Origin of the sequence: Agrobacterium sp. El2ro-1b (assembly GCF_048298475.1) — a bacterium.
Classification (GTDB): domain Bacteria; phylum Pseudomonadota; class Alphaproteobacteria; order Rhizobiales; family Rhizobiaceae; genus Agrobacterium; species Agrobacterium fabrum.
On sequence record NZ_CP103459.1, the window covers coordinates 115343 to 230685 of the forward strand.

The 115343-nt window shown below is 59.9% G+C and carries 97 protein-coding genes (2 of these 97 running past the window's edge); 29 read left to right on the plus strand and 68 right to left on the minus strand.

From position 1 onward, the window contains the following. The 3 genes from NYR50_RS14880 to NYR50_RS14890 all read left to right on the plus strand — a co-directional run. On the plus strand, positions 1–1456 hold the 3' portion of the coding sequence (locus NYR50_RS14880; RefSeq protein ID WP_418138252.1) for a sigma-54-dependent Fis family transcriptional regulator. Its footprint begins 428 nt before the window's first position; the window shows 1456 of its 1884 coding nt (coding positions 429–1884); the start codon falls outside the window, past its left edge; the stop codon is at positions 1454–1456. Positions 1457–1612: 156 nt separating this feature from the next. Continuing rightward, positions 1613–2686: a 2,3-butanediol dehydrogenase gene (locus NYR50_RS14885; protein WP_418137416.1), complete on the plus strand. Its 1074-nt coding sequence runs from the start codon at positions 1613–1615 to the stop codon at positions 2684–2686. 112 nt (positions 2687–2798) lie between these two features. Then, positions 2799–4601, plus strand: a complete 1803-nt coding sequence (locus NYR50_RS14890; protein ID WP_418137417.1) for an NAD(P)/FAD-dependent oxidoreductase — start codon at positions 2799–2801, stop codon at positions 4599–4601. Positions 4602–4654: 53 nt separating this feature from the next. On the opposite strand, the gene catB is transcribed toward NYR50_RS14890, so the two are convergent. The 4 genes from catB to NYR50_RS14910 all read right to left on the minus strand — a co-directional run bounded on the left by catB (position 4655) and on the right by NYR50_RS14910 (position 11013). Next, on the minus strand, positions 4655–5284 hold the full coding sequence (gene catB / locus NYR50_RS14895) for a type B chloramphenicol O-acetyltransferase (protein WP_418137418.1): 630 nt from the start codon (positions 5282–5284) through the stop codon (positions 4655–4657). A gap of 204 nt (positions 5285–5488) precedes the next feature. After that, on the minus strand, positions 5489–5671 hold the full coding sequence (locus tag NYR50_RS14900) for a hypothetical protein (RefSeq protein ID WP_006311370.1): 183 nt from the start codon (positions 5669–5671) through the stop codon (positions 5489–5491). Between the two features lie 201 nt (positions 5672–5872). Beyond that, positions 5873–7816, minus strand: a complete 1944-nt coding sequence (locus NYR50_RS14905; RefSeq protein WP_418137419.1) for a methyl-accepting chemotaxis protein — start codon at positions 7814–7816, stop codon at positions 5873–5875. 407 nt (positions 7817–8223) lie between these two features. Beyond that, on the minus strand, positions 8224–11013 hold the full coding sequence (locus NYR50_RS14910) for a bifunctional aconitate hydratase 2/2-methylisocitrate dehydratase (RefSeq protein ID WP_418137420.1): 2790 nt from the start codon (positions 11011–11013) through the stop codon (positions 8224–8226). Between the two features lie 362 nt (positions 11014–11375). On the opposite strand from NYR50_RS14910, the gene NYR50_RS14915 reads away from it, so the two are divergent. Genes NYR50_RS14915 through NYR50_RS14930 form a run of 4 tightly spaced genes read left to right on the plus strand, consistent with a single transcriptional unit; the run spans position 11376 to position 15968 of the window. Then, positions 11376–11873 carry a spore coat U domain-containing protein gene (locus NYR50_RS14915; protein WP_035214789.1) on the plus strand — a complete coding sequence of 166 codons (498 nt, stop codon included), beginning with the start codon at positions 11376–11378 and terminating at the stop codon, positions 11871–11873. 21 nt (positions 11874–11894) lie between these two features. Further along, entirely contained in the window at positions 11895–12611 is a 717-nt protein-coding gene (locus NYR50_RS14920) for a molecular chaperone (protein WP_006311365.1), read from the plus strand. Beyond that, complete coding sequence (locus tag NYR50_RS14925) at positions 12583–15021, plus strand: fimbria/pilus outer membrane usher protein (protein WP_418137421.1); 2439 nt, start codon at positions 12583–12585, stop codon at positions 15019–15021. Before NYR50_RS14920 ends, NYR50_RS14925 begins: the two co-directional genes overlap by 29 nt. Next, positions 15018–15968, plus strand: coding sequence for a spore coat U domain-containing protein (locus NYR50_RS14930; RefSeq protein WP_418137422.1), 951 nt, complete (start codon positions 15018–15020; stop codon positions 15966–15968). The genes NYR50_RS14925 and NYR50_RS14930 overlap by 4 nt, the downstream gene beginning before the upstream one ends. Here the strand turns inward: NYR50_RS14930 and NYR50_RS14935 are convergent. From NYR50_RS14935 to NYR50_RS14955, 5 genes are all read right to left on the minus strand, one after another. Next, entirely contained in the window at positions 15962–17563 is a 1602-nt protein-coding gene (locus NYR50_RS14935; protein ID WP_418137423.1) for an ABC-F family ATP-binding cassette domain-containing protein, read from the minus strand. The genes NYR50_RS14930 and NYR50_RS14935 overlap by 7 nt on opposite strands. Positions 17564–17744: 181 nt before the next feature. Further along, positions 17745–19547: an ABC transporter ATP-binding protein gene (locus NYR50_RS14940; protein WP_418137424.1), complete on the minus strand. Its 1803-nt coding sequence runs from the start codon at positions 19545–19547 to the stop codon at positions 17745–17747. A gap of 459 nt (positions 19548–20006) precedes the next feature. Next, on the minus strand, positions 20007–20996 hold the full coding sequence (locus NYR50_RS14945; protein WP_418137425.1) for a Bug family tripartite tricarboxylate transporter substrate binding protein: 990 nt from the start codon (positions 20994–20996) through the stop codon (positions 20007–20009). Positions 20997–21110: 114 nt separating this feature from the next. Further along, positions 21111–21806: a superoxide dismutase gene (locus tag NYR50_RS14950; protein ID WP_418137426.1), complete on the minus strand. Its 696-nt coding sequence runs from the start codon at positions 21804–21806 to the stop codon at positions 21111–21113. 206 nt (positions 21807–22012) lie between these two features. Further along, positions 22013–22342, minus strand: coding sequence for a GCG_CRPN prefix-to-repeats domain-containing protein (locus tag NYR50_RS14955; RefSeq protein WP_418137428.1), 330 nt, complete (start codon positions 22340–22342; stop codon positions 22013–22015). A 182-nt stretch (positions 22343–22524) separates the two neighbouring features. Between NYR50_RS14955 and NYR50_RS14960 the strand changes: the two genes are divergently transcribed. After that, the gene (locus tag NYR50_RS14960; protein WP_092733488.1) at positions 22525–22728 is read left to right on the plus strand and encodes a CsbD family protein; all 204 of its coding nucleotides are present in this window, start codon (positions 22525–22527) and stop codon (positions 22726–22728) included. A 70-nt stretch (positions 22729–22798) separates the two neighbouring features. Here the strand turns inward: NYR50_RS14960 and NYR50_RS14965 are convergent, their stop codons facing one another. From NYR50_RS14965 to NYR50_RS14990, 6 genes are all read right to left on the minus strand, one after another. Then, positions 22799–24610, minus strand: coding sequence for an ABC transporter ATP-binding protein (locus NYR50_RS14965; RefSeq protein ID WP_418137429.1), 1812 nt, complete (start codon positions 24608–24610; stop codon positions 22799–22801). Between the two features lie 4 nt (positions 24611–24614). Continuing rightward, positions 24615–26399: a gamma-glutamyltransferase family protein gene (locus NYR50_RS14970; protein ID WP_418137430.1), complete on the minus strand. Its 1785-nt coding sequence runs from the start codon at positions 26397–26399 to the stop codon at positions 24615–24617. A 21-nt stretch (positions 26400–26420) separates the two neighbouring features. Then, positions 26421–27293 (minus strand): ABC transporter permease, encoded by an 873-nt coding sequence (locus NYR50_RS14975; RefSeq protein WP_418137431.1) that lies wholly within the window; start codon positions 27291–27293, stop codon positions 26421–26423. Between the two features lie 12 nt (positions 27294–27305). Then, complete coding sequence (locus NYR50_RS14980) at positions 27306–28253, minus strand: ABC transporter permease (RefSeq protein WP_006311351.1); 948 nt, start codon at positions 28251–28253, stop codon at positions 27306–27308. 67 nt (positions 28254–28320) lie between these two features. Beyond that, positions 28321–29829, minus strand: a complete 1509-nt coding sequence (locus NYR50_RS14985) for an ABC transporter substrate-binding protein (protein WP_418137432.1) — start codon at positions 29827–29829, stop codon at positions 28321–28323. 79 nt (positions 29830–29908) lie between these two features. Beyond that, positions 29909–30694, minus strand: coding sequence for a FadR/GntR family transcriptional regulator (locus NYR50_RS14990; protein ID WP_006311349.1), 786 nt, complete (start codon positions 30692–30694; stop codon positions 29909–29911). Positions 30695–30928: 234 nt separating this feature from the next. On the opposite strand from NYR50_RS14990, the gene NYR50_RS14995 reads away from it, so the two are divergent. From NYR50_RS14995 to NYR50_RS15010, 4 genes are all read left to right on the plus strand, one after another. Beyond that, positions 30929–32407, plus strand: a complete 1479-nt coding sequence (locus NYR50_RS14995) for a PAS domain S-box protein (RefSeq protein WP_418137433.1) — start codon at positions 30929–30931, stop codon at positions 32405–32407. Between the two features lie 139 nt (positions 32408–32546). Then, positions 32547–32726 carry a CsbD family protein gene (locus NYR50_RS15000; protein ID WP_004445431.1) on the plus strand — a complete coding sequence of 60 codons (180 nt, stop codon included), beginning with the start codon at positions 32547–32549 and terminating at the stop codon, positions 32724–32726. A gap of 7 nt (positions 32727–32733) precedes the next feature. After that, positions 32734–33081 carry a BON domain-containing protein gene (locus tag NYR50_RS15005; RefSeq protein WP_174012210.1) on the plus strand — a complete coding sequence of 116 codons (348 nt, stop codon included), beginning with the start codon at positions 32734–32736 and terminating at the stop codon, positions 33079–33081. Beyond that, complete coding sequence (locus NYR50_RS15010) at positions 33078–33584, plus strand: DUF992 domain-containing protein (protein ID WP_174012208.1); 507 nt, start codon at positions 33078–33080, stop codon at positions 33582–33584. Before NYR50_RS15005 ends, NYR50_RS15010 begins: the two co-directional genes overlap by 4 nt. Positions 33585–33687: 103 nt before the next feature. Here NYR50_RS15010 and NYR50_RS15015 read toward each other — a convergent pair whose 3' ends face one another. Then, complete coding sequence (locus NYR50_RS15015) at positions 33688–34257, minus strand: hypothetical protein (RefSeq protein ID WP_092733473.1); 570 nt, start codon at positions 34255–34257, stop codon at positions 33688–33690. 133 nt (positions 34258–34390) lie between these two features. On the opposite strand from NYR50_RS15015, the gene NYR50_RS15020 reads away from it, so the two are divergent. Together NYR50_RS15020 and NYR50_RS15025 are read left to right on the plus strand one after the other, a co-directional pair. After that, a complete protein-coding gene (locus NYR50_RS15020; RefSeq protein ID WP_035214788.1) occupies positions 34391–35053 on the plus strand; it encodes a response regulator transcription factor in 663 nt (220 codons plus the stop codon). Then, positions 35050–36408, plus strand: coding sequence for a sensor histidine kinase (locus NYR50_RS15025; RefSeq protein ID WP_418137434.1), 1359 nt, complete (start codon positions 35050–35052; stop codon positions 36406–36408). Before NYR50_RS15020 ends, NYR50_RS15025 begins: the two co-directional genes overlap by 4 nt. Positions 36409–36510: 102 nt before the next feature. On the opposite strand, the gene NYR50_RS15030 is transcribed toward NYR50_RS15025, so the two are convergent. From NYR50_RS15030 to NYR50_RS15065, 8 genes are all read right to left on the minus strand, one after another. Continuing rightward, positions 36511–38163: an OFA family MFS transporter gene (locus tag NYR50_RS15030; RefSeq protein ID WP_418137435.1), complete on the minus strand. Its 1653-nt coding sequence runs from the start codon at positions 38161–38163 to the stop codon at positions 36511–36513. Positions 38164–38276: 113 nt separating this feature from the next. Beyond that, entirely contained in the window at positions 38277–38621 is a 345-nt protein-coding gene (locus NYR50_RS15035) for a formate dehydrogenase subunit delta (RefSeq protein ID WP_418137436.1), read from the minus strand. 74 nt (positions 38622–38695) lie between these two features. After that, positions 38696–41578: a formate dehydrogenase subunit alpha gene (fdhF, locus tag NYR50_RS15040; protein WP_418137438.1), complete on the minus strand. Its 2883-nt coding sequence runs from the start codon at positions 41576–41578 to the stop codon at positions 38696–38698. Between the two features lie 4 nt (positions 41579–41582). Further along, positions 41583–43139, minus strand: coding sequence for a formate dehydrogenase beta subunit (locus NYR50_RS15045; protein WP_418137439.1), 1557 nt, complete (start codon positions 43137–43139; stop codon positions 41583–41585). Next, positions 43136–43615 (minus strand): formate dehydrogenase subunit gamma, encoded by a 480-nt coding sequence (locus NYR50_RS15050; protein ID WP_418137440.1) that lies wholly within the window; start codon positions 43613–43615, stop codon positions 43136–43138. Before NYR50_RS15050 ends, NYR50_RS15045 begins: the two co-directional genes overlap by 4 nt. A 116-nt stretch (positions 43616–43731) precedes the next feature. Continuing rightward, positions 43732–44655 carry a LysR family transcriptional regulator gene (locus tag NYR50_RS15055; protein ID WP_010974087.1) on the minus strand — a complete coding sequence of 308 codons (924 nt, stop codon included), beginning with the start codon at positions 44653–44655 and terminating at the stop codon, positions 43732–43734. A 100-nt stretch (positions 44656–44755) separates the two neighbouring features. Continuing rightward, positions 44756–45478, minus strand: coding sequence for an aspartate/glutamate racemase family protein (locus NYR50_RS15060; RefSeq protein ID WP_418137441.1), 723 nt, complete (start codon positions 45476–45478; stop codon positions 44756–44758). Between the two features lie 21 nt (positions 45479–45499). Continuing rightward, positions 45500–46129 carry a flavin reductase family protein gene (locus NYR50_RS15065; protein WP_418137442.1) on the minus strand — a complete coding sequence of 210 codons (630 nt, stop codon included), beginning with the start codon at positions 46127–46129 and terminating at the stop codon, positions 45500–45502. 129 nt (positions 46130–46258) lie between these two features. Here NYR50_RS15065 and NYR50_RS15070 point away from each other — a divergent pair, with 129 nt between their 5' ends. Beyond that, positions 46259–46936, plus strand: coding sequence for a GntR family transcriptional regulator (locus NYR50_RS15070; protein WP_174012192.1), 678 nt, complete (start codon positions 46259–46261; stop codon positions 46934–46936). An 8-nt stretch (positions 46937–46944) separates the two neighbouring features. On the opposite strand, the gene NYR50_RS15075 is transcribed toward NYR50_RS15070, so the two are convergent. From NYR50_RS15075 to NYR50_RS15105, 7 genes are all read right to left on the minus strand, one after another. Then, positions 46945–47967 carry an ABC transporter ATP-binding protein gene (locus NYR50_RS15075; RefSeq protein WP_418137443.1) on the minus strand — a complete coding sequence of 341 codons (1023 nt, stop codon included), beginning with the start codon at positions 47965–47967 and terminating at the stop codon, positions 46945–46947. Beyond that, complete coding sequence (locus NYR50_RS15080) at positions 47964–48947, minus strand: ABC transporter ATP-binding protein (protein ID WP_092733444.1); 984 nt, start codon at positions 48945–48947, stop codon at positions 47964–47966. Before NYR50_RS15080 ends, NYR50_RS15075 begins: the two co-directional genes overlap by 4 nt. Further along, entirely contained in the window at positions 48940–50433 is a 1494-nt protein-coding gene (locus NYR50_RS15085; RefSeq protein WP_418137444.1) for an amidohydrolase family protein, read from the minus strand. Before NYR50_RS15085 ends, NYR50_RS15080 begins: the two co-directional genes overlap by 8 nt. Then, entirely contained in the window at positions 50433–51626 is a 1194-nt protein-coding gene (locus NYR50_RS15090; protein WP_418137445.1) for an amidohydrolase family protein, read from the minus strand. Before NYR50_RS15090 ends, NYR50_RS15085 begins: the two co-directional genes overlap by 1 nt. Positions 51627–51631: 5 nt before the next feature. Then, positions 51632–52579: an ABC transporter permease gene (locus tag NYR50_RS15095; protein WP_418137446.1), complete on the minus strand. Its 948-nt coding sequence runs from the start codon at positions 52577–52579 to the stop codon at positions 51632–51634. A gap of 18 nt (positions 52580–52597) precedes the next feature. Then, positions 52598–53566 carry an ABC transporter permease gene (locus NYR50_RS15100; protein WP_092733432.1) on the minus strand — a complete coding sequence of 323 codons (969 nt, stop codon included), beginning with the start codon at positions 53564–53566 and terminating at the stop codon, positions 52598–52600. Positions 53567–53784: 218 nt separating this feature from the next. Beyond that, the gene (locus NYR50_RS15105; RefSeq protein WP_418137447.1) at positions 53785–55350 is read right to left on the minus strand and encodes an ABC transporter substrate-binding protein; all 1566 of its coding nucleotides are present in this window, start codon (positions 55348–55350) and stop codon (positions 53785–53787) included. 162 nt (positions 55351–55512) lie between these two features. Between NYR50_RS15105 and NYR50_RS15110 the strand changes: the two genes are divergently transcribed. Next, positions 55513–57030 carry an amidohydrolase family protein gene (locus NYR50_RS15110; RefSeq protein ID WP_418137448.1) on the plus strand — a complete coding sequence of 506 codons (1518 nt, stop codon included), beginning with the start codon at positions 55513–55515 and terminating at the stop codon, positions 57028–57030. A 191-nt stretch (positions 57031–57221) separates the two neighbouring features. On the opposite strand, the gene NYR50_RS15115 is transcribed toward NYR50_RS15110, so the two are convergent. The 7 genes from NYR50_RS15115 to NYR50_RS15145 form a co-directional block, all read right to left on the minus strand. Further along, entirely contained in the window at positions 57222–58289 is a 1068-nt protein-coding gene (locus tag NYR50_RS15115; RefSeq protein ID WP_418137449.1) for a porin, read from the minus strand. Positions 58290–58737: 448 nt separating this feature from the next. Next, the gene (locus NYR50_RS15120; protein ID WP_418137450.1) at positions 58738–60912 is read right to left on the minus strand and encodes a putative bifunctional diguanylate cyclase/phosphodiesterase; all 2175 of its coding nucleotides are present in this window, start codon (positions 60910–60912) and stop codon (positions 58738–58740) included. 225 nt (positions 60913–61137) lie between these two features. Next, complete coding sequence (locus NYR50_RS15125; protein WP_418137451.1) at positions 61138–62073, minus strand: 2-hydroxyacid dehydrogenase; 936 nt, start codon at positions 62071–62073, stop codon at positions 61138–61140. A gap of 23 nt (positions 62074–62096) precedes the next feature. Continuing rightward, positions 62097–62828, minus strand: a complete 732-nt coding sequence (locus tag NYR50_RS15130; protein ID WP_111806823.1) for an amino acid ABC transporter ATP-binding protein — start codon at positions 62826–62828, stop codon at positions 62097–62099. After that, positions 62809–63468, minus strand: coding sequence for an amino acid ABC transporter permease (locus NYR50_RS15135; RefSeq protein ID WP_003499527.1), 660 nt, complete (start codon positions 63466–63468; stop codon positions 62809–62811). The genes NYR50_RS15130 and NYR50_RS15135 overlap by 20 nt, the downstream gene beginning before the upstream one ends. Beyond that, entirely contained in the window at positions 63465–64169 is a 705-nt protein-coding gene (locus NYR50_RS15140) for an amino acid ABC transporter permease (protein ID WP_418137452.1), read from the minus strand. The genes NYR50_RS15135 and NYR50_RS15140 overlap by 4 nt, the downstream gene beginning before the upstream one ends. A gap of 65 nt (positions 64170–64234) precedes the next feature. Then, a complete protein-coding gene (locus tag NYR50_RS15145; RefSeq protein WP_418137453.1) occupies positions 64235–65038 on the minus strand; it encodes a transporter substrate-binding domain-containing protein in 804 nt (267 codons plus the stop codon). A gap of 296 nt (positions 65039–65334) precedes the next feature. On the opposite strand from NYR50_RS15145, the gene NYR50_RS15150 reads away from it, so the two are divergent. Beyond that, entirely contained in the window at positions 65335–65655 is a 321-nt protein-coding gene (locus NYR50_RS15150; protein WP_003505663.1) for a hypothetical protein, read from the plus strand. Between the two features lie 157 nt (positions 65656–65812). Then, on the plus strand, positions 65813–66835 hold the full coding sequence (locus NYR50_RS15155; RefSeq protein ID WP_418137454.1) for a LacI family DNA-binding transcriptional regulator: 1023 nt from the start codon (positions 65813–65815) through the stop codon (positions 66833–66835). Positions 66836–67048: 213 nt separating this feature from the next. Here NYR50_RS15155 and NYR50_RS15160 read toward each other — a convergent pair whose 3' ends face one another. The 7 genes from NYR50_RS15160 to NYR50_RS15190 all read right to left on the minus strand — a co-directional run bounded on the left by NYR50_RS15160 (position 67049) and on the right by NYR50_RS15190 (position 73978). Beyond that, positions 67049–68077 carry a trans-3-hydroxy-L-proline dehydratase gene (locus NYR50_RS15160; protein WP_418137455.1) on the minus strand — a complete coding sequence of 343 codons (1029 nt, stop codon included), beginning with the start codon at positions 68075–68077 and terminating at the stop codon, positions 67049–67051. Positions 68078–68087: 10 nt separating this feature from the next. Then, the gene (locus NYR50_RS15165) at positions 68088–69797 is read right to left on the minus strand and encodes an aconitase X (RefSeq protein ID WP_418137456.1); all 1710 of its coding nucleotides are present in this window, start codon (positions 69795–69797) and stop codon (positions 68088–68090) included. A 13-nt stretch (positions 69798–69810) separates the two neighbouring features. Beyond that, positions 69811–71052 carry an NAD(P)/FAD-dependent oxidoreductase gene (locus tag NYR50_RS15170; RefSeq protein ID WP_418137457.1) on the minus strand — a complete coding sequence of 414 codons (1242 nt, stop codon included), beginning with the start codon at positions 71050–71052 and terminating at the stop codon, positions 69811–69813. Continuing rightward, entirely contained in the window at positions 71052–71774 is a 723-nt protein-coding gene (locus NYR50_RS15175; protein ID WP_121691946.1) for an amino acid ABC transporter ATP-binding protein, read from the minus strand. Before NYR50_RS15175 ends, NYR50_RS15170 begins: the two co-directional genes overlap by 1 nt. Next, positions 71767–72420, minus strand: coding sequence for an amino acid ABC transporter permease (locus tag NYR50_RS15180; protein WP_121691945.1), 654 nt, complete (start codon positions 72418–72420; stop codon positions 71767–71769). Before NYR50_RS15180 ends, NYR50_RS15175 begins: the two co-directional genes overlap by 8 nt. 12 nt (positions 72421–72432) lie before the next feature. Beyond that, positions 72433–73098 (minus strand): amino acid ABC transporter permease, encoded by a 666-nt coding sequence (locus NYR50_RS15185; RefSeq protein WP_174012155.1) that lies wholly within the window; start codon positions 73096–73098, stop codon positions 72433–72435. Positions 73099–73171: 73 nt separating this feature from the next. Continuing rightward, positions 73172–73978, minus strand: a complete 807-nt coding sequence (locus NYR50_RS15190; protein WP_418137458.1) for a transporter substrate-binding domain-containing protein — start codon at positions 73976–73978, stop codon at positions 73172–73174. Between the two features lie 317 nt (positions 73979–74295). On the opposite strand from NYR50_RS15190, the gene NYR50_RS15195 reads away from it, so the two are divergent. Next, positions 74296–75333 (plus strand): Ldh family oxidoreductase, encoded by a 1038-nt coding sequence (locus NYR50_RS15195; protein WP_418137459.1) that lies wholly within the window; start codon positions 74296–74298, stop codon positions 75331–75333. 67 nt (positions 75334–75400) lie between these two features. Here the strand turns inward: NYR50_RS15195 and NYR50_RS15200 are convergent, their stop codons facing one another. The 3 genes from NYR50_RS15200 to ftsZ all read right to left on the minus strand — a co-directional run bounded on the left by NYR50_RS15200 (position 75401) and on the right by ftsZ (position 78431). Beyond that, positions 75401–76366 carry a dihydrodipicolinate synthase family protein gene (locus NYR50_RS15200; protein ID WP_418137460.1) on the minus strand — a complete coding sequence of 322 codons (966 nt, stop codon included), beginning with the start codon at positions 76364–76366 and terminating at the stop codon, positions 75401–75403. A gap of 109 nt (positions 76367–76475) precedes the next feature. Next, the gene (locus tag NYR50_RS15205; RefSeq protein ID WP_121691942.1) at positions 76476–77174 is read right to left on the minus strand and encodes a GntR family transcriptional regulator; all 699 of its coding nucleotides are present in this window, start codon (positions 77172–77174) and stop codon (positions 76476–76478) included. A 294-nt stretch (positions 77175–77468) separates the two neighbouring features. Continuing rightward, positions 77469–78431, minus strand: a complete 963-nt coding sequence (gene ftsZ, locus NYR50_RS15210) for a cell division protein FtsZ (protein WP_006312408.1) — start codon at positions 78429–78431, stop codon at positions 77469–77471. A gap of 379 nt (positions 78432–78810) precedes the next feature. On the opposite strand from ftsZ, the gene NYR50_RS15215 reads away from it, so the two are divergent. Continuing rightward, entirely contained in the window at positions 78811–79254 is a 444-nt protein-coding gene (locus NYR50_RS15215; RefSeq protein ID WP_006312409.1) for a response regulator, read from the plus strand. Positions 79255–79737: 483 nt separating this feature from the next. On the opposite strand, the gene NYR50_RS15220 is transcribed toward NYR50_RS15215, so the two are convergent. The 11 genes from NYR50_RS15220 to NYR50_RS15270 all read right to left on the minus strand — a co-directional run bounded on the left by NYR50_RS15220 (position 79738) and on the right by NYR50_RS15270 (position 95076). Continuing rightward, complete coding sequence (locus tag NYR50_RS15220) at positions 79738–79884, minus strand: DUF1127 domain-containing protein (protein WP_006312411.1); 147 nt, start codon at positions 79882–79884, stop codon at positions 79738–79740. A 217-nt stretch (positions 79885–80101) separates the two neighbouring features. Further along, positions 80102–80704 (minus strand): hypothetical protein, encoded by a 603-nt coding sequence (locus tag NYR50_RS15225; protein ID WP_174012149.1) that lies wholly within the window; start codon positions 80702–80704, stop codon positions 80102–80104. 134 nt (positions 80705–80838) lie between these two features. After that, positions 80839–81957 carry an ABC transporter permease gene (locus tag NYR50_RS15230; protein ID WP_418137461.1) on the minus strand — a complete coding sequence of 373 codons (1119 nt, stop codon included), beginning with the start codon at positions 81955–81957 and terminating at the stop codon, positions 80839–80841. Further along, a complete protein-coding gene (gene rbbA, locus NYR50_RS15235) occupies positions 81954–84728 on the minus strand; it encodes a ribosome-associated ATPase/putative transporter RbbA (RefSeq protein WP_418137462.1) in 2775 nt (924 codons plus the stop codon). Before rbbA ends, NYR50_RS15230 begins: the two co-directional genes overlap by 4 nt. Positions 84729–84739: 11 nt before the next feature. After that, on the minus strand, positions 84740–85804 hold the full coding sequence (locus NYR50_RS15240) for an HlyD family secretion protein (RefSeq protein ID WP_174012143.1): 1065 nt from the start codon (positions 85802–85804) through the stop codon (positions 84740–84742). 247 nt (positions 85805–86051) lie between these two features. Then, positions 86052–87425 (minus strand): alpha-glucosidase/alpha-galactosidase, encoded by a 1374-nt coding sequence (locus NYR50_RS15245; protein WP_174012141.1) that lies wholly within the window; start codon positions 87423–87425, stop codon positions 86052–86054. 22 nt (positions 87426–87447) lie between these two features. Then, the gene (locus tag NYR50_RS15250; protein ID WP_174012138.1) at positions 87448–89115 is read right to left on the minus strand and encodes an ABC transporter ATP-binding protein; all 1668 of its coding nucleotides are present in this window, start codon (positions 89113–89115) and stop codon (positions 87448–87450) included. Between the two features lie 13 nt (positions 89116–89128). Next, positions 89129–90265: an ABC transporter permease gene (locus NYR50_RS15255; RefSeq protein WP_174012136.1), complete on the minus strand. Its 1137-nt coding sequence runs from the start codon at positions 90263–90265 to the stop codon at positions 89129–89131. 1 nt (position 90266) lies between these two features. Beyond that, complete coding sequence (locus NYR50_RS15260; RefSeq protein ID WP_006312419.1) at positions 90267–91274, minus strand: ABC transporter permease; 1008 nt, start codon at positions 91272–91274, stop codon at positions 90267–90269. A gap of 143 nt (positions 91275–91417) precedes the next feature. Beyond that, positions 91418–93505 carry an ABC transporter substrate-binding protein gene (locus NYR50_RS15265; RefSeq protein WP_418137463.1) on the minus strand — a complete coding sequence of 696 codons (2088 nt, stop codon included), beginning with the start codon at positions 93503–93505 and terminating at the stop codon, positions 91418–91420. 104 nt (positions 93506–93609) lie between these two features. Next, complete coding sequence (locus tag NYR50_RS15270; protein WP_418137464.1) at positions 93610–95076, minus strand: alpha-glucosidase/alpha-galactosidase; 1467 nt, start codon at positions 95074–95076, stop codon at positions 93610–93612. 197 nt (positions 95077–95273) lie between these two features. Here NYR50_RS15270 and NYR50_RS15275 point away from each other — a divergent pair, with 197 nt between their 5' ends. Together NYR50_RS15275 and NYR50_RS15280 are read left to right on the plus strand one after the other, a co-directional pair. Further along, positions 95274–96161: an AraC family ligand binding domain-containing protein gene (locus NYR50_RS15275; protein WP_418137465.1), complete on the plus strand. Its 888-nt coding sequence runs from the start codon at positions 95274–95276 to the stop codon at positions 96159–96161. A gap of 77 nt (positions 96162–96238) precedes the next feature. Further along, positions 96239–96700, plus strand: a complete 462-nt coding sequence (locus NYR50_RS15280) for a hypothetical protein (protein WP_418137466.1) — start codon at positions 96239–96241, stop codon at positions 96698–96700. A gap of 9 nt (positions 96701–96709) precedes the next feature. Here NYR50_RS15280 and NYR50_RS15285 read toward each other — a convergent pair whose 3' ends face one another. From NYR50_RS15285 to NYR50_RS15295, 3 genes are read right to left on the minus strand one after another with little or no spacing between them, the layout of a single operon-like run. Next, a complete protein-coding gene (locus NYR50_RS15285) occupies positions 96710–97621 on the minus strand; it encodes a DMT family transporter (RefSeq protein WP_418137467.1) in 912 nt (303 codons plus the stop codon). Next, entirely contained in the window at positions 97618–100020 is a 2403-nt protein-coding gene (locus tag NYR50_RS15290; RefSeq protein WP_418137468.1) for a PIG-L family deacetylase, read from the minus strand. Before NYR50_RS15290 ends, NYR50_RS15285 begins: the two co-directional genes overlap by 4 nt. 19 nt (positions 100021–100039) lie before the next feature. Continuing rightward, the gene (locus NYR50_RS15295; protein WP_418137469.1) at positions 100040–101266 is read right to left on the minus strand and encodes an ROK family protein; all 1227 of its coding nucleotides are present in this window, start codon (positions 101264–101266) and stop codon (positions 100040–100042) included. A 247-nt stretch (positions 101267–101513) separates the two neighbouring features. Between NYR50_RS15295 and NYR50_RS15300 the strand changes: the two genes are divergently transcribed. The 6 genes from NYR50_RS15300 to NYR50_RS15325 are packed head-to-tail and all read left to right on the plus strand — an operon-like array spanning position 101514 to position 108026. After that, positions 101514–102779: an extracellular solute-binding protein gene (locus NYR50_RS15300; RefSeq protein ID WP_418137470.1), complete on the plus strand. Its 1266-nt coding sequence runs from the start codon at positions 101514–101516 to the stop codon at positions 102777–102779. Between the two features lie 17 nt (positions 102780–102796). Beyond that, a complete protein-coding gene (locus NYR50_RS15305) occupies positions 102797–103738 on the plus strand; it encodes a carbohydrate ABC transporter permease (RefSeq protein WP_060725579.1) in 942 nt (313 codons plus the stop codon). After that, positions 103735–104577: a carbohydrate ABC transporter permease gene (locus tag NYR50_RS15310; RefSeq protein WP_006312430.1), complete on the plus strand. Its 843-nt coding sequence runs from the start codon at positions 103735–103737 to the stop codon at positions 104575–104577. The genes NYR50_RS15305 and NYR50_RS15310 overlap by 4 nt, the downstream gene beginning before the upstream one ends. A 4-nt stretch (positions 104578–104581) precedes the next feature. Beyond that, the gene (argH, locus tag NYR50_RS15315; RefSeq protein WP_418137471.1) at positions 104582–106096 is read left to right on the plus strand and encodes an argininosuccinate lyase; all 1515 of its coding nucleotides are present in this window, start codon (positions 104582–104584) and stop codon (positions 106094–106096) included. Further along, the gene (locus NYR50_RS15320) at positions 106096–107136 is read left to right on the plus strand and encodes an ABC transporter ATP-binding protein (protein WP_418137472.1); all 1041 of its coding nucleotides are present in this window, start codon (positions 106096–106098) and stop codon (positions 107134–107136) included. The genes argH and NYR50_RS15320 overlap by 1 nt, the downstream gene beginning before the upstream one ends. After that, on the plus strand, positions 107133–108026 hold the full coding sequence (locus NYR50_RS15325) for a carbohydrate kinase family protein (protein WP_418137473.1): 894 nt from the start codon (positions 107133–107135) through the stop codon (positions 108024–108026). The genes NYR50_RS15320 and NYR50_RS15325 overlap by 4 nt, the downstream gene beginning before the upstream one ends. Before the next feature lie 15 nt (positions 108027–108041). On the opposite strand, the gene betC is transcribed toward NYR50_RS15325, so the two are convergent. Together betC and choX are read right to left on the minus strand one after the other, a co-directional pair. After that, positions 108042–109556, minus strand: a complete 1515-nt coding sequence (gene betC / locus NYR50_RS15330) for a choline-sulfatase (RefSeq protein ID WP_418137474.1) — start codon at positions 109554–109556, stop codon at positions 108042–108044. Between the two features lie 14 nt (positions 109557–109570). Next, positions 109571–110524 (minus strand): choline ABC transporter substrate-binding protein, encoded by a 954-nt coding sequence (gene choX, locus NYR50_RS15335; protein WP_418137475.1) that lies wholly within the window; start codon positions 110522–110524, stop codon positions 109571–109573. Positions 110525–110618: 94 nt separating this feature from the next. Here choX and NYR50_RS15340 point away from each other — a divergent pair, with 94 nt between their 5' ends. After that, positions 110619–111515 carry a choline sulfate utilization transcriptional regulator gene (locus NYR50_RS15340; RefSeq protein ID WP_418137476.1) on the plus strand — a complete coding sequence of 299 codons (897 nt, stop codon included), beginning with the start codon at positions 110619–110621 and terminating at the stop codon, positions 111513–111515. A 26-nt stretch (positions 111516–111541) separates the two neighbouring features. On the opposite strand, the gene NYR50_RS15345 is transcribed toward NYR50_RS15340, so the two are convergent. The 4 genes in view from NYR50_RS15345 to NYR50_RS15360 are tightly spaced (at most 16 nt apart) and all read right to left on the minus strand, a layout consistent with a single transcriptional unit that may run on beyond the window. Continuing rightward, positions 111542–112993: an aldehyde dehydrogenase gene (locus NYR50_RS15345; RefSeq protein WP_418137477.1), complete on the minus strand. Its 1452-nt coding sequence runs from the start codon at positions 112991–112993 to the stop codon at positions 111542–111544. Between the two features lie 16 nt (positions 112994–113009). Beyond that, positions 113010–113732, minus strand: coding sequence for an ABC transporter ATP-binding protein (locus tag NYR50_RS15350; RefSeq protein WP_418137478.1), 723 nt, complete (start codon positions 113730–113732; stop codon positions 113010–113012). Then, entirely contained in the window at positions 113725–114453 is a 729-nt protein-coding gene (locus NYR50_RS15355) for an ABC transporter ATP-binding protein (RefSeq protein ID WP_149148153.1), read from the minus strand. Before NYR50_RS15355 ends, NYR50_RS15350 begins: the two co-directional genes overlap by 8 nt. Continuing rightward, positions 114450–115343 carry the 3' portion of a branched-chain amino acid ABC transporter permease gene (locus tag NYR50_RS15360; RefSeq protein WP_418137479.1) on the minus strand. 15 nt of this gene lie beyond the right edge of the window, so 894 of the gene's 909 nt are visible here — the last part of the coding sequence; its start codon lies off the right edge, out of view; its stop codon occupies positions 114450–114452. Before NYR50_RS15360 ends, NYR50_RS15355 begins: the two co-directional genes overlap by 4 nt.

A 115343-nucleotide genomic window follows, 5' to 3' on the forward strand; every position in this document is an offset into this window, starting at 1 on the left:
GACCGATCATTTCGATGTAACTCATACGCCGCTTTCCTGCACCGCAGCACCGATCTACGATACGCAGGGTGCACTGACCGCCGTGCTGGATATTTCACTGCTCAGCTCACCGATCCTGAAGACGAGCCAGAACATGGCCCGCCATCTGGTCTCTTCCACCGTGCGGAGGATCGAGCTTGCCAATCTGATGGCCAGCAGCCGGCATGACCTCGTTCTGCGCTTTGCGGGTGCGCCCGAATTTCTGGATGTCGACCCGGAAGCGGCCGTGTCGGTCGACGGTTCCGGCCGCATCACGGGCATGACGCACGCCGCCGCCCGCCTTCTCGCCGCATCGCGGGGGCTCGACTGGCGCATGCCAGAGCGTCTTCTCGGACAGCGGGTGGAGGAGTTTTTCGAAGCCGATTTCGATGAGCTTGCCTCCCTCACCCGCTCCAGCCTGCCGCAGGACAGGCGCATCGTCGTTAGAGACGGGACCGTGCTTTATGCGCACGCGATCGAACCGCAACAGCGCAGGTCGAGCGTTCCGCCTGCCCGCCCGACACCGCAGCCGGTAACGGAGAGGATCGGCGGTGACGGCCCGGCGGTTCGAAATCTCAGGCGGAAAGTGGAGAAACTCGCGCCTGCAAGACTGCCGATCCTGCTGCAGGGCCAGACCGGCACCGGCAAGGAACATCTCGCCCGCATCATTCACGATGCCAGCGGCGTTTCCGGCCGCTTCGTCGCCGTCAATTGCGCCGCCATTCCCGAACAGCTGATCGAAAGTGAACTGTTCGGTTATCTGCCGGGCGCCTTCACCGGTGCCTTGGCGAAAGGGCGCAAAGGGCTGGTGGAAGAGGCGCAGGGCGGAACGCTTTTCCTCGACGAAATCGGTGACATGCCATTTGCGGCGCAGAGCCGGCTTTTGCGCGTTCTGGCGGAAGGCGAGGTTCTGCCTGTCGGCGGCTCCACCCCGCAGAAGGTGGATTTCAGAGTGATCTCGGCATCTCACCGTCCCCTGAACGACATGGTGCGAACAGGTGCATTCCGCGAAGATCTCTATTACCGGCTGAACGCGGCGGTCCTGACGCTGCCGGCACTCAGCGAGCGCGACGATTTTCCGTGGCTTCTCGACAGCATACTCGAAAAACACGGCATGTCCGGCCGGCCACTGAGGCTCTCCAACGCTGCCCGGTTGACGATCCTGCACCACCGCTGGCCGGGCAATATCCGCGAGCTGGACAATGCGATCGCCTTTGCAGCCGCCCTTTGCGACGACGGGCTGATTACGGTGGAGGACCTTCCGGAGCAGCTCACCCCCGCCTTCTCCACCCCCATGATCGACAATCGCGGCACCGACCTTCGCGCATTGCTGGCCGCATGCAACGGCAATATTTCAGAAGCCGCCCGCCGCCTCGGCGTCGACCGCACGACCCTCCATCGGCGCATGCGGCGCCTCGGCATCGGAAAACCTCACTGAAGGTGAGGCATATGCCACAGCTGTAGCGCCACAGCTGTGGCAGGTCGCAAAACAGGCTTTCCCCAAAACCCAGCGATTTCAGCCCTCCAGTGGAGAAAGCCGTTCTGGCATGGGCATTGCACCTTCTCTGGCATCAAGTGCCATCGAGGAGAAAACATGCGCGCGCTCAGATTTCATGCAGCCAAGGATTTACGGATCGAAGACATTGCCGAGCCGAAACGGCCGGGCCCCGGACAGGTCCTCGTCCGCAACCGTTTCGTCGGCATCTGCGGCACCGATCTGCATGAATATAGCTACGGCCCGATCTTCATTCCCACCGAACCGCATCCCTTTACCGGCGCCCATGGCCCACAGATTCTGGGCCACGAATTCGGCGGCGTGGTTGAGGCAATCGGCGACGGTGTGACCTCCGTCAGCGTCGGTGACCGCGTCTCCATCCAGCCTCTCGTCATGCCGCGATCCGGCGATTATTTCGCTGATCGTGGTCTCTTTCACCTGAGCACGCAGCTGGCACTGGTCGGCCTCAGCTGGGATGGCGGCGGCATGGCGGAAGCCGCACTTGTCAACGACTATAACGTTCAGAAAATTCCGGACGAGATGACCGACGAAGAGGCCGCACTGGTGGAGCCCTCGGCCGTTGCTGTTTACGCCTGTGATCGCGGTGGCGTTACCGCCGGTAACAGCGTTCTGGTCACGGGTGCCGGCCCGATCGGCATGTTGACGCTTCTGGCGGCCCGCGCCGCCGGCGCTACCCAGCTTTTTGTCGCCGATCTGAATGATGCCCGCCTCGAGCTTGCCCGCAATGTCATCCCTGATGTCATCACTATCAACCCCAAGCGAGACAATGTCGGTGATGTCGTCCGCTCGGCAACCGAAGGCAAAGTCGGCTGCGACGTGGCGATCGAATGCGTGGGCAATGAACATGCGCTCAAGGCCTGTATTGACGCCGTGCGCAAGCAGGGCGTCGTCGTGCAAACCGGGCTGCACCCGCATGAAAACCCGATCGACTGGTTCCAGGTGACGTTCCGTGATCTGGAGATCAAGGGCTCCTGGGCCTATCCGACCCATTATTGGCCGCGCGTCATCCGGCTCATTGCCTCCGGCCTGCTGCCGGCGACGAAGATCGTCACCAAACGCATCACGCTGGATACGGCAGTGACCGAGGGCTTCGATGCCCTGCTCGACCCCGCCGGCACGCATCTGAAAATCCTGATCGATCTTTCGAAATAGGCTTTTCGCCTGCGCCTGCCGGGAAGAGGAGCCCGGCAGGCGCAGGTATTGGCTTTCGGGGCGGCGACACCGCCGCTCCGCCATCAGACCAAGCACCATGGAGGAGATGAATATGCTTGATGTCAGTCCCGCCACCAAAATCGACACGGTTCTTTTGAAGCTCGGCAATGCGCTTGAAGCCGGCGACATAGACGCCGCCGTCAACCTGTTTCAGGCCGATTGCTACTGGCGCGATCTCGTGACCTTCACCTGGAACCTGAAGACGCTGGAGGGCCGCGAACAGATCCACGACATGCTGGCCAGCCAGCTCGCCGCTATCAAACCCTCCGGCTTCGTGCAGGATGCGAAGGAGCCGGCCTCTGAAGGCGGTGGCGTCACCGAAGGCTGGTTCGAGTTCGAGACCGGGGTCGCCCGTGGTTACGGCCATATCCGCCTGAAGGACGGGCTGATCTGGACCTTGCTCACCACAATGAGCGAACTGAAAGGCCACGAGGAACCAAAGGGCATTCGCCGGCCGATGGGCGCGGAACACGGCCACGACCGCAGCCGCCGGACCTGGAAGGAAAAACGCGAGGCCGAGGCTGCGGAACTCGGTTATGCGGAACAGCCCTATGTCGTCATCATCGGCGGCGGACAGGGCGGCATCGCGCTTGGCGCGCGCCTTCGCCAGCTCGGTGTGCCGACGATCATCATCGAAAAGAACGAGCGGCCCGGCGACAGCTGGCGCAAGCGCTATAAATCGCTCTGCCTGCATGACCCGGTCTGGTACGACCACCTGCCCTATATTCCTTTCCCGGAAAACTGGCCTGTCTTCACACCCAAGGACAAGGTGGGCGACTGGCTGGAAATGTACACTAGGGTCATGGAGCTGAATTATTGGGGCTCCACCACATGTAAATCGGCGCAATATGACGAGACGACCGGCGAATGGACGGTGGTTGTCGATCGCGCCGGAAAGGAAGTCGTGCTGCGGCCGAAACAGCTGGTGCTGGCAACCGGCATGTCCGGCAAGGCCAATGTACCGAAATTCCCCGGGCAGGATGTCTTCAAGGGCGAACAGCAGCATTCCTCGCAACATCCCGGTCCGGATGCCTATGCTGGCAAAAAGGTTGTGGTGATCGGCTCCAACAACTCGGCGCATGATATCTGCGCGGCGCTCTGGGAAGCGGGTGCTGATGTCACCATGCTGCAGCGTTCCTCCACCCATATCGTCAAATCGGACTCACTGATGGAGATCGGCCTCGGTGATCTCTATTCCGAACGCGCGGTTGCAAACGGCATGACCACGCGCAAGGCCGACCTTATCTTCGCCTCCCTGCCCTACAGGATCATGCATGAATTCCAGGTGCCGATTTACGACCGGATCCGCGAACAGGATGCCGGTTTTTACGCGGCACTGGAAAAGGCCGGTTTCATGCTCGACTTCGGCGATGACGAGTCCGGTCTGTTCATGAAATATCTGCGCCGCGGCTCGGGTTATTATATCGATGTTGGTGCCTGCGATCTGGTGATCGACGGCTCGATCAAGCTGAAATCCGGTGTGGACGTCTCACATCTCACCGAAAATGCCGTGGTACTGAAGGACGGCACGGAACTGCCCGCCGATCTGGTGGTCTATGCCACGGGTTACGGCTCGATGAACGGCTGGGCGGCGGATCTCATTTCGCGCGACGTGGCGGACAAGGTCGGCAAATGCTGGGGCCTCGGCTCCGACACGACAAAGGATCCCGGCCCGTGGGAGGGCGAGCAGCGCAACATGTGGAAGCCGACCCGGCAGGACGCCCTGTGGTTCCACGGCGGCAACCTGCATCAGTCGCGGCATTATTCGCAATATCTGTCGCTTCAGCTCAAAGCCAGACAGGCGGGGCTTAAAACACCCGTCTATGGGCTGCAAAAGCCACATCATCTCTCCTGATCCAGCCGAAAGCGCCGGCCCGCCCTGTCTGGAAGGGCCGGCAATCTTTACCGCTAGAGGCTATCGGACAGCCAGAAACGATAGAGCGCCGCGACATTGCCACTGGTCATCAGTGGCATTGCAGCTTTCAGCCGTTCCGCCGGCCAGTCCCACCATTTCATCTCGAGCAGCAGGGCGATGCTATCGTCGTCAAACCGCTTGCGGATCGTTTTTGCGGGATTGCCGCCGACGATGGCGTAGGGCTCGACGTCCTTCGTCACCAACGCCCGCGTTCCGATCACCGCGCCATCGCCGACGGTGATGCCGGGCATGATGATCGCTTCCGAACCGATCCAGACATCGTTGCCGATGACGGTGTCGCCCGCCGGCAGATAACCGTTGGCGGCATTCTCGAATTCCGGCACCTCCGGCATGAAGAAGAACGGGAAGGTACTGATCCATTCGTTGCGGTGGCCCTGATTGCCCGCCATGATGAAGGCGGCGCCCGAACCGATCGAGCAGAAGCTGCCGATCACCAGCCTGTCCGCGCCCTCATCCGGCAACAGATACCGGGCGCAATCCTCGAAACTGTGGCCGTGGTAATAGCCGGAATAATAGCTGTATTTTCCGACCACCAGGTTCGGGCTCTTCACCTGCTTGTCGAGCGTAATGCCCCGGAACGGGCTTTCGAAATAGTTTTCCATTGAAATAATCTCACTGCATCTGTTCGCATTCGCTTGCCTTCAGGCAAGCATACGCCAAGCGCAAAACCGACCGGTTTCGCGCCGGATGCTCCTCGCGCTCAGGCGGGAGCTAGATGCAGGTGATACTCGAGGCTTTAATCATGGCTCATGGTTAGCCCAAAATACGCCGAAGGCCAAGCGCTGCCGCAGAACGGTCGTCGGGCCTCACGACGCCATGGCCAGAATGACCGCGATCCCGATCAGCATCGGCCCCATCCATTTGAAATGACGCACCACCCGCGGCTGGTAAGCGGGGTTTTTAGAGAGAGCCAGATAACCGAAGCCCACCAGCGTCATCCACAGGCCAGCGCAGAACATGATGAATTCATCGATATAGGCCGCGATCATGGCTCACCCTCAGACGTATTGCAGACAGTTGCGATGAACCTAGCGGGCGTGAATACAAAAGGCAAAGAACAGGGTACGAGATCGGCGCTGGCGCAGGGTGAAAAGCAGAACACAGGAGATCAGAGCCTGATCCCCGGTGTCCATGTCTGAAACGATGCCCTCATCACCCTGCCGGACGCAAGGGCTGAAAGCGGGTGAGAATCAGAACTCCTCCCAGTTGTTCGCTGCGGTATTCAACGCCGCGTTGCCGGAAAACGCAGCCCTGATCCTTCCACCGAGGGCGCGCGCGGGCGAAGCAGCCGGCCTGTCGGCCGCCGATGCCGTGCGCATGGGTGCTGCGGTCTCCGCATAACCCGCTTCAGAGAGCTTGAACTGCGCAATCAGCCGGTTGAGCGACGATGCCTCGCGGGCAAGGCCATGGCTTGCCGCCGTGCTTTCTTCCACCATGGCGGCATTCTTCTGGGTGTCCTGATCCATCTGGTTCACAGCAGTATTGATCTGCTGCAGGCCGGAGGATTGCTCCTGAGCCGATTCCGAAATGGCGGCGACGTGCCGGTTGATTTCCTGCACTTCCGTCACGATCAGTTCCAGCGCCTTGCCCGTTTCGCCAACCAGTTGCACGCCCTGCTGAACCTGCCCGTTCGACGTCGTGATCAGGTTCTTGATCTCCTTGGCCGCATTGGCGGAACGCTGCGCCAGTTCGCGAACCTCCTGCGCGACGACAGCAAAGCCTTTGCCCGCGTCGCCCGCACGGGCCGCTTCCACGCCGGCATTCAGCGCCAGAAGGTTCGTCTGGAAGGCAATCTCGTCGATGACGCCGATAATGTTGGAAATCTCATTGGCGGAGGTCGCGATCTGCTCCATGGCGGAGACGGCCTTCTGAACCACTTCTCCGGATTTCTCCGCACCGATCTTCGCGCGGCCAACGAGGTGGCCGGCTTCCTGCGCCCGCTTGGTGGAATCCTTTACCGTCGTGGTGATTTCTTCCAGAGCCGCTGCTGTTTCTTCAACCGCCGCAGCTTGCTGCTCCGTGCGTCTGGCGAGATCGTCCGCGGCGGATCTGATCTCGTTGGCGCCGGCATCGATGCCGCGCGCATTCTGTGCCACCTGGGTCAGCGTTGACTGCAGCTGTTCCGCAGCCCTGTTGAAGTCGCCGCGAATACCATCAAGATTTGGCACGAAAGGCTGGGCAATGCGGTAGGTCACGTCACCTTCAGCAATCCTGGACAGCGCCGTGGCGAGGTTATTGACTGCGAACTGAACGTCGGCGGCCTCCTGCGCCTTCTGTTTTTCGCGTTCGATCCGATCCTTTTCAGACATGGACCGGTTGGCTTCGGTCTCATTCTCGAGCCGCACGCGCGCGATGGCGTTTTCGCGGAAGGCCTGAACGGTGGCGGCCATCTGGCCGACTTCATCCCTGCGGTCCATGCCGTCGATCTCGCTTGCGGTATCACCGGCGGCGAGCGATTCCATCCGGGCGCGAAGCCGTGCAATAGGCGTGGTAATGCCGCGCGACGAGACCAGCAGACCAAGCGCAATCAGGGCGAGAGACACCAGTCCGAGGGTGATGAGACCCGTCCAGATCGTCGTATTGGTGCTCGCCGTCAGCCGCTCCCTGCCGTCATTCATGACCTGGATGAGCTGCTCGTTGCCCGCACTGATTTTCGGCGAGACCTCGGTTATTTTCCTGAGCACGTTGAGCGCCATCTGCTGCGCTTCGGCCTGCTTGCCCGCCTGCATGAGGGTGATGACCTGGTTGCCAATCTCTTCGACCTCGACAACACCCTTGAGGATGTCGCGGGCGGCATCCGTGCGCGCCGGCACCAACTCCATGATCTTGTTCTGGCGCTCTTCGAGCTGTTTGCGATCCGCCCTGAATGTCTTGACCGCCGCTTCGAAATCGCTGCTCGCCGGGTCGTTGAGGCTGGCGCGCAGCATCTGCATGCCGAGCGCGTTGAGATTGCCGCTGGTTCTGGCGTTCAGCACCGCAGCAAGTGCCTCATGGCCGATGAAATCGCTATAGACGGCGTCGGTTTTTTTATATTGCAGGCTGACGTAGCTTATTCCGGAAAGCGACATCAGGCTCATCAACGAAATGACAAAAACGACCTTCGTTTTTATCTTGGTATTCTTCAGGAAAGACATGAATGGCCTCAAGGCAAGCGCTCTCCAGCCGTCGATTAGGGCGGCCGGGAACCATATGATGAAACATCGCGGGTAGCTGTTGCCCCTCCTCATAGGGCGACAAGCGGATGCCTTTTGAACCGCCGCTGGGGCAGCTCAAGGTGGCTCCGCTTGTTCTACCGGCTCCGGATGAAACCTTGGAACCTGCGTATTTTAGATTTCACGAAATCACTAAATGAAGTGTTACCCGGGCTATGCAAGTGCTGACAATTCGGCAGGCAAAACCGGTTTTAACCGCTAAACCAAATGATAAAAAATCTTCTCCATACAAATGAAAACGCAGCGGAAATCGATTTCCGCTGCGTTCATTCATCTGATGCCAGTAGGCGAGCCCGCATTCGCAGGCCGAGGCCTGCGAAATCCGGTGCTTAGTAATGCACCGACTGGGAATCGATCGGCGTTGTCTTCGGCGGGGCGAACTTCGTCAGGTCGATCCCTTCGACGGCTGAGCGATACTCCTCAATGCTCGGCGTGCGGCCGAGAATTGCCGAGAGCACCACAACCGGGGTGGAAGCCAGGAGCGATTCACCCTTCTTCTCGGCGCTGTCTTCCACGACACGGCCCTGGAAGAGACGGGTCGAGGTCGCGAGAACCGTATCGCCCTTTGCCGCCTTCTCCTGGTTGCCCATGCACAGGTTGCAGCCGGGACGCTCCAGATAGAGGATGTTTTCGTATTCGGTACGGTTCGAGGTCTTCGGGTTGACGTCATCGAATTCGAAGCCGGAGTATTTCTGCAGGATTTCCCAATCCCCTTCCGCCTTCAGCTCATCAATGATGTTGTAGGTCGGTGCGGCAACGACGAGCGGTGCCTTGAACTCGACCTTGCCTTCGGTCTTCTCCATGTTGCGCAGCATCTGCGCAACGATCTTCACGTCGCCCTTATGCACCATGCACGAACCGACGAAACCGAGATCGACCTTCTTGGTCGCGCCGTAATAGGAAACGGGGCGGATCGTGTCGTGCGTGTAGCGCCTGGAGACGTCGTTGTTGTTGACATCAGGGTCGGCGATCATCGGTTCGTTGATGATGTCGAGATCGACGACGACTTCCGCGAAATATTTCGCGTTGGCGTCTGGCTTCAGCGCTGGCGTTTCACCTGAGCGGATTTCGGCAATACGCTGATCCGCCTTGTCAATCAGGCCCTTGAGTGTCTGGGCGGCATTGTCCATGCCCTTGTCGATCATGATCTGGATGCGCGACTTGGCGATTTCGAGCGACTCGATCAGCGTCTCGTCCTCGGAAATGCAGATCGACGCCTTGGCCTTCATTTCGGCCGTCCAGTCGGTGAAGGTGAAGGCCTGGTCGGCGAGCAGCGTGCCGATGTGGACTTCGATGATGCGGCCCTGGAAGACGTTGTCGCCGTGCTGCTGAAGCATCTGCGCCTGGGTGGCATGCACCACGTCGCGGAAGTCCATGTAAGGCTGCATCGTGCCCTTGAAGGTGACCTTGACCGATTGCGGGATCGGCATGGTCGCCTCGCCCGTAGCGAGCGCCAGCGCGACGGTGCCGGAATCCGCACCGAAGGCCACGCCCTTGGACATGCGGGTATGGCTGTCGCCGCCGATGATGATCGCCCGATCGTCCACGGTGATGTCGTTTAGCACCTTGTGGATCACGTCCGTCATCGAATGATAGACGCCCTTCGGGTCACGGCCGGTGATGACGCCGAAATTGTGCATGAAGGACATGAGCTTCGGCGTGTTGGCCTGCGCCTTCTTGTCCCACACGGAAGCGGTGTGGCAGCCCGACTGGTAGGCGCCGTCAACCAGCGGCGAAATGACGGTGGCCGCCATCGCTTCCAGTTCCTGCGCGGTCATCAGACCGGTCGTATCCTGCGAACCGACGATGTTGACCTTGACGCGAACGTCCGAGCCGGCATGCAGCACCTTGCCGGGGGTGACGCCGACGGCATTGCGGTTGAAGATCTTCTCGACGGCGGTGAGGCCCTGGCCTTCGATCGAAATTTCCTTGTTCGGTGCAAAGACTGGGGTCGCCTCGACGCCGAGCGTCTGAGCCGCGAATGTCTGGAGCTTCTTGCCGAAGACGATAGCGTAAGAGCTGCCGGCCTTCATGAATTCCATCTTCTGCGGCGTGAAGGAAGAAGCGAGGTCCACCAATTCGGTGCCGTTCTCGTCGCGCAGCTTGCGGTTCTTGGCGTCGATCTTGAGGACCGTGCCGGTCTCGACCGAATATTTCTGCTCGAGGATCGGATTGCCGTCATTGTTGAGGATCGGCTTGCCGTCTTCACCGAGCTTCTTCACCCAGTTCTTGAGGTTGATGCCGATACCGCCCGTCACGTCGACGGTGGTCGCGAAGATCGGCGAAATGCCGTTGGTGCCGGCAACGATCGGCGCGTAATTCACGAAAGGTACATAGGGGCTGGCCTGCTTGCCGGTCCACAGCGCCACGTTGTTGACGCCCGACATGCGCGACGAGCCGACGCCCATCGTGCCCTTTTCGGCGATCAACATCACCCGTTTGTCGGGGTGCTGCTGCTGCAGCGCGACGATTTGCGCCTGCGCTTCCGGCGAGATCATACACTGGCCGTGCAGCTGACGGTCGGAGCGCGAATGCGCCTGGTTGCCGGGCGACAGAAGGTCGGTGGAAATATCGCCTTCGGCGGCGATGAAGGTGACGATCTTGATCTCATCGTCGACATCGGGAAGCTTGGTGAAGAATTCGGCCTTGGCGTAGCTTTCGAGAACGTCTCTGGCGATGGCGCTGCCTGCCTTGTAGGCATCACGCAGGCGGAACATGTCAGCGTCGTAGAGGAAGACCTGCGTCTTCAGAACTTCACCCGCCTTGGCGGCGATCGCGGCATCGTCGCCGAGCGCGACATCGAGCAACACCTTGATCGACGGACCGCCCTTCATGTGTGACAGCAGCTCCAGCGCGAAGGAAGGCGTGATTTCCGGCACCAGCACTTCACCAAGGATGATCTGCTTCAGGAAGGCAGCCTTGACGCCGGCAGCACTCGTGGTGCCCGGCAGGGTGTTGTAGATGAAGAATTTCAGCGCATCGGCGCGATATTCGCTGCTGGCATCCTTGATGAGCTCGATGATTTCGGCCGTCAGAGCGCCGTCATCGATGGGTTTGGGCGCGAGACCCAGTGTTTCTCTGCTTTTGATTTCAGCCAGGTAATCCAGGTAAAGGTTCATCGCAATCCCAACGTCATGGTGTCTATGGAGCCAAACACAACGCCACCGGACGGTGGCATCGATAGCCCCGGGTTTCTGTCGTTTTCGACTACGCCAACCCGGGCCGGCTGACAAGATGCCGCACTCCGGTAAAGAACTCGTAGATCGATAAAAAGCCGGTTACCCGATCTTGCGAGAAGGCTCCTGCAAGCCTGCATAAAGTTGCAACCGATAGCGCATTTCACCCGGAAGTTTTCCGGTTCTCGCCGTTAATAAATTATTAACCAAATCGGCGCGAGTATTAGCTTATTCTAATTACCCGCTATTGGCGTAATTCGATGCCGTGCATGGCCAATCGGCAGCACGACAGCTTGGGAGGCAGCATGAGGTTTTCGGCATCAAGCTACTTGTTATCGCTGGCGGCACTGGTCCTCACACCGGCTTCAGGCCTTGCGCAGGTCGCCACGACGAATTTCAACGTCCAGATCACCATTCAGGCGGCATGCCAGATCAACTCGGCCGGCAATCTCGATTTCGGGACCAACGGCGTGATCGGCGCCCCGATCGACGTCACCAGTCAGATCGTCGTGCAATGTACGGCCAGCACGCCCTTCAGCCTCGGCCTCAGCGCCGGCGCCGGCTCGGGCGCGACGGTTGCCAACCGGCTGATGACGTCGGCTGCGGGTGCGACCATTTCCTACTCGCTCTATACGACTGCGGCACATAGCACGGTATGGGGAAATACCGTGGGAACGGACCGGCAAACGGGCACGGGAACCGGGGCACCGCAAAACTTCACTGTCTTTGGGCGCGTACCTGCCCAGACGACACCCGCGGTCGGCGTCTATACCGATACGGTGACGGCCACGCTCAATTACTGATCGCCATAGGGAGGATCGCGCATGCGTCTTTTTACCTTAGCGGCTGCGTTTTTTGCCGGTTTGAGTGTCTCACCTTCACAGGCTGCATCCTTGCGGGTCGCCCCCGTTCTTCTCGATCTCAAGGCCCCGACAGCGGCCTCCAGCCTTCGCATCTGGAACGATGCAAAAACCCCGATCAACGTGCAGGTCCGGATTTTCCGCTGGACCCAGCAGAACGGCCAGGATGTCTACACGGCGGTAAACGACGTCGTCGCCAGCCCGCCGATGACGCAGCTGAAGGGTGGGGCGGAAAATCTAATCCGCATCGTCCGGCTTTCCAAAACACCCGTCAGGGCGGAGGAAAGTTACCGCATCATCGTCGACGAATTGCCGCCGGCGGGAAAACCGCAATCCGGCACCGTCAATCTGGTGGTCCGCCACTCCATACCCGTTTTCTTCTCGCCCGCTTCCACCGGTGACGCAGAGCCGGTCTGGAAGGTGACGCCGCAGGGCAAGGGTTACAAGGTCTCGGTGTCGAACGCAGGCGAAAGGCGCATCAGGATCGCCAACCTGATACTGTCAGGCGGCAACGGCCAGCCAATTGGCCGGCAGCAGGGCCTCGTGGGTTATGTGCTTGGCAAATCCGCGGCAACCTTCCTCGTTCCGGCGACGGGCGGCAAGGCCGGCGGCACGCTGAAGATTTCGGCAGACAGCGAAGGCGGCCCCGTCAATGCGACGGCGCGCGTCTCGGGCGGCTGACCTTGCCGTTTTGACGATTGCCGGTTTGACGGTCTTTTTTTCGGGCAGTTTCTCCATGGCGCAGGATATTCCCCCTGCGGCAGAAGCGCCTTCTTTTGCCGCAGGAGAAGCGGGACAATTGCAGCTCGAAGTCTACATCAATGATGTTTCGACGGACCTGATCGCCACATTTCGCCAAAACGACGCCGGATCGCTTCTCATCGAGCCGGATCAGCTGAAGAATATCGGAATTTCCCCGGTCGAGAGCGCGGTCAGTGCGGATGGCTGGATCGATGTCTGCCGGCTGCCCGAGGTGACGGCGCGTTACGATGAAAGCACCCAGTCCGTGCATTTCACCCTGCCCATGGCGGCGCGGGCGAACAAGGTGATCGACGCCTCTGGCAAAAGCACGAACGAAGAAGACGACGAGACCGGGGAGAAGGCCACGAGCAACTTTGGAGGTCTGGTGAATTACACGATCTATGGCTCGTCAGGCGGTGGCACATGGTCTGACATCGCCGATTTCAACGGCGTTTCCGCCCTTCTGGAAAGCCGGGTCTTCGGCCCGCTCGGCGTATTGTCCTCGTCCCAGGTTCTGAGCACGTCGCGCCTGTCGGAATTCGACACCCAGCGCCTCGATACCACCTGGAGCTATTCGAATGAAGAAACACTGACGACCTATCGGGCCGGTGACCTGATCACTGGCGGCCTGAGCTGGACCCGGCCGACCCGGCTGGGCGGCCTGCAAATCCGCCGGAATTTCGATCTGCGGCCGGATATCGTCACCATGCCCATGCCCGAATTTGCCGGTTCCGCCGCGGTGCCCTCCACGGTTGATGTCTACGTCAACAATATCCGCCGCCTGTCGCAGGATGTGCCGGAAGGCCCCTTCTCCATCACCAATCTTCCCGTCATCAGTGGCGCAGGCAATGCGAGGCTGGTGGTGCGGGATGCGCTCGGCCGTGAAATCGTGTCGGAAACGCCGTTTTATACCTCGCCCGACCTGCTGGCACAGGGTCTCGTCGATTTCTCAGCCGAACTCGGTTTTGCCCGGCGCGATTACGGAACGTCGTCTTTCGATTATGACGACAGGCTGCTCGGATCGGCGACGGTGCGTTACGGCGTATCGGAGGGGTTCACGGTCGAAGGCCATGCGGAAGGCGGCGAGGATTTCTACAATATCGGCCTCGGCGGTGTTTTCACGCTCGGAGCCCATGGATTGGCAGCACTTTCCGGCGCATCGAGCCATTTCGGCGATGAAAGCGGCTATCAGATTTCCGCAAGCGTCGAGGCCGAACTGCTCGGGGTGAGACTTAACGCGCGATCGCAACGAGCGTTCGGTGACTATAACGACATGGCATCCGTCTCCGCCAATACGTCGAAAATACAGCCGATTTCAGGGCTGCTCAGCGTGCGGCCGCCGCGCGCCCTCGACCAGATTTCCGTTTCCACGCCGCTCGGATTTGATGAGACAAGCCTGAACTTCTCCTACACCCAGCTCGAAACCTTCGATGAGCGCCGATCCCGCCTTCTCGGTCTCTCCGCCACGCGGCCATTTGGCGAAAACGGTAATATCTTCATCACCGCCTATAAGGACCTTGAAGACAGCAACTCCTACGGCATTTTTGCCGGCCTCTCCTGGTCTTTCGGTGGCGGCGTCTCGGGCTCCGCCGGCATGTCCTCCAATGCCGATGGATATTCCCTGACGGCTGAGGTCGTGAAATCCGAAGAACAGGCAGAGGGAAGTTACGGCTGGCGGCTGCGCGGCGCGCTTGGCGGCAATGATGTCGCCTCCGCATCCGGCAGCTATCGCGGCAGTGCCGCACGCGTTTCGGCCGGTGTCGACCAGTTCAACCGCACGACACAGGCCTATGCCCAGATCGAAGGATCGATCGCGGTCGCCGGCGGCGATGTCTTTATCGGCAACCGGATCGATGACGCCTTCGCCGTCGTGGATGCGGGCGCACCCGGTGTCGATATCCTCCTGGAAAACCGCCCGATCGGCCAGACGAACCGCCGCGGCAAGATATTGCTGCCGAACCTGCGCTCCTACGACATCAATAACATCACGCTCGACCCCAGCAACCTGCCGGTCGATGCCCGCATCGACCACACGAAACAGACAGTGCGACCGACCGAGCGCGCCGGCGCGGTCGTCAATTTCAAGGTGGAAACCGAGGGCCAGGTGGCGCTGGTGACCTTGAAGACGGAAAGTGGCGACTTCATCGAAACCGGATCAACCGGCACGATCGACGGCAAGCGCGAGTTCATCGTCGGCTATGACGGACAGGCCTATCTCGACAATATCGGCGAGACCCATCGGCTCAGCATCACGCAACCCACCAGGGGAAAATGCGAGGCCGAGATCACCGTTTCCACCGCAGGCGCTGAACGCACCACTCTCGAAACCCTCTGCAGGAGCGTTCAATGAAAGTCCTGATCCGCGCTGCGCTCGCCATCGCCGCCTCTTTCGCCGCCTCCCCCGTTCTGGCGCAAAGCTGCACCTTCAGCATGTCGGACATGAATTTCGGCTTCGTCAACCTCGCGGGCGGCGCAGCCGTGGACACCACGGCGACATTGTCGGTGACCTGCAACAACCCGTTGTCGCTGGCGCTTTCCATTCGCATCTGCCCCAACATCAATGCCGGCAGCGGCGGACAGTCAGGCGGCATCCGCCGGATGCTCCAGGGCAGCAACATCCTCAATTACCAGCTCTATCAGAACTCTGCCCGAACAACCTCCTGGGGATCGGTCACCCAGCCGGCGCTCGGCTCACCGCCACCGATCGATATGGCATTGCCGCTGCTGATCAACACCACGACCCGCACGGTTTACGGCAGGATCAATGCGAGCCAGGCCTCTGCGGCACGCGGCCTTTATCTTTCCAGCTTTGCCGGCGGCGAGACCAACTTCACCTATACAAGCTACACGCTCCTGGCGCCCAGCTGTTCCTCCGTCACCCAAAACCCAACGCAGGTACCTTTCACCGTAAGCGCCGCGGTGGCGCCCACCTGCATCATCTCGGCCCAAAACATCAACTTCGGCAGTCACGGCGTACTCAACACGGCGGTCGATGCGAATGGCGCCATCAATCTCACCTGCACCAATGGACTGAACTACAGCGTGGCGCTGAATGGCGGCCTGAGCAACAGCCCGCCCGCCGCGCGCCAGATGGTGCAGGGTGCGGCGTCGATCACCTACGGCCTCTATCGCGATGTAAGCCGCACCAATGTGTGGGGAAGCGCCGCCGGGCAAATCGCCACGGGCACTGGAAACGGCAGCCTGCAGACTTTGACCGTCTTTGGGCGCGTGCCGGCGCAGAATACACCGGCACCCGGAAATTACGCCGATACCGTCGTCGTGACGGTAAACTACTGACGTGCGCGGGGTAAGGCGCCAAGTTCCAGCCGCCGATCGATACCGATGCCGGAGAGAAACGCCTCATCATGGCTGACGACCAGCAAGGCGCCGTCATAGGCCCTGAGACCCGCCTCCACGGCCGTAATGGAATCGATATCCAGATGGTTCGTCGGCTCATCAAGGATCAGCAATTGCGGCGGCTGCGGGCCACCGAGAACGCAGGCAAGGCCGGCACGCAACGTCTGCCCACCCGAAAGTGTTCCGACGATCCGCAAGGCGGCATCCGCACGGAACATAAAGCGCGCAAGCGCTGCCCGGCAGGCATTTTCCCCTGATTGCGGGTTTAGCCTGAGGAAGTTATCGCGGATCGACAACGTCGCATCCAGCAGGCTGACCTGCTGATCTAGGAACGCGGCGCTGACACCGAGGTAAACGCTGCCTGCAAAGGGTGGCAAATCCCCTGTTATCACCGATAGCAGCGTCGTTTTTCCCGATCCATTCGGACCGGTGACGGCGACCCGTTGCGGACCGGTTATCTCGAAGGACAGATCCTTAAGCACGGGATTTTCGGGAAAATATCCTGCGGTCAGACCTTGCAGGCTCAGCACGGTTTTAGTCGCGTGCAAGCCGCTGGGCGGCAAGGTGACGGTGACGTCCGGCAGGATTTCGATCCTTTCGCGTGCCGTCCGCAAATCATCCGCCGCTTCGGTTTTCAGGCGGCTGGCGAGATTGGCATTGTCCCCGCTCGTCTTTTCGGCGCGCCTCTTCATACCGCCGGCAGCGATGCGCGGCATGTCTCCCTTCGCCGCTTTTACGGCCCCCTTCGCATCACGGCGCGCCTTGCGTTCCAATGCCTCCTGCGACTTCTTCCTGACCTCGGAGAGGCGCTTTTCGGCGCTGGCAATGTCCTGTTCTGCAGCGGCCAGTTCCAGCACCTTTTGCGCGCGATAATGGCTCCAGTTGCCGCCATAGCGCATGGCACCGAGCGTGTTCATCTCGACGATGGCATCGAGCGTCTCGAGAAGCTCGCGATCATGGCTGACCACGATCGCTCCGCCGCGCCAGGCCGCCAGGAAATCGGCAACGAACATACGACCGGCACGGTCGAGATTGTTGGTCGGTTCGTCGAGAATGAGGAAATCAGGCGCGGCGTTGATCTGCGCCGCAAGCGCTGCCCGTGTGCGTTGTCCGCCAGAGAGCGCGGAAAGCGGTGTGACGGGGGATGCATCTAGCCCTACCCCGGCCAGCGCCTCGGCAATCCTCTCCTCCAGCATCCAGTCGACATCGCCGAGCTCCTCGAGCGTTGCCATTCCCGCCTGCGCGCGCGAAAGGACGTGCAGCACATGGCGCGCCTCGAACAGGTCGGCGATGGTTTGATCTTCCCCGACCTGCACGCTTTGCCGCAGAACGCCGATCCTGCCGGAAACGGAGATCGTGCCTGTTGACGGCAGCAGCTCACCGGCGATCAGCTTCAGAAGCGTCGTTTTGCCAACGCCGTTGCGTCCCACAAGGCCAACGCGTTCAAAGCCGAAGCGAAGATTGATATCGGAAAAAAGCAGATGACCGTCAGGTGTTGCCCACGAGAGGTCTGAAAGGGTGATGGCATGCGGCATGGATATGGGTTCTCCTGATGACAAGGCGTTGCGGCTTTGTGATCGGGTTGAAATCCATGATGCACCATCCTGTTGGTATTGCGGAGAAAACGCCCTTACGCGAACAAAGCGGCGCGTTCATGGCGTGGGTTCAGTGTTCCGAAGGAAACGCCGGGAGGATGCCCCCCGGCGTTTCGTTTTTTCAGGCGACCAAGCCCTTGGTCAGTTCCAGCGCCTGCCGTTCGAACAGCCGGCGATAGATGCCGTCATGGAGGCGGATCAGCGCCTGATGGTCGCCCTCCTCGACAATCCTGCCCCTGTCGAACACCAGCAGCCGGTCGAGCGCCCGGACCGTGGAAAGACGGTGCGCAATGACGAGCGTGGTGCGGCCATCCATCAGCCGTTCCATCGCCTGCTGGATCTGCACTTCGCTTTCGCTGTCGAGGCTTGATGTTGCCTCGTCCAGAATCAGCACCGGCGCATCGGCCAGGAAGGCGCGGGCGATGGCGACGCGCTGGCGTTCCCCACCCGACAGCTTGACACCGCGTTCGCCCACCATGGTCTCATAACCCTTCGGCAGGGACATGATGAAATCATGGGCGCTCGCCTGTTTTGCCGCCTGCTCGATCTCCCGACGCGAGGCATCCGGCCGGCCATAGGCGATGTTTTCCGCCAGCGTGCGGTGGAACAGGATGGGTTCCTGCTGCACGATGGCGATCTGGCCGCGCAGGCTCGCCTGCGTGACATCGGCGATGTTCTGCCCGTCGATGCGGATCGCCCCCGCCTTTATGTCGTAAAGGCGCTGGATGAGCTTGACGAAGGTCGTCTTGCCCGAACCGGAGTGACCCACCAGACCCACACGCTCGCCCGGCTTGATGGTGACCGAGAAGTCCTCATAAAGCGGGGTTGCATGCGCGCCATACTGGAACGTGACGTGATCGAAGACGATCTCGCCCTTGCCGATATTGATCCGCGTGGCGTCCGGCCTGTCTTCGACACCCAGCGGCATCTTGTCGAGCAGCACCAGCTCTTCCATGTCGTTGACGGCGCGCTGCAGGTTGCGGATATCCTGGCCCACATCGCGCAGATAACCCTGCAATACGAAGAACATCGCCAGCACGAAGGTGATGTCGCCCGCTGTCGCCAGACCCTTCTGCCACATGATGAGGCCGGTGCCGAGGATGCCCGCCTGCATCGACACCATCATGAAGCTCTGGATCGTGCCGTTCAGCGTTCCACGTTTCCAGGTCCTGCGCGTCCGGTTGTCCCATTTCACCAGCACATGACCAAGCCGCGTTTCTTCACGGGTTTCGGCACCGAAGGCCTTGACCACCGCGTTGCAGCTGATCGCATCCGCCAGCGCGCCGCCAAGCCGGGTGTCCCAAGCATTGGCAAGCCGCGCCGCCGGCGAGACATAACCCATCGAAAGCCCAACCGTGACGCCGATATAGATCAGCGAGCCGAGGCCGACGATCAGGCCCATGACCGGCCAGTAACTGCCAAGCACGATGGTCGCGCCCACCAGCATGACGATGGATGGCAGGAGCGCAACGAGCAGCAGGTCGTTGAGCGAATCCAGCGCCCACATGCCGCGCGTGATCTTGCGCACCGTCGAGCCGGCGAAGCTGTTGGCGTGCCAGTCGGTGGAGAAACGCTGCACCTTGTGGAAGCCGTTATTGGTGACGTCAGCCATGGTCTTCAGCGTCAGCCGGATGATGCCGTTAAAGATGAACCAGCGCAGCACAACGCTGGTGAAGCCAAGCGCAACCACGATGACGAAGGCGCGCAGAGCGCCGTCACCCGCATTGGCGCCACCATTGCCGCCGGCAATGGCGTCAACGATCCGCCCGGAAAAGACCGGCACCATGACTTCGGCGAGCGTGCTGGCAACCACCAGCACGATGATGAAACCCACGAGCGCCTTTCGGTGGCTCCAGTGGTTGAAAACAAAGCCGAGCACATGGCGATAGGCATCGGCGCGGAAATCGAGCTTCTTGCGAGACATTTTAACCAGCCCGGCGCCACGAAACAGGACGACCGGTCCTCAAGAACGGAAGTTGGATGGCACAGCCCGCGCGGGAGACAAGATGATCCCGTCAGATCAATCGGGCTATGAAGGAAAACAAAACCGCATGTCGGGCGCGCATAAGGCGGGCCGCGAATGGATATGACCTAGTGTCGGGTCATTCCCTGCGGGAGGGTCTTGATGAATGATGATGTCATGCAACGCCTCCCTTTGTTCGATCTGACGCGGTGAAGTATTTTGTAGCTGAGCCGCTCGAGCTTGCCAAGCGGGTTTTTGCAACCTTGTGGCAAGTGATGTCAAAATAACACACCAGCCTACCGCTCGTCGCAATCGTGGCCGCCCCGGGTCCGGCCACGATCTTCGAGTTCAATATCATCCGCCGCGCAACAAGACAGGACGCGCGGCGGCAAGCCGGAAGTGGCGATTTACCGCTTCCGATCAGTCCATCTGCACATTGGCGTTCTTGACCACGGGTTCCCATTTGGCGATCTCCGCAGCGACGTGGTCTTTGAGTTCATCCGGCGAAGAGGCGACGATCTTGGCGCTGAACTCCGCCATGCGGGCGGCGACGCCAGTATCGGCAAGCGCCTTCTTGGCGGCGGCGTTCAGCTTGTCGACCACATCGGCCTGCGTGCCGGCGGGTGCGAAGAGCGCATTCCAGGTATAGGTCTCGTAACCCGGTACGGTTTCGGCAATCGTTGGCAGATCCGGGAAGGACGAAGCACGCTCCTTGGTGGTGACGCCGAGCGCCCGCAAGGTGCCGGATTTTATATGTCCCGACGAAGACGGCAGATTGTCGAACATGATTGAAATCTGGTTGCCGAGAAGATCGTTGAGCGCCGGTCCAGCTCCCTTGTAGGGCACATGCTGCATGCTGACGCCCGCCATGCTCTTGAACAGCTCGCCGGAAAGATGGAGCGGGGTGCCGTTGCCGGAAGAGGCATAGGCATATTTATCGGGTTCCGCTTTCAGGAGAGCGATCAGCTCCTCGACGCTGTTGACGTTGAGCTTCGGATTAACCACCAGCACATTCGGAACCACCACCAGCAGCGAGACGGGTGCGAAATCCTTTTGCGGATCGTAAGGCTTGGTCTTGAGGATGAGCGGGTTGAGCGCGTGGGTGGCAACCGTGCCCATCAGGATTGTATAACCATCGGGCTCGGCGCGGGCCACCCGGTCGGCGCCGAGATTGCCACCGGCTCCGGCGACATTTTCCACCACGATCTGCTGGCCAAGTTCGTCACCCATCTTCTGCGCGATGACACGCGCTACCACGTCGGTGGAGCCGCCCGCCGCGAAAGGAACGACCAGCGTGATCGTCCGATCGGGAAAGCCCTCGGCACTCGCAGTCATTCCCATCATGCCGAAAGACACCGCCGCGGCGGCAAGTTTCAACACGGTGCGCCGTTTTGAAGACCGGTAAATCATGAACCCTCCTTATACATGGCCTCCTCGCCATCGGCGCATAGTAGCTAAAATGCACATCAGGGCAACCCGCCGGGTGCCGGGCGATCCCGGCAGGTTTTACGCAGCATAAGCCCGTCAGGCCTTCAGGCGCTCTTCGACAACCCGCCAGTTGACCAGCTTGTCGAGCACGGCGCGGATATGGTCGGGCTTGCGGTTTTCATAGTCGAGGTAATAGGCGTGTTCCCAGATATCGATGCCGAGATAGGCCGGGCGGCCAACGGCCACGGGGTTGTTGCCGTCCTCATATCCGGTCAGCGCGAGCTTGTTGTCGTCGTCGCGCGTCAGCCACACCCAGCCGGTGCCGAACACCGTGTCGGACACATCGATCGCGCGTTTGATGAAACCGTCATAATCCCCGAAGGTCTCGTTGAGTGAAGCAGCGAGATCACCCGTCGGCCGGTTCGGTCCGCCGGGAACGAATTGATCCCAATAGGCGACATGGTTCCAGGCCTGCGCGGCATTGTTGAAGATTTTGACATCCGCCGCCGCCTTCGACCTGGCGGATTCCTTGACGATCCCGGCCAGCTCCATGTCGGCATAGCGGGTGCCGGCCGCAAGCGTGTTCAGCTTGTCGAAATAAGCCTTGTGGTGTTTTCCGTAATGCAAGCCGACCGTTCTTGCCGAAATGACGGGCGCCAGATCGGCCTCGGCAAAGGGAAGTTTCGGCTGTGTCAAAGGCAGTGCGGCCTGCGCGACATGCGGGCGGGGAAAAATCGCAACGGTGGCCGCTGCCGCGCCGGCGGTGAGAATGGTGCGTCTGGTGATGTCCATCATATCCTCCTCATGAACGGTGATATGGGACTAACCCCGAACTACCGCCCGAGTTTCCTCACGATGAACGCAAATCTGTCACAGATTCGGGAGGTAGGAGGTGGGAATCGGCGGCGCTGGATCCACACTCCGGCCGGCGACAGATATGCGGGCTCCGGCACCCCATCGGGAGAAAGGCCCTCCAAAGTGGAGAGGGCCTTTCTCGATCAGTAGCGGTAATAATCGCGGCGATCACGGTAGTCACGGTAGTCTCTGCGGTCGTGCCACTGACGCCATTCGCGCCTCGCCTGACGCTCGCGCCATTCACGGCGGGCTTCCCAGCGATCGCGGCGGTCCCAGCCGCGTTCGTACCGGGGCGGGCCATTCGGTCGGCAATTGCCGCGTGGTGACAAATGATAACCGCGTCCGCAGGCGTAATCCACGGTCTGAACATGGGATGCCGACGGTGCGGACGGTTGGCCGACAGGCATGGCATTCGCGCCGGTGCCGAACAGGGCGCCGAAAATCAGTCCGGCAGTTAAAATCATCTTGCGCATCTTATCTCCCTCCTTGTGGGATGAGGGGATTTAGCGCCCGGCCGGGTGAACTGTGGCTGAATGAATCGTGATCTTTTCGTGGCAGCGGGCCGCAACCGTGACCAACATCGGCGCGTCTAGAAGGAACCCTGCGACGGCTCGTACATTTACCAATGCAAGGAAAAATACAAAGGGAGAGCCCAATGGATTGGAATCGCGTTGAAGGCAACTGGAAGCAGATGAAGGGTAAGGTCAAGGAGCAGTGGGGCAAACTCACCGACGACGACCTCGACGTCATCAATGGCAAGCGCGAGCAGCTCGAAGGGAAGATTCAGGAGCGTTACGGCTACGAAAAGGATCAGACCAAGAAAGATATTGACGACTGGTACGGTCGTCAGGGCTGGTAGAGACAAGACCCCGCTTCGGCGGGGTTTTTGTTTTGTGCCAACTACTTGCCGAGTGGACATCTCTCGAGAATCATTCCACCTGCACCAGATGGCCAGGTGATACCGTTCTGTAATGTCGCGTCGGCGCTTCATAACCCATTGTTCGTATCGGGCTTTTCAGCTCGTCATTGGATATGCCGCGTCTCATCCCGCGCCGGGCCGGGTCGGGCACCGGTACCGCTGCCATGAGCTTTTTTGTGTACGGATGCTGCGGATTGTCGAAAACGGCGGCTCGTGGCCCGATTTCCACGATCTCGCCGAGATACATCACCGCTACACGATGGCTGACGCGCTCAACCACCGCCATGTCGTGCGAAATGAACAGGAAAGCAAGATTCAGGCTCTGCTGCAGGTCGAGCAGCAGGTTGCAGACCTGCGCCTTGATCGATACGTCGAGCGCCGAAACGCTTTCGTCGGCGACGATGACCTTTGGATCGAGCGCAAGCGCGCGGGCAATCGCGATGCGCTGGCGCTGGCCACCCGAAAATTCATGCGGGTAGCGATTGGCCATATCGGCCGACAGGCCTACCTTCTCCAGAAGATCGGCCGTCTTTTCCTTCGCCTGTTTCGTGCTGCCTAGCCTGTGCTTGATGAAAGGTTCGGAAATCGCCGTGCCAACAGTCATGCGTGGGTTGAGCGAGGAGAAAGGGTCCTGAAAGATCATCTGCACGGATTTGCGCATGTTGCGCAGCCCAACGGTATCGAGCCGCATCACATCGTAACCGTCGAGCGACACATCGCCGGATGACGGTTCCACGAGGCGCATGATCGAGCGGCCTGTGGTGGATTTTCCGCAGCCGGATTCCCCCACAAGCGACAACGTCTCTCCCTGAAAGAGATCGAAGGAAACGTTTTCGACGGCATGGACCGCACCCGTCTGACGCGCCCAAACACCGGAGCGGATGGGAAACCTCGTCACGAGGCTCTTGACCGACAGAACCGGTGTCTGACCGCTCGCAACCGTCTCCGCCACCTCCTGAGGTTCGGTCGAAAGACCGGTTTTGAGGTCGAGCACCGGAAACCGCGTCGGCCATTGCCGGTCATGCATCGAGCCGAGCTTCGGCACCGCCGAAAGCAGCGCCCGCGTGTAGGGATGCTGGCCACGTCGGAATATGTCCTCGGTCGCTCCGGTCTCGACCGCGTCACCGCGATACATCACGATCGTCCGGTCGGCGATTTCGGCCACCACACCCATGTCGTGAGTGATGAAGAGAACCGACATGCCCTCCTCTTCCTGAAGCAGTTTGATCAAGTCGAGGATCTGGCCCTGAATGGTGACGTCGAGCGCCGTCGTCGGCTCGTCGGCGATCAAGAGCTTCGGCCGCGAAGCTAGCGCCATGGCGATCATCACGCGTTGGCGCATGCCGCCGGAAAACTGGTGCGGATATTCGTCGAAACGGCTCGCCGCGTTGGGAATACGGACCTTCTCCAGAAGCCGCACCGTTTCCGCCCGAGCCTCCTGTTTCGAAAGCCCCTTGTGCCTGATAAGGACTTCGGAAATCTGGCGACCGATGGTGAAGATCGGGTTGAGCGAGGTCATCGGCTCCTGAAAGATCATCGAGATATCGTTGCCGCGCACGCCGCGCATCTCCTTTTCGGAAAGCGTCAGCAGATTGCGCCCGTTCAGCAGCACTTCGCCTTCGATCCGGCTGGAGGCAGGGCTGAGCAGCCGCATGATCGACAGCGAGGTGACGGACTTGCCGGAGCCGGACTCGCCGACGATCGCGACGGTTTCGCCGGGCGCGACATCGAAGGAGACATTGCGCACAACGCTCTTCCATTCGTCGTCAACGAGAAAGGACGTGGTCAGATTACGGACGGACAGGACGGGTTTTGTCTCCATGGTGTCAACGCCCCACCGCATAGGCCTGCATCAGACGGGGTGTTGCGGCCGCTCGCAACAGGCCATCCGCATCCCGCCTCGCCGCGGTCAGGCGCCCGACCGACCAGGCATCGGCAACAGTGACCCGGTGGCCGCGACGGCGAAGCTCATCGAGCGTCGCCTCACCCACCGTGCTTTCCACCATGATTTCACCCGGCGAACTGGTGCGCGGGTAAAACGAGCCCGGAAAATGCGAGGTGTGGAACAGCGGCATGTCGATGGACGCCTGCAGGTTCTTGCCGTGGTGGACATAACGAAGGAAGAACGGCAGTTGCCACTGGTCCTGCTGGTCGCCGCCGGGCGTGCCGAACACCATCGACGAGCGTCCCTGATGCAGCGCTAATGAGGGCGTCAGCGTGGTGCGCGGGCGTTTGCCCGGCGCAAGCGAGGTCGGCAGGCCTTCCTTCAGCCAGAACATCTGGGCGCGGGAATTGAGCGCGAAACCTAGACCCGGCACGATGGGCGAGGATTGCAGCCAGCCGCCCGAAGGCGTGGTGGAGACCATGTTACCCCAGCGGTCGATGACATCGATATGCACGGTGTCACCGCGCTTTTCCGTCAGATGCGACATGGTCGGCTCGTAGACGGTACCCTTGCCACTCATTTCGGCCAGCATGGCCAAGGTGGCATCCACCTGCTTTTCGTAACCGGGCACGGTGCCGGGGCGCAGTTCCAGCGAGGCCTCACTGCCGATCAACGCCCGGCGTCCGGCATTATAGCCTTCGGAGAGAAGATATTCCGTCGGAATCTGGCCAAATTCCGGATCGCCGTAATAGACCTCGCGGTCGGCAAAGGCGAGCTTCATGGCTTCGACGACGGTGTGGATGAAGTCGGGACCGGACGGGTCCATGGAAGTAATGTCGAAGCCCTTCAGAAGCGCCAGCGATTGCAGCAGAACCGGCCCCTGTCCCCAAGCGGGCGTCTTGGCAATCGTCCAGTCGTGATAGTCGAGCGTCTGCGGCGCTTCGACGGTCGCACTCCACCCGGCCATATCCTGCGCCGTCAGCACGCCCTTGTGCCGCGCGCCACTGGCATCCATGACCTCTGCGGTCCTCACGTAACCGTCGATGGCTTCCGCAACGAAACCCCGATAAAAGGCATCGCGTGCCGCCTCGATCTGGTTCTCACGGCCGGAGCGCGCTTCGGATTCGGTGATGATCCGCTGATAGGTCGCGGCTAGAACCGGGTTGCGGAAACTGGCGTGAGGTTCCGGCGCGGCACCGCCACGCAGCCATGTCTCGTACGATGTTGGCCATTCCCTCTCGAAGAAGTCGGCCAGACCCTTGATGGTGGCGGAGACACGCGGCAGCGTCGGGTGCCCATGCTCGGCATAATAGATGGCGGGTTCCAGCACCTCGCGCACGCTCATTGTGCCATAGTCGCGCAGCATCAGCATCCAGCCATCGAAGGCGCCGGGAATGACAGTGGCGAGCAATCCGTCGCCGGGAATCAGCTTCAGCCCTTCCGACGTATAGTGCTCGATCGTCGCACCGCTCGGGGCCGGCCCCTGCGCACAGATGACTTCCACCTTGTCCTTCTGCTTCGAATAAAACACGGCGGGCATGTCGCCGCCGGGGCCGCAGAGATGCGGCTCTACGATCTGCAGAACGAAACCGGTGGCGACGGCGGCGTCGAAAGCATTGCCGCCTTTTTCGAGGATCGCCATGCCAACCGCCGAGGCAATCCAGTGCGTTGAGGTGACGACGCCGAAGGTGCCAAGGATTTCAGGGCGTGTGGTGAATTCAGTCATTCCGATATTCCTTGTAAAAAATCATGCTTCGCGCGGATCGAGCGCATCGCGCAGGCCATCGCCCAGAAGATTGAAACCGATGACGACGAGGAAGATGGCGATGCCGGGCCACATCGTCATCCACGGCGCCTGGCTCAAGAAATTCTTCGCGGTGTTCAGCATCGAACCCCAGGATGGCGCGGGCGCCTGCTGGCCAAGGCCGAGGAAGGAAAGGCTCGCCTCCGCGATGATGGCGGTCGCCACCGTCAGCGTCGCCTGCACGATGATGGGGGCAAAGACATTCGGCAGGATGTAGCGGGTCATGATATCGATGTGGTTCAGTCCGATGGACCTCGCCCCCTCGACATAATCTTCCATCTTGACGGCCAGCACCTGCCCGCGCGTCAACCGCACGAAAATCGGCATGGCGGAAAGGCCGATGGCGATCATCGCATTGGTGAGGCTCGGGCCAAGGAACGCCGCAAGCGCAATCGCCATGATCAGGAAGGGCATGGCCAGCAACGCTTCGGTGATGCGGGAAATCACCATATCCACCCAGCCACCAAAATAACCGGCAATCAAACCGAAGGGCACGCCAATCACCACCGCGATCATCACGGAGACAACGCCTGCCATCAACGAGGCGCGGGCGCCATAGATCATGCGTGAGAGAATGTCGCGCCCGAGATCATCAGTGCCCAGCCAGTGGGCCGCCGACGGCGCCTTGCGGATGGCCGACCAGCTCGTCGCAACCGGGTCGGCAATCGGCAGGATCGGCGCGGCGATGGCAAGCACGGCGAAAAACAGCACGATGATCAAGCCGACAAGCGCCGATTTGTTGCGCTTCATTTTTTTCCAGGCGCGGCTTTCCTGCCGTGTCGCCGGTACGGAGATGTTTTGATCAAGAACAGTCATGATATCAGGGCCTTAGATTGTCGCCCTGAGGCGGGGGTTGAGCAGGACATAGGCGATATCGGCCAGAAGGTTCATGAGGATGAAACCAACAGCGGTGCATAGAACAATGCCTTGCACGACGGCGTAATCCCGCGTGAACACCGCATCGACCGTCATCTTTCCGAAGCCTGGGATGGTGAATATCTGCTCTGTCAGAACCGCACCGGCCAGCAGTTCCCCGAAGAGCAGCGCCAGCAGCGTGATGACCGGCAGAAGCGCATTACGGAAACTATGCGACAGAATGATCTCGCGCGGCGAGAGCCCCTTGGCGCGAGCGGTGCGGATGTAATCGGAACTTAACACCGCCACCATCGCCGAACGTGTATGGCGCATCAGCGTTGCCGCAAGCGCGTTGCCCAAAACGAAAGCGGGCATGATCATGGTTTCGATGGAGCGCACCGGGTCAACGAAGATCGATTCATAACCGGATGCCGGCAGCCAGCCGAGCTTCACCGACACCAGCAGGATCAGCATGATGCCGAGCCAGAAATTCGGGATGGACAGGCCGGAAAGCGCCACGATATTGGCCGTGTAATCGATCCACGTATTCTTCTTGACGGCAGCCAGAATGCCGATGGGAATGCCGATGACCATGGCAAAAAACATCGCCATGACAGCCAGCTGAATGGTGACAGGCAGCTTCTGGCCGATCAGTTCCAGCACCGGCTGGTTCGTCCGCAGCGAGATACCGAAATCGCCAGTCACCACGCCACCCAGCCAATTAAGGTACTGCAGCGGCACGGGGTCATTGAGGCGATATTTCTCACGCAGGAATTCGATCGTCGCGGGATCACGCTCCTCGCCCGCCATGGCAAGCACCGGATCACCCGGTAGCAGTTTCTGCAGCGAGAAAACGAAGATGGAAATGATTAGAAGCGTCGGGATCGCGACCAGCAGTCGCTTGCCGATATAAACAGGCATGGCATTGCCCCCGTTTGGGTCCGGTCTTGGCGGCCGCACGGCAAGCCGTGCGACCTATGCGAAGCGATCAGTCCTTGGAAACGCCGAGAAGGCGGATCATGCCATCAGGCGAAGGCGCCCAACCCTTGACCTTGTTGGAAATGGCATAGGCATAGGGCTGGTGGCCGAGATAGATGATCGGCATGTCATCGTTGAGGATGACGCTTGCGGCATCGTATTTTTCCTTGCGGACCGCATCTTCGGTCGAGGCGCGGGCCTCGTTCAGCAGCTTATCGACCTCGGGATTGCAATATTTCACATCATTGATGCCGCCCTTGCAGGTGACGAACTGGTGCAGGTTGCCATCGGGATCGATACGTCCCGACCAGTCGGAACGGCTGAGCTGGTAATTGCCGGCAGTCTGTTCGGACAGGAGCGTCGCAAATTCGGTCGCCTTCAGGGTGACGTTGAAACCGGCCTCCGCCACCATGGCCTGGATGACCTGCATCATCTGCGTCTGTGTTGTGTTGTTGGCGTGCTGGAGTTCGACATCGAGCGTCTCGTAGCCCGCCTCCTTCATCAGTTGCTTGGCCTTGTCGATGTCGCGCGTCGGTACAGGCAAGTTCTGGTTGAACCATGGGCTTGTCGGTGGGAATGACTGATTGCCGGCTTTGGAGGTACCCTCAAACACGATCTGGCCAATCGCTTCGCGGTCAATCGCGTAAGAGAAAGCCTGGCGCAGGCGCTTGTCCTTGCCGAGCGGATTGTCGGCGCGCGCGCCATTATTGATGTTGACATACATAGCCATGTAACCCGGCCCGATCACATCGGCATAGGTCAGTTTGGGATCGTTTTTGACCGATTCCGCATCCGACGCCGAGATGCGCTCGGCGATATCAAGGTCGCCTGCACGAAGGTTCGCCAGCTTCACGGTAGTATCGGGGATTGGCAGATAAACGATCTTGTCGACGAGGATCTTGTCCTTGTCCCAATAGTCGGCGAATTTCTCCAGCACGATACGGTCCTGCTGGATGCGCTCGACGAATTTGAACGGTCCGGCGCAGACCGGCTTGGAGCCGAAATTCGCACCCAGTTCCTTCGCCGCTTTCGGCGCCACGATCATACCGGCGCGGTCTGAAAGCTGCGCCAGCAGGGTAACGTCAGGCGTCTTAAGCGTAAATTTAACGTCCAGCGGTCCCGTCGCCTCGACCTTCTCGACCGAGGACAGTTCGCTCTTGCGGCGCGATTCCGGCAGCGTCATGTTGCGCTCGATGGTGGCGACGACGGCAGCCGCATCCAGCGTCTCGCCATCGTGGAATTTGACACCATCACGGATTTTCATGGTCAACACCTTGCCGCCTTCGGACCAGGCCCATTCGGTGGCCAGCTGCGGCACGATCTTCATATCCTGCGAGATATCCACCAGCTTGTCGCACATGGCGGTGTAGACGATGCGGCCGACAAAGGTGCGCGACTGCGCGGGGTCGAGCACATCGGCGTCGTCGTTGAGGCCGATGCGCAATTCGGACGATAGCGCCGGCACGGCGAGCACAGCGCTTGCCAACAGCGCAGCAGTCAGTGTCTGGATTTTCTTCATGTTCTTTCCTCTGGTCTGGTTATTTTGACTTTTTGTCATTGGCCGCCCCTTCAAGGGACGACAGTTTTCACCCGTGGCCTCAAGAAGCCTCGGTTAGCGAATTATCGGCCTCAGCCGCATCGCCCTCCCCGGTTCTCTCTTCCAGAAAGCCGAGCGAGGTGGCGCGGATCAACCTTTCCTGATGCATGAGAAGGTGCTGGCGCATGGCTTCACCAGCGCGCGCCGGATCACGGTCGGCGATGGCTTCAACAATGGCCATGTGCTGTTCAAAAGACGCCCTGCCATTCGTACCACTGCGGCGGGCAAGTTCACGGATCGACTGCCATGTATCGTCCTGTCGGATACGGTTGACGACATCGAAGATCGACAGGAACAGCTTGTTGCCGGCGCTCTGGGCGATCTGCCGATGGAGCGAACCGTCCCATAATTCCTTGGCATCGGCATCGGTGCTTTGGCCGGTCTTTTCCACAAGGGCGCGCATACGCTCCACCTCGGCCGGCTTTGCGCGCATGGCAGCAAGCTGCGCCAGTTGCGGCTCGATGCGCAGGCGCACCTCCATGATTTCCATGAAATCCGTACCGGCGACCAGTTCCGTGACCTGGGCGGACCAATCATCCGGTTTTTCACCCACAAAGGTTCCGGCCCCCTGCCGCCGCCAGATCAGGCCCTCTGCTTCCAATACTTCCAAGGCGCGCCGAACGGCGCGGCGGCCGACGTTAAAACTTTCGGCAAAGGCCCGTTCTGTCGGTAAGCGGCCGTCCTTCGAGACCTCATTCGTGTGAATATAGTCCCGAAGGCGAGCAAGCGCGTAGTTGGAGTTGTCGTTGGGACCCGCCGTCAATGCCGCACCATTTCTGTGAACCAATCTTGTATTGGTTCATTTGGGGAGAAATTCGGGTGCAGGTCAAGCGTATTTTTGAACCATAATTTTTGGTGCTCAAAACATGGGCACAAAGCATTTTTCAAAGGCTGCGCGCGGCTTTCATCTGCACGTTCTAGAACAGGGAACCCGACAACAAACGTTCCCTCCGCAACACGCTGCAACACTTGGCGAAACCATGCGTTATAGTCTCGCAGATCATGAGATGCCGGGGGCGATATGGACGACAGCGTGGATATTCCAAAGATCAACCGGCTTGTATTGCAGAACCTGATAGCCGGGCTGAGTGACGGGCTGATATTGCTCGAAAACGACGGAACAATCGCCTGGGCCAACAGGGCTGCACTTGAGATGCACCGCATAGAGGCGATATCCGAGCTTGGCGCTGACACCGAAAGCTACAGGCGGAATTTCACGCTTCGCTATCGCAACAACCATCTTCTCGACGAAGGGCAGTATCCGCTTGAACGGCTTCTCGCCGGAGAGACATTCGAAGATGTGACGGTGGAGATATCGCCGAGCGACGATGAAACCGAATGCTGGGTCCACACCGTGCGCGGTCTCATTCTCGAAGATGCCGGCGCGAAACCGGATGTGCTGGTGCTGATCATTCGCGACGAGACACCGCGCTTCGAGGCGGAAGCGCGGTTCGAGAGCGCCTTTAACGCCAATCCGGCGCCGGGCCTGATCTGCCGGTTGGAAGACGAGCGCTTCATTCGCGTCAATCAGGGTTTTCTGGAAATGACAGGATTCAGCCGCGAGGAGATCATCGGCATCAGCGTCGAGGAACTCGGGCTGTTTTCCGAATGCGAGACCGGCGAAGACGCCCTGAAACGGCTGCATGAAGGTCGCGTCATCCGCCACCGCGAGGCGCTCATTCCCATTCCCGGCGGCGACAGGCTGGTGATCGTTGCGGGGGAAACGATTGCCGTTGCCGAAGAGCCCTGCATGCTGTTCACCTTCGCCGATCTCGATGGCCGCCGAAAAGCCCAGAATGCCCTTCGTCAGAGCGAGGAGCGTTTCTTCAAATCCTTCCGCCTCTCGCCCGTGCCGGCAGCGATTTCGAGGCTGGACGACTTCGTGCTGACCGAAGTCAACGATGCTTTTCTGACGCTGTGCGGCCGCAAGGAAGCCGAGGTGGTCGGCAAGACCGCAAGCGAATTGCGACTGTGGGACGATGTGGCGGCGCGGCGCGACATTGAAAAGCGGCTGAAGGACAATATCCCGATCCGCAATGAGGCCATGCGCATGAACCTTGCCGATGACGGCGCAGCCGAATGCCTCGTTTCCGCCGAACGCGCCGAAATCAACGACCAGCTCTGTGTCATCTGGGCGATACAGGATGTCACCGAGAGACGCAGATCCGAGAACGAGTTGATCGAAGCCATCGAAAGCGTGATGACCGACACCTCCTGGTTCAGCCGCACCGTGGTGGAGCGGTTGGCGGGGCTGCGGCAGAATTCGCGCGGTGCGTCGACCTCCGCATCGCTGAAGGACCTGACGGATCGGGAGGAGCAGATATTGTCGCTGATCTGCGATGGTTGCAGCGACAAGGAAATGAGCGACCGGCTGAACCTCTCCAAACACACGATCCGCAACCACATCGCCTCGCTCTACGGCAAGATCGGCGTCAACCGCCGCACCGCGGCAGTCATCTGGGCGCGGGAACGCGGGTTTACCGGCGGCAGGGAAAAATAGCGGTTACCTCAGGCAAATTAGGTCAGTTTGTACCAGTTGAACTAGTAGTTATTGCTCTGCACGAGGCGATTTTCGCGGCCTATCTTTCCATCATGCCGTTACTAACAGCGGCACTCTCGAACGATGGAAGGAATTCGTCATGGATAATAACCGTATCGAAGGTATCGCCCGTCAGGCAAAGGGCACCATCAAGGAAGCCGCCGGAAAGATCACCGGCAACGACAAGCTTCAGGCGGAAGGCAAGGCCGAGAAACTGGCCGGCCAGGCGCAGGAGAAGCTCGGTCAGACGAAGGACACCGTCAAAAAAGCATTCAAGTAAACCGCCAATGTTCAAGGTAGAAGGTTTCACCATGATGCTTGCTTGTGAAGTGACCCCAGCGGCAAGCTGCCTCCCCCAGGAGGTCAGCCTGTGTGCCGCGTTGCAAGCGGTGCTCGCTTATGCGGATGGACAGGAAAACAGCTCGATCTCCGTCACATCCGTCGAGGGCCGCATCGTGCTCTCCGGCGAAGTGGAAACGCTCTCTGCCTTTGAACGCGCGGTCATCATCGCAGAATGTTTCGCATCGCGGCCGATCATCGCCGATCTGGCGATCCGGCAGCGCCCCCACACCTATCTGGATGCCTCTTCCCCGCGCATCCACCTCGTGAATAATAACAGGAGTGACAGACAATGAAGAAACTCGTTCTTGCAACTGCAATCGCAACTCTGGCCATTGCCCCGCTCGCCTCCGCCGAAACGAAGCACAGCGGCAAGCGGGCAACGGAAACCGCGCAGAAGGAACGCGTCGGCACCCTGTCCTGTGAAATCGCTGGCGGCGTCGGTCTTGTCGTCGGTTCCAGCAAGGCCGTGAACTGCGAATTCCGCCAGCGTGCCGGCAAGACGGAGCGTTATACCGGCACGATCGGCAAGCTCGGGCTCGACATCGGCGTGACCGGCAAGACCTATATGAGCTGGATCGTGCTGAACACGGCAGCAAGCCGCGTGGGTGACGGTGCTCTGAGCGGTGACTATGTCGGCGCTTCGGCAGGTGCGTCTGTTGGCGTTGGCGTTGGCGCCAATGCGCTGATCGGCGGCAATGCCAAGAACTTCGCGCTGCAGCCGATCAGTGCCGAGGTCGGCACCGGCGTCAATATCGCAGCGGGTGTGTCGCACCTGAAGCTGAAGCGTGCAGGTTAACTCGCCCATCCGGGCATCTCTCCCCCGGCAATGAGCAACGCAACAGCAAGCGCGCCGCGATCATCGCGGCGCGCTTTTTAAATTGCGATATGGACGAGAAGCGTCAGGGCTTCGGCGGAGGTGGCGGTGCGTCCTCCATCGGACCATGGCCGATTTCACCTGCCGGACCGCGCCTCATATCATGCTTGGGACCATGGCGAGGCGGACCACCTGCCGGGCCCAATGCTTCGATGGTGCCATCCTGCCGAACGATATAGCTCGCATGCAGCACGCCATCATCGAAACGCCCCTGTACGCTGATCGCCTCATCCACCTTCGCGGCTTTTCCATTTTCGCCTTCCGGTCCGGTATCAACGAGGGCCCGGCCGCTTTCATCCTGAACGATGAACTTGTTGCCGAAGATTTCCGCCACCTTGCCCTTGAAGGTGACGAGGTTACCTTCCTTGACGGTGGAAATGGCAACGGGCGTCATCGGCGCCATTTCAGGCGTCGGCCTTGTCAGTTTGACCGCACCTGCACCGGCGGCGGCACCAACAGCAAGAATGGCAACGGCTGCGAAGGTCATGGCCGCGGTTTTGCGACGATGTTTCCTGTGTGGCGGCACCGGCGCTTCCGTCGCAGCTTTCGGGGCGGGGGAAGATTCGATTTCTTTATTGTCTTCAGAGTGGGACATGGTGATCTCCTGTTTGAATGGACAGGTATGTTTTAACCGCAGCCAGCCACCAGCAGCCTGAACCTTGTGGTTCAGCTTGAGTTAAGCCTTCCGGGCCTAATAAAACGCATCCAACACCATGAGCAGGCACACCATGCGGGTACTTCTTGTCGAAGACGACGGCGACCTTTCAAAGCGTATCGCGGCCAGCCTGCGCGCGGAGAATTTTGTCGTCGATATCGCACAGAATGGCGAGGACGCCGAACATGCCGGCCTGACCGAGCTTTACGACGTCGCCATTCTTGACCTCGGATTGCCCAGGATCGACGGGGTGTCGGTCCTGAAATCCTGGCGGGCGGCGCAGCGCAACCTGCCTGTGCTGGTGCTGACGGCGCGCGATGGCTGGCCGGACAAGGTGGCAAGCTTCAAGGCCGGGGCAGATGATTTCCTGACCAAGCCGTTCAAGGTCGAAGAACTCGTTCTGCGGCTGCGTGCACTCGTTCGCCGCGCCACCGGCCATGCCGCCTCCATCGTCACCTGCGGTTCGCTTGTCTTCGACGCGCAGCTTGGAACCTTCGAACAGAACGGCCTGCCGCTAAAGCTCACCGCACTGGAATGGCGCGTGCTCTCCTGCCTCATCCTGCGCAAGGAGGTGGTAGTTGATCGCCGTGAACTCATCGAACGGGTTTATGAAGGCGATGCGGAGGTCGATTCCAACTCCATCGAAGTCATCATCGCCCGCCTGCGGCGCAAGATCGGCGCCGAGCATATCGAGACCGTTCGTGGCCGCGGTTACATGTTGAAGGCCGAGCCATGAGCGAACCCAATATCAACCACGGACCTTCGATATCGCGCCGTTTGACGGTTTTTTCGGTGATTTTCGTCACCGCAAGCGTGATGATCGCTTCCATCATTCTTTACCTCATCGTAGCCGGCGTCGTGCGTGAACAGATCGACCAGCGGCTCGATACGCAGATCGAAGGCCTGCGCAGCGCCCTTTCCATCAACGAGGCCGGCCGCGTGACGCTGAATGCCGCCCTCGATGGCCCGCCTTTCGACAGGCGCGGCTCCGGCTGGTACTGGCAGATCCGTGGCGAGGGCATCGCCATCACCTCACGCTCGCTCGCCGGACAGAGCCTGGACAATCCACCCTCCCCCTTTAACTGGGGCAAGATGATAGGGCATGGGCCGCGTCCCGGCGTCAATGCCGAGCTTCACGGTCAGGACCTCTATCTTCGCTCCGTGCAGACCATGGTGGGCGCGAAACTCATCGACATCACTGCCACCGCACCCCGTTTTGCGCTCGTTGCGCCCGCCCGCAGTGCGCTTTTATGGCTGGTCCCCGCCATGACGCTGCTGGGCGTGAGTCTCGTCTCAGGCATCTTCCTGCAGGTGCGATACGGGCTTCGGCCGCTGCGGCAACTGACTGCTGACATTTCCTCGATTTCAGCCGGCACGCTGGATCGGTTGCCGGACGCGGAGGTGCAGGAACTTCGCCCTGCCTCCCGCGAGATAAACCGCCTCGTGCAGCAGAACAGCGAAAGGCTGACCGAGACGCGTCTGCATTTCGCCAATCTCGCCCATGGCCTGAAAACGCCGGTCACGAGCCTTTATCTCGCGCTCAACGATACCAACGACCCTGATAATACGATGCGGGCGCTGGTGGACAGGATCGACCAGAGAATCCGCCATCATCTAGCGCGCGCCCGCAAAACCGCTGCCGGTGGCGTGGCTGCGGCAACGCCGGTCAGGCCGAGGGTCGACGATATCGTCGAGATCATGACGCATATATATGCGGACCGGGGTGTCGTCGCGACTGTGGAGGTGGATGACACGTTGCGGGCGCAGGTCGGGCCTGAAGATCTGGACGAGATCATCGGCAACATCACGGACAATGCCTTCAAATGGGCAAAGGGTCGGGTCGGAATTTCTGCCCGCCAAACGGGGCGCGATATACTGCTCACGATCTCGGACGATGGCCCCGGCATAGACAACGCTCTCGTCGCAGAGGTATTCGAGGCCGGCAGACGCATGGACGAGACCGTGCCGGGAGACGGTTTCGGTCTTACCATCGTCAAGGAACTTGTCGAACTTCACGGCGGCAGGATCAGCATGGAGCGCAATGGCGATGGCGGGCTCTCCTGCCTGCTCACCCTGCCCTCTGCAATATGATGCTGCCAAATCGCAGGCTGCCGTTGGAGAATCTTCTGCTCAGGGCCTGAAACAAATCCGGGCAGCACAGGGCTGCCCGGAGAATGTCAAAGGCGTCAGTAATCAGCCGAACAGCGCAAGGCTACTCTTCACCGTCACCCATACACCCCAGAGCAGCGGAATGCCGACCGCGGCCCAGGCCAGAGCCGCCTTGGCATCCAGCCCGCCGCGACCGATACCGAAAGAGCCGGTGGGGCCCGCATTGGCAGCCGCCGTCTTCGCCTGCAATGCCGCGACCTCCGCGTCGGACATGAACCACTTATCGGCGAGCGGTCGCACGAAGGCATTGGCGATAAGGCCAATCGCCAGCATGCCGGCCAGGATATACATCGTGCTGGTATAAAGTGCAGGGCCCGGAGCAACGCCCGCCGCGATCTGTGCCTCGCGGATATAGTTGACGACCACGGGTCCGGCGATGCCGGCCGTCGCCCACGCCGTCAGCAGGCGGCCATGGATTGCGCCCACGAACTGCGTGCCGAAAATATCGGCGAGATAGGCGGGAATGGTCGCGAAACCACCGCCATACATGGAGAGGATGATGCCGAAGGCGAGCACGAAGAGCGCCTTATTGCCCATCGTCGCCAGCGTCGGTGCCAGCGCATAGAGAATGATGCCGAGAACGAAGAAGCAGAAATAGGTGTTCTTGCGTCCGATCTTATCGGACATCGACGCCCAGAAGAAACGACCGCCGATGTTGAACAGCGACAGGAGCCCGGTGAACCCGGCGGCAATCGCTGCGATCTGTGCCTTCTGTCCCGCATCGAGATCGGCAAAACCGACACCCGGCAGGCCGATCAGCGAACCGGCGAAGATTTCCTGCAACATCGGCGAGGCCATGCCGATGACGCCGATACCCGCCGAAACATTGAGGCAGAGAACAGCCCAGATCAACCAGAACTGCGGTGTCTTGTGCGCATCACGCAGGTGGACGTGGCGGGTGGTAATCATGGCGCTTTTGGCCGCCGGTGCCGTCCAGCCTTCCGGACGCCAGCCGGCCGGGGGAATGCGATAACCGAAGGCGCCCGCCATCATGAAGACGAAATAGATCACCGCCATGATAACAAAGGTCTGCCAGACGCCAACGGAGGTTTCCGTCTTGAAGGTATTCATCAGCAGATTGGCGAGCGGCGCACCGATCATCGCACCACCCCCGAAGCCCATAATGGCCATGCCTGTCGCCATGCCGCGACGGTCCGGGAACCATTTGATCAGGGTCGAAACAGGGGAAATATAACCGAGGCCGAGGCCGACACCGCCGATGACGCCCGCACCCAGCCACATCAGCCACAGTTGATGGGTCATGACGCCGAGAGCCGCCACGAGAATGCCGCCGCACCAGCAGCAGGCGGAGACGAAACCCGCCTTGCGGGGTCCTACCCGTTCCAGCCAGCCGCCCCAAATGGCCGCCGAGCAGCCGAGAAGCACGAAGAACAGCGTATAAATCCAGCCGAGATCGGCCACGCGCCAGTTGCACTCCGTGGTAAAGAGCGCGCCCATCAGGGTCAGACTGGAGCAGCTCGGATCGGTAACCGGCAGCGCCTTCGATAGGGGCAGCCAGAAAACGCTGAAACCATAGGCCATGCCGATGCACAGATGGATGGCAAGAGCTGCCGGCGGCACCAGCCAGCGATTGAACCCCGGTCTTGCGATTATTCGTTCGCGGTCCAGCAAACCCGCTTGGGCCGCCCCTCCCGCTGTGACACCTGCTACTGCCATCGACATTTCCTCCCTCGTGGATGTCAGGACATTTCATTCGCCCCGCCAGGCGAACATTGATACCGCCGAACGTCCTCCCGTGCGGCGGCAAGCTTTATGGGACAGCGTCCCGATCAGGCGCGCGTCGTTTCCGGCACGCTCGGTTCCGAAAGCGATTCACCCGCAATCGGCCCCTTGCCGCCCGGCGCGCCCTTGGCATCGTCGCCGAGCCCCACGGCACCGGCTGCCGGCGCATCAGGCCTTCTGATCTCTTTCGATGCGGCAAGCACGAGCGGCAGGAAATCACCGGCGCCGGCATCCACCATCTCGAAGAAGCGGCGGCGCATGCGCGGTTCCCAGAATTTATTGATATGGGTGGCAACACCGTCCACACGAATATCTTCCGGCTGCGACAGGAAAAACGTCGCGATCTGGTTCGCCATCCTCACCAGCTTTTCATCCGTGTGATTGAGCAACATGACCTACTCCCCGCGCCAGCTCCTCGGCCAGCGCCTCCATGAATGAAAAGGCCGGGACCAGGCCCGGCCCCCGATTATTCCGCAGCTTCAAGCTTGCCGGCGATCCGGCGGGACTGACGCGCGAGCGCATCATATTCTTCCTGCCATTCCGTCGGCCCGTTGGAGGGCGAAATCTGAACCGCCGTCACCTTGTATTCGGGACAGTTGGTCGCCCAGTCGGAAAAGTCGGTGGTGATGACGTTCGCCTGCGTGCCGGGGTGATGGAAGGTCGTATAGACCACGCCGGGTGCCACACGGTCGGTGATCAGCGCCCGGAGCGTCGTATCGCCCGATCGGCTGACGAGCTTGATCCAGTCGCCATCCTTTACGCCGCGCTGTTCGGCGTCGTGCGGATGGATTTCCAGCCGATCCTCCTCATGCCAGACCACGTTTTCGGTGCGCCGTGTCTGCGCGCCGACATTATATTGCGACAGGATGCGGCCGGTGGTGAGCAGCAGCGGGAAACGCGGACCGGTGCGTTCATCCGTCGCCACATATTCGGTGCGGATGAATTTGCCCTTGCCGCGCACGAAGCCATCCACATGCATGATCGGCGACCCCTCGGGGAATTTTTCGTTGCAGGGCCACTGCACCGAGCCTTTCTCTTCCAGATAGGCGTAGGAAACGCTGGCAAAGCTTGGCGTCGTTGCCGCGATTTCGTCCATGATCTCGGAGGGATGCGTGTAGTTCCAGGCAAGGCCCATAGCCTGTGCCAGCTTCTGGGTCACTTCCCAGTCGGCATAACCGTTCTTCGGCGACATGACCTTGCGCACGCGGTTGATGCGGCGCTCCGCATTGGTAAAGGTGCCGTCCTTTTCGAGGAAGGTGGAACCCGGCAGGAACACATGGGCATAATTCGCCGTCTCGTTCAGGAAGAGATCGTGCACGACAACACATTCCATGGCCGCAAGGCCGGCGGATACGTGTTTGGTGTCCGGGTCGGACTGGAGAATATCCTCACCCTGGATGTAGATGCCTTTGAAGCTGCCATCCACGGCGGCGTCCAGCATGTTGGGAATACGCAGCCCCGGTTCTTTGTTGAGCTTCACGCCCCAGAGTTTCTCGAACACGTCGCGTGTCGCATCGTCGGAAATATGGCGATAGCCCGGCAGCTCGTGCGGGAAAGACCCCATGTCGCAGGAACCCTGCACATTGTTCTGACCGCGCAGCGGATTGACGCCCACACCCGGGCGGCCGATGTTGCCCGTGACCATGGCGAGGTTGGCGATCGCCATGACGGTGGTCGAACCCTGGCTGTGTTCGGTGACACCGAGACCGTAATAGATCGCGCCATTGCCGCCCTGGGCATAAAGCCGGGCCGCACCGCGCAATTCTTCCGCCGGAACATCGGTGTAGGCTTCCGTTTCTTCCGGGCTGTGCTGCGGCTCGGCAACGAAGGCTGCCCAGTCTTCGAATTCCGACCAGTCGCAGCGTTCGCGAATAAAGGCCTCGTTGAACAGCCCTTCGGTGACGATCACGTGCGCCAGCGACGTCAGCACTGCGACATTCGTTCCGGGCTTCAGCGGCAGGTGGAAAGCGGCCTCCACATGCGGGGTGCGCACAAGATCAATACGGCGCGGATCGATGACGATCAGTTTGGCGCCCTGACGCAGCCGTTTCTTCAGCCGCGAGCCGAACACCGGATGACCGTCGGTCGGATTGGCGCCGATGACGAGCACCACGTCGGATTGTTCGACGCTGTCGAAATTCTGCGTGCCTGCGGAGGTGCCGAAGGCCTGGCCGAGGCCATAACCTGTCGGCGAATGGCAGACGCGGGCGCAGGTATCGACGTTATTATTGCCGAAGCCGGCGCGAACGAGTTTCTGCACGAGGAAGGTTTCCTCATTCGTGCAGCGCGACGAGGTGATGCCACCGATGGATTCCCGGCCATACTTGCCCTGAATGCGCCGAAACTCCGAAGCAACATAGGCAAAGGCCGCATCCCAGCTCACCTCCCGCCAGGGATCGCCGATGTTCTCGCGGATCATCGGGTTGAGAATGCGATCCCTGTGGGTCGCATAACCATAGGCGAAGCGACCCTTGACGCAGGAATGGCCGCGGTTTGCCTGCCCGTCCTTCCACGGCACCATGCGCACCAGCTCCTCGCCGCGCATTTCCGCTTTAAAGGAGCAACCGACGCCGCAATAGGCGCAGGTGGTCACCATCGAATGCTCCGGCTGGCCGATCTCGATCACCGATTTTTCGGTGAGCGTCGCTGTCGGACAGGCCTGAACGCAGGCGCCGCAGGAAACGCAGTCGGAATCAAGAAACGCCTCGTGCGCACCGGGCGACACGCGGCTTTCGAAACCACGGCCTTCGATCGTCAGCGCAAAGGTGCCCTGCACTTCCTCGCAAGCCCGCACGCAGCGGGAACAGACGATGCATTTGGACGGATCATAGGTGAAATAGGGATTGCTTTCGTCCTTCGGCATCCAGCGGGCATTGAGATCGCCCCCTCCAGTGCGGGACTTGACGTGGTTGTCGCCCTCATAGCCGTAACGCACGTCGCGAAGGCCGACCGCGCCCGCCATGTCCTGTAATTCGCAATCGCCATTGGCGGCGCAGGTCAGACAGTCGAGCGGGTGGTCGGAGATATAAAGCTCCATCACGCCCTTACGGATCTGCTTCAGCCGCTCGGTCTGGGTATGCACGACAAGACCGGCAGCAACCGGCGTGGTGCAGGAGGCGGGGGTGCCGTTGCGGCCCTCCACCTCGATAAGACAGAGGCGACAGGAACCGAAGGCATCCACCATGTCGGTAGCGCAGAGTTTCGGCACATCGATGCCGGCTTCGCGCGAGGCGCGCATGATCGAGGTTCCGGCCGCAACGGTCACCTGCCGACCGTCGATCGTGAGCGTCACCATATCAGTCGCATTGGATTTCGGGGTGCCGTAGTCGAATTCGGTTACAAGGGCCATGGTCTTACTCCGCCGCTTCAACACGTGGGATGGGGGCAAAATCTTGCGGAAAATGTCTGAGCGCGCTCATGACGGGATAGGGCGTGAAACCGCCCAGCGCGCAAAGCGACCCAAATTTCATGGTTTCGCAGAGATCTTCGAGCAGCGCCGTGTTTTTCTCCCGCTCGATGCCAAGCGCGATCTTGTCCACCGTCTCGACGCCGCGCGTCGAGCCGATACGACAGGGCGTGCACTTGCCGCAGCTTTCGACCGCGCAGAATTCAAGGGCGAACCTCGCCTGATGCAGCATATCGGCAGTGTCGTCGAAAACCACGATCCCGGCGTGTCCGATAAGACCGCCAGCCGCCGTGAACGCTTCGTAGTCAAAGATCGTATCGAACAGCGACACCGGAAAATAGGCGCCGAGCGGGCCGCCCACCTGCACCGCTTTGACGGGGCGGCCGGTGATCGTGCCGCCACCAATATCATTCACCAGCTGACCGAGGGACAAGCCGAAGGCGGTTTCGTAAAGCCCGCCATACCTGATATTTCCGGCGAGCTGGATGGGGATGGTGCCATGCGACCGGCCGACGCCGAAATCGCGATAGAAAGCGGCACCGCGATCCATGATGACCGGGATGGACGCCAGCGAAATCACGTTGTTGACAACGGTCGGCTTGCCGAACAGGCCCTGCAATGCCGGCAGCGGCGGTTTGGCGCGCACCGTGCCACGTTTGCCTTCGAGGCTGTTCAGGAGCGAGGTTTCCTCGCCGCAGACATAGGCGCCGGCACCCATGCGCACTTCCATGTCGAAGGCGCGGCCGGAACCGAGGACGGAGGACCCAAGAATGCCCTCACGCCTCGCGATCTCGATCGCCTTTTCCATAACCTTGATGGCGTAGGGATATTCCGAACGGGTATAGATGAAGCCCTTTGTGGCACCAACGGCAAGGCCGGCAATCGCCATGCCCTCGATCAGCACGAAGGGGTCGCCTTCCATGATCATGCGGTCGGCGAAGGTGCCGCTGTCGCCCTCATCGGCATTGCAGACGATATATTTCTGGTCTGCCATCGCATCCGCGACGGTCTTCCACTTGATGCCGGTCGGGAATCCCGCGCCGCCGCGTCCACGCAGGCCGCTTTCAGTGACCTGCGCGACGATAGCGAGCGGCTCCATGGTGACGGCTTTTTCTAGGCCTTTCATGCCCTGATAGGCGCGGTAATCCTCAAGCGACAGCGGGTCGGTCACGCCGCATCGGGCAAATGTCAGGCGCGTCTGGTTTTTCAGGAAGGGAATGTCCTTCGTCGGCCCAAGACAGAGACGGTGATCGCCACCGGCAAGAAAATCTGCATCGAAAAGCGACGTGACATCGGTGGCCTTTACCGGCCCGTAGGCGATACGGCCATGCTCGGTGCGCACTTCCACCAGCACCTCGAGCCAAAGCATGCCGCGCGAACCGTTACGGACAATATGGACGTCGAGATTGCGGCTGGCCGCCTCTCGGGCGATGGCGTCAGCTACACGGTTTGCGCCAACGGCAAGTGCGGCGGAATCGCCGGGAACAAAAACGGTGACACTCATCGGCGCGCCTCCGTCAGAATGTCGCCAAGACAGTCTTCGTCCAGTCTCGCATGGACCTCACCATCAAGCATCAGGGCCGGCGCCTGCGCGCAAAGCCCGAGACAGAAAACCGGTTCCAGCGTGACGGAACCGTCAGCAGCAGTCTCGTGCCAGTCAAGGCCAAGGCGGTTCTTGATGGTTTCCGCAAGAGGCTCGCCACCCATCGACTGGCAAGCCTCGGCGCGACAGAGCTTTAAGACATGTCGGCCTTGGGGATGATCGCGAAAATCGGGATAGAAGGTGACGACGCCATGAACTTCCGCGCGCGATATGTTCAGCGCGGAGGCGATGATCTGCTTGGCGCTCTCCGGGATATAACCGAATTCTTCCTGCACGGCGTGCAGAATGGGCAGCAAAGGCCCCTCCAGGTGAAGACATTCGTCGATAACAGCGGAAACACGGGCCGCCTCATCTGCGGTAACCGCTCTGATATTCATAAGCCAGTCCTCCCAAACCGACAGGGGCAAGGAATGATGAGCGGGATATGGTGAAATCCCGTCGCAGCCCTGCATTGGCTGAAAGAATGGCGAGATCGGCGGGATCAGGTCAATAATCAGTTTCCGTCGTTTGATAGGAAATTCCTATCAAACGCTTTTTCCGCCGCTCGCTGGCGGGCTTCATGAAGCAGCGCCGAGACGAGCGGCGTGTGTGGTTCCCGGTGTGTGGCAATCAGGCCGACCAGATGTTCGGCGTCCGGTTCGGTGATCGGTATGATTTTTATCTGTTTTGGAAAACCAAATGATTCCGCAAGGTTACGTGGCATTATTGAAGCCCATTGTCCGGTTCGGATATGGGAGAAGAGCACGATCATGGAGTTGGATTCCAGTGTCGGCTTTGCCTCCACACCGGCCTCTGCCATGTGTTTGTTGATGATGCGTCGGTTCTGCATATCCGGCGTCAATAGGCATAACCTAAGACCCGACACTTGCTTCCAGGTAACGCTTTCCTGATCGGCGAGCGGCGTTCCACCTGCTGTTATGAGGTGATATCGCTCGGAATAAAGCGGCACCGTGGTCACGCGCCCCAGCGGTTCGTTGTCGAGATAGCTGATTCCCGCATCGATCTCGAGATTTTCGATCTGCCCCAGCACCTGAAGCGACGTGCGTGACGTGACGGAAAAGGTCACATCGGGATGGCGCGCCTGGAACGATTCCGTCAATCGCGGCACCATCGCAAGCGCGGTCGGAATAACGGCAAGGCGAATATGTCCAGCAAGGCCCTTGCGGGCTGCCCGCATTTCTTCCCGCATGGTGCGGGTATCGCCGACGATACGACGCGCCCATTCCAGCACACGCTGGCCCTCTGGCGTCAGCCCCTGATACCGCGCCGCACGCACCACAAGACCGACACCCAGCTGGTCCTCCAATTGCCGGATTGCGGCCGACAGGCTGGGCTGGGAGACACCACACTCCTCCGCCGCCCGGCCGAAATGTTCCGCCCGCGCCAATGCAATGAAAAATTCCAGCTTGTCGATCATACGCTCTCCCCCGCGGCGCGATCACTTGACCGGTGCGCGCGGGAGAACACTAGAACGTGGCGGCAGCGCCCGCAAATGGCGGCAGGCATTTTCCTGCAAACTAGGCGCAGGCGACGAGGGCCGGCCCCTTTACGCGTGGATAGCCATAGGCATTGACTTTCGAGGTCGCATAACCGGCGCCGACCAGTGCTTCGGCAAGCTTTATCGCAGCCGTAACGCCATCGATGACGGGCACGCCGGTGGCATCCCGCAGGCGGTCGCAGAGCGACGACATGCCGGCGCAGCCAAGAATGATCGCCTCTGCCGCATCCTCACGCTTGGCGGCCTCGATTTCGCGGCGAAGCAGGGCTTCCGCAACCTCTGGATCCTCCTCAAGCCCGAGAACCGGCAGGTCGATCGCGCGCACCTTTCGGCAATAGCGTTGGGCGCCATAATCTTCCACCAGATCTTCGATGATCGGTATGGACCGTGGCAGCGTCGTGATGATCGAAAAACGCCGGCTGATCGTCATCGCCACCTGCACAGCCGCCTGGCAGATGCCGATGACCGGCCCCCGCGCCACTTCGCGCGCAGCGTGAAGTCCCGGATCGTCGAAACAGGCGATCACATAGGCATCCACGCCATGCGCCTCGCCCTTGCGGATTTCCGCCAGAAGCCCGGGAAGGGCCATGGCCTCATCCGCCTGCCCTTCGATGCTGACGGGGGTATCGACAGGATTTGCCGCAGAGACGTGGGTCTCCTTCTGCTTGACTCGCAAGGCGCTATCGAGGGCCTGCGCGGTCATGGAGGCGGTGGAATTGGGATTGATCAAACGAATATGCATCGCACGCATCCTGAATAGCCTTCACTTGCCGTCAGGCGTGGTGAAATCGGTGATTGGTGGCGCCTTCAGAACGAACTGGCGATCCGAGGTGATGTAATTGTCGGCGTGAAGCCGGGCGATCGGCTGGTAGCGATCGGGATCGACATAACGCCCCTCTTCATCGAGGCACTCATTATGGACATGCATGTGCACCACTTCACCCAGCACCAGCGTGCGGCGCGGGTAATCGATCAGTCGCTCGACGCGGCACTCGAATGCACAGGGTGATTGCGCGGCATAACTCGCATCGATCTTGCTGCAGGGCTTGGCCGTCAGTTGCGCCATCGACATTTCGTCGACTTCATTGTCAAAGCCGAGGCCGCAGATGAGCATCTGATCCGACAGCGCCATATCCACCATATTGATGACGAACTCGCCGGTGCGGCGGATATTCACCATCGTATCCTTCTCCTCGCCGCTCAGCTTGGGCTGAATCCCGAGGACAACGATGGGCGGATCATGCGAAAAAACGTTGAAGAAGCTCATCGGTGCCGCATTGTTATGGCCCGCTTCCGAACGGGTCGTCACAAGCGCGATCGGTCGCGGACCGATAAAATTCGTCAGAAGGCGGTAGCGGCTCTGGGGCTCAAGCGCGCTGAAATCGAATTCCATGATCGGCATCCTAGTTTAGTCTACAATTATCTTTCATATTGTTGACAATGTTGCAACCAAAATCCCGTTGATACGGTTGACTTTTTCATTCACATCACGCTTCTCTAAGGCGATTGGGGAGTATGTCGAATGACCGAGCAGGCCGGCCCGTCCACGCAGCAGATTGTCGAGAAAGTATGGCTTTCGATTGCCGAACGCCGGTTGCGTCCGGGCGTGCAGCTGAAAGAAGAGCAACTGGCGACAATCTTTAGCGTCAGCCGCGCAAGAATCCGCCAGGCTTTGTCCGTTCTTGAGCGTGACGGGCTGGTGACCATCGTTCCCAATCGCGGCGCTTTCGTCTCCAAACCTTCGGTCGAGGAAGCCCGCGATGTCTTCTTCGTACGCCGTACCGTCGAGCAATGCGTCGTCGAAAGACTGTGCAGGTCCGCCACCAAAACCGATCTCAAAAAGCTACGCGACCATGTGGCCAAGGAGCGTGTGGCCAATACCAAAAACGTCACGACCGACATCATCAAGCTTTCCGGCGGGTTCCACCTGCTGCTTGCGGAAACGCTCGGTTCTGATTTCCTCTTTACCACCATGCGCGACCTCATTTCCCGCTCGTCGCTCATTACCGCCGTTTACCGTAACACGGATCGCTTCAACTGCGGCCCGGACGAACATGCCGAAATCGTCGATGCGATTGCCAACAATGATCCGTCGCGAGCCATCCATCTGATGACCCACCACCTGGAGCATGTGGAAGCGGAACTCGATCTCAGCGAAATCCGCGACCTTTCCCACGACCTGCGCGCCGCCCTCGGCTGATCCCCTTCTCAGGCGCGCTGTCGCTGGCCTGCCCATTCCGTATCATCTTCAACCAGATGGCAGGCGACCCGCGTGCCGTTGGCAAGGCTTTTCACCTTCGGCACTTCTGCCGAACATTGCGCTGTTGCGAGCGGACAACGGGGGTGAAACGCGCAGCCCGAAGGCGGCTTCAAAGGGCTCGGAACTTCACCTGCAACAATCTCCCGGTCCCGCTGCGGGGTCTTGATATTGGGGATCGTCTGGAGAAGCAGCCGGGTATAGGGATGGCGCGGATTGGCGAAAAGCTCTTCTGTATCGCCCTCCTCCACGATCCGCCCGAGATACATGACCGCAATGCGGTCCGACATGTGGCGGACAACACTCATGTCGTGGCTGATGAAGAGATAGGTGAGGCCAAGTTCATCCTGCAGGCGGCGCATGAGATTGAGCACCTGTGCCTGCACCGAAACGTCGAGCGCCGATGTCGGCTCGTCACAGACGAGAAATTCCGGTTCGCTCGCCAATGCACGGGCGATCGAGATGCGCTGGCGTTGGCCACCGGAAAATTCATGCGGAAATTTTTCGCCATCGGAGGCCGACAGGCCTACGGTCTTGAGAAGCTCCTCCACACGCTCCATCGTCTCCGCCTTCGTCGCGCGCAGCTTCAGCTCGCGGATCGGTTCGGCGATGATGTTCTTCACCCGCCAACGCGGATTGAGCGAAGCATAGGGATCCTGGAAGATCATCTGCGCCGACAGGGGTTTGCCGTTACCGCCCGACGCGAATTGGAACGCGCCGGCGCTTGGCCGGAAAAGCCCGGTCACCAGGCGGGCAACGGTCGATTTGCCGCAGCCGCTTTCACCGACGATGCTGAGACAGCCGCCGGCCGGAACGGCAAAATCGATATCGTTGACCGCCTGGACGAACTGCCGGGGTTTGCGCTCGATGATGCGGTTGAGCAGCGGAGCCGACACGTCGAAGGTTTTCGTCAGGCCTTTGACAGTCAAGGCCGGCTGATGGGACGCTGCTTTATGGGATGTTGATTGTGTCATGCTGTGCCTCCTGCGTTCAGCCAGCACGCACTGGCACCATTGCCGACGGTTTCAAGTTCAGGCCGTTGCCGCAGACAGCGCGGCCCCGCAAAACCACAGCGGGGATTAAACGCACATCCGGGCGGGATCGCATCGAGACGCGGCATCGCCCCGTCAATCTGGTTGAGCCGCTCCACCCGCGCGCCAAGCGACGGAATGGAGGCCATCAGGCCCTGCGTATAGGGGTGGCGCGGTTCGTGCAGCACCTGCTCGACCGGCCCGACTTCGATCAGCCGGCCGGCATAAAGCACGGCCACGCGGTCGGCGGCCTCGGCGATGACGCCCATGTCATGAGTGACGAGCATAACCGCCGTCTGCTTCTCCTTGCACAGCCGGCGCAGCAGCGAAATGATCTGCGCCTGGATCGAGACATCGAGCGCGGTCGTCGGCTCATCGGCGATGATGAGCTTCGGCGAGGCCGAAAGGGCGAGTGCAATCACGACACGCTGGCGCATGCCACCGGAAAACTGGTGCGGATAATGATCGATACGATCCGCAGGCGACGGAATGCCGACATCCCTAAGCAACTGAATGGCGCGTGCACGCGCATCCGCCTTCGACAACGGCAGGTGCTGGCGGATTGTCTCCACAAGCTGGGCGCCAACCGTGAAGAGCGGATTGAGCGAGGTCAACGGGTCCTGAAAAATCGCGCCTATCTCACGACCGCGAATACTCTCCATCGCCCGGTCATCCAGCTGATCGATACGGCGCGACCCGAGCCAGATTTCACCATCGGCAATACGGCCGGGCTTTTCGAGCAGGCCTTGTATGGCGAGACCTGTCATCGATTTCCCGGCACCGGATTCGCCAACGACACCCAGAATTTCGCCGGGCCTGATCGAAAGGCTGATATCGGAAAGCGCGGTAACGGTGCCCCGCCGACCGGGAAACTCGACCTTGAGATTGCGGACATCGATGACCGATTGGTTCATTTCAACCATGTTGGGCGACCTCCACCGGATAGCTCGGAGGGAAAATTTCGGAAACGGGCGGATTTGCCCAGCTCCGTTCGGGATATTTGGCAATCAGACGATCAAACTGCGCCTGCGCTTGTTCGCGGGCACGCCGCATGTCGATATGGGCGACCTGTCTTTCGCGCATGGAAAGACGACCATCGACAAAAACGACTCTCGTGACCTTGCCTGAACCGCCGGTCACAAGCGTCGTGATCGGATCGACGCTGGGTGCCATGATGGCATCGTTCAGATCAAAGACTGCAATATCAGCCCTTGCGCCGCTTGAAAGATGACCGAGATCGGAGCGACCAAGTGCACGCGCGCCGCCGAGCGTCGCCGCATCGAAGAGATCGGCGCAGCGGATCTGGTCCGGAGCGCCGTCATTGATGCGACAGGTGATCAGACCGACAAGCAGGTTCATCAACATGTCCGCCGGCGCCGTATCCGTTCCCATCGCAATGTTAATGCCGCGTTTGCGGCAGGAGGAAAAGGACGAGAGCGTGCTGCCGCCGCGGCTCGAGACCAGCGGACAGTGGACGATCGACACGCCGTTCCCCGCATAAAGCGCCAGATCTTCTTCCGTCGCATTGGTGGCGTGCGGCGCGATCAGCCTTTCACTGAGCAGCCCGGCCTTGGCGAGCCAGACCGGCGCGGTCGAGCCGTGAAGCTTGCGAACCGTATCGACCTCCATGACGCCCTGCGCCATATGGAGACGGAACTTGCAGCCCAGTTCGCGGGCCGCTGCGTCGGTGCGCTCTATCAGGCCCAGTGTGGAGGTTTCCACCCGATCCGGCGCAAGCATGCCCCGCACCAGATCGCCGTGTCTTCCACTCTGCTTTTCGATGAAGGCAATTGCGTCTTTCAGGCCCTCAAAACCACGCTCTTCATCAAAGACCGGCACCATGCGACCCGGCTCTTCCAGCACCATGCCACCGGAGCGGAAGGCGGGGCTGAGATAAACGCGAAGGCCAAGTTCACCGGCTGCATCGGCGGCCGCCTCGAACTCCGCCACGGTCTCGCCCCACGTGCGATAAAACAGCGATGCGATTGGTGCCGCGGTGGTGATGCCGTTGAGGAGCAACTGACCGAAGGCGAAACGCTTCTGGAAAGCAAGCTCTTCCGCGGAATACATTTCATAGGGACCGGCCTCGACATAGGAGCGCGGCCAGACACGGCCCTTCGCCCAGCCCGGATGATGATCGATGCCGAGGATCGTCGTATCGAGATCGGAGAGCGCGTCGAGATCGATCAGGCCGGGGCTGACGAGAGCATTGCCGAAATCGATACGCCGGGCGACCTCGCCGGGAAATCCATGTCCGACAAAGAGAATTTCACCATTCTCGAAGACAACCTCACCGTTTTTGAGCAGCCGGTGCGATCCGTCCTTGTGCCCGACAACCCAGCTGGCTGTCAGCAAGGTCCGTCCTTCAGGCCTCTCGCCGAGTTGCAAAGAGTTGAGAGTGTCACTCATCACGGCGCCTCCACGATGGCGTTGCCGTTTCTGGCGGTGACACGGCCGCCTTTGACCACCAGCGGCCGCGGCGCGATATCGACAACGGCATGCGCCAGTGTTTCACCGGTCAGCAGGGTAAAGTCGGCAGCACAGCCGATCTCCATGCCGTAATCTTCAATACCCATGACATCGGCGCCGCCCTTGGAAACGACGTGCAGCACATGCGCAAGTTCGACATCCGAGCGCAGGCCGTTTTTCATGCCGATGATCTTGGCACGATCCAGCATGTCCGGCTGTCCCCACGGACCCCATGTATCGCGGATACCATCGCAGCCGCCGCCAACGCGCACGCCCGCTTCCTTGAGGCGCATGATCGACGGCACGCTTGCCGATGGCGCACCCGTGGTCAGGATGGCGACGTCCAGCCTCGCGATCTCATCGATCAGCCTGCCGACGCGCAGATAGTCATTCATGCCGAGTGCAAAGGCATGGCTGATGGCGACATTGCCCTGCATGCCGTTTGCCCGAATGCGCTCGAAGATAAGCTCCATGGTGAAGGCGCCGAGGTCGGCGGCTTCATGCAGGTGGATATCGATCGGGACGCCGTGTTTTGTTGCCAGTTGGAAAAGAATGTCCAGCTGGCCCTTCGGATCGCGGTCGATGCCGCAGGGGTCGATGCCGCCAAGCACCTCGCAGCCCTGCTTCAGGGCTTCATCGAGAAGCTCCACCGTGCCGGGCATGACCATGACACCGGATTGCGGGAAAGCGACAACCTCGATGTCGATGATACCATCAAGTTTTTCGCGCGTTTCCCAGATGCCTTCGACCAGTTTCAGCCCGTGGGTGGGGTCGATATCGACGTGGCTGCGAATATGCGTGCCGCCATTGGCCGCAAGCCCGATCGCATGGCGCATGGACTGGCGATGCGGATCGATGCCGATCTGAACGCGGTTTTCCCGCTCGAAATCGATCCGCTCGCGCAGGATGGCGGCGCGGTTGTTGACGTGCCAGGGCATGCCCCACGTCGTCTTGTCCAGATGCGTGTGGGCATCGATGAGACCGGGAACGGCGATTGAACCCTTGCCATCCTCGACCGGGAGGCCGGGTTCGGCGTCGAACTTTCCGAAGCCGGTAATCTTGCCGTTCCTGATCATGATGTCGCAGGCTTCGCCCGCCATGGGCCGAACGTTGCGCAGAAGAAGATCGTGCATGGAACTCACCTCAGTTTCGGATTGAGCGCATCGCGCAGCCAGTCACCCAGAAGGTTGACGGTGACGACGAGCAGGCAGAGCTGGAAGACCGGAAACAGCACGATCCACCAGGAGCCGGAGAACAGGAACTGGTTGCCGATGCGGATCAATGTCCCGAGCGACGGCTGGCTGGGCGGCATGCCGATGCCGAGGAAGGACAGGGTTGCTTCCGTGAGGATCGCCATGCCGAAATTGAGCGTCGCGGCGACCATGATCGGCGTCAGCGTATTGGGCAGGATATGCGCCGCCATGATGCGGCGGGCGGGCACGCCGATCAGCTTTGCCGCCTGAACATAGTCCTTGCCGGTTTCCACAATCGCCTGGGCGCGCACCGTGCGCGCATATTGCACCCAGGCGGAAAGCGCGATGGCGAGAATGAGCACCGCAGATGCACCAACCTCCCGCAGGCTGTCGGGCAGCATCTGCCGCACGACGGTCGAAACCAGGATCGCGACGAGAATGGTCGGGATGGACAGCGTGATATCGCCGATACGCATCAGGAGACCATCGGCAAAACCACCAAAATAACCGGCAACCAGACCTGCGGTCATGCCGATGACCAGCGAGAGCACCACGGAGGCGACACCGATGACGATGGAGATACGTGTGCCGTAGAGAATGGCGGACAGCATGTCCCGCCCCTGCGTATCCGTTCCCAAAAGAAACGGCCATTCGCCGCCCTCCTGCCAGATCGGCGGCAGCTCGGCCTTCCACATGTCGAGCGATGCACCGTCATAAGGGTTCTGAGGGGCAATCCACGGCGCGAAGATGGCGGCAAGGATCAGGATTGTGAGGACGAGCGCACTGATCTTGGCCGATTTGCTGCGGCTGAACGACCAGTAAAGATCGCTGTCACGCATGCGGCTGAAAAGCGACCGGCGGGCGGGTTTTTCCGTTTGTGAGAGGTCTGTCATGAAACCGGCTCCCTTCGGTTAGCGCGCGGTGCGCAGACGCGGATCGATAACCGCATAGGCGATATCGACGAACGTGTTGAGGACAACGAAGATGAAGGAGATGATGCAGAGATAGGCCGCCATGACGGGAATATCGAGGAAGGTGACCGCCTGAATGAACAGCATGCCCATACCCGGCCATTGAAACACCGTTTCCGTAATGAGCGCGAAGGCAATGAGCGAGCCGACATTCATCGTCGTCAGGGTCACCACCGGCATCAGACAGTTGCGCAGCGCATGACGGAAATAGATCCGCCAGCGCGGTATTCCGCGGGCCCGCGCAAATTTCACGAAATCGGATCGCAGAACTTCAAGCATTTCCGCCCGCACCAGACGCATGACAAGCGTGATCTGGTAGAGCGAAAGGGCAATGGCCGGAAGGATGAGGGCAGCGCGTCCGGATGACGTCAAAAGCCCAGTCGACCACCAGCCGAGCTGGACGACATCGCCGCGACCAAAGGCCGGCGCCCAGCCGAGGGAAACGGAAAACACCAGAATGAGAAGGATGCCGACAACGAAGCTTGGCAGCGAAACCCCGACAATCGACAGGAATTGCAGACCTTCCGTATACCATTTCCCGCGCCGTATCGCCGTCAGAACGCCCAGAGGCAGGCCGACGACCAGGGATATGATGGTGGCCACCAGCACCAGCTCAAGCGTTGCCGGAAACCTTTCCGCGATCAGCGGCAACACCTGCTGGCCGTTGCGATAGGAAACACCGAAATTGCCCTGTGCAGCGTCTTTGACAAATCGCAGATATTGCGTCGGCAGGCTGTCATTGAGGCCCAGCCGCTCACGCAGCGCGGCACGATCCTCCTGCGAGGTCTGCTCCCCGACCATCAGCTCGACGGGATCACCCGCCAGCCGAAAGATGAGAAAGGCGATAAGCGCGACGGAAAGCATGACCAGCACGGCATTTCCCAGACGCTTGATGATGAAAACCAGCATTGTTACCTCTCGGACGCGAGCCTGAGCCACGCGGGCACGCAGGTTCGATCATTCTCTTCCAGAGACGGGCCATGGGTTACGCGGCATGCAAGAACCGCGAAACCGTTGCAACTTTGTCGACAATTTCTGACGCAGACCATCGTACTGCCAGAGGGGATGCCTGCTGAAAACAACCGAGGCGCTCGGTCGAATGACCGGCGCCTCACCTGCAATCCGTCTTATTTATCGACCTGGGTCAACCAGTGACGTGGCTTGTTGTCCGCGCGGAAGTCGACGCTCTTGACCTTGGCCAGCATCGCCCAGGCAATGGGCTGCTGGTGCAACGGTACGAGCATGGTCTCGTCCTTGGCGATCTTCAGCGCAGCCTCTTCGAGCGCCAGGCGCTTCGTATTGTCCTGCTCCTGCGCCGCCTGCGCGACAAGCTTGTCAATTTCCGGGTTGGACCAGCCGCCATAATTGGAGACGCCCATCGCACCCTTGCGGGTCGAGAGTATCTGCGACAGCATCGAGAAAGCGTCCAGCGTCGGCTCGTTCGCCCAGCTGAGGTTGAACACGTCCGCCTTGCCGCCATTGCGCTTGGGAGACTGCACCGATCGCGGCGCGATGTCGATGGTCGGCTGGAAACCGCCGCGCTTCAACATGTTGGCAACGCCCGAGCAGATATCCTCTTCGTTGACGCTCTCATCATTCATGCAGGTATAGGTGAAGGCGAGGTTCTTCATGCCGGCATCGGCGAGCAGCTTCTGCGCCTCGGCCGGATCGGCGGGCTCAAAGGTATCGAGCGATTTGGCATAACCTGCGATTTCCGGCGCAATCAGCGAGCCGGACGGTCTTGCGAGACCACGCATGACTTTTTTGTTGATCAGGTCACGATCAATGGACGCTTCAAACGCCTGACGGACACGCAGATCGTTGAAGGGGTTCGGCTTGCCGTCTTCCAGCTTTTCCCGGCGGTTGAAGCCGATGAAAAGCGTGCGAAGCTCGGTGCGCTTCTTGACCGAGATATTGGGCGAAGATTCAAGGCGCGGCAAATCCTGGATCGGGGCAGAATCGATGAGGTCGATTTCACCTGACAGGAGTGCCGCAACGCGTGTTGCCGCGGATGCGATCGGCACGAATTCGATGCGGTCGAGATTGTGCTTTTTCTGATCCCACCAGCCTTCATTTGCAACGAGGACTGTCTTGCTGTCGGGAACGCGGCTTTCGAGCTTGAACGGGCCGGTGCCGTTGGTGTGCATGGTGGTGTAGCCATCAACCTTCGACGCGAAGTCGGTAGGCTTCTCGCTATTGTTATCTTTCAACCACTTGGCGTTAAAGATGAAGATATTGGTGATGTCGTTGAGGAAAAGCGACGTCGGAGCACTGACCTCCAGATCGACCGTGTAATCATCCACCTTTTTGACGCCAGCAAAAACAGGAATATTGCCGCGCAGTGGCGACGTCGCATCCGAAGCTCGGGTAAAGGACGCCACGACATCATCGGCAGTGAAATCTGAACCATCATGGAATTTCACACCCTTGCGCAGTGTGAAGCGCCACGCTTTTCCGTCGATAAGTTTCCACTCGGTGGCAAGTGCAGACTCAATCTGGAAGTCCGGCCCGTAACGGACGAGGCCCTCATAAATATGGTTCAGAAAGGCGAGGTTGGATGTGGACGGCACCGAATATGGGTCTAGCGAATAGAGATCGGCGCGACCGCCCCAGCGGAGCGTCTCCGCATGGGCGGGAACGGCAATGGCGGCGGCAGCCATGGCCGCTAGGACAAAACTTCTGATACGGGACATTTGATCCCCCCTTTTTATAAATCGTTGGAAGACCGGCAGGCGGTCCGGTCGGGCAAAGGGAGTATTGTTTCGTCCAAGCTTATTGTCAATAATATTGTTGACAATTATCGTACTCAAAATCGTAAGTTTTTGGATACGAGTTCAAGACAGGGAGGACGGAATATGGCAGGCTTTCTGCTGCTGCACGGAACGATCGTCACGGTCAACAGGGAACGGCGCATTATTGAAGACGGTGCGCTGGCGGTCGAAGGCGACAGGATTGTCGACATCGGCACCGTGGATGAACTGGAACCCCGCCATGGGGACAAGGAGGTGGTCGACTGCAGGGGAAAGCTGATCATCCCCGGCCTGATCGATGCCCATGGCCATGCTGGCCACGCGCTTCTTCGCAGCATCGCGGCGGATACCAATGCGATGTGGATGAAAATCATCACCCCGACCTATTATCACTACGTAACCCGCGACTACTGGTATGCCGACGGGTTGATTTCCGGCATTGAACGATTGCGCGCCGGGGTGACGACCGGGGCCAGCATCATCACGTCAATGCCGCGCGCAGATGACCCCGTCTTCGCCATCAACCACGCCCGCGCCTATAGCGAACTCGGTCTTCGCGAAATCATCTGCATCGGGCCATCAGGTCTGCCCTGGCCACATCCGGTCACGCGATGGGAGAGCGGTCTGCCCGAACGTCGCGACGTGAGTTTTGACGAGATGATGGACGGCAGTGAAGCGGTGATCGAGGCATTGCATGGAAGCGCCGATGGCCGCATCAGCGTTTTCCTGACGCCTTTCACCATCGTGCCTTCGGTCGAACCGTCCAACGCATCCTCGCCTGATCAGGCTGTGAAACTGACCGAGGGAGACAGGATGCAGGCCCGCCGGATACGCGAAATGGCGCGCAAGAGAGGCGTCAGGCTTCATTCCGACGCCTTTGCCGGGCAAATCCGTATGGCGTTTCAGGACAAGGAAAATGCCCTGCTCGGCCCTGACATTCATCTTCAGCATTGCTGGGGCATCTCTCATGACGAGATCGACATACTGGCCGAGACCGGCACCCGCGTGACGCACGCGCCGCCGGGTCGCGCAACCCCGATCATGGAGATGATGTCGAAAGGCATTCGTGTCGCCATCACCACCGATGGTGCCGCCCCAAGCCGCCATTTCGACATGCTGCAGACAGCACGTCTGGCACAATTCACGCAACATCTTCTGCACAATCACGACCGCTACCTGCTGCCACCAGGCAAGATATTCGAGATGATCACCATCGACGCCGCCCACGCCATTGGCATGGAAGACGAGATCGGCTCGCTCGAAATCGGCAAGAAGGCTGACGTCGTCATCATAGATATGCGCAAGCCGCATCTGATGCCCATGTGGATGCCGGTGCACCGTCTGGTACATCAGGTTCTCGGCAGCGATGTCGATACCGTCTTTGTGGATGGTAAATTGCTGATGGAAAATGGGCGGGTGCTGACATCAGATGTTGATGCCGCCATTACCTTCGGCCAACAGGAAGCTATGGCGCTGGCCGAACGGGCCGGCCTGAAAGCACATATGCACGATCCCGGCTGGGGCCGCCTGCTGCGCACATTTGACGAACCGGTGTGCCCTCCCCGTCCGCCGGCGGATGCGAGCTCCCGCGCAACCAACCACGGCTCCGATCAGGATCACTAAACCTACAGGCGGAGGCAGGCACCCTTCCCAAATCCTTGCCAGCATCGCGACAAAAACTCCCCGGCCTGGAGTGGTCCGGGGAGCAAACCTGACATCATGTCAGGAACTTTGACTGGAGCTAGTGACTCACCCGTTCGAGAACGGGGTGGATCTGAGTTGTCTAACCCGGTTTATGCTTTTTATGCAGACGATTAGAACGAACGCTCGAGACGAACGAAACCGGTCCAAGCTTCAGGCTTCTTTTCGACGTCGAGGTAGTTCGCAGTCAGTCTCGTGGAGAAGCCGTCGGTAATTTTGTAATCAACCGTCAGACCAGCCTTCCAGGCATCGTTGTTCGAGAAATCATTCCAGGAAGCGAGCCCATAGCCACCGTAATACTGAATGCCGGGGGTGATTTTCAGCTTGTCGGTTGCCTTGACGGCATAAGACGCAGCGACGGCCCATTCGGAAACGTTGTAATAGGCGTTTGCGCCGGAAGCCCAGACACCGGCCAGAGCGACTGTGCCCGGACCAACACCAGCTTCTGCAATCAGGCGAACGGCGCCATTTTCGCGATCGGTGTCATAACCACCGATAAGAGCGAAGGAGACGCTGTCGAACTTGGCGCCGACACCAGCCGCAACGCCAACGTTGTTGGATGAACCAACTTTGTTTGCGTTGTTGTTCTTGTTGTAGGAACCGACAGCGACGCCTTCCAGTTCGTCAACCGACACGCCAGCCCAGAACGAACCTGCATCGTAGGTGTAACGAATGGAGTTGAACTTGGAGTTGGACGACAGTTCGTCGGTTTCACCACCAATACCATCATCCCACCAGCTGGTGAACTTACCAACCTTGAGGCCGGCGAGTTCGATGAACGCCTGGTCAACGAATACCGGCGAACCCTTGTCGTTCGTGTTTTTGTCGTTCAAGGCAGCAGAGCCGCTGTCAGCATTGCCCTGGAAGCCGATGAAGCCGCGCAGAGCGCCAAGTTCGGTGTCGGTGCGGGTGTCAATTTCGAACTGCGCACGGGTGAAGGAATCCCAGTCGGACTTGCCAGCCTTGTCACGGCCGAAGTCGGTCTGGAAACGGACATAACCCTGGAAATTGAGGCAGGTTTCGGTGCCGGGCATATAGAAGAAGCCCTTACCGAAGGCGTCGCAGACGCGAACATATTCCATGGGCTCAGGCTCGGCGGCGACGATGGCGTCAGCAGCTTTTGCGCCGGATACTGCTGCGAGAGCGGCAGCGGAGCCGATCAGAAGGCTCTTGATGTTCATTTGTAATCTCCAGTCAAAAATTTTTCAACAAATGCGCAAATTTGAGGGCTGGTCTTTCCCTGCCGCCCGCTTCCCTGCGCTGATTGAGCAAATGACAGAAACTACTGTGGAGTCGCAATTCAAATCGAACAAATCGAAATACAATTAAAGTACACATTCGGATTAAGTAGTAAAATTACAACAATTTACTAGTTTAAAATGTAGTAATTTCATCATTTATTTCAAAATAATTCTATTTATTACTAGTAAATAATTTTCTATATTGACTATATTATTATGTTACGAAACATGGCGAGACCCTCGCGCAACCCTGCAAAAGTGCGAGAACGCACTCATATGCGGGATGAGACGGCGAAGCGGGAAAGGAAGATGCGCGTCAATAGGACAGCGAGCCACGGCGGACGTGGCGGCCGGCCAGCCTCTCGGGCAAATCCACTGAAGGAGAGGCTTATGTCCTGTCGCTGGAAAGGCTGGCTAGGAATGTCGTCGTGTTGCCCAGCATCGCCTCGATCGCATCCGCAGGAAGAGGACGGCTGAAATAATAGCCCTGACCGTAAGGACAGCCGGCCGCGCGCAGGAACGTCGCCTGCTCGGCGGTTTCCACGCCTTCGGCAATGACATCGATGCCCAGCGATCCGGCAAGCTGGATCATGATCGTGACGATGGCGCTGTCCTTGGTTTTTTCCGGCAGGTGGGTCAGGAATGACCGGTCTATCTTCATGCAGGACAGCGGGAATGTCTTGAGCATGCCGAGGCAGGAATAGCCGATGCCGAAATCATCCAGCGCCAGGCTGACGCCCATCTGTTTTATGGCGTGCATGATCCGCACCGATGTCTCGACATCCTGAATGATCAGCGTCTCGGTGATCTCGATTTCCAGCAGGGAGGGCGCAAGACCCGTTTCCTTCAACACCGACCTGATCTGCTGCACCAGCCCGCCCTGAAACTGCCGTGGTGAGATATTGACCGCCATCTTGACCGGCGAAAGGCCGGCGGCAACCCATGCCTGCGCCTGGCGGCAGGCCTTTCTGAGGATATTTGCCCCGAGTTCCACGATCAGGCCGGTTTCTTCCGCAAGCCCGATGAATTCTACGGGGCCGAGCAGACCTTCGGTGGGGTGCTGCCAGCGCACCAGCGCCTCAACACCGCTGATCCGGCCATTTGCAAGATCGACCTGCGGCTGGAAATGCAGGACGAATTCGTCCCTTTCCACGGCTTTGCGCATTTCCTCGATCCGGGTGAATTTCTTCCTCAGATCGTCCGCCATGTTCGGTGTGAAAGTGGCGATGCTGTCGCGTCCATTATGTTTGACCTCATACATGGCAAGATCGGCCGCCGCGACGATTTCCGCCGTGGTTTCCCCATGTTGCGGGAAAAAGGCCATGCCGATGCTGCAGGTGACCTTGATGTCGTAATTGCCGATGCGCAACGGCTGCGAGACCGCGGCACGGATGCGCTGCAGGCGGTTCTCGACATCGTCCTTGTGCTCTTCGAGGATAATGACAAACTCGTCCCCACCGACCCTCAGAACGAGATCGTTTTGCTTGAGGCTCGCAGCAATGCGCCCAGCTGTTTTCGACAGCAGCGCATCGCCGATGCTGTGACCGAGCGTATCATTGATCTGCTTGAAATTGTCGAGATCGAGAAAACCGATACCGACCCTTCTGTTCGCCTTTGCCGCCGCCGCCAATATCTCCGGCAGCCGGGTATCGAGGAAACGACGGTTGGGTAGCCGAGTCAGCATGTCATGATCCGCCAGAAAGGCGATGTGTTCCGCCGCCCTTTTGCGGTCTATCGCCAGACCTGCCATGCGCGCCGCCGCGCCGATAAATTCCACCAGTGCTTCATCCGGCTTGCGGCCGGCAAGCTTGCACCAGACGAAACCATGCGCCTTGCCTTCACTGGCGGGAATATCGAAACTGAAGGCCGTATCTTCCCCCGAATGGGCGAGGCTTTCGGCATCGCTGACATTGGAGATGAGCGCGGTCAGTCCCGCCTGCTGCGCAAGCGCGGGGGAAACATAAACCGATGGCTCCCCCACTGCGGCTTCAAACACCCGCACGGCGCAGGCAAGGCCGGTGGCCAGATTTTCGATGGCCTTGACGAATTCCTCGAGGAAATCCTCGATACGCGCCGCTGCCACGATCATTTCCAGAATATGCGCCTGCGCCTGAAGCAATCGCTCCGAGGCCTTTTTCTGGGTGATATCGCGCGAAGCACCCACGACGCCGATAATCTTGCCGGATTTATCCTTCAGCGGCACACGCGACATCATCAGCCAGCGGTCGATATCGCCGCGCATGGCGCGTTCTTCATAACCGAGATCCGGCTCGCCGGTGCGCATCACCCGCGCTTCGGTATCGGGAATGCCGGCGTGGCGCGCCGCTTCACCGTGAATATCGTAATCGGTGAGCCCGATCAGTTCCTCGACACTTTCAAAGCCGTTTTCAGTGACGATGGCGCGGTTGGCAAAAAGAAAGCGCCCTTCCAGATCCTTGGCATAGATAAAATCCGGCACATGATCGATCATCGCTTCCAGAAGCGTGTGACGGCCGGAGGGATTGGCATTTTCGCCCATTGCTGGAGAGGCAGATGGCGTTATGTCGCGCTTTTTTCGCGACATCCGGTTCTCTTCAGGTGTCTTCGGGCCTTTGGAACGCACCTCTCCGCCTCATCACTTTATAAGGAAGCAGAATAGTAGGATTATACATATTATATAATGATGAACGTCGAGCCGGATTGCGCTGTAAACACCGCTTCAGGCACCTGCGTGGATTACCGCCCGCCAAAATCAAAACGGCGCGGACAAAGCCGCGCCGAAAGATTGCAGGTATTGACGGGGAATGTATCAGCCCACCGGTGTCGGCAGTTCCCTGCCGGCGAAATGCGCATCGAGATTGGCCAGAACCAGATCAGCCATGGCACGCCGGGTCTGGTGGGTGCCGCTGCCGACATGCGGAGCGAGCGTGACGTTTTCGAAGGCGAAAAGCGCTTCCGGCACACGTGGCTCATCCTCGAAGACATCAAGCGCCGCGCCACCGATCGTGCCGCTCGAAAGCGCCTCGACCAGCGCCTTCTCATCCACCAGCGAACCGCGCGCCACGTTGACGAGCACACCTTGGGGACCGAGAGCCTTCAGCACATCCGCATTGACGATATGGCGTGTTTCAGCGGTGGCAGCGGCGGCGATGATCAGCACGTCGCAATTGGCGGCAAGCGCCTCGATGCTGTCGTGATAATCATAGGCCACATCGCGGCGGTTCCTTGCGGTGTAGGAAATGCGCGCATCAAAACCTTCGAGCCGCTTTGCGATCGCCTGTCCGATACGGCCGAGGCCGAAAATACCGTAGCGGCGGCCGGCCACCCGGGTGGAAAGACCCATGTCGCCCTTTAGCCATTGCCCGGTGCGCACGTGCTGGTCGGCCTGTGGCAGCTTGCGCGCCTGCGCCAGAACAAGGCCGAGCGCGAGATCAGCGACATCAGCGGTCAGCACGTCAGGCGTGTTGGAAACGCGAAAACCGCGTCGCTTGGCCTCTCCCAGATCGACCTTGTCGAAACCGACACCGTTGATGGCGACGATTTCGAGGTTGGGGAGTGCGGCGCCGACATCCGCCGGCAGGCCGATATGACCACCCGTGACGACACCGCGGATTGCAGCACCCTTTTCGGAAAGGAATGCCGCCTTGTCTGTGGCCTCAAACAGGCGATGCACGGTAAAGCGCTGCGCGAGTTCTTCCTCCAGTGCCGGGATCAGCGGGCACAGTTGTACGATTTCAGCAGTCATGGGTCTTCCTTTGCGCCGGTGAACTACTTCACATCGGCCTTGACGAATTGCCGGAGTTCCGGCGTTTGCGGATTGGCGAAGAGTTCAGACGAGCGGCCCTGCTCCCAGATCTTGCCCTTGTGCATGAAGATGGTTTCGGTCGCCACACGACGCGCAAAGGCCATTTCGTGGGTCACGAGGATCATGGTCATGCCTCCCTTGGCGAGGTTTTCCATGACGGTCAGCACTTCCTCGGTCAGTTCAGGATCGAGCGCCGAGGTCACCTCGTCGAACAGCATCACCTTCGGCCGCATGGCGAGCGAACGGGCAATCGCCACACGCTGCTGCTGGCCGCCGGACAGCTGGTCAGGATAGGAATCGAATTTCTCAGACAGGCCGACGAGTTGCAGAACTTCGCGGGCGATATCCTTGGTTTCCGATTTCGCCACGTCCTTGACGATGCGTGGCGCGAGCATGATGTTCTCACCGACCGTCAGATGCGGGAAGAGATTGTAGCTCTGAAAGACGATGCCGACATCGGTGCGCAGCTTGCGCAGCGCCTTGGCATCTTCGCCAATGGCATGACCTGCAATCTCGATGCGGCCCGAATTGATCTTCTCCAACCCGTTCATGCAGCGCAGAAGCGTGCTCTTGCCCGAGCCCGAGCGGCCGATGAGGGCAAAGACTTCACCGCGACCAACCGTCAGCGACACGCCTTTGAGGACTTCCAGAGCGCCAAAGCTCTTGTGAACGTTTTCAACGATTACTTCCGGCATGAAGCCTCCTTTCCAGCCAACGCGACAGCTGGGACAACGGGTAGCAGACGATGAAATAAAGCACGGCCACCGCGACGAAGACGCGGAATGGCTGGAACGTGGCATTGTTGATGAGCTGCCCCGCTCTCGCCAGTTCGACGAAACCGATGATCGATGCGATGGACGTATTCTTGACGACCTGAACGGCGAAACCGACGGTCGGCGGCAGGGAAATGCGGATCGCCTGCGGCAGGATGACGTAACGATATTGCTGGGCGCGGGTGAGCGCCAGCGATTCCGACGCTTCCCATTGCTGCTTCGGCACCGCCTGGATGCAGCCGCGCCAGATTTCGGCGAGATAACCCGACGTATAGATCGTCATCGACGCGCCGGCAGCGATCAGCGGCGGCAATTCCAGTCCGGCAAGGCTGAGCCCATAATAGGACAGGAACAGGATCATCAGCACCGGAATGCCCTGAATGACCTGGATATAGGTGCCGGCAGCGATGCGCAGCAGCTTGTTATCCGAGGTGCGGGCCAGTGCGATGAAAAAGCCGACGATGCCGCCGCCGATAAGCGCAATGATCGTCAGAAGCACGGTCCATTGCAGGGCGGTCAGCAGGAAGCCGAACTCGTTCCAGCCGAAAGTTCGAAGAGTCATGACTGCACCTCCGGCAAAGCGGTCATCGTCTTGCGGGCGACACGGCGGCCAAACAGCCACATGCCGATAAGGGCAAGGATAAGCCGCAGGCTGAGCGCCAGCCCCAGATAGATGAGCGTGACGACGATATAGACCTCGAAGGAGCGATAGGTCTGCGATTCCACGAAGGCTGCGGCAGCCGCAAGCTCATGGGTGGAAATGGCGGAGCATATGCTCGATGCCAGCATCATCAGCACGAACTGGCTGCACAGCGACGGATAGACCTTGGCGATAGCCGGCACCATGATGACATGGCGATAGATCTGGTATTTCGTGAAGCCCAGCGCCTCGCCAGCCTCGATCTGCGACTTGTGCACCGCCTCGATGCCGGCGCGGATGATTTCCGTCGAATAGGCCGCGAGATTGATCGTCATGCCGATCAACGCCGCCGTATCCGCCCCGACGCGAAAACCGAGACCCGGCAGGCCGAAATAGACGATGAACAGCTGCACCAGAAACGGCGTGTTGCGGATAACCTCGACATAGGCGTCCACGATGATGCGGACGATGCCGCCATTGATGGACCGCAGCGAGGCCAGAAGAATGCCGAAAGCGCAGCCGAGCACGATGGAGAGGACCGACAGCTTGATCGTCAGCCATATGCCGTTCAGAATCTCATTCTGATATTGGGCGAGCGCGCCAAATTGAAAAGTATAGGACATGCGTCACTCCGTTGACATTTCCCGGCCCGCCGGGATTCCCCCGGCGGACACGTTGAAAGGCTCAATCAGAAGCTTGGCAATTGCGGCAGCGGACGACCGGTCCACTTCATCGAGATACGATCGAGATCGCCCGACATCTTCATGAGGTAGATGGACGTGTTCAGCCACTGGCGCAGCTCGAAATCCTCGATCTTCGTCGCCATGGAATTGCCCTGCTGGAAGAAGGTGAAACCAACCTGCAGACCGGCTTCCGGGCGCTGCTTGATGATCGCTTCGCCAACCGTGGACGGCAGGGCGACAGCATCGACCTGGCCAGCAAGTAGTGCCTGGGCGCTGGTGGAATCATCTTCGTAGACGACGATTTCGAGACCCTCGACATTGGCCTTGCGCAGCGCGGTTTCCTGCGAGGAACCACGATTGACCGAAACGCGCTTGCCCTTGAGGCTGTCGAGATTTTCGAACTTCTGGTCCTTGCCGGAAATGATATCCATGTTGAAGGCGCTGTAAGGCTGCGTGAACATCACGGTCTTGGCGCGTTCGCCGGTCGGCGCAAGCGTTGCGACAAGGAAGTCGACCTTGCCGGTCTGAAGTGCGGGGATGCGCGCCGGCGGCGTCAGCGGCACCAGCTCCACAGGCAGCGACAGGTAAGAACCGATGAGGTTGGCGACATCCACGTCATAACCAGAGGGATTGCCCTTCTCGTCCACCATGCCCATCGGCGGAGCGCCGGTCAGAACGCCGATCTTGACCTTGCCGCGCGCTGTGATCTCGCTCAGCGACACCGCATGGGCGGATGCGCTGGCGGCAAGCGTTGCTGCGGCAACACCGACGGCTACGGTCATGTTCTTCAAAAATCTGGATATGCTCATGGTTTCTCCTCCAACCTTTTAAGTGGCTGTCCAAAGCGGAACAGCGATCTTGCACAAAGCGAAAAATGTTCTCGATAACATTTTACGGCGATTGACAAAAAACTCCTCCCAAGAAACCGCGAAAGCTCAAAACCATGTGAATTTTCCTTAAAATTCAACAATTTCGGCTAGTTATCGATTTTCCTCTTGTCGACACCGTTTCACGTTCTTGGCAGGATCAATAATGCATGTTATCGGTATCATTGCAAGTCCGATCTACAGAACTGTTGCATCGGCCATTCATTCGGGAGGAAACCATGTACACACGTTCGGCAATTTTCGAAGGCAGGATCCACCCCGGCCGGGAGGAGGAGTTTTTCCGCATCGTCGAGGAAAAATTGCTGCCGGTCTGGAAACGCATGCCGAATGCGCAGGCCGTCCGCGTTATGCGCACCGAGCGCACAGACCCGGATGCAGCCTCGATCATCATGGTGCAGGAAATCGACTATCCTTCGATGGAAGCCGTGGAGGAAGCGCTGGTCTCGCCGGTCCGGCTGGAAGGACGGGTGCTGACGGACGAGATGATGAGCATGTGCGACGGACGGTTTTACCATCTGGTCTATAGCCGCGTCGCATAAATCCGGTGCACGCCGCATTGATATCAAATCATACGGCGTGCTTTCCCTTGATATCTTCGTGTATGTCTTGTCCTGAAACGGTTCGAATTTAGGGAGACATGCTTTGGTGGAGCGCACGCCCTTGGCCGCAGCGTTAGTCACGTCAAAAAAAGCAACCATGAGCGACGTCTCAAAACTCGCGGGCGTCTCCAAGATGACCGTTTCGCGGGTGCTGGCCGATCCTGCCCTGGTGTCGGAAGAGACACGCCAGAAGGTGATGAAGGCCATCGAAAAGCTTGGTTATGTGCCTGATCGGATCGCCGGTTCGCTCTCTTCCCGGCGCACCAATTTCATTACCGCCATTCTGCCGACTCTCACCAACTCCAACTTCGCCGACAGCGCGCAGGGGCTCGCCAAGGCGCTGCGCGCCGCCGATTATCAATTGCTGATCGGTTATACGATGTACGACCTGCAGGAAGAGGAGCGCGTCATCCGCACCATGATGGAGCGCCGCCCCGATGCCATCGTCGTCGCCGGCACGGTGCATACCAAGATGGCGAGCGAAGTTCTGATGCGCGCCGGCATTCCGATCGTGGAAATCTGGGATGTTCCTGAACACCCGATCGACCATGCGGTTGGCTTTTCCAATTACGAGGTGGGAAGAAACGCCGCCAAATACCTGATATCGCTTGGTTTAAAGCGTATAGGTGCACTCGGCTCCCGGGCTGACGGCGCTGTGAACGACTGGCGCGGCGAAAGCCGCCTTGTCGGGTTTGCCGCCGCGCTGCGCGAAGCCGGCATTTCCGACGATCTCATCATCCGCGAGGGCAGCGCGCCGGTCTCCTATGATCACGGGGCAAAGACGCTCGGCTCCCTGCTGGCGAAGGCGCCCGACGTCGAAGGCATTTTCGCCGTCTCCGATATTTCGGCCGTCGGTGCGCTGATGGAATGTCATCGCCGCGGCATTCCCGTGCCCGACCAGATTTCCCTCCTCGGTTTCGGCGATTTCGATATCAGCCGGCAATGTTACCCGGCGATTTCAACGATCCGCGTCGATGCCCAGATGATTGGCCGCAAGGCTGGCGAATTGCTGCTTTCGATATTGGAGCCGGAGAAGGGTGCCGCTGTTCCCGAAGGGGCGCGGGTGGATGTCGGGTTCGAGCTGATCGTGCGGGAAACGACGAAGCGGTTGGCTCAGTGAGACTTTAGCCTATTGGAGCGAGCGGGAACCGCTTGTTTCTTCTCCCGAGGGGGGAGAAGTCCGCGGCAGCGGGATGAGGGGGCAAGCTCTCCGAATTCCGGCAACCTAGCCCCCTCATCCGACCCTTCGGGCCACCTTCTCCCCGGCGGGGAGAAGAAAAATGCCGCATCGCCGCGGCATATCTCAATGCCGACTGAGTGACCCTTTGCGCCCCTACCTCGCCCCCCAGGTATCCGTCAGCCGATACCCCTCCGGCCACGGATCCGACGGATCGAGCATGTGCTGGTGAATGCCGGTGATCCAGCCACGGCCGGAGATTTCCGGCAGGATGGCCGGGCGGTCGCCGACTGTTGTCGTTCCGAGAATACGGCCGGTGAAGGTCGAGCCAATCAGCGACACCGCCGTCAGCGTTTCGCCTTCCTTCATTTCGCCGCGTGCATGCAGCACCGCCATGCGGGCCGAAAGTGCGGTGCCGGTGGGCGAACGGTCTACCTTGCCCGGCTGGATGGCGACGGCCGCCCCTGCCCTGAGGCCTTCCGCCGTGCGCTCCACCTTACCCGCAAACAGGCAGAAGGAAAAATGCCGCCAGTCGGGGTTTTCGGGATGGTCGAAACCCAAAGCCTTGTTGGCGGCATTGGTGATGCGCACGCCGAGGCGGGCGATCTCATGCGCCTCCTCCGGCTTCAGGCTAAACCCCATCGCTTCGGCATCAACGATAACGAAGCTGTCGCCGCCATAGGCGGTATCGACCTTGAGTTTACCTAGGCCTTCGACCTCGAGTTCGGCATCGAGCTTGGCGGCAAAGCTCGGCAGGTTCTGCACGAAAATGCGCTCGGCCTTGCCGTTGCGGCATTCGGCACGCACCTTCACCAGCCCGCCCGGTGCTTCCAGCAGCATATGGGTTTCCGGCTCCTGCATCGGCACGATGCCGCCATCCAAGAGCACGGTGGAAACGCAGATGGAGTTGGAACCGGACATCGGCGGCGTATCTTCCGGCTCCATGATAATGAAGGCGGCATCCGCATCCGGATGTCTCGGCGGCACCAGCAGGTTGACGTGGCGGAAGACGCCGCCGCGCGGCTCGTTGAGCACGAAATTGCGCAGCGTCTCATCGCGGGCGATGAAACGGCTCTGTTCCCAGATCGTCTCCCCCGGCGGCGGGCTGACGCCACCGACGATCACGTCCCCGACTTCGCCTTCCGCATGGGCGGAAATGACATGAACGGTCTTGATACTGCGCATTCAGTTCTCCTCAGGAAAGCCAGACAGGAAGGCGGGAAACGGCACGGCCGGTCAGCGCGCTTTCGACGCAATCGGCAAGACTGCCGAAGCGCACCGCGCGGCCGCTGAGACCGGGACCGTAGTGGGCGTATTTGCCGGAATTGGTCATCAGCGCGCGGGTCTTGGTCGGGAAGACAGGCTCGGAAATGGAGCACCAGCAGAGATCCGGCAGCACCTGCACGCCGCTGTCTTTCAGGCTTTGCAGCGTGCCATCCTGCCCGGCCGCATCGATGACCTGCTGGCCGGCGGTAACTATGACGGCAACATCCGCGTGCCGCTTGCGGCCATTGAAAACAGCCGCGAGTGCCCGACATTCCTCCAGCGAGGCATGCGGACTGCCGATGGCGACGAGCTGCACCTCTTCAGGCCCCTCGTTCAGAAGCGACCAGCCTGCGGCCATATCGGCAAGCGAAATGGTCACGGTCCCGGACGTTTCGAGCGGCGCAAGTCCCGCTTCCGGCGTCACGCCCTCGATATGCAACATGGGCGAAGCGGAAGTGGTACCGAAGGCGGCGCAAAGCGCTTTCAGATCATCCCGGGAAGGTTTTGCGGCCCCGAGACCACGCAGCAGCGGAATACAATCCGGTGCGGCCTTGCCGGCGAGATACCCGACGAGCGGCCAGAAGGCGTCATCAATGCCGGCTGGCAGAGCCACAACGACGATGCGCTGCGGCCGGCGGTATTCTTCCAGATAAACGCCAGAAAGCGGCGCCCTGCCCGTCATCGCAATGCAGAGGTCGAGAAAGTCCGGGTGCTTTGCGGTACGTGCGCCGAGCACCGTATTGGCGAAGATCACCGCATTCGATTCGGCCCAGCCGATCGATTCGCCTGCACTTGGAGCACTATCCAGCAGGTAAGGCGAACAGGTGAAGGTGGGTTTGCATCCCATGCGCACATAGGCATCCGCCAGTCTTGCGGCTGGATCGCCAAAATCCTCCGGCACGCCCTGTGCGCGCCAGTTGGCCTTGTCCACGGAAATGGCGTTCATGGTCGTCGGCACCCGTACCTTGCCGCCCATATCGGCCATTTTTTCCGCAAAGGTAAGGTTGGCGGGGCTGGCATAGATGCAGCCGTCAATATGGCCCTGGGTGACATCGACAAGCGCGGAAGCCCCCTGCTGGGCGGCCATGGCGACGATGATGCGCATGGCCTGACGCACCGCGATGCCATCACGCCCCTCAAGCATCGCCCTATCGTCGTCCGTGAGGTCGAGATGTGCCGTCGCCGGCGGGGCGATGGCAAGCGAGACGCCGTCGGCCTTGATGGTATTTTGATCGATTCTGACATGGGCAGCCCGGGAAAAGCGGGCGAAAGTTTCGGTATCGAGGCGGATGACCGGCAAGGCCTTGTCGAACATTTCCGCCGCGACAAGCGCGCCGAGCGTCAGGACGTCTTCGGCCTCGCAAAAAACCAGCGCCGAAGGCGCACGGCCGGTGAGGATGAGATCGAGCAGAACGCCCGAGCCGGTGCAGGAACCGCGACTGGTCGGCATGAACAGCACGCCACCGGTGAGACAGATGCCGTGCAGCGGATGATGCACGTCGATCACCTTGCCGGTGGCGGGATCGACCCCGCCCCAGAAGCTCAGCGCCTCGGTCGTGGCGATGACCTTGCCTTGCGCGGCGCCGGCCAGAATGCTGCGCGCCTGAGGAGCAGCTGTTGTCGAAACGGAAGAAGACATTGAAAAATCCCCGTCAGAAACGTTGCGGCGAAAATGCCCTTGTATCGATAGCGGGTTTTTGCCCCGTCAGAAGATCGGCTACGATGCGGGCCGTACCCGCCGATTGCGTCAGCCCCAGATGCCCGTGGCCGAAAGCATAGACCACCCTTGCCGTATGCCGCGCTTGCCCGATGGCCGGCAGGCTGTCCGGCAGCGACGGGCGGAAACCCATCCACTGCTTGCCGCCTTCGGTTTTGAGGCCCGGCAGGAAGGCTTTCGCCTTGGCCAGAAGCGCCTCGGACCGGGCGAAATTGGCCGGAAGTTCCAATCCACCGAGTTCTACGGCACCGCCGACGCGGATGCCGGAGGAAAGACGGGTAACGACGAACCCGTGGCCGCCGAAGGTGACCTGGGTGCGCAGATCAAAAGCGCCTGCTGGCAGGGTAGTATTATAACCCCGTTCCGTTTCCAGCGGAATTTTTTCGCCAAGCGAACGGGCGATGCGGTGCGAGAAGGCACCCGCCGCCAGTACCACCTTACCGGCCTTGCGGGTGCGGCCATCATGGCTCACCACCTCGACGCCGTCTTCCAGCGGTCTGAGCGAAGCCACATCCAGGCATTCGATACGGCCGCCAATGGTGCGGAAATGGTCGGCCAGTGCCAGCGTATAGAACTTGGGGTCGGCGATCGAGAACCAGCCGGGCGTGAACGTGCCGCAGGTAAATCGCGGTGCGATGCCGGGTTGAATTTCGGCCATCTGCTCGGCGTTCAGATGCCGGAACTCGATGCCGTGGCGTTCGCGCGCTTTCCAGCCGGCAAGCGAGCTCTCGAATTCCGTCTCGCTTTCATAGACCTGAAGGTTGCCCTCCTTGCGCAGCATGGCAATGGTGTCGGTCTTTCTGAGGAACGGCTCCAGCTCGGCCCTGGAAAGATCCATCATCGCTGTCTGCGCGGCTGTGGAATGCTCGACCTTCGATGCGGCGCAGGCCCGCCAGAAACGGAACATCCAAGGCGCGATCTTCAGCGCATAGGCCGGCGGCACGCTAAGCGGCCCGAGCGGATCAAGCAGCCATTTCGGCGCCTTCCAGAGAATGCCCGGCGAAGCGAGCGGCAGGATATCGGTAAAGGCGAAGGCTCCGGCATTGCCGGCCGAAGCGCCCGCCGCCGGTCCCTCGCGATCGATGACCGTGACCGAAAGACCACGGCCCTGCGCGGCGATTGCCGCCGAGAGGCCGACAACGCCGGCCCCTATGACAATGACATCATTCGCAGGCATTACCGCACGCTCGCCAGGAACTTCTGTGTCTCGGCGTGCTGCGGCGCGCCAAATAGCTGGTCCGGCGTGCCGATTTCCGCCATCACGCCCTGATGGAAGAAGGCGACGCGGTTCGAGACATCGCGGGCAAAGGCCATTTCATGGGTGACGCAGATCATCGTCATGCCTTCGTCTGCCAGCATCTTCAGCGTATCGAGCACTTCGCCGACCAGCATCGGATCAAGCGCCGAGGTCACTTCGTCGAACAGCATATATTCCGGCGACATGGCAAGCGCGCGGGCAATCGCCATACGCTGTTGCTGGCCGCCCGACATGCGGTTCGGGTAGACCTTCAGCTTTTCGGCAAGACCGACATGGGTCAGTTGCTTGACCGCGATTTCCTCGGCCTTTTCTTTCGAGATGCCAAGAACCTTGCGCGGCGCCAGCATGACGTTTTCCAGCACCGTCAGATGCGGAAACGCATTCCATTGCTGGAAGACGATACCGACCTTGCGGCGCAGCTTGTTGAGGTCGGTCGATTTGGCGTGCACTTCCGTGCCGTCGATGGCGATCTTGCCGCTGTCGATTGGCTCCAGACCGTTGATGCAGGTCAGCAGCGTCGACTTGCCGGAACCGGAGCCGCCGATGATGGTGACGACCTCACCCTTATTGACGGTAAGGTTGATCCCTTTCAGAACCTCCAGCGGGCCGAAGGATTTGCGGACGTTTTCGATCTCAATCATTGGGGGACCACCGTCTTTCGAGATACCCGCCGAAACGGGCGATGGGGAAGCTGATAAGGAAATAGATGGCGCCGCAGATCATCAGGATGGTCAGCGGTTCCTGCAGGCGGGTCACGAGGATCTGCGAGGCGCGCAGAAGCTCGATGAGGCCGAGCCACAGCACCAGTGCCGAATCCTTCATGACACCGAGCGTCAGCCCGATCCATGACGGCAGCGACACGCGGGTAGCGAGCGGCAACACGATGTAGCGCATATCCTGCGACCAGGTCATGCCCAGCGACCGGCAGGCCCGGCGGGTATTGGACGGCACGGCACCGATGCCGCCGCGCACGATCTCGGTGCAATAGGCTGCCGTATAAAGCGACAGCACCACGCAGGAGGTGGTGAAGGGCGGCCAGCCGAGCTTGGCGATCGACTGGAAGGCATTGCCGAGCACCAGCTGGATAAGCAGCGGCACGGAGCGGAAAATATCCAGAACGAAGGTCAGCGGCAGCGACCAGTAAGGGCCGAACTGGAAGCGGATGACACCGAAGATGATCCCCATGATGGTGCCTGCCGTGACGGCGACGGCGGTGACGGCAAGCGTCATGCCGGCACCCTTGGCCAGGAAGGCGAGATCACTCCAGGTGAGAGCGGTTTCAAACATGGCTCACCTCTCTCAGTAACGGAACAGACGTGCAGCCAGCAATCTGGCGGCAAGCGTGACGATCTTGGCGATCACGTAATAGATGACCGCAGCAAGCGCGAAGAATTCAAAGGTACGGAAAGAACGCGCATTGAGCGCCTGCGTGACGCCGGCGAGATCCGTATTCATGCCGACCGTGACACCAAGCGAGGTCATCAGGATCGCCCAGACCATCTGGTTGGTGGCCGGCAGGAAGGCGACGCGCAGCATCTGCGGCATGATGATCAGCCGGAATGTCTGCATCGAGGTCATGCCGAGCGAACGGCCCGACCGCGTCTGCGTATCCGGTATCGCTTTCAGCGCGCCACGGAAATTCTCCGCCAGATAACCCGCATTGTTAAACGCGATGCCGACAAGAAGTGCTGTATAGGGGCTGAGATGAATGCCGAAATTGCCAAGCCCGAAATGGGCCATGTAAATCTGGAACAGCGCCGGCGTGTTGCGGGCGATCTCTACCCAAACGGCGGCAAAAGCGCCGAGAATGCGGTTTCCGGAGAGCCGGAACAAAGTCAGCAGGATGGCGAAGGAAAGGCCTATCACCATCGACAGAATGGCGATCTGCAGCGTCACCACCGCACCGTCCAGAAGCTGCGGCAAAGCCTTCAGCGCCTGATTCCAGTGGAATGTATAGTTGAACATGAAGCGTCCCGCCTTTTCAGAAACGATCAACGGCGCGATCATTTTTGACCGCGCCGTTTACGAAAAGTCCTGATCAGCGATAAACGCCGTTGACGGTGAGCGAGGGAACCTCGCCGCCAACCCATTTCTTGTAGAGTTCGGCGTAACGGCCGGTGCGAACCTGCTGGTTGATGAAGAGGTTCAGGTAGTTGATGAAGCCATATTCATCGCGGTTGGTGAACAGCGACACGTAGTCGATATCATAAGGCGCCTTGCCGACGACGGAGACGCCTGCGAACTTGCCGCTCTTGACGGTCGACTGCGCAACGGTGGAGGTGGAGACCGTGGCGTCGATCTGACCCTGGCTAAGCGCGAGGAACACGTCAGCCTGGGTCTGGTAAGGACGGAATTCACCCACGCCCCATTCTTTGACCGTCTTCTCGAGAGCGATCGCTTCGAAGGTGCCGGCGGTTGCGCCAACCGTCTTGCCCTTCATGTCTTCGAAGGACTTGACGCCGGACTTGTCGTTGGCGGTGACAGCCATTTCGAAGGCAAAATAAGGCACGGTCATTCCGACGGTCTTGGCGCGCTCCAGCGTGTCGGAGGTCGACGCAACGCCGACATCGACGCGGCCGGACATCAGCGCTGGAATACGCTCGGGGAACGGGGTCTCGACAATTTCAGCCGTGACGCCAAGCACCTTGGCCAGATCGTTGCAATAATCGACATCGAAGCCAACAGGGTTGTTGGCGTCATCACGCGCACCCATCGGCGGGAAATCCAGCACGACCGCGCAACGCAGCGTGCCGGACGAAATGATGTCGTCAAGTTTGTCGGCCTTGGCCGGCGTAATAGAGAAAGTGGCGGCCAGGAGGCCGGCGACGATGACCGATTTTTTCATTGTTGATTGCTCCCATCAATTGGTCTGCCGTTGAAGGCGCGATCACTATTTCCCCATGGCAGCGATAAATCAATATAAAAATACAAGGAGTATACAAAAAGAATTTTTTGCATGTGCAGACGAATGAGATTGGTCGAGCGGCCTGAATGGAAAAAGCTGCGTAAGAACAATGTCGGTGCCTATAGATACATCCACCTTTCCGGCTTGACGCCGATTTGCACCTGCTGACGTCACAACGTGAAAAGACAGATTGCATTACCCTCTTCTTTGTATACTTTATGTATTCAAAATGTGCGAGCCAGTATCGGAGGACTATGATGAGCGACACGAACACCTTGACCATTGAGGCACTTTTCCAGCGGGTCGAGTCGATTTTTTTGAGGGCGGGACTGAATGCCGTCCAGTCGGGAGCGCTGGCACGCGTCATCACTGCCGGCGAACGCGACGCCTGCAAATCGCATGGCATTTATCGCATTGAAGGCGCACTTCGCACCGTCAAGGCGGCCAAGGTGAAGCCCGATGCGATACCGGAAGTGGCGGAAGACGACGGCACGGCCATTGTGAAGGTCAATGCCAAGGGCGGTTTCGCCAACCCCGCCTTCGAGCTTGGCCTGCCGGTTCTGGCCGAGCGCGCGAAACGCCTGGGCGTCGCGGCACTCGTCATCAATGACTGCACGCATTTTTCCGCGCTTTGGCCCGAGGTCGAAGGTTTAACCTCGAACGGACTGGCCGGGCTGGTGATGTGCCCAAGTTACTCCACCGTCGCACCGACAGGCGGAACCAAGCCGCTGCTCGGCACCAACCCCTTTGCCTTCGGCTGGCCGCGCAAGGACGCGTCGCCCTACGTCTTTGATTTCGCGACATCCGTCGCGGCCCGCGGCGAGATAGAACTGCACCGGCGCGCCGGAAAATCCTTGCCGGAAGGATGGGCGGTGGATGCTGCGGGCAACCCGACCACCGACCCGGAGGCAGCGCTTGCCGGTGCCATGCTTCCTTTTGGCGGCCACAAGGGATCAGCGATCGGCACCATGATCGAACTGCTCGCCGGCATCATGATCGGCGATCTTACCAGCCCTGAAGTGCTCGATTATCTCGGCACCACAACGCTTGCGCCTTTCCATGGCGAATTGATCGTTGCATTCTCCCCGGAAGCCTTCGCCAAGGGGCGTCCGGGTGATCCCTTCCAGCGCGCCGAAGTGCTGTTCGATGCCATTATCGGCCAAGGCGCCCGCCTGCCCTCCGGCCGCCGCTTTGCCGCACGGGCAAAATCCGAGAGCGAAGGCATTACTCTCACGGCCGCTGAAATGGCCGGGCTCGATCGGTTGCTGGAGAAGGGACTGGACGCGGTCTCCTGACCGCGTTGAGGATCGGAAATGAAAAAGGCCCGCAAATGCGGGCCTTTTATTTTATTACTGTAATGACTCAGGCAGCTTTGCAGGCCTGAACCGCACCCGGAAGCTTGCTCCAATCGGCATACCAGCTGTTGAACAGCTTGAACTGCGCCTCGACATAACCGCGCTGGCTGTCCGTCAGGGCATCGGTTTCGTTGAAGTGCAGCGTGTATTCCTTGTCGCCCTGCAGCACCATCATGTGCTTGAAATAGAGAACCAGATCCGGGCCTTCATCGAAGGAGGAGAGCACGGCAAGCGCCTGCTCCAGTTCCAGCGCGCGGGCGCGGGCATCTGCGTCACCCTTGGCGGCAGCCTGCGACAGCTTGCAGAGATGAATGACTTCCTTCGGCAGGACATTGCCAATCCCGGTGATGGCGCCGGTCGCACCGCAATTGACGAAACCGTGAACGACTGCGGTATCGACGCCGATCATCAGGGTCACGTCGTCATCGCGGCTGGTGATGTTTTCAGCGGCATAACGCATATCGGCCGGGCCGCCGAATTCCTTGAAGCCGACGAGGTTCTTGTGTTCGGCGCGCAGCGCGAAGAAGAGATCGGCGCGGGTCGCGAAACCGTAATAGGGGCTGTTGTAGATGACAGCCGGAATTTCAGGAGCGGCAGAGAGAATGGCCTTGAAGTGGGCCTTCTGGGCGGCGATGACCGAACCGCGCGACAGAACGCGCGGAATGACCATCAGGCCCTTGGCGCCAACCTTCTGGGCATGGGCAGCGTGCGCCACGGCAGATGCCGTGTTGACCGCGCCAGTGCCGACGATAACAGGAATGCCGGCCTTGACCAGGCGCTCCACGCCTTCCATGCGCTGCTCGTCCGTCAGGAGCGGCCAGTCACCCATCGAACCGCAATAAACGACGGCGGACATGCCGTCGGCGATCAGTTCCTTGCCCTTGCGGACAAGCGCATCGAAATCAGGGGTGCGGTCTTGTCTGCACGGGGTCATCAAAGCGGGGATTACGCCGGAAAAAATGCTGGCCGTCATTATGAGCTCCTAAGGTATATGGTTCTCAGGAATGGACGCAGCTCCGCGCCACCCTTTCGACAAGGACATTACTATCTTGTATTTTATTTGTCGACAAGAAATCGACAAGCTACAGACTTATTTCAAGACGCTCGTTTCGCACCAGCAATTTCTGCACCTGGCGCACGATCTGTTCGGCATGTTCGCGCGCCAGTTTTTCAGAAAGAGCGATATCCCGCGCGGCAATGGCCGCGATCATCGCCTCATGATCATCGACGAAACGCCGCGGCAGGCGATCCTCGTAGGACTGGTAATAAAGCCGCAGAATACGGCGCCCCTCGTCCAGCAGGCGCTTGAACAGGCTGGTGAAATAGGGGTTGCGGCCGGCCTCGGCGATGGCAAGGTGAAGGGCAGCGTTGGTGGAGATCATCGCCAGCGCATTCTGCTCTTCCACCGCAACGGCAAATTCCGCATTGTGCGCCCGGATGCCGGCCAGATCTTCCGGACGGTGATATTGTGCGGCGAGCTGCGTGGTGACCCGGTACATCAGTACCAGCGCATCGAAATAGGTGTGCATGTTGAGGAAATCGATATTCGACACCATGGTCGAGCGGTTCGGCAGCGTATCGATCAACCCCTCACCCGACAGCCTGACCAGGGCCTCGCGGATCGGCGTGCGCGACATCTTGAACCGTTCGGCAAGCTGCACCTCATCGATGGGGCTGCCGGGCGGCAGAACCAGATCGAGAATTTCGTCGCGCAGCAGATCATAGACCATCTTCACGCCGGAGCCGCGCTTGCGCTCGGCAGAAGCAATTATATCCGTCATCACCAAATCCCTCTTGTCGACATAAAGAGTACTATTATATTTTTTCGTTATCAACGCCGCGCGGTCGCTTCGCTTTCTCGAATGGCGGAATAATTGTTCAAAAACAACCAAAAAGCCGTCGCGGAAATTACCCGCGGCGGCTTTTAATCGTTCGGTTTGTGGCGTGAGCGCAGGGAGGTTCGATTTATCCCAAGAAAGAGGAGTGAGCCGCTTGTTTCTGCTCCCCGGCGGGGAGAAGAAATGCGTCGAACCGTCGTGCTGCCCGATAGTTCCGTGACGCTGCGGGGTGCGTCCTTAGTTGCGCAGGCCGGTGGCCACGACGGAAATCTTGAAAGCACCGTCAAGCGTGGGGTCAAAGGAAGCGCCCATCACCACGTCGGTCTCTTCGCTCACCGCTTCGCGCACCAGCGTCATCGCTTCATCGATTTCATAAAGCGTCAGATCGTTGCCGCCCGAGATGGCCACCAGCGCACCCCGCGCCTCCTTCAGCGAAGGTTCACCAAGCAGCGGATTGGCGATGGCTGCAGCCGCCGCTTCCGAGGCGCGTTTCGGACCCTTGGCCTGCGCCGTGCCCATAAGCGCGCGTCCGCCATTCTTCATGACATAACGCACATCGGCAAAATCGAGATTGACGAGACCTTCGCGCAGGATGAGATCGGTGATGCAGCGCACGCCAAGCGACAGAACCTTGTCGGCGGTCTTCAGCGCATTTTCGAAGGTGGTGCCGGCGTCGGCGATACGCAGCAGGTTCTGGTTGGGAATAACGATGACGGTATCGGCGGTGTTGAGCAGGTTGGCGAAGCCATATTCGGCCGCCCGCATGCGCCGTGCGCCCTCGAAGCTGAACGGAAGCGTGACGACGCCAACGGTGAGGATATTCTTCGCGCGGCAGGCCTCGGCGATGACGGGAGCAGCACCCGTGCCCGTGCCACCGCCCATGCCGGCGGTGATGAAACACATGTCGTAACCGCTTAAGTGATCCATGATCTCATCAAGCGAATCGATCGCCGCCTGACGGCCGACCTCGGGATCGGCGCCCGCGCCGAGCCCCCCGGTCAGTTCGGAACTCAATTGCACGAGCCGCGGCGCATTGGTTTTCTTCAGCGCCTGCGCATCCGTGTTGGCAGCGATGAAATCCACCCCGCTAATGCCCTCGGCAATCATGTTGTTGATCGCATTGCCGCCACCGCCACCGACGCCGACGACGGCGATATTGGGCGTGTTGCGGGCAATGGTGGCGCGCGGAGACTGGGTCATCGTCTTAATCTCTTTCTAAACTCATAGGGTCCGGCGCCGTTTTGACCGCGGCACGCGAATGATCGGCAAGGTCCCGGCGCCTCTGCCCCGACAGGAGAAGAAGGCCGTATCGCTTTGAATTTTCATGCCAGCCTATTGCGCCAAAATGGCGAAGGACTGGCGCTCCAGGGGGCGAAAGATGCTCCACGGTGACGTTCTCCGACCCCTTACCCGGATGAAAACCGAACCGAATCAACTGCTTCGCTATAGAATGGTGATAGCCGAAAAGGCACGCCGTTTACACTCCATTCACTATGTTTATCTCACTTTGGAACGAGTTACGGCCCAAGGTGTTTGCTAGCCAACAGCGCTCTGGGGCGCCTAGAACGGAGACAGGCATATGTTGGCAGACGTCTTGCAAAAAGAAACGGGTTACAGCACGCAGCAGCCGCGTGTCCTGATCGTTGAAGACGAGTTTCTGATCGCCATGGATATCGAAGATTCTATCATGCAGGCGGAAGAAGAGGCCAACGTCATCGGTATCGCCAACCGGCTGGATCAGGCCGTGGCGCTTGGCAGCCGTGCCGATATCGCCTTCGTCGACGTCAATCTTGCCGATGGACAGACCGGACCGGAGATCGGAAGGCGGCTTTCGGAAGATCATGGCGTCGTGGTGATCTTCATGACGGCAAACCCTGAAGTCGTCGTCAATCTCGGTATCGGCGCCGGCGTGATCGCCAAGCCAGTACCGCAGGACGCCGTCGAACAATGCCTCTCCTACGCGCTCGCCAAACGCGCCGGCACCCACGCCGTAACGCCGATCGGCATGATGGCTTTCGACTGAGCGATTTCCTGAAAACGAAAGAAAATACCCCAAAACAAAAAAGCCTGCCGCGGGAGGAGGTGCGGCAGGCTTTCTGAAAAGATGAACAGCGATATGGGAGGAGGAAAACCGCTGTCCCCGGGGCAATCCTTTGGGAGGAGGAATAGGATCACCCGCATTACCGAAAGGATGTGGGAGGAGGTACATCCGTTTCGATGATTGGAAGATAGCATTTTTCTGCGCATTTCACAGGCACAAGGTTGCAGTACAGATATGCGCTATATGCATGGCGATTTTCCCGCTCGAAAATACGGCGCGCCATTCGCCGAAGATTGCATCATCCTGATCGCGGGAGGAGCCAAGTCCTTTGCCTGTGTCAGGACAAAACCGCGCGCGTCATGAACCGCATCGCCAAGCCGGAGAGCCATGGAACAAAGGGCTCCAAAAACAAAAACGCCCGCGAAGCGGGCGTTGAAGTATTCATAAGTGGCGATATCGCCTGTATTACTTGCCGACGGCGGCGCGGGCAACGCTGGTGATCTGGCTGCGATCAATACCGAGATCGTGCAGTTCACGGGTGCTCATGCGGCCCAGCTCGTTGATGGTCTGACGATACTTGCGCCAATTGTTGAAGCTGCGTGTTACGTTCATGACATGACCCTTTCTGAGGTTTAGGTGACGTCAGCAACGTTTTCGTTCCGGCGTCGTTTGATGCCCTCTATATGCGCCTTATCATGCCCAATGAACAGGCAGAATAAGGCAATCCACCCATGCGCTGTATGCAAGGGTTCCAATTTAGCTTCTCCAGGGAAATGATTGGCGGCTGAAAATTCGGCCACATGGAGGGCGTGACTACACGCCCCGCGCCTTAAAACTTGTAGCGCATGCCGAAGACATTGGCGTTGGTCGCGCCCTTCATATTGCCCAATGTCTTGCCGCCGCCGGAGCGGTGGTGAAGGCGCCAGAAGAATTCCGTCGAGGAATCCTCGCTGAAGGAGACGTTGATCTCAGGCCCGAGGTAAAACAGGACGTTGGCATTGCCATCATCCTTGATTTCCTGTTCGCGCTCGCGGCCCGGCTGTGCATCCGTGACGAGGCTGAGACCGGCGGTAAAGCTCGGCGTGATAAACAGCCGCTCGCCGAGCCTGATCTGCTCATAGCGCGCGACCGGGCCGGCCCAGACCTCACCGGTGAACCCCTTGCCGAACCTTGCGGCAATGCCGATTTCGCCGCCCAGTTTCACATTGCCGAGACTATAGGGATAAAACTGGTAACCGCCGCCCAGAATGGCATTCTTTTCGTATTCCACGGGAATGAGGGCAGCGCTTTTCAGCATGTCTTCTTTCGTCAGCACACCGCCGAAACCGAATATCGCCTCGCTCGTCTCCGAAGTCATGTCCTCCGATGCGAAAGATGGTGTCGCGGCCAGTGCGATCATGGCCGCCAGCGACAGACGTGCTGCGATATTCATTTGCTACTCCTGAACAAAGCCCTCTTTTACCCAGCCGTCTCATAGGCATATTCCCCGAAGGCGAACATACCGTTACCGAACACAATTAATTCAACTCGTCCGGAAGTGCTGGAAGACGGACTCTTTTCCGCTGCTCAGCGCAGGAACCGCCGGAAGCGGCGAAGCGCAAAAATGAAGAGCGCCGAGCCGATGGCGAGCAGCGCCAGCAGTTGCGGCCACACCACATCCAGCCCCGCCCCCCTGAAAAGCACTGATTGCGCCAGAATGACGAAATGCGTGTTGGGCGCGAGTAGCATGATGTACTGGATGATATCAGGCATGCTTTCGCGCGGCGTCATGGCGCCGGACAGCACCTGCAACGGCAGCAGGAACAGGATCAGCAACATCCCGAATTGCGGCATGGAGCCGGCTACCGTCGCCAGAAAAATGCCCATCGACGTCATGGCAAAGAGCTGCAACGCCGTTCCAAGCAGGAAAAGGGAAAGCGAGCCTTCGATGGGGATGGCGAGCAACCCCTTAACGACAACGAAAAGGGAAAATGCCGAGGCCACCAGCACGACAAGACCCATGGACCAGACCTTGCTGAGCATGATTTCCAGCGGCGTGACCGGCATGACCAGCAGATGCTCGACCGTGCCATGTTCACGCTCACGAATGAGCGCCGCCCCCGTCAGCACGATCGATAGCATGGTGATGGCGGTGATGATATTGTTGATCGAGCCGAACCAGGATTTGTCCAGTTCCGGGTTGAAGCGGGAACGCAGCGTCAGGTCGACTGGCACCGTCGTCGCGCCGCGATAGCGGTTGATATATTCCTGAACTTCGCTGGTTACGATGCTTTGCACATAACCGCCGCCGCTAAAAGCCTGGCTCATGCGGGTGGCGTCGATATTGAGCTGAATGGCGGGTTGCTGTCCGGCCATTAGCCGGCGCTGGAAATCCGGCAGGATATTAAGCGCGAAAGTATCGAGCCCGGCATCCATGCGCTTGTCCATTTCTGCAATGGAAATCTGCTTGGGCGGCGCGAAATAGGGCGGATAAAACGCCGTGCTGATGCGGCCGGAAAGCGGCGACTGATCCTCATCGACAATGGCGATGGCAGCATTGTTCAGCGTCTCCGGCAGCGCGCTGGAGCCGGTATAGATTTGCAGCGTGAAGGCGTAGACGATCAGCAGCAACAACATACCGTCACGGGCCAGACCGCGCAGTTCCTTGATGCCGAGCTGGAAGATGTTGGACGAAAACAATCTCATGACGCCTGTTTCCTCAAAAGAGCAGCACCGGCGATGAGCAGCAGCGGAACGGCGATGAGAAGCGGCAGGAAGGAACCCGAAAGACCGGCGAAATCCAGTCCCTTGGAAAAGGTGCCGCGTGAAATCGTCATGAAATAGGTGGCGGGATAGATATTGCCGATAAACGCCCCCGCCCCCTGTAGCGACGAAACGGGATCGATCATGCCCGAATATTGTGTCGCCGGGATGAGCGTTAGCAAGGCCGTGCCGAAGATCGCCGCGATCTGGCTCTTCATGAAGGAAGACATAACGAGACCGATGGATGTGGCGATGATGACGAAGAGCAAAGCGCCCGTCGCGTAAGCAAGAAAACTGCCGGTAAACGGCACCCGGAAGATGAAGATCGCAAATGCCGTCAACAGCAGGAAATTGAGCATGCCGAGCGCCACATAGGGAAGCTGCTTGCCGATCAGGAATTCCAGCCGCGTGGTCGGCGTCACGTAAAGATTGACGATCGAGCCAAGCTCCTTTTCCCGGACAACGCTGAGTGCCGAAAGCATGGCCGGTATGAGCATCAGCAGCAGCGGAATGACCGCCGGCACCATGGCGACGAGGCTCTTGACGTCGGGATTGTAACGATAGCGCGTTTCGATGCTGAAACTGCTTTGCGTCGCTGCATTGCCGTAAATTTCGCTCGCCTTGCGCGCCAGCCATGTCTGGTGCATGCCCTGCACGTAACCGCGCACGGTTTCTGCCCGCTGCGGCATGGCGCCATCGATCCAGGCGCCCACCTCCACCGTCTTGCCGCGCAAGACATCGCGGCCGAAACCGGGTGGAATTTCGATGGCTAGGCTGAGCTCCCCGTCACGCATACGCCGGTCCATATCGGCATAGTCGCGGATCGGCTCTTTCTCGATGAAATAACGGGAGCCGGCTATGTCGAGCACGTAATCGCGGCTGATGGTGGAATCGTCACGGTCCAGCACCGCGAAGGTCAAATCCTCGACATCGAGATTGATGCCGTAACCGATCACGAACATCAGGATGACGCTTCCAAGAACCGCCAGAGTGCCACGAATGGGATCGCGCTGCAGTTCCAGCGCCTCGCGGCGGGTATAGCTGAACATGCGCCGGACATCGAAAAACCGTCTGCGGGCAGGTGCAACATGCTGCGTCGGGACCACCGCCGCCGCCGGAGCGGGCGCAATTGGCGGTTCCGCCTTTTTGACACCCGAGGCGTCCTCGAGATAGGCGACGAAAGCCTCTTCCAGCGTTGCGGCATTGCGGCTCTTGGTAATCGCGTCAGGCGTATCGCTGATCAGCACCTTGCCGGCATGCATCAGCGAAATCCGGTCGCAGCGCTCCGCCTCATTCATGAAATGGGTGGAGATGAAGATGGTGACATTGTCGTTGCGGGAGAGATCGGCGAGGATTTGCCAGAAGCCGTCCCGCGCCACCGGGTCGACACCGGAGGTCGGCTCATCGAGAATGAGAATGTCGGGCGAATGGATCATCGCCACGGCCAGCGACAGCCTTTGGCGGATGCCGAGCGGCAGGTCGTCAGGCATGGTTTCCATGACCGCATCCAGATCGAAACGCTCGGCCATCTCGGCGATACGCGGCTGAATGGTTTCTTCCGGCAGCTTGAACAGCCGTGCGTGCAGATCGAGGTTCTGTCGTACCGTCAGTTCGGAATAGAGCGAGAATGCCTGGCTCATGTAACCGACGCGGTGGCGGATTGCCATGTCACTGGCATCCACCTTGTGGCCGAAGAGCTTCGCCTCGCCTTCGCTGGCGGCCAGAAGCCCGGTCAGCATCTTCATGGTGGTGGATTTTCCGCAACCATTCGAGCCGAGAAAGCCGAAAATCTCGCCGCGCGGAATTTTGAAGCTGACATTATCGACAGCGGTGAAATCACCGAAGCGCATGCTGAGATGTGACGCCTCGATGGCATAGTCACCATCATCCGTCACCCTGCGTGGCGCGATATGCACCTCGTGGTAATCCTTGCGCTTTTCTTCCGGAAGAAGCGCAATAAACGCGGCATCGAGATTGGCGGTCGAGGTGCGCTCGAGAAGTTCGCCGGGGGAGCCGGTGGCAAGGATCTTGCCGCCATCCATGGCGACAAGCCAGTCGAAGCCGGCAGCCTCTTCCATATAGGCCGTCGCGACAATCACACTCATGCCCGGACGTCCGGCACGGATCGTATCGATCAACTCCCAGAACTGCCGACGCGACAGCGGGTCGACGCCGGTGGTCGGTTCATCGAGAATGAGCAGGTCTGGATCGTGGATCAGCGCACAGCAGAGACCAAGTTTCTGTTTCATGCCGCCGGAAAGCTTCATTGCCGGGCGGTCGGCAAAAGGCTCCAGACCGGTACTCTTGAGCAATTCGGCAATACGCGCCTGCCGCTCCTTGCTGCCCTGCCCGAACAGCCTGCCAAAGAAATCGATATTCTCGAAGACGGACAGGGTCGGATAGAGGTTTTTGCCGAGGCCCTGCGGCATATAGGCAATGCGCGGGCAAGTATCCTCGCGGTGGCGCGGATCGGACATATCGCCGCCCAGAACCTCCACTTTTCCCTTTTGTATGGCACGTGCACCGGAGATGAGCGATAGCAGACTGGACTTGCCGACACCATCAGGCCCGATCAGCCCGATCATCCGGCCGGCGGGAATTTCGACCGATATATCGGCAAGCGCAACCGTGCTGCCAAACGCCAGCCGGACATCCGTCAACCGTGCTACCGGCGCGCCGGGATTTTCAGCATTCGTCGCGGAGGTCGTGACCATCGCGGCCACCCTCACTTCACAAGATTGCGTTCGAGGTTTTCCGGCCACGTGGCCTGCGGATCAAGCCGGACATAGGCCATGCCGGGAAGACCGGTTTTGACATATTGAATATATTTCTGCAGCAGCTCCTGCGGAATTTGCGCCCGCACCCGGAACGTCAGCTTCTGGCGCTCCTCCTCGGTTTCAACCGTCTTTGGCGTGAATTGCGCCACATCGGCGACGAAGGAGACTTTGGCGGGAATGGTATATTGCGGCGCGGCGTCGAGGATCAGGCGCACATCCGAGCCCATGGATGTGCGGCCAGCCTCGGCCGTGGGCAGGAAAAACGTCATATAGACATCGCCGAGATCGACGAGGTTGAGAACCCGCCCGCCGGCGGAGAGCACTTCGCCGGGCTGGGCGATACGATATTGCACCCGGCCGTCGCGGGGTGATTTCAGCGTGGCATCGGCAATATCCGTCTCGATGCTCTCAATATCGGCCTGCGCCGCATCAACAGCCGCTTCCGCGTCAACGATCTGAGCCTTGGCGGCACTGATTGCCGCATCAGAGGCGGCAAGCGAGGCCTGCGCCGAGGCAAGAGTGGCGCGGGCGGACTGCTCTGCCGCCTCGCTGTCATCGACGATCTGCTGCGACACGGCGTTGCCGGTCAGCAGCTGTTTCGAACGTGTATTGGTCTTCGAGGCGGAATCGAGTTGGGCTTTGCGCTGCTCCACCACCGCAAGCGCCGAGGTCTTTTCCGCCTCCCGCTGGGCAACAAGGCTATGGGCGGTATCGATTGCGATCTTTGCACGGCGAAGCTGCGCTTCCGCCTGACGCTTTTTGGCCTCCAGCTGGGCGGTATCCATCTGCGCAAGCACTTGCCCGGCCTTCACGAAATCGCCTTCGCGCACCATGATATCTTGAAGGCGGCCGGCGGTTTTGGTGGAGATATCGATCTCGACCGCCTCGATCCGACCGTTACTGGCCACGAAACCGGAGGGCAGACCCTCTGCCGTCAACTTTGACCAGGCGAAATAGCCAACACCGGCAAGAACCACAACCGCCAGACCAATGAGCAAGCCTTTTTTAGACATCCGTCTTCCCCATGAACCCTCAGGTTTCAACCGTAATACGATGAAACCGAAGAAGCCAGCCACCTTTACGTTTAGAATTTGCGCCCGACATTTCTCCTGTTTGGGGAGTAGGCCGGGTCATGGGCTGTTTAAGCGTCGCGGTGGCTCTTGGCCTTGACACAAGTCAAATGCGCTGGATTTCGGGGCGAAAACCGGAAAGGCCGCAGGTGAAACCCACGGCCTTTTGTCTGTCCTAGCGCACCTGAGCTTAAACCGCCCGCGCCCGCTTCACCTCCGCCTGCGTCCATTCCGGCAACCAGTCGCGATGAGCCACCAGAAGGTCGTCCACCAGCGACCATATCTGGTCGAGGTCCAGCTCCGCCGCCGTATGCGGGTCCATCATCGCCGCGTGGAAGATGTGCTCGCGGTTTTCGCTCATCAGCGCCCGCACCGTCAGTTCCTGCACATTGATGTTGGTGCGCATCAGGGCGGTGAGTTGCGGCGGCAATTCGCCGATAAAGGTGGGCTGCACGCCGTTATGGTCGACAAGGCAGGGCACTTCTGCCGCGCAATCCGATGGCAGCGAGGTGATGCAGCCGTTGTTGCGCTGATTGCCATAGATGACGGAGGGTTCGCCGGTCCAGACGGAGTTCATGATGGAGGAGGCATATTCCTTGGATTGCTTGACCTCGATCTTCTCGGCCGAACGATAGGCCGCCGCCTGCCCCTTCCAGCGCTCGATCTGCTCGATGCAGCGCTTCGGATATTCATCGAGCGGGATGCCGAATTTCTCGATCAGGTCTACGCGTCCCTCCTTGATGAAATAGGGCGTGTATTCGGCGAAATGCTCGGAGCTTTCGGTGACGAAATAACCGAGCCGCGTCAGCATCTCGTAACGCACCTTGTTGGGGCAACGCGGGTTCCAGCCGGGTTTTGGCGCACGGCCTTCGCGGTAGCCGCGCACGAGGTCGGGATAGAGGTTCCTGTAGCTGCCATCCGGCTGGCGGTGCTCGAATTCGAGGAAAAACGCCATGTGATTGATGCCGGCCGAACGATAGCGGATTTCCTCATAGGGGATATCGAGATCATGGGCGAGTTCCATGGCCGTGCCCTGCACGGAATGGCAAAGGCCAACCTGCCGGATCGTCGGGTATTTTTCCGCAATCGCCCAGGTGTTGATCGCCATCGGGTTGACGTATTGCAGCATGATCGCATTGGGGCAGACGGCAAGGATGTCCTCGCAGATTTTCCACAGATGCGGCACGGTGCGAAGACCGCGCATGATGCCGCCAACGCCGAGCGTATCGGCAATGGTCTGGCGCAGGCCATATTTGCGCGGCACCTCGAAATCGGTGACCGTGCAGGGCTCGTAACCGCCGATCTGGAAGGCGACGACGACGAAATCGGCACCGGCAAGCGCCTTTCTCTGGTCGGTATAGGTCTCGGCTTTCGCCTTTGCCCCCAATGTCGAAATCAGCTTGTTGACGACGATGGCGCTTTCTTCCAGCCTCTCGCGGTTGATGTCCATCAGCGCGATGGTGGCGCCCGAAAGGGCCGGACGTTGCAGCACGTCCCCGATGATGTTCTTCATGAACACCGTGGAGCCTGCGCCGATAAATGTGATCTTGGGATCTCTTGCCATGTCTACCTCCGGCATTGGGAATTCAAGCGATTTCGAAGGCGGCCCGTACAAGCCGCTGAGTATATTCGGTTTTTGGGTTGGTCAGCACATCCTCGACAGGGCCTTCCTCGACGATTCTGCCGCCTTGCATGACGATGACGCGGTGGCAAAGCGCGCGGACCACCTTCAGGTCGTGCGAGATGAACAGGTAGCTCAGGCCGCGCTCGTCCTGCAGCTTGCGCAGGAGATCAATGATCTGCGCCTGAACGGAGAGATCGAGCGCCGAGGTCGGCTCATCGAGCAGAATGAATTCCGGCTCCAGCGCCACCGCACGGGCAATGGCAATGCGCTGGCGCTGGCCGCCGGAAAATTCGTGCGGGAAACGCGAGAGGATGTTGCCGGGCATGCCCGCCGCCTCCAGCGCGTCGCGCACCCGTTCCAGCCTTTCGGCTTTGGTTCTGCCGAGACGGTTGATGATGAGGCCTTCCTCAATGATCTGGCCGATGGTCATGCGGGGATTGAGCGAGGCAAAGGGATCCTGAAAGACGATCTGCATACGCGACCGCAAGGGCCGCATTTCGGCGCGAGAGCGGCCATCGACCCTCTCGCCATCAAAGACCACCTCGCCGCCCACCGGCTCGTTCAGGCGCAGCAGCGATTGCCCAAAGGTGGTCTTGCCGGAACCGGATTCACCAACGAGCCCCAGCGTCTCGTGTCGCTTGAGGGTCAAGCCGAGGCTGTCGACGGCGATCAGCTCCTTCAGTTCGGGTTTGAACAGGCCGCCATATCGCATCATGAAGGACACGCGCACGCCGCTTGCCGTCAGCAGCACGCCCGAATTTTCCGGCAGCGGTTTCGCCGTGCCACGCGGTTCGGAGGCAAGCAGCCTTTTCGTGTAGGGATGCTGGGGCGCTGCAAACAGCCGCTCCGTGGTGTTGTGCTCACGCATCTCGCCATGCTGCATGACATAGACGTAATCGGAAAACTGCTTCACGATCGTCAGGTCGTGGGTGATGAGAACCACGGCCATGCCGCGCTTCTTCTGCAGGTCGCGGATGAGGTTGAGGATCTGCGCCTGCACCGTCACATCGAGCGCCGTGGTCGGTTCGTCGGCAATCAGCACGTCCGGATCGTTGGAGAGCGCCATGGCGATCATCACGCGCTGACGCTGGCCGCCGGACAGCTGGTGCGGATATTGCTTGAGCCGCGCCTCCGGCTCCGGTATCTGCACCTGCCGAAGAAGATCGAGCGCCCTCGCCTCCGCCTCTTTCCGGCTGAGCCGCGAATGAACCCGGATCGCCTCGATGATCTGGCTGCCGATCGTATAGATCGGGTTCAACGAACTCATCGGCTCCTGAAAGATCATCGAGATGCGGTTACCGCGCAGCGCCCGGCGTTGTCGCGACGAAAACCTCAAGATGTCGTCGCCGTTGAACCGCACAGTCGCGGACTTTGAAACCGAGGCCCGCTTCGTCAAAAGCCCCATGATCGTGCGGGCCGTGACCGATTTTCCTGAACCGGATTCACCGACGATCGCAATCGTCTCCCCCCGGTAAAGCTGGAAGGAAATATCCTTCACCGCCTCCACCGTGCCGTGTTCCACCTTGAAGGTGACGGCAATATTGCGGGCATCGATGATGGCGTTATCCTGGCGGTCATCGGCATCGAAGCGGATGGCGGGGGCGTAGGCGTTGTTCTGGGCAGATACCATTTGCACGCTCCTCTCAATAGGGATCGACGGCATCGCGCAGGCCATCGCCCAGCGCGTTGAAGGCGAAAACGGTGACCAGCACGAAACCGACCGGGGCGAGAATCCAGGGATAGGAACCGATGACCGAATAGGTGGCGGTATCCTGCAGCATCAGCCCCCAGGAGATGAGCGGCGGCTTCACCGCAAAACCGAGGAAACCGAGGAAGGATTCGAGGAGCACGACGCTCGGAATATGCAGCGTCACGGCAACGATCACATGGCTCATCACATTCGGCAGAATATGCTGGAAGATGATGCGCCGGTCGGTGGCGCCGACGGCAATGGCCGCCCGCACATAATCGATACGCGCCAGCGCCAGCGTCTTGCCGCGCACCTCCCGCGACATCTGCGCCCAGCCGAGCGCGGACATGACGCCAACCACGAAAAGGAGGAAAACAGTCGTCGGGGCGGTAACCGGAATGAGCGAGGTCAGCGCGAGGTAGAGCGGCAATTGCGGGAAAGCGAGCACCACTTCCACAAAACGCTGCACCCAGGCATCCAGCGGCCCGCCGAAATAGCCTGATATCAGGCCGACACTGGTACCGATGATGGTAACGATGGCGACGACACTGAGTGCGATGGCGAGCGAGATGCGCGAGCCGTAGATGGCGCGCGACAGCACGTCGCGTCCGAACTTGTCGGTGCCCAGAAAATGCACGGGCTTACCATCCGTCGAGCCGAAGAAATGCCGGCTCATCGGGATGAGACCCAGAAGCCTGTATTCCGCGCCTTTGACGAAGAAGCCGAGATAGACGGGATTGTCGTAATCCGGCCCGACGATGGGCTGGAAGGTAACCGGGTCGAGTTCTGCGGTTTCCGCCGTTGCATAGACGCGGGGGAAAGGACTGACATTGCCGTCCTTGTCGGTGAAACGAACCACTTGCGGAGGAGAAAAGCTGGCATTGGTTTCCAGCGGGTTCATCGGCGCGAAGAAATCCGCGAAAATGGCGATCAGGATCAGCAACGCCACCAGCACCAGCCCGACCATGCCGGTAACCGAGCGCCTCAGACGCCGCCACACCAGCGCGAGATAGGACTCGTTACCCTGCGTGCCGCGTTCGGGCTTCGGTGTGACAGCGGTTTCGTTTTTCACATCGTCAAACGCCATCATCTCAGGCCCTCCCGAATTCGCGAACACGTGGGTCAAGCATGGCGAGCAGCATGTCGGCGATGATGTTGCCGACAATCAGCGTGGCGGCCAGCACCATCATGAAGGTGGCGGTGACATAGACATCCCCCACCGCCATGGAGCCTACAATGGCCGGGCCAACGGTCGGCAGCGCGAAGATAATGGCGGTTTCGATCTCGCCACTCAGCATGTAGGGGAGCACCACACCCTGATACATGACCAGCGGATGCACGGCATTCGGCACGGCATGGCGCATGATGACCGCACCTTCCGAAAGCCCTTTGGCGCGGGCCGTCTCCACATATTGCGCATTCAGCGTGTCGAGCAGATTGCCGCGCATCACCCGCATATTGTAGGCCAGCCCACCGAAGACGGCGATGGCGACCACCGGCCAGACATGGCTGACGAGATCAACGAATTTGCCCCACGACCACGGCGCGCCGCCATATTGCGGCGAGAAGAAGCTGCCGATCTCCGACACGTCGAAATGAAACACCATGAGATAGACGAGGATCAACGCCATCAGGAAGCGCGGGATCGTCATGCCAAGGAAGGCGATGGTGGAGAGCAGATTATCGACCCAGGAATATTGCCGTGTGGCCGCCCATATGCCGAAGGCGATGCCGAGAATGGACGCAAGGATGTGGCAGACCAGCGCCAGCGCAATGGTACGCGGCAGGCGTTCGCCAACCACATCGGCGACCGGCTTGTTGTAATAGAAGCTGTAGCCAAAATCGCCGCGCGTCACGATGCCGCCGATCCAGTTGAAATATTGAATGACGAGCGGTTGATCGAGGCCGTGTTCAATACGGTAGGCCTGCGCCTGCGCTTCAGCCTGTTCGAAGGACGCTCCGCCCTGGTTCATTAGCTGCGAGCGGATGTAATCGGCATAGTCACCGGGCGGGGCCTGAATGATGGCGAAGGTCACCACGCTCAGGATCAGCAGCACCGGAATGGCGGAGGCCACGCGTATCGTCAAAAATCTCAGCATCGAACGGTCTTCCTCGGTTTGGATTGGCCGTATGTCTCCGGCCGCGCTTCACGCGCGACCGGTACCGGGTGTGCTCCGGGAGGAGTTCTTCAAGTTCGCATTTTCCGGACGTAAAACCGCTGCGCACTTTTACTGGAAATGCTCTAGTTGATCGGCCCGCCCTCGCCCGGCTTGCCGGGAAGCTGCTGCGGGAAGAGTTCGTATTTGCCCTGCTTGTCGACCGCCACCCACAGGCGTTCGCGGATGATGGCGTCTTCAGCCCAGTTGAACATGAAGATCGGCGTGCCCTGCGGCACATTCGAGAACCGCTTGTTGACGATGAGCGCGCCGGGATATTCGGTGAGACCGATCGTATAGAGGTTCTGCGTATAGACCTTCTGATATTGCTTCATCAGGTCCGCCCGTTCGGCATTGTCCTGCGAGGAGATGAATTTCCGCACGATGTCGGCCATCTCCTTTTCGAACGGCATCAAATCCAGCTCCTTGCCTTCGGGCGAGCGGTGGTTCCAGCTGGTGCGCGGGCCGACAGGGGCAAGCTGCTCGGTATTCTGCACCACGGATGAAAGCTCGGTGGAGTTGCGCCGCACCAGCCAGTCGAACTGCCCGCCATAATGGGCGGCGTCACGCTGGTTGGAATCGAGGCTGTTGATGACGACGCGCAGCCCGAGTTTCGCCATCTGGCCGACGAGGCCTTCCGCAAGGCTCTTGTCCGTCGCATAGCCGTTGTTGACCAGAAGGGTAATTTCGACATTGCGGCCACCCAGCGTTTCCTTCGGGAAATTCAGGACGCCATCGCCATCGGTGTCCTTGAGGCCGATTGAGGCAAGCGCCGCCTTGGCACCATCGAGGTTGAAGGGATAATAGACCGTGGAGGCGCGATCATAGAAGCTGGTGCCAGATGAAATGCCGCCCGGATAGATCGCCGTGAAAGGCCCCTTCACCAGCGAGTCGCCGATCGCCTTGCGATCGAGAGCGGAAGTGACGGCCTGACGGAACACGTCGTTGCGGTTCAGCTCACGGATCGCCTGTCCGCGCTCATCCGGGTTGCCCCAGCCATTGGCGGAGAAATTCATCTGCAGATTATAGCCGATGAGCCGCGGCCCGAAGGCAAGACGGGCTGGCGCATTGGGATCGGCGGCGCGTTTCAGCGACGCGACGAAATTCTCCGGCTGTTCAAGATTGGAGAAATCGCCCGATCCCGCCACGGCCTGCACATCGCGGTCGGCCCAGGTGGAGAGCTTGTAGTGGACCTCGTTGAGGTAGGGCAGCTGCTGGCCCTTTTCATCGACCTTCCAGTAATAGGGATTACGACGCAGAACGATGAGATCGTCGGGCCGGTATGAAACCGGCACCCAAGCACCCATGACCGGCATGTTCATATATTCCGGCGGGAAAGCGTTCTTGAACTGGTTATAGGTGTTCTTGGAATATTTCGGGTGCTGGGGTTTCAGAATATGCGACGGCCCGGGGCAGAAACTCGGATAGGCCATGGTGTAAAGATATTGCTTGGGAAACGCCGCCTTGAAGGTCCATTCGACGGTATAGTCATCGATCTTCTTGAGCGTCGTTCCCTCACCGAAAGCCTCGGGCGATGCACCGCCGCCAAGCGGCGAGACGTTGGGATCGATAACGGCATCTTCCCAGTAGAACATCACGTCATCGGCGTTGAAGGCTTCGCCATCTGACCATTTCGCGCCCTTGACGAGATGCATCGTCAGCTTGTGGCCGTCTTCAGACCATTCCCAGCTTTTGGCCAGATTGGGCAGGGGTTCGGTGTCCTTTGCATCTACCTGGAAGAGCGGCGCGGTGCGCGTCAGGCATTCGGAAAGGGCGATATCGATGCCGCCCCAGCCCTGGCTCTGGCCGGCAATGTAGTTCCAGCCCTCGGGCCTGCCGCCGACCACATGCCGCATGGTGTCGCCATAAACGCCGACGCCGTCGAGCATATTCCCGGTCTTGTAGACCAGCGGCTCTTCCGGCAGGCGCTCCTTCAGCGGCGGCAGCTTGCCGGCCTTCTCGAATTTTTCGCTGATCCAGTCGGGTTCGCTGTAGCTTGGCAGCGCCTTGAATTCGAGGATCGAGTCGCGCGCCACATAGTTGATCTTGCCTTCTGCCGGAAATTGCGGCGGTTCGGGCGGCGTGGTGGTCTCGAAGGCATTCGCATTGAGTGCGATCATCGAAACACTGAGCCCCAGTGCCGAGATGATACCGATCCTGCGTTGAAGTAACATCGTTTTTCCTCCCAAATGGCAGCTCTTCGAGCGCCCACCCTCTGTGATCGTTTTGACCGGACGGCGGACTCCCTTCCGCCGCCGGCATGTTTCCATGCTTTTTCTCAGACAGCCTTTTTCAGTGAAGATTTTTCGGCCCGCAACTCCTCGATGGAGCGCACGTTGCGGCGCGCAGCCCCCGCCCAGTCATGCGTCTTGACGGTGGATTTCGCCAGCCTTTCCTTGGCTGCTGGCACGGCATCGGCATATTGCGGCAGCCAGCGCGCTTGTGCCACGACCATCTCGTCCACCATCTGCCAGACCTCCTCAGGCGTGGCGACGGCGCCCACCAGCGGATCGTGCAGCACGGCGAGCTTCAGGAGATCGATATCGCCGCTCACCGCCGCATGCACCGACATGCGCTGCACATTGATGGAGGCCATGCAGGTGGCCGCACAGGCTTCCGGCAGCGTGATGCCCGACACCATGTTGATGCCGAAACGGTCGACGAAACCGGGTGACTCGATGATGGCATCCGCCGGCAGGTTGCTGATGACGCCGTTGTTCTTGACGTTGAAATGGCCGCGATAGACACGTCCCGTCTCCAGCGCCTCGAGAATATGGCTCGCATGTTCGTTGGAACGCTTTGCCGGATCGATCGGCTTGGCGGCAGACGCCAGGAACTGCGGGAATTCGGTTTCGAACCAGTTGCGCGTTTCGGTGGAGTGGCGCAGATAACCGCCGGTTTCACCGTGAATCCAGTCCGACATGTCGATCCAGCGGGCGATTTCCTCCGGCCGCTTGCGATACCACGGCAGATATTCGGAGAGGTGGCCGTTGCTTTCCGTCGAATAGACACCGAAGCGCTTGAGAACATCGATGCGCAGCTTCTCCTGCTGCGAGAAGACAGGATGCGCCTCGAAGGCGGCAACCAGCTCATCTTTTCCGATCTTGCGGCCGTTGAGGCGCAGATCGATGAACCATGTCTGGTGGTTGATGCCGGAGCAGATGTAATCCAGCTCGGACGGGGATTTAGCACCAAGAATTTCGGCGATCTGCTCCGCACCGTGCTGCACGCCATGGCAAAGACCGACCGTATCGACCTTGCCATATTCGATGGCCGCCCAGGTGTTCATGGCCATCGGGTTGGCATAGTTCAGGAATTTTGCGCCCGGTGCGGCGACTTCGCGGATATCCTTGCAGAAATCGAGAATGACCGGAATATTGCGCTGGCCATAGAGAATGCCACCGGCGCAGATCGTATCACCCACGCACTGGTCGATACCGTATTTCAGCGGAATACGGATATCATCGGCATAGGCTTCGAGACCACCGACCCGCACGCAGCTGATGATATATTTCGCGCCCTCCAGCGCCCGGCGGCGATCGGTATCGGCCGTCACCTTCACCGGGAAACCATTGGCCTCGACGATCTTTTCGAGGATCGCCTTTATCATATCGAGATTGTGCTGGCTGATATCCGTGAGCGCGACTTCGATGTCGCGAAATTCCGGCACGCATAGGAGATCGGTGAACAGTTTTTTCGTGAAACCGACGCTGCCTGCGCCAATAATAGCGATTTTGAAACTCATAACGCCACCTCTGTTGCAAATCGAACGGGTGAAACGGGCCGCAGGATCATGGAATGGCGCTACAGAAAAATACCCGTGAGAATCCCGGAAAACCGGCCCTCTTCCCAATTTTTCAGCAACAATATCCCGCTGGCTGTCTCCTCGGATCGGGATTATGCGTATAAAGAGGGAGAGGACCAGAGAAGGATTATGCTTTCATGGGTAATTTTGTGCTGCGGGATTTGATCGATCAGGGACCCGGCATGCGCACCGTCTCGCTGCCGCGCGGCCGCCAGACGCTGCACACCATGCCGACCAGCAGCGGTTATGAAATCCGCCGAGGCGGTAATTATGACTGGGACGGGCGCAAGCGTGGGCAGACGCCCTTCACCGTCCTGCAATATTGCATCGCCGGACAGGGCAACCTGCGTTACGAAAACCGGCATTATGTTGTGAAGCCGGGTGAAACCCTGCTGTTGCTCATCCCTCACAATCACCGCTACTGGCTTGAAGCGGGCAAGGAGTGGGAGTTCTTCTGGATTTCCATGAACGGCGAGGAAGCCCTGCGAATTCACCGCAATATCCTCTCCGTTACCGGCCCTATCCTCAAGCTCCAGCCAGAAACCGTCAATCATCTTGCGGAATGCTGCTCGCGCCTGGTCAATGGCGCGGAAACGCCGGGGGCTGCCTCCGCTGTCGCCTATGAGGCGGCGATGACGCTTTATGACGATGTCTTCGGCTCGCACCCCTCCTTTGGCGGCGAATATCGCACCCTGCAACAGGTGCTGAGTTATATCGACAGTCATCTCGGCGAGCGGCTCTCGGTAAGCGACCTTGCGGCGGTAGCTGGCCTCAGCCGGGCGCATTTTTCACGCATCTTCACGGCGAGCGAAGGTCTGCCGCCGGCGGAATTCGTCCTGCAGCGGCGGCTCAGGCGTGCAGCAAAACTTCTCACCACCGCCGCGAACATCCCCATCAAGGAGGTTTCGGTGCTGTGTGGCTTCGAGGATCCGAACTATTTCTCGAAGGTTTTCCGCAGGCTTTACGGCATCAATCCCAGCGAATTCCGCACCACCGGCATGTATGCGAGCGTCCAGCAGAGTTGAAAGAAATGCGACTTGGTTTTGACATGTTTCAGGCGATTAAGGATGGACGGTTGCGCCGTTTTTGGAGACCGATCGAGGTGAACAGCAAAATCAGGACGATCCTCATCTTTCCGATCAGGGCAATCATCGTTTTCGCCCTCGTTCTCGACGGTATTTTCCGCCCGCTCTACCGGCCAGTCATCAGGGCCATATCAAACCTGACATTCATTCAGCGGCTGGAAAACAGGATCGCGCAGCTGCCGCGCCTTGCCATTCTTCTCTGTCTTGCCGTCCCCTTTGCGATTGCCGAGCCGATGAAGGTCGTCGGCCTCATTCTCATCGCCCATGGCGCTTTCAAGTCGGGGGTGGCTCTGACGATCCTTGCCCATCTCTCAACCTTCCTGATTGTCGAGCGCATCTATCACGCGGGCAAGGAAAAGCTGCTTACCTATGGCTGGCTGGCCTGGATCATGCGTTATGTGCGCTTTGCCCGTGCCTTTTACGATCGCGCCAAGGCTTCGGCCCTGAGCTGGATCCGGCTGCGCCTTCTGGCGCAGTAGCGGTAAAGGTCACCGTCTGCGTCGCAACCTTTTCAGAAGATATTCCGCAAGTGCGGTGGACTGCAGCGAAACCAGGATGATGGCAATGCCGAGCACCACGCGGTTTTCCGGCACTTCGTCAAACAGGAAATACCCGACAGCGATCACGAACAGGATCGACAGGTAACTGACGGGCGCAAGCACGCTGGCATCGGCGATGCGATAGGCCCGTAGAAAACAATATTGCCCCATCTGCGCCAGCAATCCGATGCCGAGCAGCGCAACCCAGTCGAATGAGGCCACCGGCTTCCACGTCCAGATCGCCGGAACGGCGGTGATGACCGCCAACCCAACCGTGTAGAATACCATCATGACCGTGGTGTTCTCCTGTCGCAGTGCCCGGGTCTGGATCACCGCCAGCGCGCCGAACACCACCGACACCAAAACGACAAGCACGCCCACGCCAAACTCCGCCCCCCCAGGTCCGATGACTACGAGAACACCAACAAATGCCAGACTGGCCCCCGCCCAGCGAAAACGGCTCACAGTCTCGCCAAGAAAGGCAACAGCCATCGCCATCGTCACCAACGGCCGGGAAAAGCCAACGGCATTGACGGTCGCAAGCGGCAACAGGGTGATGGCGAAGAAATTGCTGGTGAGTGCGATGGCGTTGCAGCAGATGCGGAAAATATTCCGCCAGGGATATTTGACGCGTGCCATCTCCCCCCTGTGTCGCCAGATCAGCGGCAGAATGAAAATCAGACCGATCATCGCCCTGATAAAGACGAGCTGGAAGGCGGGATAGGTGACGCCCTGCGCCTTCACGAGCGCTGTCATGCCACCTGCCACAAGGGTCATGTCCAGCAACAGCCAGCCTACGCCCGCGCGCGTATCTGTTTCGCGTGGGCGTTGCTGTTCTTCGATTTGCGCGTCGCCGTTCACGCCGGCTGCACGAGATTGGCCATCAGGCGGAACGCCCCCGGCACAAGCTTGTCCATCTGGTGATGCAGCACAAGGCTGGTATGGGTGTGCCGGCCCTTGCCGATGACACCGGAAACCAGCGCGCCCTTGAGCGGTTGTTCATCGACATCATGCATCGCAAGCAAGGGCTCGTAGACATCATCCCAGCGCGAGGCGAAATAGAGCCCGCGCTCCTTGTCCCAGCCCGCCCAGTCGGCGGCGTCGATGGCGTTGGGGCCTGCCAGCAGCGGGTGATCGGGCAAAAGAACCGTCACCTCCGCTTTCGGGTCCGTCACCCGCCAGCGCAGTGACGGCTTGCCGATTTCGAGACGCCGAACCGGCGTTGTCTCCGGGTTCCAACCATCCGTCGGACGATGATAGAGCGTAACCAGATGCCCGCCATTCTCCACGAAACGATGAAGCTTATCTGTTGCCGCGGCCAGATCCCTGCGGATGCCAAAGGCGAATATGCCGACGACAATGGTGGTGAAGGAGGAGAGATCGCCGCCGAGCGCCTGTGCATCGAGTTCGGTGACATCGAGACCCAGTCGCGCAAGCCAGAGGCCCACCCTGTCGGCACCGCCGCCGACATACCCCACGCGGGCGCCCTCAGGCAGTTTGAGGTCCAGCGAGAGGATTTTGAGGGCGGAAGGAGCAAGAAACCTCGCCCTGCCAATATGGGGATAGGCGATGGGGGTAATCTGAAAGGCCGGTTGTGAACCGACGCTCGCTTCTATCTCAGCAAGGCCGGGCGCCGTTTCTCCGGTGCGTTCGGCCAACCAGTCATCACCACTCTTGCGCACGCTCCAGCCACCGGCAGCGCGGAACGAAACCGGTGAATCAGCACCCTTGATGTGAACCTGAAAACCCTGTGCGCCCTGCCCTTGCCCAAGCGGAACCAGCAGCGCTTCAGGCGAGATCATAAGCGACTGCGCGGGCGTCACAAAAAACGGTTCCTCCAGATCGTAGAGGGCGGAAACCTGACGGCCTTCAATCTTTGCGGAAAGGCGCACCGAAGCATGGCCATTGCCACCCGCTGCTTTCCAGTCCGGCTGATAGAGCCCGGAAACCGCGGCATCCTGATCGGCGGCAAGCGAAAAGACCAGCGTCTGACCACGCGACTGAACCGACGACGAAACACCGGAAGGCAGGACTGGGTCGACCTCGACTTCAAATTCAGCCGCCCTGTCGGCCAGCTCCACATAAAGGGCCGACCTTCCACCCGGAACGATCTCCGCCGGTTCGGCATATGCCCGCTCGAAAAGATCGAGCGCTGTCAGAATGGCCGCATCGACCTGCGCCCGTTTGCGCGCGATCCTGTGCCCATGCAACGCCTTGAAATCCGCGCTCGCGGCCTCATCGACCGTCTGCAATAGCGCAGCAGCGTTCAGGAGTTGTACCGTTATCCGCTGTCTGTCGGGAAAGGCCGAGATTGCCTCGGTGATGGCCCGTTCCGCCCCCACCAGCGCATTGGCCAATTCGGCATCCAGTCCCGGGAAAGCGGCAAGGTCGGCAAGGGAAGACGGCAGATTGTCTAAGATCGAGCCTTCCCCGCCAACTTCACCGCTGGAAAGTTCGAGATGCAGCGGCCAGACTTCCTGCGCCTGCTTCGGCCAATGGCCCATCCCCTGTGACGCGTGGTAATAACGCGACCACTCGCCGATGCGGTCATATTGCGCCCCGGTCGCCTGTTCCTTGCCCGGCGCCTTCACCGTCAGCGTTATTTCCGGCGGCGGCACTTCATCGTCATAGGTATCGCCCCCGCCCGACCATGCCGGCAGATAGAACTTCGCCACCCGCCACGGTTTGAGCCCCTCGGAAAAATGTTCCGGATAAGCCGAAGGATCGGCGGCCAGAGTGATTGCGCTTTTCGCCGCGCGCGTCATGGCGCGGTGGTGGCCATGCTGTCCCGGCACGTCGAGAAAGGTCGGGATGACAATATCAGGCCGCTCCCTGCGATAGGCGCGCACCAGCCTTTCGACGATGCGCTTCTGCCCCCAGCGGCCAAAAGTCTGATCGCCATCCTTGGAGAAACCAAAATCGTAGATGATATCCGCCGGGCCATGGCCGAGCCAGCTGATGTCGGCATCGATGACCCGCGCGGCCTCCTCCAGCTCCCGTGACCGGATGACGCCGAGCGCGCCGAGCCGCTCCGGACCCAGCGCATTCTGCCCGCCCTCGCCGCGTGTGGAGCAGGCGATGATGGTGCGCATGCCCAGTTCCATGCGGAAATAGGCAAGAAGTCCGTTCTGCTCATCGTCGGGATGCGCGCCGGTATGCATGACGGTGACGGTGGATTTAAGCGCGCTCAGCTTGCGGTGCAGACGCACGAGCCATGGATCGGCCATCTGCCGTTCGATGCGCTCCCGGGGATTAAGCATGGGCGGTCTCCTCCAATATTCAGCCGGGCACCTGCGTTGCGGCACCCGAGGACGTCTCGAGTTTTGGTGTGACGATGTCGAACAGCGGCAGGGCGGCAGCGCCGAGTGCTGCCGTCAGCTGTCCGGATTTGCCGTGCATGACGCGCGGCAGTTCCCGCTGCCTGCGGCTTGCGACCGAGGTCGGCAGATGCCCCATCTGCGCAATGATCTCGCTGATGATAGCTTCAGGCAGTGCGCCGCCGAGAATGACCGTCTGCGGATCGAGAATGTTTTCCAGCATCGCAACCATGGGCGCCAAATGGGCCGCGGCCTCGTCGATCCACTCCATCACCACAGGATGGCCGGCCTTGAACAGGGTTTCGAGATCGTCAAGCTCCGTATCGGCAACACCGGCGCGCCCAAGTTTTTCCTTCAGCACGTAAGCCGAGGCATAAGCTTCGAGACACCCTCTCTGCCCGCAGGACGGGCAAAGCCTGCCCTTTGGTGAAACGGTGACATGGCCGATTTCGCCGGCATTTCCGAACGCGCCGCGATAGGGCGCACCATCCTGAATGATGCCGAGACCGATGCCGACACCGAAATAGATCATGCAGAAATTCGGGATCGCCAGCCCCGCGCCGAACAGGCGTTCGCCGACGGCGGCGGCCGTCGCATCGTTTTCCACCACGACCTGCTGGCCGCAGGCCTCGCTCAGCATCTGCCGGGCATCGATACCCACCCAGCCGGAAAGCGTCGTCGGTCCGACGGAGGTCATGCCATCGATCTCGAAAGGTCCGGGCATGACGACGCCGGTGCCGAGCAGCCGGCATCCGACATTTTTTGCAACCGCGGCATGTTCCACCGCAAAGGTTTTGAGGATGGCTTCCGGCGTCGTATCCTTGAGCGGCGTGACGCGATGGGTGCGCAGCATTCCCGCCAGATCGAGGCCGACGGTGACCATATGGTCAGCGGCGATTTCCACGCCGATCGTCGCGCCGCCATCCGGATTGACAGCGAACTGGATCGGCGGCTGGCCCCTGCCGGTGCGACGGCGGCCGAGTTCCTTCAGCAATTCCTCACCCACCAGCTCATCGACGATATTAGCGACTGCCTGGGCTGTCAGATGGGTGATCTTGGCGATCTGGGCGCGACCGAGCGAGCCGTGCCGGCGCACAAGATCGAGGACGACTCGCCTGTTGTGCTCGCGGCTGCGCTCAGGATTTTTTCCGATTGCTACGGGATAGGTATCTACCGTGTGCACCGTCATCTCTTCAATTTCCCCGCCCCTTAGAAAATTCATAACGTCCAAATGACGATAAGCGCAATACAATAATTCAAGTAAATTATCTTATTGACAAATGCCCGTGTTCGGAGAACCGTAGAGGACGACCGGGGGTCAGGCTCGCATGGGGATGGGACAGGAAAATTCTCGTTACCAGCCGAGCCAATGAGCGCGCGCGAAAGCGCGGATAAAGGGAACGATCACTCCGCATCCGGAAGACCGGACGGAGCAAATGGAGGGTTACATGCGCAGGGCAACTCTGTTCGCCGGCTTGGTCGCCGGTTTCAGCACATTTGCATTCAACGCCGCGCAGGCGGTTGAAATCGAATATTGGCAATATGTCTTCGACACCCGCGTAAAGGCCATGGATGAGCTGATCGCGGAATTCCAGAAGGCCAATCCTGACATCACCGTCAAGCAGGTGACCTTTCCATACGCCGATTACCAGACGCGCGTCATCGCCGCCAATCTTTCCGGCAAAGGCCCTGACGTGATGCAGCTGTTCTACGGCTGGCTGGACAAGTTCGCGGCCGGCGGCATCCTGCAGCCGCTACCTAAAGATGCCTTCCCGCATGACAAGATCGAAAGCGAATTCTTCCCGATCGTCAGCGCGATGAAGCGCGGCGACGACTATTACGGCCTGCCGACAGCGGTTCGTTCGCTGGCGCTGTTCTACAACAAAAAGCTCTTCACCGAAGCCGGTCTGGACGCTGCCAATCCGCCAAAGACGCTCGACGAATTCGTTGCCGCGGCGGAAAAGATCGCTAAACATGACGCCGCCGGAAACCTGACAGTTGCAGGTTCAACGCTCGACATGGGCGGCCAGGACCACCAGTGGTGGCGTGAAGTCCTCATTCGCCAATATGGCGGCGAGCCCTATGCCGACAACGACCAGAAAGTGACCTATAATAGCGAGCCGGGCATTCAGGCCCTGAAATTTTATACCAGCCTGCAGCTTGAAAAGAAGATCGGTCAGGTCGGCTTCATGGATGAAGGCCAGGCCGCCTTCCGCGCTGGCAAGGCCGGCATGACCATCGACGGCACCTTCCGGCTGGGCTCGTTCCGCACCATCAAGGATTTCGAGTGGGGCGTGACCGAGCTTCCCACCAATGACAAGAACATCCGCTCCAACTATGCGAGCTACTTCGCCAACGGCATCAGCGCCAAGACAACGGGTGAAGAACTCGAGGCCTCCAAGAAGTTCCTCGCTTACATCTCTTCCCCGGAAGCCATGGCGATCTGGCTGAAGACGGTGGGCGAACTGCCGGCGCGGCGCTCCGCAGCGCTGACCGAAGAAAACCTGAAGGACCAGATCTACGCGCCGTTCCTGAAGGGTCTGGAATATGCCCACACGACGCTGTTCATGGATGAGGCCGCCCAGCGGCAGAACGCCATCGACATGACCAACCGGGTCCTGCTCGAAGGTCAGTCGGTCGAAGATTCCGTCAAACAGGCAGCTGAAGCCGAGCAGGAAATCATCGACGCGGCGAAACCCTGAAAACCGCAGGTTCAGACATGACAGCGATAGATCAACAGGGGGCGGCATCCGGCCGCCCCGGCGGCTCCTTCGGAGATCGCCTTTCCATGCGCACGAAACGGCTTTTGTGGATCTGGAGCTTTCTGGCGATCCCGATCCTGTTTTACAGCGTCATCCGGTTTTACCCGACACTGCAGGCCTTCTATCTGTCCTTCACCAACTGGGACCTGCTGCGGCCGGCAAAGTTCATCGGCATCGCCAATTACGTCAAGCTGTTCAAGGACCCGCAATTCTGGAAGGTGTTCAAGAACACCTTCACCTATCTCATCGTCGGCACGCCGATCAGCCTTGTGCTGGCTTTCGTCATCGCCTTTTATCTCGACCGGGTGCGCATTCTGCACGGGTTCATCCGCGCGCTTTATTTCCTGCCCTATCTGACGACGGCCGCCGCCATGGCCTGGGTCTGGCGCTGGTTTTATCAGCCGCCGCCCATCGGCATCATCAACGACGTGCTCGGCATGATCGGCATTCCCCAGCAGCCATTTATCCGCTCCACCGATCAGGCGCTGTATTCCGTCATGGTAACCGCCATCTGGGCGGGGCTCGGCTTCCAGATCATCATCTTCATGGCCGGCCTGCGCGCCATTCCAACAACATTCTACGAAGCCGCCCGCATCGACGGGCTGGGTGAATGGGCGATCCTGCGCAAGATCACGCTTCCGCTCCTGAAGCCCACCACCGTTTTCCTCGTGGTGTTTTCCTCGATCGGTTTCCTGCGGATTTTCGACCAGGTCTATAACATGACCACCAATGATCCGGGCGGGCCGCTCGGATCCACCAAACCGCTGGTGCTGATGATCTACCAGACTGCGTTCAATTCCTATGCGATGGGGTATGCCGCTGCGCAGACGGTCGTCCTGTTCACCATTCTTCTTGTCGTGTCGCTGGTCCAGCTCTGGGTGCTGAGGGAAAAGAAATGAGCGAAGCCTTGCCACTCTCCCACGCCCGCATCCGCCCCGGCCGCATCGTCGCCTGGACGCTGCTGTTCATTGGCGGCCTGATCATGGTTTCGCCGCTGCTGTTCATGTTCGCGACCTCGTTCAAGACCGCGGATCAGGTCTATGATCTCAGGCTCATTCCCGCGGCACCGACAATTGCGAACTACATGACCGTGATGGCCGATGGCCGTTTCCTGCGCTGGTTCTTCAATTCGACGCTGGTCGCGGTTCTCGTCACCGTCTCCAACTGCTTTTTCGACAGTCTGGTCGGTTATACCTTGGCGAAATTCGAGTTTCGGGGCCGTTATTTCATCTTCCTCGCGATCCTGTCGACACTGATGATACCGACGGAAATGCTTGTTATCCCGTGGTATCTGATGTCCAGCCAGCTGGGCTGGCTCGACAGCTACTGGGGCATCATGTTCCCCGGCATGATGACGGCCTTCGGCACCTTCCTGATGAAACAGTTCTTCGAAACGGTTCCGAACGACTTCCTGGAGGCTGCGCGGGTCGATGGGCTGAACGAATTCCAGATCTGGTGGAAAGTCGCCCTGCCACTGGTGACGCCGGCGCTCTCCGCACTCGCGATCTTCACCTTCCTCGGAAACTGGACAGCCTTTTTCTGGCCGCTGATTGTCACGACAAGCAAGGAACTCTACACCCTGCCGGTCGGTCTTTCGAGCTTCGCGGTGGAACAGCAAATCCAGTGGGAAATGATCATGACGGGCGCAGCCATTGCGACCATCCCCACCCTCATCGTCTTCATCGTCCTGCAACGCTACATCGTGCGCGGTGTGATGCTGGCGGGTCTGAAAGGATAATATCATGGCCGATATCAACCCGCGCCAGTCGGATACCAGCAAGTTTCCCGATCCCGTTTACAAGGAAACCGTGCTGCGTCCGCTTTTTGATGGCGCCAAGAACCACCATGTCGACGGGTTTCGCCGCATAGACCGCGCCCATCTGGTCATGCTCCGCGAAACCGGCATTCTCGATGCCGAAACGGCGGCCGAAATCGCCGGCGCGCTTGAGGATATCGACAGGACCATCGAACCATCGGAACTGGTCTATACCGGCGAGGTCGAGGATTTCTTCTTCCTGATCGAGAAGGAGCTGAAAGCCCGCATCGGCGTCGATGTGGCCGGCCGCCTGCATACGGCCCGTTCGCGAAACGATATCGATCACACGCTGTTCAAGATCGGCCTCAAGGACAAGATCGACACGCTCACCGCCAAGGCGCGCGTTCTCTTAAAAGCGCTGATCGACGCCGCCGAGCGCAATCAATCCACCCTGATTGTGGCCTATACGCATGGGCAGCCGGCCCAGCCCACCACCTTCGGCCACTATCTCTCCGCCGCCATCGAAGTGCTGATCCGGGATATCGACCGCTTCGCCGAAGCGCGACGCATCGTCGATCTCTCGCCGATGGGCGCCGCCGCCATCACCACCTCGGGCTTCCCCATCGACCGGGCGCGTGTTGCCGAATTGCTTGGCTTTGCCGCTCCGCTGCGCAATTCCTATTCCTGCATTGCCGCCGTGGATTATACGACAGCAACCTACGGCGCGATCGAACTGATGTTCCTGCATCTCGGCAGGCTCATTCAGGATTTCCAGTTCTGGACGAGCTTCGAAGTCGGCCAGATCTACGTGCCGAATTCGCTGGTGCAGATTTCCTCCATCATGCCGCAGAAGCGCAACCCGGTGCCGATCGAGCATCTGCGCCACCTTGCCAGCCAAACATTCGGGCGGGCACGGACCATGCTCGATGTGATGCACAATACGCCCTTTACCGACATGAACGACAGCGAAGGCGAAACACAGGGCATGGGTTACGAAGCCTTCGCCTCCGCCGGCCGGGTTCTCGACCTTCTCGCCAGCCTCGTTGGCCAGATCAGCATCGATCCTGAAAGGGTCGACCAGAACATTCGCAGGTCCTGCATCACCATCACGGAACTGGCGGATTCGCTTGTTCGTATCGAAGACCTGTCTTTCCGCCAGGCGCATGAAATTGCCGCAACCGTCGCCAAAAGCGTCGTTGCGCTGAAAGGCGATCTACCCAATGACGGTTACCAACCGTTCCTCAGGGCTTTCAGTGAACTGACAGGACGCGAGACCGGCATTGACGAGGAAAAGTTCAGGCAGATCGTCTCGCCGGAGCACTTCGTCGCGGTGCGCAGCCGTTTCGGCGGCCCGGCGCCTGAACCGATGCGGGAGGCGTTTGCAGCCTATCGCGGCAAGCTTGGTGCATTTGAGGCTGAGGCACAACGATCCACCAACCATGAAGCGGCGAAGGCCGCCGAACTGGCCGAGAAATTCACCGCCCTGACGGGAGCGCGATAATGGCGACAATCGAACTCAATCAACTCGTGAAGCGCTACGGCAAGGTCGAAGCGGTCAAAGGCATAGACCTGACCATTGAAGACGGTGAATTCGTCGTTTTCGTCGGACCCTCCGGCTGCGGAAAATCCACCACGCTGCGCATGATCGCCGGGCTGGAAGAGATTTCCGACGGCACGTTGAAGATTGCCGGCAACGTCGTCAACGAGAAAGAGCCGAAACAGCGCAACATCGCCATGGTCTTCCAGAACTATGCGATCTACCCGCATATGACGGTTCGCCAGAATATCGGCTTCGGGCTTTACACCGCAAAACTCGACAAGACGGAAAAGAACCGGCGCATCGAAGAGGCCGGCCGGGTGCTGGGGCTTGAGGCACTGCTCGACCGCCGTCCCGCGGCCCTGTCGGGCGGCCAGCGCCAGCGTGTCGCCATCGGCCGCGCCATGGTCCGCGATCCCGCCGCCTTTCTGTTCGACGAACCACTATCCAATCTCGACGCTCAGTTGCGCTCGCAGATGCGCATTGAAATCAAGCGCTTGCATCAACGTCTTAAGACGACAACCGTCTACGTCACCCATGATCAGGTGGAAGCCATGACCATGGCTGACCGTATCGTGGTGATGAAGGACGGCCATATCCTGCAGGTCGGCACACCGACGGAACTTTACGAAACACCCGTCGATATTTTCACCGCCCGCTTCATCGGCAGCCCCTCGATGAACCTGCTGCGGGGTTCAAGAACAAGTAACGGCGTTGCCCCCTCCGCCACGGGTGACCTTCTGGTCGGTGTTCGTCCGCATGACCTGCTGGTTGATGAAACCCAAGCCCCGCAGGGAGTGTTTACGCTTGAGGGAACCGTAACCGCCGTCGAGCCCCTCGGCCCGGAAACGCTGGTTCATCTGGATACCGACACGACGTCCGTGATCGCCACGGCGAGGGGAAAATCCATTCCCGTTGTCGGTAGCAGGTTGCAATGCCAGGCGGAGGCAGGTTCGCTTTATCTTTTCGATGCGAAGACGGAAAAGCTTCTGGGCCGCGCATGATGACAACAGAAAAAACAGCCGTCATCAGCATCGGCCGGATCTATTGCGACCTCATTTTCACCGGGCTTGACGAATTGCCCGTGCTTGGCCGGGAACTGTTTGCCCGCGACATGGAAATTGCCGCCGGCGGTGGAGCCTTCATTGCCGCCGCACATTTTGCCCATATAGGCCGCTCGGTTGCGCTGCTGGCAAGGCTCGGCACCGACACGTTTTCGCGCGATATCGGTGAGAAAATGGCGCAAAGCGGCGTGGACCTGCAATTTCTGGAACATGCAACAGATGCCGGACCGCAAGTCACAGTAGCGACAGTGGTCGGTCAGGACCGGGCATTTTTGACACGCCGCGCCGGTGCCGCCCGGCCTTCGACGCTGGATGTCGCCTTTGCATGGGATAAAGCGCGGCATCTGCACATCGCCGAATTTGCTACTCTGCACGAAATTCCCGAGCTGGTTTCGCGGGCCAAGGCAAGCGGATTGTCAGTCTCTCTCGACCCGAGTTGGGATGCAGCGCTGATCTACGACAAAGGCCTGCTCAAGGCCTGTGCCGGCGTCGATGTGTTTTTGCCCAATCTCGAGGAGGCGGAAGCGATCACGGGTTATTCAGACCCCGAAGCGGCCATCAGGACACTGGCGGAGGCTTTTCCCACCGTCGCGCTCAAAGGTGGCGCGGAAGGCGCATGGGTGTCTTCTGGGGCCGGGCTTCACCACAGCGCGGCCCAGAAAGTCCCGGTCATCGACACAACTGGCGCAGGCGATGCCTTTAATGCCGGTTTTCTCGATGCATGGCTTCAGGGACAGGACGAACAGCAATGCCTCAAAGCCGGGGTCGCTGCGGGCAGTCTTGCCGTGCAGGCGGCAGGCGGTGCACCGAGGGTGACCTCCGCCGCTTGAGGCATCCTGCCCGTTTCACTCTCCACGCGGAAACCGCTGGTTTTCCTCCAGCACGTTGAGGTCCATGTGGTTGCGCATGTAGCGTTCCGACGCCTTTTGCAGGGGCTGATAATCCCACGGATAATAGGCGCCGTTGCGTAGCGCCTTGTAGACCACCCAGCGCCGCGCCTGGCTTTCGCGAACAGCGGCGTCGAACACCGGCAATTCCCAACGTCGGCCAATCTCTGCCGAAAGCGATGAGAGCACATCGCTGAAAGCGGGATCGCCGGCAAGATTGATGCGCTCTTGCGGATCAGCCTCAACATCGTAGAGCAGCGGCGGATCAGCCTCGCAGACCGACAGCTTGTAGCGGCCGTCACGGATGGCGACGAGCGGCGTGATGGAGCCTTCAGCGGCATATTCCATCGGCACCGGGCCGCGCCCGCCGGTCCCGTGAGCCAGTGTCGCCAAATCCTCGCCATCGGTCCAGCGTTTGAGCGAGGTGATATCTAGGCCGGCAAGCCCACACAGCGTCGGCGTGACATCGAGTGTCGAGACAGGGGTATCGATCAAAGCCGGCTGCCAACCGGGTGCGGCCACCATCAGCGGCACGCGGGCGGAGCCCTCGAAGAAACACATCTTGAACCACAGACCGCGCTCGCCCAGCATATCGCCATGGTCGGACAGGAAGAGAATGATCGTGTCATCCTCCATCCGCGTCGCCTTCAGAACATCAAGGATTTCGCCGACCTTTTCGTCGATATAGGAGATATTGGCGAAATAACCGCGCCGTGCCCGGCGTATTTCTTCGGGCGAAATATCGAAAGCCCGATGGTCGCAGGCTTCCAGCAGCCGTTGCGAATGCGGGTCGTGTTCACTGAAGGAAAGCGCTTTCATCTCGGGGTCGAGCGCTGGGCATTCCTGGTAGAGATCCCAGAATTTGCGCCGTGCCACATAGGGGTCGTGCGGATGGGTGAAGCTGACCGTCAGGCACCACGGTCGATCGTCGAGACGACGCGACAGGTCGTAAAGCTTGCGGGTGGCGTGATAGGCCACTTCGTCATCATACTCCATCTGGTTGGTGATTTCGGCGACACCCGCGCCAGTCACCGAACCAAGATTGTGATACCACCAGTCGATCCGCTCGCCGGGTTTGGTATAATCAGGCGTCCAGCCGAAATCCGCCGGATAAATATCCGTCGTCAAGCGCTCTTCAAAGCCATGGAGCTGATCGGGCCCGACGAAATGCATCTTGCCGGAAAGGCCGGTGTAATAACCCGCCGCCCGCAGATGATGGGCATAGGTCGGGATATCGGAGGCGAATTCGGCGGCATTGTCGTAAACCCTCGTCCGGCTCGGCAATTGCCCGGACATGAAGGACGCGCGGGCCGGCGCGCAGAGCGGGCTTGCCGTATAGGTATTGGCGAAGCGGACAGATCGCTTCGCCAATGTTTTCAGATGTGGCGCGTGGAGAAAATCAGCCGGACCATCGGGAAAAAACGTTCCGTTGAACTGGTCGGCCATCAGGATCAGGATATTGGGACGCGGCATTTCGACTTTCCGGCTTAGAGACCAAGCTTGCCCTTGACGGCGTCCGCACCCGGCTTGCCATCCAGCGTGGTAACGCCCTGCAGCCAGCCATCCAGCGCTTTCGGATTGGCTTTCAGCCAGGCCGCTGCCGCCGCCTTGGAATCCTCGCCACCGAGAATGGAACCCATAAGGCTGTTTTCCATGCCGATATCGAATTTCAGGTTCTTGAAGAGCGTCGCCGCATTCGGGCATTGCTGCGGCCAGCCGGTGCGGGCGAGCGTATAGACTTCCGCGCCGCCGAAATTCGGGCCGAAATAGGCGTCACCGCCGGAGAGATAGGCGATATCGATCTTCTCGTTCATCGGGTGTGGCGCCCAGGCGAGGAAAACCACCGCCTTCTTGTCCCTGCCCGCCCGTTCCACCTGCGCCAGCATCGCCTGCTCGCCGGATTCAACGAGCTGCCAGCCCTTGAGGCCGAAATCATTGGCGTCGATGATCTTCTGGATATTCTGGTTGGCGGGCGCACCCGGCTCGATGCCGTAAATCTTGCTTTCGAATTCATCGGCGTGTTTGGCGAGATCGGCGAAATCCTTGACGCCCTTTTCCGCCATATAGGCCGGCACTGCCAGCGTGAACTTGGCGCCCTCTAGGTTCTTCGTAATCACCTCGGCCGCCTTGGCGGCGTTCAGATCATCCACGAAGGATTTCTGCGCTGGCATCCAGTTGCCGAGAAAGACGTCAATCTCGCCGTTCTTCATCGCCTGATAGCCGATCGGCACCGACAGCGTCTTGACGTCTGCCTCATACCCCAGCGCATCAAGCAGCACGGCGGCGACGCCATTGGTGGCGGTGATGTCGGTCCAGCCGGGATCGCTAAGGCGGATCGTCTTGCAGGCCGCGTCGTCGGCCGCCTGAAGCGGGGTGGAGAAGGCGGCCACGGACAGAATGAGACCGGCGGCGATGCGATGCAGATGAGAAATGGTTTTCATTGCGGCTCCCCTTTTATCAATCCAGTTTATTGAACACCACGTTGCTTTTGCCTGTGAAGCGGGTATTTTTCGATGGTTGATATAAGGAATTTTAATGTCAGACCGACCGCTCGATCTGGGATGGATGCGCATTTTCACCGAGGTTGCCCGCCGTGGTAGCCTGACGGCAGCGGCTGCATCCCTGCGACTGACCCAGCCGGCGGTCAGCTATCAGATGCGCCGGCTGGAGGATGAGCTCGGCGTCGCGCTCATTCGCCGCAAACATCGCGGCATCGAACTGACGGCCGAGGGACAAAGACTATTCGAGATCGTTTCACGCAATGTCGACGCCATCGACCTTTTGGCGCAGCAGCTTCGCCGGACGGAAGAGCGACAGACCATCCGCCTGCATACGGACTACGCCTTTTCGTCTCTCTGGCTCATCCCGCGCATGCATGGTTTTCGCGTCCTCAACCCGGATATCAACATCCAGATCGTCGCCACGCAGGACCCGATGGCGCAAGGCAAACACGATAGCGACGTGATGATCATTTTCGGTACGCGGCAGGAAGCGGGCGACGGAGCAGTCTTGCTGCTTTCGGAAAAGGTGACGCCGGTCTGCTCACCCGCCCTTCTGGCTGAAACGCCGGCACCCGCGACCATCGCGGATTTTTCGCGGCGCAAGCTCATTCATCTCGAAAATACCTCGCAGGCGCACTGGTTCGACTGGGCGGCCTATTTCAAGCATTTCGGCGTGCAGAGAGGCGCCGAGCATGATGGCGGCGATATCAGCTTCAACAATTACACCATGGTGGTGCAGGCAACCATCGGCGAACAGGGTTTTGCGCTCGGCTGGGCCGGGCTTGTCGATCCCCTGCTTGAGGCGGGCGTGCTGGTGACGGCGGGTCCGAGCCTTGATGCTCCGGGCCGCGGTTACTGGCTGATGCGTCCCAAGAACAGCGACAATGCGGTGAGAAAACTCACCTCCTGGCTGATCGACGAGCGGCGATGAGGCCGCCCGCCAAGGCATCAGGACGTTCAGATGGGGTAATGCAACGGCCCGTCCTGCAGGGTGACCCAACGCAACTCGGTGAATTCGGCAATGCCCGCCGCGCCGCCGAAACGGCCATAACCGGAAGCCTTGACCCCGCCGAAGGGCATCTGCGCCTCATCGTGAACGGTCGGGCCGTTGACGTGGCAAATGCCGCTTTCGATGCGCGCGGCAACGGAAAGCGCCCGCGCCTGATCCCTGCCGAAAACGGCGGCGGAAAGACCGAATTCGCTTTCATTGGCGATGCTCACGGCCTCATCGATGCTGCCGGCCCGGATGATGGATACGACCGGGCCGAAGCTCTCTTCCGAATAAAGCCGCATGGCCGGCGTGACGCCATCGACGGCGATCGCATCAAGCATCGTGCCATCGCCACCGCCACCGGCAACCCGCCTTGCACCCTTGGAGACGGCATCATCCACCAGCGCCCGGATACGCGAGGCTGCTTCGGCACTGACCAGTGAGCCGAGCGGTGTCTTGCCCTCGCGCGGATCGCCCGCCGTCAGGCTGGCGGCCTTTTTCGCGAAAGCGTCGACGAATGTATCGGCAATGCTGTCAAGCACGATGATACGCTCGGTCGACATGCAGATCTGCCCCTGGTTCATGTAGGCGCCGAACGCAGCGGCAGAGACCGCCGCGTCGATATCGGCATCGTCAAGCACGATGAAGGGCGCCTTGCCGCCAAGCTCCAGCAGGGCGGGTTTGAGGTAACGGCCCGCCGTTTCCGCAATGACGCGGCCGACACGGGTGGAGCCGGTGAAGTTCACCCTTCTGACCGCCGGATGGGCAATCAGCGTTTCAACGATCTTCGCCGCATCTTCCGGCGCGTTGGAAATGGCGTTCAGCACGCCTTTTGGCAGTCCTGCGGAGGCAACCGCCTCGATGATCAGCGCGTGGGTGCACGGGCAAAGTTCCGAGGTCTTCATCACAACCGTATTACCGCAGGCAAGCGGGGTGGCGATGGAGCGCACGCCGAGAATGACCGGCGCGTTCCACGGCGCCATCGACAGCACGACCCCTGCCGGCTGGCGGAGCGCCATGGCCATGGTTCCCGGGCGGTTGGATGGGATGACCTCCCCCTTGATCTGCGTGGTGAGACTGGCCGCCTCCACCAGCATATCGCTTGCCAGTTTGACGTTGAAACCGGCCCAGGCGTCGGTTGCGCCGATTTCTTCCTTCATCGCCTGGGTAATATCAGGCCCTGCGGCCAGAAGCGCCTGCGCAGCGGCCAGAAGGACGCGACGGCGTTCACCGGGCGGCGTTGCCGACCAGACCGGGAAAGCGGCCGCCGCGGCATCGGCCGCGCGGGTAGCGTCATCCACCGTTGCCGCCGCAGCACTCGTCGCCAGGTCGCCGGTAATGGGGTTGCTGCGTTCGAAGCGCTTGCCGCTTGTGGCCGGGCAATGGTCGCCACCGATGAAAAGATTGACAGTCTGCATGATCTTCCTCCTGAATTCAGACTATGGCGGCGGTGGTGCCGCCAAGAAATGCCCGTTGCACGGCGGGATCGGCGGACAGGGCTTCAGCCGTGCCTGCCCCGACAATCCGTCCTGCTTCCAGCAAATAACCGCGATCGGCAAGCGCGAGGCTTTCGCGCACATTCTGCTCCACGAGCAGAATGGAAAGGCCGCTTTTCTTGATCTCCGCCAAAGCGGCAAAAAGTTCCTGTGTAAGGATGGGCGCAAGGCCAAGGCTCGGCTCGTCCAGCAGCAGATAATCTGGTGCCGACATCAACGCGCGGCCGATGGCGACCATCTGCTGCTCGCCGCCGGACATGGTGCCGGCAAGCTGCTGCCGCCGCTCCGCAAGCCGCGGAAACAGCGAAAAAATATGCTCTCTTGTCGTCTTTTCCGCTGAACGGGCATGGCGGGGATTGGCTCCGAGACGGAGATTGTCTTCCACCGTCAAGGCCGCGAAAATTCCGCGCCCCTCCGGCACCAGCGCCACACCCCGCTCCACGATCTGATGGGCTGGAACATCGGCAAGCGACGCGCCATTGACGCGTACGTCGCCGGCGGCTGCCGCAACCATGCCGCCGACCGCCTTCAACAGCGACGACTTGCCGGCTCCATTGGCACCGAGCAGCACCACCGTTTCCCCCTTGGCGACATTCAGCGATATGCCGTCAACCGCGAGATGTTTGCCGTAGCGGATTGTCAGTGCGTCTATTTCAAGCATGTGCCGCTCCCAGATAGGCGGAAATGACGTGCGGATCGTCAAGCACCCTTGCCGTTGGCCCGTCGGCAATCTTGCGACCGGCCGCCATGACCACCGAGCGCGAACAAAGGGCGCGCACGGCGGCCATGATATGTTCCACCAGCAAGATCGTCGTACCCTCCGATGCCAGCCGCCGGATCAACGCTATTCCCTCCTGAAGTTCGGTGGGATTGAGGCCCGCGAGCCATTCATCCAGCAACAGAAGCTTCGGTTCACCCGCCAGCGCACGCGCCAGTTCAAGGCGTTTCTGGTCGATATAGGTGAGATCGCCAGCCGGCATCGTCTCCCGCCCGGCAAGACCAATCCTTTCAAGGCAGGCGCGCGCAACCTTCTCCGCCTCGGGACGCGAAAGCCGTTGCGGGCCGAACATGGCCGATACGGCAACGTTTTCGAGCAAGGAAAGCGACGGCAAAAGCCGCACGAGCTGAAAGGTGCGCGCCACGCCAGCGCGCGCAATCACATCCGGCCGTCTGCCCGCAATCTCCTGCCCTTTGAGCCGGATAGACCCTTCGGTCGGCTTCAGCGCCCCGGAGATCAGGTTCATCAGCGTCGTCTTGCCGGAACCGTTCGGCCCGAGCAGCCCGACGACCTCGCCGGCCTCGATGGTAAGACCAAGGCCATCCACCGCCTTCAGCCCGCCGAAAGTCTTGCGGATATCGGTGATTTCGAGAACGGCGCTCATGCGGCTTCCTCCTTTTTGCGCAACTTTTCGAGCGCTGCGAGCACGCCCTCCGGCAGCACGAAGACGATGAGGATGAAGAGAGCGCCGAGAATGATGGAAAAATGATTGGGGAAGTTGGCACCCAGCCACTCGAACAGCAAGAACAGCGGCACCGCACCGAGGATCGGTCCCCAGCGGCGTGTGGCTCCGCCAAGCAGTGCCATGATGACGGTGAGGAACGAGACCTGCGGGTTAAAGACGATGGCTGGCTCGATATAGACCCAGCGCGGGGCCTGAATGGCGCCGACAAGCGTGATGATCGTGGCCGACAGCACGAAAAGCGTCAACTTGGTGCGTGCGAGATTAATGCCGGCATGGGCGGCCACAACCTCGTCGTCGCCGATTGCCTTCAGCGCCAGTCCGAGCTTGCTGCGGTCGATGAGGATCGACAGCAGAATTGTGACGACAGCCAGCGCCAGTAATTGCCAGAGCACATGCTGTGGCTCCAGCGGCAGGAAGATATAGCGGCCGAGCGTGCCGGTCACATTCACCTCGTACCAGGTAATGAGCTGGCGGATGAGTTCGGCAAGACCGAAGGAAAAGATCACGAAATAAATGCCGGCGACGCGCAGCGTGGAAAGCCCGACGACGAGCGCCAGCGCCGCGCCGACAAGGGCCGCACTCAGGAGGACGAGCGGCCATGGCAAAACTTCGCTCAGTACCGCGACCGTATAGGCCCCGACACCGAAGAATGCGACGGTGGCGAGCGAAATATACCGCGTCGGGCCGGAGAACATCGCCCAGGCGGAGGCGAGCGTCGCATAACCCAGCAGGCCGATGACGACGCCCACACCATAGGCATCGAAAAAGAAGGGCGAAAGCGCCAGCAGCGCGGCTGCGGCAAGGCCGAT

What these genes read in the sequence shown, in the direction of transcription:
- NYR50_RS14940 (WP_418137424.1), bottom strand. Translation starts at nt 19,547, where the DNA reads ATGTCTCGCAAGAAGCTCGATTTCCGCGCCGATGCCTATCGCCATGTG.
- NYR50_RS15270 (WP_418137464.1), bottom strand. Translation starts at nt 95,076, where the DNA reads ATGAGTTTCAAAATCGCTATTATTGGCGCAGGCAGCGTCGGTTTCACG.
- rbbA (WP_418137462.1), bottom strand. Translation starts at nt 84,728, where the DNA reads ATGGTCACGACCTCCGCGACGAATGCTGAAAATCCCGGCGCGCCGGTA.
- NYR50_RS15205 (WP_121691942.1), bottom strand. Translation starts at nt 77,174, where the DNA reads ATGACGGATATAATTGCTTCTGCCGAGCGCAAGCGCGGCTCCGGCGTG.
- catB (WP_418137418.1), bottom strand. Translation starts at nt 5,284, where the DNA reads ATGGAAAACTATTTCGAAAGCCCGTTCCGGGGCATTACGCTCGACAAG.
- NYR50_RS15250 (WP_174012138.1), bottom strand. Translation starts at nt 89,115, where the DNA reads ATGGTATCTGCCCAGAACAACGCCTACGCCCCCGCCATCCGCTTCGAT.
- NYR50_RS15295 (WP_418137469.1), bottom strand. Translation starts at nt 101,266, where the DNA reads ATGACGGTGCACACGGTAGATACCTATCCCGTAGCAATCGGAAAAAAT.
- NYR50_RS15045 (WP_418137439.1), bottom strand. Translation starts at nt 43,139, where the DNA reads ATGAGTGTCACCGTTTTTGTTCCCGGCGATTCCGCCGCACTTGCCGTT.
- NYR50_RS15055 (WP_010974087.1), bottom strand. Translation starts at nt 44,655, where the DNA reads ATGATCGACAAGCTGGAATTTTTCATTGCATTGGCGCGGGCGGAACAT.
- NYR50_RS15030 (WP_418137435.1), bottom strand. Translation starts at nt 38,163, where the DNA reads ATGGCAGTAGCAGGTGTCACAGCGGGAGGGGCGGCCCAAGCGGGTTTG.
- NYR50_RS15130 (WP_111806823.1), bottom strand. Translation starts at nt 62,828, where the DNA reads ATGCCGGAAGTAATCGTTGAAAACGTTCACAAGAGCTTTGGCGCTCTG.
- choX (WP_418137475.1), bottom strand. Translation starts at nt 110,524, where the DNA reads ATGAAAACCATTTCTCATCTGCATCGCATCGCCGCCGGTCTCATTCTG.
- NYR50_RS15085 (WP_418137444.1), bottom strand. Translation starts at nt 50,433, where the DNA reads ATGAGTGACACTCTCAACTCTTTGCAACTCGGCGAGAGGCCTGAAGGA.
- NYR50_RS14900 (WP_006311370.1), bottom strand. Translation starts at nt 5,671, where the DNA reads ATGATCGCGGCCTATATCGATGAATTCATCATGTTCTGCGCTGGCCTG.
- NYR50_RS15240 (WP_174012143.1), bottom strand. Translation starts at nt 85,804, where the DNA reads ATGTCTAAAAAAGGCTTGCTCATTGGTCTGGCGGTTGTGGTTCTTGCC.
- NYR50_RS15090 (WP_418137445.1), bottom strand. Translation starts at nt 51,626, where the DNA reads ATGCACGATCTTCTTCTGCGCAACGTTCGGCCCATGGCGGGCGAAGCC.
- NYR50_RS15025 (WP_418137434.1), top strand. Translation starts at nt 35,050, where the DNA reads ATGAGCGAACCCAATATCAACCACGGACCTTCGATATCGCGCCGTTTG.
- fdhF (WP_418137438.1), bottom strand. Translation starts at nt 41,578, where the DNA reads ATGGCCCTTGTAACCGAATTCGACTACGGCACCCCGAAATCCAATGCG.
- NYR50_RS15070 (WP_174012192.1), top strand. Translation starts at nt 46,259, where the DNA reads ATGACCGAGCAGGCCGGCCCGTCCACGCAGCAGATTGTCGAGAAAGTA.
- NYR50_RS15145 (WP_418137453.1), bottom strand. Translation starts at nt 65,038, where the DNA reads ATGAGCATATCCAGATTTTTGAAGAACATGACCGTAGCCGTCGGTGTT.
- NYR50_RS15175 (WP_121691946.1), bottom strand. Translation starts at nt 71,774, where the DNA reads ATGATTGAGATCGAAAACGTCCGCAAATCCTTCGGCCCGCTGGAGGTT.
- NYR50_RS15050 (WP_418137440.1), bottom strand. Translation starts at nt 43,615, where the DNA reads ATGAATATCAGAGCGGTTACCGCAGATGAGGCGGCCCGTGTTTCCGCT.
- NYR50_RS15135 (WP_003499527.1), bottom strand. Translation starts at nt 63,468, where the DNA reads ATGACTCTTCGAACTTTCGGCTGGAACGAGTTCGGCTTCCTGCTGACC.
- NYR50_RS15340 (WP_418137476.1), top strand. Translation starts at nt 110,619, where the DNA reads ATGTCAGACCGACCGCTCGATCTGGGATGGATGCGCATTTTCACCGAG.
- NYR50_RS15245 (WP_174012141.1), bottom strand. Translation starts at nt 87,425, where the DNA reads ATGGCAAGAGATCCCAAGATCACATTTATCGGCGCAGGCTCCACGGTG.
- NYR50_RS15120 (WP_418137450.1), bottom strand. Translation starts at nt 60,912, where the DNA reads ATGTCGCGAAAAAAGCGCGACATAACGCCATCTGCCTCTCCAGCAATG.
- NYR50_RS14995 (WP_418137433.1), top strand. Translation starts at nt 30,929, where the DNA reads ATGGACGACAGCGTGGATATTCCAAAGATCAACCGGCTTGTATTGCAG.
- NYR50_RS15215 (WP_006312409.1), top strand. Translation starts at nt 78,811, where the DNA reads ATGTTGGCAGACGTCTTGCAAAAAGAAACGGGTTACAGCACGCAGCAG.
- NYR50_RS15320 (WP_418137472.1), top strand. Translation starts at nt 106,096, where the DNA reads ATGGCGACAATCGAACTCAATCAACTCGTGAAGCGCTACGGCAAGGTC.
- NYR50_RS14980 (WP_006311351.1), bottom strand. Translation starts at nt 28,253, where the DNA reads ATGCCTGTTTATATCGGCAAGCGACTGCTGGTCGCGATCCCGACGCTT.
- NYR50_RS15220 (WP_006312411.1), bottom strand. Translation starts at nt 79,884, where the DNA reads ATGAACGTAACACGCAGCTTCAACAATTGGCGCAAGTATCGTCAGACC.
- NYR50_RS15170 (WP_418137457.1), bottom strand. Translation starts at nt 71,052, where the DNA reads ATGCCTGCGAATGATGTCATTGTCATAGGGGCCGGCGTTGTCGGCCTC.
- NYR50_RS15110 (WP_418137448.1), top strand. Translation starts at nt 55,513, where the DNA reads ATGGCAGGCTTTCTGCTGCTGCACGGAACGATCGTCACGGTCAACAGG.
- NYR50_RS15020 (WP_035214788.1), top strand. Translation starts at nt 34,391, where the DNA reads ATGCGGGTACTTCTTGTCGAAGACGACGGCGACCTTTCAAAGCGTATC.
- NYR50_RS15150 (WP_003505663.1), top strand. Translation starts at nt 65,335, where the DNA reads ATGTACACACGTTCGGCAATTTTCGAAGGCAGGATCCACCCCGGCCGG.
- NYR50_RS15230 (WP_418137461.1), bottom strand. Translation starts at nt 81,957, where the DNA reads ATGAGATTGTTTTCGTCCAACATCTTCCAGCTCGGCATCAAGGAACTG.
- NYR50_RS15305 (WP_060725579.1), top strand. Translation starts at nt 102,797, where the DNA reads ATGACAGCGATAGATCAACAGGGGGCGGCATCCGGCCGCCCCGGCGGC.
- NYR50_RS15060 (WP_418137441.1), bottom strand. Translation starts at nt 45,478, where the DNA reads ATGCATATTCGTTTGATCAATCCCAATTCCACCGCCTCCATGACCGCG.
- NYR50_RS14950 (WP_418137426.1), bottom strand. Translation starts at nt 21,806, where the DNA reads ATGGACATCACCAGACGCACCATTCTCACCGCCGGCGCGGCAGCGGCC.
- argH (WP_418137471.1), top strand. Translation starts at nt 104,582, where the DNA reads ATGGCCGATATCAACCCGCGCCAGTCGGATACCAGCAAGTTTCCCGAT.
- NYR50_RS15035 (WP_418137436.1), bottom strand. Translation starts at nt 38,621, where the DNA reads ATGTTGCTCAATCACACGGATGAAAAGCTGGTGAGGATGGCGAACCAG.
- NYR50_RS14885 (WP_418137416.1), top strand. Translation starts at nt 1,613, where the DNA reads ATGCGCGCGCTCAGATTTCATGCAGCCAAGGATTTACGGATCGAAGAC.
- NYR50_RS15180 (WP_121691945.1), bottom strand. Translation starts at nt 72,420, where the DNA reads ATGTTTGAAACCGCTCTCACCTGGAGTGATCTCGCCTTCCTGGCCAAG.
- NYR50_RS15225 (WP_174012149.1), bottom strand. Translation starts at nt 80,704, where the DNA reads ATGAATATCGCAGCACGTCTGTCGCTGGCGGCCATGATCGCACTGGCC.
- NYR50_RS15300 (WP_418137470.1), top strand. Translation starts at nt 101,514, where the DNA reads ATGGAGGGTTACATGCGCAGGGCAACTCTGTTCGCCGGCTTGGTCGCC.
- NYR50_RS14945 (WP_418137425.1), bottom strand. Translation starts at nt 20,996, where the DNA reads ATGATTTACCGGTCTTCAAAACGGCGCACCGTGTTGAAACTTGCCGCC.
- NYR50_RS14955 (WP_418137428.1), bottom strand. Translation starts at nt 22,342, where the DNA reads ATGCGCAAGATGATTTTAACTGCCGGACTGATTTTCGGCGCCCTGTTC.
- NYR50_RS14915 (WP_035214789.1), top strand. Translation starts at nt 11,376, where the DNA reads ATGAGGTTTTCGGCATCAAGCTACTTGTTATCGCTGGCGGCACTGGTC.
- NYR50_RS15065 (WP_418137442.1), bottom strand. Translation starts at nt 46,129, where the DNA reads ATGGAATTCGATTTCAGCGCGCTTGAGCCCCAGAGCCGCTACCGCCTT.
- NYR50_RS14890 (WP_418137417.1), top strand. Translation starts at nt 2,799, where the DNA reads ATGCTTGATGTCAGTCCCGCCACCAAAATCGACACGGTTCTTTTGAAG.
- NYR50_RS15325 (WP_418137473.1), top strand. Translation starts at nt 107,133, where the DNA reads ATGATGACAACAGAAAAAACAGCCGTCATCAGCATCGGCCGGATCTAT.
- NYR50_RS15290 (WP_418137468.1), bottom strand. Translation starts at nt 100,020, where the DNA reads ATGCTTAATCCCCGGGAGCGCATCGAACGGCAGATGGCCGATCCATGG.
- NYR50_RS15190 (WP_418137458.1), bottom strand. Translation starts at nt 73,978, where the DNA reads ATGAAAAAATCGGTCATCGTCGCCGGCCTCCTGGCCGCCACTTTCTCT.
- NYR50_RS14905 (WP_418137419.1), bottom strand. Translation starts at nt 7,816, where the DNA reads ATGTCTTTCCTGAAGAATACCAAGATAAAAACGAAGGTCGTTTTTGTC.
- NYR50_RS15100 (WP_092733432.1), bottom strand. Translation starts at nt 53,566, where the DNA reads ATGCTGGTTTTCATCATCAAGCGTCTGGGAAATGCCGTGCTGGTCATG.
- NYR50_RS15080 (WP_092733444.1), bottom strand. Translation starts at nt 48,947, where the DNA reads ATGGTTGAAATGAACCAATCGGTCATCGATGTCCGCAATCTCAAGGTC.
- NYR50_RS14970 (WP_418137430.1), bottom strand. Translation starts at nt 26,399, where the DNA reads ATGACTGAATTCACCACACGCCCTGAAATCCTTGGCACCTTCGGCGTC.
- NYR50_RS15255 (WP_174012136.1), bottom strand. Translation starts at nt 90,265, where the DNA reads ATGATGGCGTTTGACGATGTGAAAAACGAAACCGCTGTCACACCGAAG.
- NYR50_RS15005 (WP_174012210.1), top strand. Translation starts at nt 32,734, where the DNA reads ATGTTCAAGGTAGAAGGTTTCACCATGATGCTTGCTTGTGAAGTGACC.
- NYR50_RS15265 (WP_418137463.1), bottom strand. Translation starts at nt 93,505, where the DNA reads ATGTTACTTCAACGCAGGATCGGTATCATCTCGGCACTGGGGCTCAGT.
- NYR50_RS15310 (WP_006312430.1), top strand. Translation starts at nt 103,735, where the DNA reads ATGAGCGAAGCCTTGCCACTCTCCCACGCCCGCATCCGCCCCGGCCGC.
- NYR50_RS15260 (WP_006312419.1), bottom strand. Translation starts at nt 91,274, where the DNA reads ATGCTGAGATTTTTGACGATACGCGTGGCCTCCGCCATTCCGGTGCTG.
- NYR50_RS15105 (WP_418137447.1), bottom strand. Translation starts at nt 55,350, where the DNA reads ATGTCCCGTATCAGAAGTTTTGTCCTAGCGGCCATGGCTGCCGCCGCC.
- NYR50_RS14920 (WP_006311365.1), top strand. Translation starts at nt 11,895, where the DNA reads ATGCGTCTTTTTACCTTAGCGGCTGCGTTTTTTGCCGGTTTGAGTGTC.
- NYR50_RS14935 (WP_418137423.1), bottom strand. Translation starts at nt 17,563, where the DNA reads ATGCCGCATGCCATCACCCTTTCAGACCTCTCGTGGGCAACACCTGAC.
- NYR50_RS15165 (WP_418137456.1), bottom strand. Translation starts at nt 69,797, where the DNA reads ATGTCTTCTTCCGTTTCGACAACAGCTGCTCCTCAGGCGCGCAGCATT.
- NYR50_RS15140 (WP_418137452.1), bottom strand. Translation starts at nt 64,169, where the DNA reads ATGTCCTATACTTTTCAATTTGGCGCGCTCGCCCAATATCAGAATGAG.
- NYR50_RS15345 (WP_418137477.1), bottom strand. Translation starts at nt 112,993, where the DNA reads ATGCAGACTGTCAATCTTTTCATCGGTGGCGACCATTGCCCGGCCACA.
- NYR50_RS15115 (WP_418137449.1), bottom strand. Translation starts at nt 58,289, where the DNA reads ATGAACATCAAGAGCCTTCTGATCGGCTCCGCTGCCGCTCTCGCAGCA.
- NYR50_RS15015 (WP_092733473.1), bottom strand. Translation starts at nt 34,257, where the DNA reads ATGTCCCACTCTGAAGACAATAAAGAAATCGAATCTTCCCCCGCCCCG.
- NYR50_RS14985 (WP_418137432.1), bottom strand. Translation starts at nt 29,829, where the DNA reads ATGAAGAAAATCCAGACACTGACTGCTGCGCTGTTGGCAAGCGCTGTG.
- NYR50_RS14930 (WP_418137422.1), top strand. Translation starts at nt 15,018, where the DNA reads ATGAAAGTCCTGATCCGCGCTGCGCTCGCCATCGCCGCCTCTTTCGCC.
- NYR50_RS15000 (WP_004445431.1), top strand. Translation starts at nt 32,547, where the DNA reads ATGGATAATAACCGTATCGAAGGTATCGCCCGTCAGGCAAAGGGCACC.
- NYR50_RS14925 (WP_418137421.1), top strand. Translation starts at nt 12,583, where the DNA reads ATGCGACGGCGCGCGTCTCGGGCGGCTGACCTTGCCGTTTTGACGATT.
- NYR50_RS14910 (WP_418137420.1), bottom strand. Translation starts at nt 11,013, where the DNA reads ATGAACCTTTACCTGGATTACCTGGCTGAAATCAAAAGCAGAGAAACA.
- NYR50_RS15095 (WP_418137446.1), bottom strand. Translation starts at nt 52,579, where the DNA reads ATGACAGACCTCTCACAAACGGAAAAACCCGCCCGCCGGTCGCTTTTC.
- NYR50_RS15200 (WP_418137460.1), bottom strand. Translation starts at nt 76,366, where the DNA reads ATGACGGCCAGCATTTTTTCCGGCGTAATCCCCGCTTTGATGACCCCG.
- NYR50_RS15275 (WP_418137465.1), top strand. Translation starts at nt 95,274, where the DNA reads ATGGGTAATTTTGTGCTGCGGGATTTGATCGATCAGGGACCCGGCATG.
- NYR50_RS15075 (WP_418137443.1), bottom strand. Translation starts at nt 47,967, where the DNA reads ATGACACAATCAACATCCCATAAAGCAGCGTCCCATCAGCCGGCCTTG.
- NYR50_RS14975 (WP_418137431.1), bottom strand. Translation starts at nt 27,293, where the DNA reads ATGACTGTTCTTGATCAAAACATCTCCGTACCGGCGACACGGCAGGAA.
- NYR50_RS15010 (WP_174012208.1), top strand. Translation starts at nt 33,078, where the DNA reads ATGAAGAAACTCGTTCTTGCAACTGCAATCGCAACTCTGGCCATTGCC.
- NYR50_RS15155 (WP_418137454.1), top strand. Translation starts at nt 65,813, where the DNA reads ATGAGCGACGTCTCAAAACTCGCGGGCGTCTCCAAGATGACCGTTTCG.
- NYR50_RS15195 (WP_418137459.1), top strand. Translation starts at nt 74,296, where the DNA reads ATGAGCGACACGAACACCTTGACCATTGAGGCACTTTTCCAGCGGGTC.
- NYR50_RS15125 (WP_418137451.1), bottom strand. Translation starts at nt 62,073, where the DNA reads ATGACTGCTGAAATCGTACAACTGTGCCCGCTGATCCCGGCACTGGAG.
- NYR50_RS15185 (WP_174012155.1), bottom strand. Translation starts at nt 73,098, where the DNA reads ATGTTCAACTATACATTCCACTGGAATCAGGCGCTGAAGGCTTTGCCG.
- NYR50_RS14960 (WP_092733488.1), top strand. Translation starts at nt 22,525, where the DNA reads ATGGATTGGAATCGCGTTGAAGGCAACTGGAAGCAGATGAAGGGTAAG.
- NYR50_RS15355 (WP_149148153.1), bottom strand. Translation starts at nt 114,453, where the DNA reads ATGAGCGCCGTTCTCGAAATCACCGATATCCGCAAGACTTTCGGCGGG.
- ftsZ (WP_006312408.1), bottom strand. Translation starts at nt 78,431, where the DNA reads ATGACCCAGTCTCCGCGCGCCACCATTGCCCGCAACACGCCCAATATC.
- NYR50_RS14965 (WP_418137429.1), bottom strand. Translation starts at nt 24,610, where the DNA reads ATGGAGACAAAACCCGTCCTGTCCGTCCGTAATCTGACCACGTCCTTT.
- NYR50_RS15160 (WP_418137455.1), bottom strand. Translation starts at nt 68,077, where the DNA reads ATGCGCAGTATCAAGACCGTTCATGTCATTTCCGCCCATGCGGAAGGC.
- betC (WP_418137474.1), bottom strand. Translation starts at nt 109,556, where the DNA reads ATGCCGCGTCCCAATATCCTGATCCTGATGGCCGACCAGTTCAACGGA.
- NYR50_RS15350 (WP_418137478.1), bottom strand. Translation starts at nt 113,732, where the DNA reads ATGCTTGAAATAGACGCACTGACAATCCGCTACGGCAAACATCTCGCG.